The organism is Arenimonas sp. GDDSR-1 (genome assembly GCF_025980345.1).
Lineage (GTDB): Bacteria > Pseudomonadota > Gammaproteobacteria > Xanthomonadales > Xanthomonadaceae > Arenimonas.
In genome coordinates, this window is the sequence record NZ_JAPDUI010000005.1 from 1 (window position 1) to 97,485 (window position 97,485).

General features: G+C 60.6%; 106 protein-coding genes, 2 tRNA genes and 4 pseudogenes. 72 read left to right on the forward strand and 40 right to left on the reverse strand.

Annotated elements, in window-relative coordinates; translation table 11 throughout:
- The 31 genes and pseudogenes from Q0W88_RS01555 to cysK form a co-directional block, all read left to right on the forward strand.
- A pseudogene (locus tag Q0W88_RS01555) lies at positions 1 to 208 on the forward strand (elongation factor Tu); the annotation flags it as partial.
- Between the two features lie 239 nt (positions 209 to 447).
- Positions 448 to 759 carry a 30S ribosomal protein S10 gene (gene rpsJ / locus Q0W88_RS01560; protein ID WP_188448671.1) on the forward strand — a complete coding sequence of 104 codons (312 nt, stop codon included), beginning with the start codon at positions 448 to 450 and terminating at the stop codon, positions 757 to 759.
- 8 nt (positions 760 to 767) lie between these two features.
- The gene (gene rplC / locus Q0W88_RS01565; RefSeq protein ID WP_297799285.1) at positions 768 to 1,418 is read left to right on the forward strand and encodes a 50S ribosomal protein L3; all 651 of its coding nucleotides are present in this window, start codon (positions 768 to 770) and stop codon (positions 1,416 to 1,418) included.
- Between the two features lie 11 nt (positions 1,419 to 1,429).
- Positions 1,430 to 2,032, forward strand: a complete 603-nt coding sequence (rplD, locus tag Q0W88_RS01570) for a 50S ribosomal protein L4 (RefSeq protein WP_297799287.1) — start codon at positions 1,430 to 1,432, stop codon at positions 2,030 to 2,032.
- Positions 2,029 to 2,322 carry a 50S ribosomal protein L23 gene (rplW, locus tag Q0W88_RS01575; protein WP_297799290.1) on the forward strand — a complete coding sequence of 98 codons (294 nt, stop codon included), beginning with the start codon at positions 2,029 to 2,031 and terminating at the stop codon, positions 2,320 to 2,322. The genes rplD and rplW overlap by 4 nt, the downstream gene beginning before the upstream one ends.
- A gap of 10 nt (positions 2,323 to 2,332) precedes the next feature.
- Positions 2,333 to 3,160, forward strand: coding sequence for a 50S ribosomal protein L2 (gene rplB / locus Q0W88_RS01580; RefSeq protein ID WP_297799292.1), 828 nt, complete (start codon positions 2,333 to 2,335; stop codon positions 3,158 to 3,160).
- 6 nt (positions 3,161 to 3,166) lie between these two features.
- Positions 3,167 to 3,436: a 30S ribosomal protein S19 gene (rpsS, locus tag Q0W88_RS01585; RefSeq protein WP_297799294.1), complete on the forward strand. Its 270-nt coding sequence runs from the start codon at positions 3,167 to 3,169 to the stop codon at positions 3,434 to 3,436.
- 12 nt (positions 3,437 to 3,448) lie between these two features.
- Complete coding sequence (gene rplV / locus Q0W88_RS01590; protein ID WP_297799296.1) at positions 3,449 to 3,790, forward strand: 50S ribosomal protein L22; 342 nt, start codon at positions 3,449 to 3,451, stop codon at positions 3,788 to 3,790.
- Between the two features lie 8 nt (positions 3,791 to 3,798).
- The gene (gene rpsC, locus Q0W88_RS01595; protein WP_297799298.1) at positions 3,799 to 4,503 is read left to right on the forward strand and encodes a 30S ribosomal protein S3; all 705 of its coding nucleotides are present in this window, start codon (positions 3,799 to 3,801) and stop codon (positions 4,501 to 4,503) included.
- A gap of 5 nt (positions 4,504 to 4,508) precedes the next feature.
- Positions 4,509 to 4,922 (forward strand): 50S ribosomal protein L16, encoded by a 414-nt coding sequence (gene rplP, locus Q0W88_RS01600; RefSeq protein WP_188448688.1) that lies wholly within the window; start codon positions 4,509 to 4,511, stop codon positions 4,920 to 4,922.
- Complete coding sequence (gene rpmC, locus Q0W88_RS01605; RefSeq protein WP_297799302.1) at positions 4,922 to 5,107, forward strand: 50S ribosomal protein L29; 186 nt, start codon at positions 4,922 to 4,924, stop codon at positions 5,105 to 5,107. The genes rplP and rpmC overlap by 1 nt, the downstream gene beginning before the upstream one ends.
- 14 nt (positions 5,108 to 5,121) lie before the next feature.
- The gene (gene rpsQ, locus Q0W88_RS01610; protein ID WP_297799304.1) at positions 5,122 to 5,388 is read left to right on the forward strand and encodes a 30S ribosomal protein S17; all 267 of its coding nucleotides are present in this window, start codon (positions 5,122 to 5,124) and stop codon (positions 5,386 to 5,388) included.
- A 14-nt stretch (positions 5,389 to 5,402) separates the two neighbouring features.
- Entirely contained in the window at positions 5,403 to 5,771 is a 369-nt protein-coding gene (gene rplN, locus Q0W88_RS01615) for a 50S ribosomal protein L14 (RefSeq protein ID WP_188448695.1), read from the forward strand.
- Between the two features lie 14 nt (positions 5,772 to 5,785).
- The gene (rplX, locus tag Q0W88_RS01620) at positions 5,786 to 6,100 is read left to right on the forward strand and encodes a 50S ribosomal protein L24 (RefSeq protein ID WP_297799305.1); all 315 of its coding nucleotides are present in this window, start codon (positions 5,786 to 5,788) and stop codon (positions 6,098 to 6,100) included.
- Positions 6,101 to 6,111: 11 nt separating this feature from the next.
- Positions 6,112 to 6,657 carry a 50S ribosomal protein L5 gene (gene rplE, locus Q0W88_RS01625; RefSeq protein WP_297799307.1) on the forward strand — a complete coding sequence of 182 codons (546 nt, stop codon included), beginning with the start codon at positions 6,112 to 6,114 and terminating at the stop codon, positions 6,655 to 6,657.
- A 12-nt stretch (positions 6,658 to 6,669) separates the two neighbouring features.
- Positions 6,670 to 6,975 carry a 30S ribosomal protein S14 gene (gene rpsN / locus Q0W88_RS01630; protein WP_297799310.1) on the forward strand — a complete coding sequence of 102 codons (306 nt, stop codon included), beginning with the start codon at positions 6,670 to 6,672 and terminating at the stop codon, positions 6,973 to 6,975.
- A gap of 53 nt (positions 6,976 to 7,028) precedes the next feature.
- Positions 7,029 to 7,424: a 30S ribosomal protein S8 gene (gene rpsH / locus Q0W88_RS01635; protein WP_297799312.1), complete on the forward strand. Its 396-nt coding sequence runs from the start codon at positions 7,029 to 7,031 to the stop codon at positions 7,422 to 7,424.
- A 12-nt stretch (positions 7,425 to 7,436) separates the two neighbouring features.
- Positions 7,437 to 7,964 (forward strand): 50S ribosomal protein L6, encoded by a 528-nt coding sequence (gene rplF / locus Q0W88_RS01640; RefSeq protein WP_297799314.1) that lies wholly within the window; start codon positions 7,437 to 7,439, stop codon positions 7,962 to 7,964.
- 32 nt (positions 7,965 to 7,996) lie between these two features.
- The gene (gene rplR / locus Q0W88_RS01645; protein ID WP_297799316.1) at positions 7,997 to 8,350 is read left to right on the forward strand and encodes a 50S ribosomal protein L18; all 354 of its coding nucleotides are present in this window, start codon (positions 7,997 to 7,999) and stop codon (positions 8,348 to 8,350) included.
- Between the two features lie 103 nt (positions 8,351 to 8,453).
- Positions 8,454 to 8,972 carry a 30S ribosomal protein S5 gene (rpsE, locus tag Q0W88_RS01650; RefSeq protein ID WP_297799318.1) on the forward strand — a complete coding sequence of 173 codons (519 nt, stop codon included), beginning with the start codon at positions 8,454 to 8,456 and terminating at the stop codon, positions 8,970 to 8,972.
- Positions 8,972 to 9,154, forward strand: coding sequence for a 50S ribosomal protein L30 (gene rpmD, locus Q0W88_RS01655; RefSeq protein WP_297799320.1), 183 nt, complete (start codon positions 8,972 to 8,974; stop codon positions 9,152 to 9,154). The genes rpsE and rpmD overlap by 1 nt, the downstream gene beginning before the upstream one ends.
- Before the next feature lie 20 nt (positions 9,155 to 9,174).
- Positions 9,175 to 9,612, forward strand: a complete 438-nt coding sequence (gene rplO, locus Q0W88_RS01660; protein WP_297799322.1) for a 50S ribosomal protein L15 — start codon at positions 9,175 to 9,177, stop codon at positions 9,610 to 9,612.
- Positions 9,613 to 9,616: 4 nt separating this feature from the next.
- Positions 9,617 to 10,987: a preprotein translocase subunit SecY gene (gene secY, locus Q0W88_RS01665; RefSeq protein ID WP_297799324.1), complete on the forward strand. Its 1,371-nt coding sequence runs from the start codon at positions 9,617 to 9,619 to the stop codon at positions 10,985 to 10,987.
- A gap of 196 nt (positions 10,988 to 11,183) precedes the next feature.
- Positions 11,184 to 11,540 carry a 30S ribosomal protein S13 gene (rpsM, locus tag Q0W88_RS01670; RefSeq protein ID WP_297799326.1) on the forward strand — a complete coding sequence of 119 codons (357 nt, stop codon included), beginning with the start codon at positions 11,184 to 11,186 and terminating at the stop codon, positions 11,538 to 11,540.
- Between the two features lie 12 nt (positions 11,541 to 11,552).
- Positions 11,553 to 11,948, forward strand: a complete 396-nt coding sequence (gene rpsK, locus Q0W88_RS01675) for a 30S ribosomal protein S11 (RefSeq protein ID WP_297799328.1) — start codon at positions 11,553 to 11,555, stop codon at positions 11,946 to 11,948.
- 20 nt (positions 11,949 to 11,968) lie between these two features.
- Complete coding sequence (rpsD, locus tag Q0W88_RS01680) at positions 11,969 to 12,595, forward strand: 30S ribosomal protein S4 (RefSeq protein WP_297799329.1); 627 nt, start codon at positions 11,969 to 11,971, stop codon at positions 12,593 to 12,595.
- Between the two features lie 24 nt (positions 12,596 to 12,619).
- Entirely contained in the window at positions 12,620 to 13,615 is a 996-nt protein-coding gene (gene rpoA, locus Q0W88_RS01685; protein WP_297799330.1) for a DNA-directed RNA polymerase subunit alpha, read from the forward strand.
- A 49-nt stretch (positions 13,616 to 13,664) separates the two neighbouring features.
- Positions 13,665 to 14,048 (forward strand): 50S ribosomal protein L17, encoded by a 384-nt coding sequence (gene rplQ, locus Q0W88_RS01690; RefSeq protein ID WP_297799332.1) that lies wholly within the window; start codon positions 13,665 to 13,667, stop codon positions 14,046 to 14,048.
- Positions 14,049 to 14,165: 117 nt separating this feature from the next.
- The gene (locus tag Q0W88_RS01695; RefSeq protein WP_297799334.1) at positions 14,166 to 14,669 is read left to right on the forward strand and encodes a disulfide bond formation protein B; all 504 of its coding nucleotides are present in this window, start codon (positions 14,166 to 14,168) and stop codon (positions 14,667 to 14,669) included.
- A gap of 8 nt (positions 14,670 to 14,677) precedes the next feature.
- Positions 14,678 to 16,027, forward strand: coding sequence for a 3-deoxy-7-phosphoheptulonate synthase class II (locus Q0W88_RS01700; RefSeq protein ID WP_297799336.1), 1,350 nt, complete (start codon positions 14,678 to 14,680; stop codon positions 16,025 to 16,027).
- Between the two features lie 117 nt (positions 16,028 to 16,144).
- The gene (cysK, locus tag Q0W88_RS01705) at positions 16,145 to 17,098 is read left to right on the forward strand and encodes a cysteine synthase A (protein WP_297799338.1); all 954 of its coding nucleotides are present in this window, start codon (positions 16,145 to 16,147) and stop codon (positions 17,096 to 17,098) included.
- Positions 17,099 to 17,107: 9 nt separating this feature from the next.
- On the opposite strand, the gene Q0W88_RS01710 is transcribed toward cysK, so the two are convergent.
- From Q0W88_RS01710 to typA, 3 genes are all read right to left on the reverse strand, one after another.
- Positions 17,108 to 17,605, reverse strand: coding sequence for a TlpA disulfide reductase family protein (locus Q0W88_RS01710; protein WP_297799340.1), 498 nt, complete (start codon positions 17,603 to 17,605; stop codon positions 17,108 to 17,110).
- Positions 17,606 to 17,686: 81 nt separating this feature from the next.
- A complete protein-coding gene (locus Q0W88_RS01715) occupies positions 17,687 to 18,460 on the reverse strand; it encodes a sulfite exporter TauE/SafE family protein (protein ID WP_297799342.1) in 774 nt (257 codons plus the stop codon).
- A 62-nt stretch (positions 18,461 to 18,522) separates the two neighbouring features.
- Complete coding sequence (gene typA / locus Q0W88_RS01720; RefSeq protein ID WP_297799345.1) at positions 18,523 to 20,349, reverse strand: translational GTPase TypA; 1,827 nt, start codon at positions 20,347 to 20,349, stop codon at positions 18,523 to 18,525.
- Between the two features lie 127 nt (positions 20,350 to 20,476).
- Between typA and Q0W88_RS01725 the strand changes: the two genes are divergently transcribed.
- Complete coding sequence (locus Q0W88_RS01725; protein WP_297799348.1) at positions 20,477 to 20,983, forward strand: peptidylprolyl isomerase; 507 nt, start codon at positions 20,477 to 20,479, stop codon at positions 20,981 to 20,983.
- Positions 20,984 to 21,041: 58 nt separating this feature from the next.
- Here Q0W88_RS01725 and Q0W88_RS01730 read toward each other — a convergent pair whose 3' ends face one another.
- Genes Q0W88_RS01730 through Q0W88_RS01740 form a run of 3 tightly spaced genes read right to left on the reverse strand, consistent with a single transcriptional unit; the run spans position 21,042 to position 23,547 of the window.
- Positions 21,042 to 21,635 carry a hypothetical protein gene (locus Q0W88_RS01730; RefSeq protein ID WP_297799350.1) on the reverse strand — a complete coding sequence of 198 codons (594 nt, stop codon included), beginning with the start codon at positions 21,633 to 21,635 and terminating at the stop codon, positions 21,042 to 21,044.
- Positions 21,632 to 22,795: a M48 family metallopeptidase gene (locus Q0W88_RS01735; protein WP_297799352.1), complete on the reverse strand. Its 1,164-nt coding sequence runs from the start codon at positions 22,793 to 22,795 to the stop codon at positions 21,632 to 21,634. The genes Q0W88_RS01730 and Q0W88_RS01735 overlap by 4 nt, the downstream gene beginning before the upstream one ends.
- A complete protein-coding gene (locus tag Q0W88_RS01740; RefSeq protein ID WP_297799354.1) occupies positions 22,792 to 23,547 on the reverse strand; it encodes a hypothetical protein in 756 nt (251 codons plus the stop codon). The genes Q0W88_RS01735 and Q0W88_RS01740 overlap by 4 nt, the downstream gene beginning before the upstream one ends.
- Before the next feature lie 119 nt (positions 23,548 to 23,666).
- On the opposite strand from Q0W88_RS01740, the gene Q0W88_RS01745 reads away from it, so the two are divergent.
- Genes Q0W88_RS01745 through Q0W88_RS01780 form a run of 8 tightly spaced genes read left to right on the forward strand, consistent with a single transcriptional unit; the run spans position 23,667 to position 32,669 of the window.
- Positions 23,667 to 24,866: an aminotransferase class I/II-fold pyridoxal phosphate-dependent enzyme gene (locus Q0W88_RS01745; protein WP_297799356.1), complete on the forward strand. Its 1,200-nt coding sequence runs from the start codon at positions 23,667 to 23,669 to the stop codon at positions 24,864 to 24,866.
- A gap of 16 nt (positions 24,867 to 24,882) precedes the next feature.
- Positions 24,883 to 25,866: a malate dehydrogenase gene (locus Q0W88_RS01750; protein WP_297799358.1), complete on the forward strand. Its 984-nt coding sequence runs from the start codon at positions 24,883 to 24,885 to the stop codon at positions 25,864 to 25,866.
- A 46-nt stretch (positions 25,867 to 25,912) separates the two neighbouring features.
- A complete protein-coding gene (gene prpB, locus Q0W88_RS01755) occupies positions 25,913 to 26,797 on the forward strand; it encodes a methylisocitrate lyase (protein ID WP_297799360.1) in 885 nt (294 codons plus the stop codon).
- 3 nt (positions 26,798 to 26,800) lie between these two features.
- Positions 26,801 to 27,205: a DUF3224 domain-containing protein gene (locus Q0W88_RS01760; RefSeq protein ID WP_297799362.1), complete on the forward strand. Its 405-nt coding sequence runs from the start codon at positions 26,801 to 26,803 to the stop codon at positions 27,203 to 27,205.
- A 20-nt stretch (positions 27,206 to 27,225) separates the two neighbouring features.
- Positions 27,226 to 28,380: a 2-methylcitrate synthase gene (gene prpC, locus Q0W88_RS01765; RefSeq protein WP_297799364.1), complete on the forward strand. Its 1,155-nt coding sequence runs from the start codon at positions 27,226 to 27,228 to the stop codon at positions 28,378 to 28,380.
- Positions 28,377 to 30,995 carry a Fe/S-dependent 2-methylisocitrate dehydratase AcnD gene (gene acnD, locus Q0W88_RS01770; RefSeq protein ID WP_297799366.1) on the forward strand — a complete coding sequence of 873 codons (2,619 nt, stop codon included), beginning with the start codon at positions 28,377 to 28,379 and terminating at the stop codon, positions 30,993 to 30,995. Before prpC ends, acnD begins: the two co-directional genes overlap by 4 nt.
- A 1-nt stretch (position 30,996) precedes the next feature.
- Positions 30,997 to 32,217 carry a 2-methylaconitate cis-trans isomerase PrpF gene (prpF, locus tag Q0W88_RS01775; RefSeq protein WP_297799368.1) on the forward strand — a complete coding sequence of 407 codons (1,221 nt, stop codon included), beginning with the start codon at positions 30,997 to 30,999 and terminating at the stop codon, positions 32,215 to 32,217.
- Positions 32,214 to 32,669: an ion channel gene (locus tag Q0W88_RS01780; RefSeq protein WP_297799370.1), complete on the forward strand. Its 456-nt coding sequence runs from the start codon at positions 32,214 to 32,216 to the stop codon at positions 32,667 to 32,669. The genes prpF and Q0W88_RS01780 overlap by 4 nt, the downstream gene beginning before the upstream one ends.
- 6 nt (positions 32,670 to 32,675) lie before the next feature.
- On the opposite strand, the gene Q0W88_RS01785 is transcribed toward Q0W88_RS01780, so the two are convergent.
- Entirely contained in the window at positions 32,676 to 34,700 is a 2,025-nt protein-coding gene (locus Q0W88_RS01785; protein WP_297799372.1) for an NADPH-dependent 2,4-dienoyl-CoA reductase, read from the reverse strand.
- Positions 34,701 to 35,109: 409 nt separating this feature from the next.
- Between Q0W88_RS01785 and Q0W88_RS01790 the strand changes: the two genes are divergently transcribed.
- Together Q0W88_RS01790 and Q0W88_RS01795 are read left to right on the forward strand one after the other, a co-directional pair.
- A complete protein-coding gene (locus Q0W88_RS01790; RefSeq protein WP_297799374.1) occupies positions 35,110 to 36,168 on the forward strand; it encodes an OmpA family protein in 1,059 nt (352 codons plus the stop codon).
- 269 nt (positions 36,169 to 36,437) lie between these two features.
- Positions 36,438 to 38,006, forward strand: a pseudogene (locus Q0W88_RS01795) (amidohydrolase); the annotation flags it as partial.
- Between the two features lie 477 nt (positions 38,007 to 38,483).
- On the opposite strand, the gene Q0W88_RS01800 reads toward Q0W88_RS01795, so the two are convergent.
- From Q0W88_RS01800 to Q0W88_RS01840, 9 genes and pseudogenes are all read right to left on the reverse strand, one after another.
- On the reverse strand, positions 38,484 to 39,524 hold the full coding sequence (locus Q0W88_RS01800) for a cyclopropane-fatty-acyl-phospholipid synthase family protein (RefSeq protein WP_297799378.1): 1,041 nt from the start codon (positions 39,522 to 39,524) through the stop codon (positions 38,484 to 38,486).
- Positions 39,521 to 40,303 (reverse strand): DUF1295 domain-containing protein, encoded by a 783-nt coding sequence (locus Q0W88_RS01805; RefSeq protein WP_297799500.1) that lies wholly within the window; start codon positions 40,301 to 40,303, stop codon positions 39,521 to 39,523. The genes Q0W88_RS01800 and Q0W88_RS01805 overlap by 4 nt, the downstream gene beginning before the upstream one ends.
- An 8-nt stretch (positions 40,304 to 40,311) precedes the next feature.
- The gene (locus Q0W88_RS01810) at positions 40,312 to 40,872 is read right to left on the reverse strand and encodes a DUF2878 domain-containing protein (protein WP_297799380.1); all 561 of its coding nucleotides are present in this window, start codon (positions 40,870 to 40,872) and stop codon (positions 40,312 to 40,314) included.
- On the reverse strand, positions 40,869 to 42,110 hold the full coding sequence (locus tag Q0W88_RS01815) for a cyclopropane-fatty-acyl-phospholipid synthase family protein (RefSeq protein WP_297799382.1): 1,242 nt from the start codon (positions 42,108 to 42,110) through the stop codon (positions 40,869 to 40,871). Before Q0W88_RS01815 ends, Q0W88_RS01810 begins: the two co-directional genes overlap by 4 nt.
- Positions 42,097 to 42,827: pseudogene (locus Q0W88_RS01820) on the reverse strand (DUF1365 domain-containing protein). The gene Q0W88_RS01815 and the pseudogene Q0W88_RS01820 overlap by 14 nt, the downstream one beginning before the upstream one ends.
- Positions 42,824 to 44,002, reverse strand: coding sequence for an FAD-dependent oxidoreductase (locus tag Q0W88_RS01825; RefSeq protein ID WP_297799384.1), 1,179 nt, complete (start codon positions 44,000 to 44,002; stop codon positions 42,824 to 42,826). The pseudogene Q0W88_RS01820 and the gene Q0W88_RS01825 overlap by 4 nt, the downstream one beginning before the upstream one ends.
- Entirely contained in the window at positions 43,999 to 44,913 is a 915-nt protein-coding gene (locus Q0W88_RS01830) for a fatty acid desaturase (RefSeq protein ID WP_297799386.1), read from the reverse strand. Before Q0W88_RS01830 ends, Q0W88_RS01825 begins: the two co-directional genes overlap by 4 nt.
- A gap of 42 nt (positions 44,914 to 44,955) precedes the next feature.
- A complete protein-coding gene (locus tag Q0W88_RS01835) occupies positions 44,956 to 45,108 on the reverse strand; it encodes an OsmC family protein (protein ID WP_297799389.1) in 153 nt (50 codons plus the stop codon).
- A complete protein-coding gene (locus tag Q0W88_RS01840) occupies positions 45,084 to 45,344 on the reverse strand; it encodes a hypothetical protein (RefSeq protein ID WP_297799391.1) in 261 nt (86 codons plus the stop codon). Before Q0W88_RS01840 ends, Q0W88_RS01835 begins: the two co-directional genes overlap by 25 nt.
- A gap of 34 nt (positions 45,345 to 45,378) precedes the next feature.
- On the opposite strand from Q0W88_RS01840, the gene Q0W88_RS01845 reads away from it, so the two are divergent.
- Positions 45,379 to 46,113 carry a pseudouridine synthase gene (locus Q0W88_RS01845; RefSeq protein ID WP_297799393.1) on the forward strand — a complete coding sequence of 245 codons (735 nt, stop codon included), beginning with the start codon at positions 45,379 to 45,381 and terminating at the stop codon, positions 46,111 to 46,113.
- On the opposite strand, the gene kbl is transcribed toward Q0W88_RS01845, so the two are convergent.
- A complete protein-coding gene (gene kbl / locus Q0W88_RS01850) occupies positions 46,096 to 47,292 on the reverse strand; it encodes a glycine C-acetyltransferase (protein WP_297799395.1) in 1,197 nt (398 codons plus the stop codon). The genes Q0W88_RS01845 and kbl overlap by 18 nt on opposite strands.
- A 271-nt stretch (positions 47,293 to 47,563) precedes the next feature.
- Between kbl and Q0W88_RS01855 the strand changes: the two genes are divergently transcribed.
- Positions 47,564 to 48,247: a TorF family putative porin gene (locus Q0W88_RS01855; RefSeq protein ID WP_297799397.1), complete on the forward strand. Its 684-nt coding sequence runs from the start codon at positions 47,564 to 47,566 to the stop codon at positions 48,245 to 48,247.
- A gap of 72 nt (positions 48,248 to 48,319) precedes the next feature.
- On the opposite strand, the gene tdh is transcribed toward Q0W88_RS01855, so the two are convergent.
- Positions 48,320 to 49,339 (reverse strand): L-threonine 3-dehydrogenase, encoded by a 1,020-nt coding sequence (tdh, locus tag Q0W88_RS01860; protein WP_297799502.1) that lies wholly within the window; start codon positions 49,337 to 49,339, stop codon positions 48,320 to 48,322.
- Positions 49,340 to 49,525: 186 nt separating this feature from the next.
- On the opposite strand from tdh, the gene Q0W88_RS01865 reads away from it, so the two are divergent.
- Together Q0W88_RS01865 and Q0W88_RS01870 are read left to right on the forward strand one after the other, a co-directional pair.
- Positions 49,526 to 51,616, forward strand: a complete 2,091-nt coding sequence (locus tag Q0W88_RS01865) for a S46 family peptidase (protein WP_297799504.1) — start codon at positions 49,526 to 49,528, stop codon at positions 51,614 to 51,616.
- A 63-nt stretch (positions 51,617 to 51,679) separates the two neighbouring features.
- Complete coding sequence (locus Q0W88_RS01870) at positions 51,680 to 53,065, forward strand: MBL fold metallo-hydrolase (RefSeq protein WP_297799399.1); 1,386 nt, start codon at positions 51,680 to 51,682, stop codon at positions 53,063 to 53,065.
- 12 nt (positions 53,066 to 53,077) lie between these two features.
- Here the strand turns inward: Q0W88_RS01870 and Q0W88_RS01875 are convergent, their stop codons facing one another.
- Entirely contained in the window at positions 53,078 to 53,452 is a 375-nt protein-coding gene (locus Q0W88_RS01875) for an MTH938/NDUFAF3 family protein (protein WP_297799401.1), read from the reverse strand.
- On the reverse strand, positions 53,452 to 53,757 hold the full coding sequence (yhbY, locus tag Q0W88_RS01880; RefSeq protein WP_297799403.1) for a ribosome assembly RNA-binding protein YhbY: 306 nt from the start codon (positions 53,755 to 53,757) through the stop codon (positions 53,452 to 53,454). The genes Q0W88_RS01875 and yhbY overlap by 1 nt, the downstream gene beginning before the upstream one ends.
- Before the next feature lie 69 nt (positions 53,758 to 53,826).
- Here yhbY and rlmE point away from each other — a divergent pair, with 69 nt between their 5' ends.
- From rlmE to folP, 3 genes are all read left to right on the forward strand, one after another.
- Complete coding sequence (rlmE, locus tag Q0W88_RS01885) at positions 53,827 to 54,447, forward strand: 23S rRNA (uridine(2552)-2'-O)-methyltransferase RlmE (RefSeq protein ID WP_297799405.1); 621 nt, start codon at positions 53,827 to 53,829, stop codon at positions 54,445 to 54,447.
- A gap of 9 nt (positions 54,448 to 54,456) precedes the next feature.
- Complete coding sequence (gene ftsH, locus Q0W88_RS01890; protein ID WP_297799409.1) at positions 54,457 to 56,370, forward strand: ATP-dependent zinc metalloprotease FtsH; 1,914 nt, start codon at positions 54,457 to 54,459, stop codon at positions 56,368 to 56,370.
- A gap of 81 nt (positions 56,371 to 56,451) precedes the next feature.
- Complete coding sequence (gene folP / locus Q0W88_RS01895; RefSeq protein WP_297799413.1) at positions 56,452 to 57,351, forward strand: dihydropteroate synthase; 900 nt, start codon at positions 56,452 to 56,454, stop codon at positions 57,349 to 57,351.
- On the opposite strand, the gene Q0W88_RS01900 is transcribed toward folP, so the two are convergent.
- Positions 57,348 to 58,421 carry an alkane 1-monooxygenase gene (locus tag Q0W88_RS01900; RefSeq protein WP_297799415.1) on the reverse strand — a complete coding sequence of 358 codons (1,074 nt, stop codon included), beginning with the start codon at positions 58,419 to 58,421 and terminating at the stop codon, positions 57,348 to 57,350. The genes folP and Q0W88_RS01900 overlap by 4 nt on opposite strands.
- A gap of 69 nt (positions 58,422 to 58,490) precedes the next feature.
- Here Q0W88_RS01900 and miaA point away from each other — a divergent pair, with 69 nt between their 5' ends.
- The 5 genes from miaA (at position 58,491) to Q0W88_RS01925 (ending at position 63,201) form a co-directional block, all read left to right on the forward strand.
- A complete protein-coding gene (miaA, locus tag Q0W88_RS01905; protein WP_297799417.1) occupies positions 58,491 to 59,468 on the forward strand; it encodes a tRNA (adenosine(37)-N6)-dimethylallyltransferase MiaA in 978 nt (325 codons plus the stop codon).
- A gap of 28 nt (positions 59,469 to 59,496) precedes the next feature.
- On the forward strand, positions 59,497 to 59,754 hold the full coding sequence (hfq, locus tag Q0W88_RS01910; RefSeq protein WP_297799419.1) for an RNA chaperone Hfq: 258 nt from the start codon (positions 59,497 to 59,499) through the stop codon (positions 59,752 to 59,754).
- Between the two features lie 73 nt (positions 59,755 to 59,827).
- Positions 59,828 to 60,937, forward strand: a complete 1,110-nt coding sequence (hflK, locus tag Q0W88_RS01915) for an FtsH protease activity modulator HflK (protein WP_297799421.1) — start codon at positions 59,828 to 59,830, stop codon at positions 60,935 to 60,937.
- A gap of 2 nt (positions 60,938 to 60,939) precedes the next feature.
- Entirely contained in the window at positions 60,940 to 61,812 is an 873-nt protein-coding gene (gene hflC, locus Q0W88_RS01920) for a protease modulator HflC (RefSeq protein ID WP_297799423.1), read from the forward strand.
- A gap of 96 nt (positions 61,813 to 61,908) precedes the next feature.
- A complete protein-coding gene (locus tag Q0W88_RS01925; protein WP_297799425.1) occupies positions 61,909 to 63,201 on the forward strand; it encodes an adenylosuccinate synthase in 1,293 nt (430 codons plus the stop codon).
- A gap of 50 nt (positions 63,202 to 63,251) precedes the next feature.
- On the opposite strand, the gene Q0W88_RS01930 is transcribed toward Q0W88_RS01925, so the two are convergent.
- The 3 genes from Q0W88_RS01930 to Q0W88_RS01940 form a co-directional block, all read right to left on the reverse strand.
- Positions 63,252 to 64,490 (reverse strand): hypothetical protein, encoded by a 1,239-nt coding sequence (locus Q0W88_RS01930; protein ID WP_297799427.1) that lies wholly within the window; start codon positions 64,488 to 64,490, stop codon positions 63,252 to 63,254.
- 97 nt (positions 64,491 to 64,587) lie between these two features.
- Complete coding sequence (locus tag Q0W88_RS01935; protein ID WP_297799429.1) at positions 64,588 to 66,675, reverse strand: sulfotransferase; 2,088 nt, start codon at positions 66,673 to 66,675, stop codon at positions 64,588 to 64,590.
- 84 nt (positions 66,676 to 66,759) lie between these two features.
- Positions 66,760 to 66,844 (reverse strand) — tRNA-Leu (locus Q0W88_RS01940).
- A gap of 124 nt (positions 66,845 to 66,968) precedes the next feature.
- Here Q0W88_RS01940 and rnr point away from each other — a divergent pair.
- Genes rnr through Q0W88_RS01955 form a run of 3 tightly spaced genes read left to right on the forward strand, consistent with a single transcriptional unit; the run spans position 66,969 to position 70,374 of the window.
- Complete coding sequence (gene rnr / locus Q0W88_RS01945; RefSeq protein ID WP_297799431.1) at positions 66,969 to 69,338, forward strand: ribonuclease R; 2,370 nt, start codon at positions 66,969 to 66,971, stop codon at positions 69,336 to 69,338.
- Positions 69,335 to 70,090 carry a 23S rRNA (guanosine(2251)-2'-O)-methyltransferase RlmB gene (gene rlmB / locus Q0W88_RS01950; protein ID WP_297799434.1) on the forward strand — a complete coding sequence of 252 codons (756 nt, stop codon included), beginning with the start codon at positions 69,335 to 69,337 and terminating at the stop codon, positions 70,088 to 70,090. Before rnr ends, rlmB begins: the two co-directional genes overlap by 4 nt.
- Entirely contained in the window at positions 70,087 to 70,374 is a 288-nt protein-coding gene (locus Q0W88_RS01955) for a hypothetical protein (protein ID WP_297799435.1), read from the forward strand. The genes rlmB and Q0W88_RS01955 overlap by 4 nt, the downstream gene beginning before the upstream one ends.
- On the opposite strand, the gene rnt is transcribed toward Q0W88_RS01955, so the two are convergent.
- From rnt to Q0W88_RS02005, 10 genes are all read right to left on the reverse strand, one after another.
- The gene (gene rnt / locus Q0W88_RS01960) at positions 70,371 to 70,988 is read right to left on the reverse strand and encodes a ribonuclease T (RefSeq protein WP_297799437.1); all 618 of its coding nucleotides are present in this window, start codon (positions 70,986 to 70,988) and stop codon (positions 70,371 to 70,373) included. The two genes, Q0W88_RS01955 and rnt, sit on opposite strands and share 4 nt — an antisense overlap.
- A gap of 72 nt (positions 70,989 to 71,060) precedes the next feature.
- On the reverse strand, positions 71,061 to 71,756 hold the full coding sequence (gene phoU / locus Q0W88_RS01965) for a phosphate signaling complex protein PhoU (RefSeq protein ID WP_297799439.1): 696 nt from the start codon (positions 71,754 to 71,756) through the stop codon (positions 71,061 to 71,063).
- Positions 71,757 to 71,764: 8 nt separating this feature from the next.
- Positions 71,765 to 72,571: a phosphate ABC transporter ATP-binding protein PstB gene (gene pstB / locus Q0W88_RS01970; protein ID WP_297799442.1), complete on the reverse strand. Its 807-nt coding sequence runs from the start codon at positions 72,569 to 72,571 to the stop codon at positions 71,765 to 71,767.
- Complete coding sequence (pstA, locus tag Q0W88_RS01975; protein WP_297799444.1) at positions 72,564 to 73,421, reverse strand: phosphate ABC transporter permease PstA; 858 nt, start codon at positions 73,419 to 73,421, stop codon at positions 72,564 to 72,566. Before pstA ends, pstB begins: the two co-directional genes overlap by 8 nt.
- A complete protein-coding gene (gene pstC / locus Q0W88_RS01980; protein WP_297799446.1) occupies positions 73,421 to 74,377 on the reverse strand; it encodes a phosphate ABC transporter permease subunit PstC in 957 nt (318 codons plus the stop codon). The genes pstA and pstC overlap by 1 nt, the downstream gene beginning before the upstream one ends.
- A gap of 67 nt (positions 74,378 to 74,444) precedes the next feature.
- Positions 74,445 to 75,458, reverse strand: a complete 1,014-nt coding sequence (gene pstS, locus Q0W88_RS01985; protein ID WP_297799448.1) for a phosphate ABC transporter substrate-binding protein PstS — start codon at positions 75,456 to 75,458, stop codon at positions 74,445 to 74,447.
- Positions 75,459 to 75,533: 75 nt separating this feature from the next.
- On the reverse strand, positions 75,534 to 76,751 hold the full coding sequence (locus tag Q0W88_RS01990) for a porin (protein ID WP_297799450.1): 1,218 nt from the start codon (positions 76,749 to 76,751) through the stop codon (positions 75,534 to 75,536).
- 142 nt (positions 76,752 to 76,893) lie between these two features.
- Complete coding sequence (gene nth, locus Q0W88_RS01995) at positions 76,894 to 77,526, reverse strand: endonuclease III (protein WP_297799452.1); 633 nt, start codon at positions 77,524 to 77,526, stop codon at positions 76,894 to 76,896.
- On the reverse strand, positions 77,523 to 77,741 hold the full coding sequence (locus Q0W88_RS02000) for a hypothetical protein (protein ID WP_297799454.1): 219 nt from the start codon (positions 77,739 to 77,741) through the stop codon (positions 77,523 to 77,525). Before Q0W88_RS02000 ends, nth begins: the two co-directional genes overlap by 4 nt.
- A complete protein-coding gene (locus Q0W88_RS02005; RefSeq protein ID WP_297799457.1) occupies positions 77,741 to 78,523 on the reverse strand; it encodes an enoyl-CoA hydratase-related protein in 783 nt (260 codons plus the stop codon). The genes Q0W88_RS02000 and Q0W88_RS02005 overlap by 1 nt, the downstream gene beginning before the upstream one ends.
- Before the next feature lie 144 nt (positions 78,524 to 78,667).
- Between Q0W88_RS02005 and Q0W88_RS02010 the strand changes: the two genes are divergently transcribed.
- From Q0W88_RS02010 to Q0W88_RS02025, 4 genes are read left to right on the forward strand one after another with little or no spacing between them, the layout of a single operon-like run.
- The gene (locus Q0W88_RS02010; RefSeq protein WP_297799459.1) at positions 78,668 to 79,399 is read left to right on the forward strand and encodes an FKBP-type peptidyl-prolyl cis-trans isomerase N-terminal domain-containing protein; all 732 of its coding nucleotides are present in this window, start codon (positions 78,668 to 78,670) and stop codon (positions 79,397 to 79,399) included.
- 34 nt (positions 79,400 to 79,433) lie between these two features.
- Positions 79,434 to 79,607 carry a DUF1289 domain-containing protein gene (locus tag Q0W88_RS02015; protein WP_297799461.1) on the forward strand — a complete coding sequence of 58 codons (174 nt, stop codon included), beginning with the start codon at positions 79,434 to 79,436 and terminating at the stop codon, positions 79,605 to 79,607.
- A gap of 1 nt (position 79,608) precedes the next feature.
- A complete protein-coding gene (locus tag Q0W88_RS02020; protein WP_297799463.1) occupies positions 79,609 to 80,223 on the forward strand; it encodes a CoA pyrophosphatase in 615 nt (204 codons plus the stop codon).
- Positions 80,220 to 81,056 (forward strand): sulfurtransferase, encoded by an 837-nt coding sequence (locus Q0W88_RS02025; RefSeq protein ID WP_297799465.1) that lies wholly within the window; start codon positions 80,220 to 80,222, stop codon positions 81,054 to 81,056. Before Q0W88_RS02020 ends, Q0W88_RS02025 begins: the two co-directional genes overlap by 4 nt.
- Positions 81,057 to 81,071: 15 nt before the next feature.
- Here Q0W88_RS02025 and Q0W88_RS02030 read toward each other — a convergent pair whose 3' ends face one another.
- The 4 genes and pseudogenes from Q0W88_RS02030 to uvrA form a co-directional block, all read right to left on the reverse strand.
- Positions 81,072 to 81,671 (reverse strand): hypothetical protein, encoded by a 600-nt coding sequence (locus Q0W88_RS02030; protein WP_297799467.1) that lies wholly within the window; start codon positions 81,669 to 81,671, stop codon positions 81,072 to 81,074.
- A gap of 42 nt (positions 81,672 to 81,713) precedes the next feature.
- Positions 81,714 to 82,457: an enoyl-CoA hydratase/isomerase family protein gene (locus Q0W88_RS02035; RefSeq protein WP_297799469.1), complete on the reverse strand. Its 744-nt coding sequence runs from the start codon at positions 82,455 to 82,457 to the stop codon at positions 81,714 to 81,716.
- Positions 82,458 to 82,478: 21 nt separating this feature from the next.
- Entirely contained in the window at positions 82,479 to 82,871 is a 393-nt protein-coding gene (locus tag Q0W88_RS02040) for a thioesterase family protein (RefSeq protein WP_297799471.1), read from the reverse strand.
- A gap of 14 nt (positions 82,872 to 82,885) precedes the next feature.
- Positions 82,886 to 85,702, reverse strand: a pseudogene (gene uvrA / locus Q0W88_RS02045) (excinuclease ABC subunit UvrA); the annotation flags it as partial.
- A gap of 224 nt (positions 85,703 to 85,926) precedes the next feature.
- Here uvrA and rplU point away from each other — a divergent pair.
- From rplU to cgtA, 3 genes are all read left to right on the forward strand, one after another.
- Positions 85,927 to 86,238 carry a 50S ribosomal protein L21 gene (rplU, locus tag Q0W88_RS02050; protein ID WP_297799475.1) on the forward strand — a complete coding sequence of 104 codons (312 nt, stop codon included), beginning with the start codon at positions 85,927 to 85,929 and terminating at the stop codon, positions 86,236 to 86,238.
- A gap of 18 nt (positions 86,239 to 86,256) precedes the next feature.
- The gene (gene rpmA / locus Q0W88_RS02055; RefSeq protein WP_297799478.1) at positions 86,257 to 86,517 is read left to right on the forward strand and encodes a 50S ribosomal protein L27; all 261 of its coding nucleotides are present in this window, start codon (positions 86,257 to 86,259) and stop codon (positions 86,515 to 86,517) included.
- 83 nt (positions 86,518 to 86,600) lie between these two features.
- On the forward strand, positions 86,601 to 87,668 hold the full coding sequence (gene cgtA / locus Q0W88_RS02060) for an Obg family GTPase CgtA (protein WP_297799480.1): 1,068 nt from the start codon (positions 86,601 to 86,603) through the stop codon (positions 87,666 to 87,668).
- Positions 87,669 to 87,745: 77 nt separating this feature from the next.
- On the opposite strand, the gene rpsT is transcribed toward cgtA, so the two are convergent.
- A complete protein-coding gene (gene rpsT / locus Q0W88_RS02065) occupies positions 87,746 to 88,015 on the reverse strand; it encodes a 30S ribosomal protein S20 (RefSeq protein ID WP_297799482.1) in 270 nt (89 codons plus the stop codon).
- Positions 88,016 to 88,064: 49 nt separating this feature from the next.
- Here rpsT and murJ point away from each other — a divergent pair, with 49 nt between their 5' ends.
- The 7 genes from murJ (at position 88,065) to Q0W88_RS02100 (ending at position 96,043) form a co-directional block, all read left to right on the forward strand.
- Entirely contained in the window at positions 88,065 to 89,690 is a 1,626-nt protein-coding gene (murJ, locus tag Q0W88_RS02070) for a murein biosynthesis integral membrane protein MurJ (RefSeq protein ID WP_297799484.1), read from the forward strand.
- A gap of 28 nt (positions 89,691 to 89,718) precedes the next feature.
- Positions 89,719 to 90,669, forward strand: a complete 951-nt coding sequence (locus Q0W88_RS02075) for a bifunctional riboflavin kinase/FAD synthetase (RefSeq protein ID WP_297799486.1) — start codon at positions 89,719 to 89,721, stop codon at positions 90,667 to 90,669.
- A gap of 62 nt (positions 90,670 to 90,731) precedes the next feature.
- On the forward strand, positions 90,732 to 93,503 hold the full coding sequence (ileS, locus tag Q0W88_RS02080) for an isoleucine--tRNA ligase (RefSeq protein ID WP_297799505.1): 2,772 nt from the start codon (positions 90,732 to 90,734) through the stop codon (positions 93,501 to 93,503).
- Entirely contained in the window at positions 93,503 to 93,997 is a 495-nt protein-coding gene (lspA, locus tag Q0W88_RS02085) for a signal peptidase II (protein ID WP_297799488.1), read from the forward strand. Before ileS ends, lspA begins: the two co-directional genes overlap by 1 nt.
- Complete coding sequence (gene ispH, locus Q0W88_RS02090; protein ID WP_297799490.1) at positions 93,994 to 94,944, forward strand: 4-hydroxy-3-methylbut-2-enyl diphosphate reductase; 951 nt, start codon at positions 93,994 to 93,996, stop codon at positions 94,942 to 94,944. Before lspA ends, ispH begins: the two co-directional genes overlap by 4 nt.
- 44 nt (positions 94,945 to 94,988) lie before the next feature.
- Positions 94,989 to 95,064 (forward strand) — tRNA-Thr (locus tag Q0W88_RS02095).
- Between the two features lie 46 nt (positions 95,065 to 95,110).
- Positions 95,111 to 96,043 (forward strand): DUF808 domain-containing protein, encoded by a 933-nt coding sequence (locus Q0W88_RS02100; protein WP_297799492.1) that lies wholly within the window; start codon positions 95,111 to 95,113, stop codon positions 96,041 to 96,043.
- On the opposite strand, the gene Q0W88_RS02105 is transcribed toward Q0W88_RS02100, so the two are convergent.
- Complete coding sequence (locus tag Q0W88_RS02105; RefSeq protein ID WP_297799496.1) at positions 96,040 to 96,594, reverse strand: DUF2939 domain-containing protein; 555 nt, start codon at positions 96,592 to 96,594, stop codon at positions 96,040 to 96,042. The genes Q0W88_RS02100 and Q0W88_RS02105 overlap by 4 nt on opposite strands.
- Before the next feature lie 52 nt (positions 96,595 to 96,646).
- Here Q0W88_RS02105 and Q0W88_RS02110 point away from each other — a divergent pair.
- Positions 96,647 to 97,485: DNA repair protein RadA (locus Q0W88_RS02110; protein ID WP_297799498.1), on the forward strand; the 839-nt coding region annotated here is incomplete at its 3' end.

The window sequence follows — 97,485 nt, forward strand, 5'->3', positions numbered from 1 at the left end:
CTACCGTCCGCAGTTCTACTTCCGCACCACCGACGTGACCGGCGCCTGCCAGTTGCCGGAAGGCGTGGAAATGGTGATGCCGGGTGACAACGTGAAGATGGTGGTGAGCCTGATCGCCCCGATCGCCATGACCGAAGGCCTGCGTTTCGCGATCCGCGAAGGCGGCCGTACCGTCGGCGCCGGCGTGGTGGCCAAAGTCATCAAGTAACTGATTTGCCCTCAGCCGGCTTCGGCCGGCTGAACACAAGCGAAATGAGGACAAGGATGTACCTCGAGTTCGCACCCAGGACGGGTAAAGATACGGGTTCGCGCTGTTGACAGACAGCTCTCGCGCGTATTACAATTACCGGCTCAGTGGATCAGGTATCGATCCGCTGAGCTTTTTTAGGGGGTCGGGACCGTCTGTGTTCCCGATTCTGTCGCTCTTTATAACTGAAGGAATTCGCCATGGCGGATCAAAAAATCCGAATCCGGCTGAAAGCGTACGATCATCGTCTCATTGATCGCTCAGCCAGCGAGATTGTCGAAACCGCGAAACGTACCGGCGCCCAAGTGCGCGGTCCGATTCCGCTGCCGACCAAGATCGAACGTTACACCATTCTCGTCTCGCCGCACGTCGACAAGGACGCGCGCGACCAATACGAAACCCGTACGCACAAGCGCGTGCTGGATATCGTTGACCCGAACGACAAGACCGTCGACGCGCTCATGAAACTCGAGCTCGCCGCTGGCGTCGATGTCCAGATCAAGCTGAGCTGAGGTAGGACATGACCGTTAAATATCAATTAGGTTTGGTGGGCCGCAAGGCCGGCATGACCCGCGTCTTCACCGAAGACGGCCAGTCCGTGCCGGTTACGTTGATTGAAGCCACCCCGAACCGCATCACACAAATCAAAACCGCTGAAACCGACGGTTACTCCGCCGTGCAGGTTACTGCCGGTGCCAAGCGTGCCTCCCTGGTCAGCAAGCCGCTGACCGGCCACTACGCCAAGGCGAAAGTGGAATCGGGCCGCGGCCTTTGGGAATTCCGCGTGGATGCCAAGGATCTCGGCAACTTCGAAGTGGGCGGCGAAATCAAAGCCGACATCTTCTCGGTTGGCCAGATCGTCGACGTCCAGGGCGTGACCAAGGGTAAGGGCTTCCAGGGCACGATCAAGCGTTACAACTTCAAAATGGGCGATGCCACTCACGGTAACTCGCTGTCGCATCGTTCCCCGGGTTCGATCGGCCAGCGCCAAACCCCAGGTCGCGTTTTCCCGGGCAAGAAAATGTCCGGCCACATGGGTGCAGTGAACCAAAGCACGCAGAACCTCGAAGTCATCAAAGTTGATGCCGAACGCGGTCTGATTGCGGTTCGCGGCGCCGTTCCGGGCGCCCCCGGCGGCGATGTCATCGTCCGTCCCGGCACCAAGGGTTGAGGAGTCAAAGCATGGAACTCTCAGTAGTAGGTAGCGCCCAAGCCCTGTCGGTTTCCGACGCGGTCTTCGGTCGCGAATTCAATCGTGATCTGGTGCATCAGGTCGTCGTTGCTTTCCGCAACGCCGGTCGTGCCGGTACCAAGGCACAGCTGTCCCGCGCCGAAGTCTCGGGTACCACCAAGAAATTCAAGAAGCAGAAGGGCGGCGGTGCACGTCACGGCGATTACCGCGCTCCGATCTTCATCGGCGGCGGCGTGACGTTTGCTGCCAAGCCGCGCAGCTTCGAGCAGAAGGTCAACAAGAAGATGTACCGCGCCGCCATCAGCGTGATCCTGTCGGAACTGAACCGCCAGTCGCGCCTGACCGTGGTCGACAGCCTCGACGTTGCCGAACCGAAAACCAAGGCTCTGGTCGCCAAGCTCGCTGAAATGAAGGTCGGCAGCCCGCTGATCGTCACCGAAAGCGGCTCGGAAAACCTGTATCTGGCCGCCCGCAACATCCCGTACGTGCAGATCCGCGACGTCCAAGGTCTGGATCCGGCCGCCCTGGTCGGTGCCCAGCACGTGGTCATGACCGCTGAAGCCGTCAAGAAAGTAGAGGAGTGGCTGGCATGAGCACCGCAAAACTGCTCCAAGTAATCCGCGCCCCGCGTGTGTCCGAAAAGACCGCCCGGATCCAAGAAGACAACCAGTACGTGTTCGAAGTAGCCCAGAACGCGACCAAGGCCGACGTCAAGTCCGCCGTTGAGTCCCTGTTCAGCGTGAAAGTCGAATCGGTCAACGTGTTGAACGTGAAGGGCAAGAACAAGTCCTTCCGTAATCGCGCCGGCCGTCGCGGTGACTGGCGTAAAGCTTACGTTCGTCTGGCCGAAGGCCAGTCGATCGACGTAATGGCAAAGGCCTGAGGCAGAACCCATGGCATTGATGACATTTAAACCCACTTCGCCTGGCCGTCGCGCCATGGTCCGTGTTTCCACCGCCGGCCTGCACAAGGGCGGTCCGCTGGAAGCGCTGACTGAGAAGAAATCCAAAACCGGTGGCCGTAACAACCACGGCCGCATTACCACCCGTCACATCGGCGGCGGTCACAAGCAGGCCTACCGGATCATCGACTTCAAGCGCAACAAAGAGGGCATTCCTGCCCGCGTTGAACGCATTGAATACGATCCGAACCGCACTGCCCATATCGCACTGCTGTGCTACGCCGACGGCGAGCGCCGTTACATCATCGCGCCGAAAGGCCTGCAGGTCGGCGATCAGCTGATTGCCGGCAAGGAAGCGCCGATCAAGGCCGGTAACGCCCTGCCGCTGCGCAACATGCCGATCGGTTCGACCGTGCATTGCATCGAAATGAAGCCGGGCAAGGGTGCCCAGATGGCCCGTGCCGCAGGTGCCGGTGCCCAGCTGATTACCCGTGAAGGCGGCTACGCCACGCTGCGTCTGCGTTCGGGCGAAATGCGCAAAGTACCGGTCGATTGCTACGCCACCATCGGTGAAGTCGGCAACGTCGAACACAGCCTCGAAAAACTGGGTAAAGCCGGTGCCAAGCGTTGGCGCGGCATCAAGCCGACCGTCCGCGGCGCGGCCATGAACCCGGTCGACCATCCGCACGGCGGTGGTGAGGCGAAAGCAGGTCAGGGTAATCCGCATCCGGTCTCCCCATGGGGCACTCCGGCCAAGGGTTACAAAACTCGTAAGAACAAGCGCACCCAGAAGTTCATCGTGCGCGATCGCAGAGGTTGATAGGCAATGGCACGTTCATTAAAGAAAGGTCCGTTCGTTGATCACCACTTGATTAAAAAAGTGGAAGCAGCGGGCACCAGCAAAAAGCCGATCAAGACTTGGTCGCGTCGTTCCATGGTTCTTCCCGAAATGGTCGGATTCACCATTGCCGTGCATAACGGCAAGGTGCATGTTCCGGTCCTCGTGAACGAAAACATGGTTGGTCACAAACTGGGCGAATTCGCGCTGACCCGTACCTTCAAAGGTCACGGCGGCGACAAGAAGTCCGGTAAATAAGGGGTATAGGTCATGAATGCAAAAGCTATCCTCCGTTCCAGCCGCATCTCGCCGCAGAAAGCCCGTCTGGTCGCCGACCAGGTCCGCGGTCTGCCGGTTTCGCGCGCCCTGGACCTGCTGAAGTTCAGCGACAAGAAAGCCGCTCACATCATCTACAAGGTGCTGTGGTCCGCCACCGCCAACGCCGAAAACAACAACGGCGCGGACGTCGATGAACTGAAAGTCGCCACCATCATGGTCGACGAAGGTCCGATTCTGAAACGTTTCATGGCCCGCGCCAAAGGCCGCGGCACTCGCATTTCCAAACGCACCAGCCACATCACCGTGGTGGTGGGTTCCGGTAAAAAAGGTTAAGGGCAGTCATGGGTCATAAAGTACATCCTACCGGTATCCGTCTTGGCATCTCCAAAGACTGGAACTCCAAATGGTTCGCCAAAAAGGGCGAATACGGCCAGTTCCTGGTTGCGGATCTGAAAGTCCGCGCCATGCTGCGCAAGAAGCTGGCCCAGGCCGGCATCTCCAAAATCACCATCGAGCGTCCGGCCAAGACGGCGCGCGTGACCATCCACACCGCCCGTCCGGGCGTGGTGATCGGCAAGCGCGGCGAGGACATCGAGAAGCTGAAGAAGGAAGTTTCCGATGTCATGGGCGTTCCGGCGCACATCAACGTCGCGGAAGTCCGCAAGCCTGAACTCGACGCCCAACTGGTCGCCGAATCGATCGCCCAGCAGCTGGAACGCCGCATCATGTTCCGCCGCGCCATGAAACGCGCTGTCGGCAATGCCATGCGCCTCGGCGCTCTGGGCATCAAGGTCAACGTCGGTGGCCGACTGAACGGTGCTGAAATCGCCCGCTCGGAATGGTACCGCGAAGGCCGCGTGCCGCTGCATACCCTGCGTGCCGACATCGACTACGGCACCGCCGAAGCGTCCACCACCTACGGCATCATCGGCGTCAAGGTGTGGATCTACAAAGGCGAAGTGTTCGACTTCAGCCAAGTTGGCCAGGAAAAAGTGGAAGATGCCGCTCCCCAGCGTTCTTCGCGTCCTGCCCGTGAAGCGAGGTAATTGAAATGTTGCAACCGAAACGTACCAAATACCGCAAACAGTTCAAGGGCCGCAACGACGGCCTGAGCTGGAACGCCTCGGCCGTGAGCTTCGGCGAATACGGCCTGAAGGCCACCACCCACGGTGCCCTGACCGCCCGCCAGATTGAAGCTGCCCGCCGTACGGTGAGCCGCTATGTCAAGCGCGGCGGCAAGCTCTGGATCCGCGTGTTCCCGGACAAGCCGATCACCAAGAAGCCGATCGAGGTCCGCATGGGCGCCGGTAAGGGCAACGTCGAGTACTGGGTCGCCCCGATCCAGCCCGGCCGCATGCTTTATGAAATCGAAGGCATTCCGGAAGCCACGGCGCGTGAAGCGTTCCGTCTGGCTGCCGCTAAACTCTCAGTACAGACCACTTTCGTGGTCCGGACGGTGCGCTAATGGAACTCAAAGAACTGCGTCAGAAAAATCCGGCTGATCTGAAGGCCCACCTGTTGGACCTGCACAAGGAGCAATTCTCGCTCCGCATGCAGAAAGCCACGGGCCAATTAGCCAAAACCCACGACATCAGCCGTGTCCGCCGCGAAATCGCGCGCGTCAACATGCTGCTGGCGAACTCCAAGTAATCAGGGCCTTTACCATGACCGAGAAGACTAAGCAGTTGCGCACCGTCGAAGGACGTGTTGTCAGCAACAAAATGAATAAAACGGTAACGGTACTCGTCGAACGCCAGGTCAAGCATGCCCTGTACGGCAAGTACCTGCGCCGCTCGACCAAGCTGCATGCCCACGACGAAACCAATGCCTGCAATGAAGGCGATCTGGTGCGCGTGGCCGAGTGCCGCCCGATGTCCAAAACCAAAAACTGGCAGGTGGTCGAAGTGATCACCCGCGCAGCCGCCGAATAACGAGGAGACCGAGTATGATCCAGGTACAAAGCTACCTCGAAGCCGCCGACAATTCCGGCGCCAAGGAAATGATGTGCATCAAGGTGCTGGGCGGCTCCAAACGCCGTTACGCCCACATCGGCGACATCATCAAAGTGACCGTCAAGGATGCCATTCCGCGCGGCAAGGTCAAGAAAGGCGAAGTGTATGACGCCGTCGTGGTCCGCACCCGTTCGGGCGTGCGCCGCGGTGACGGTTCGCTGATCCGCTTTGACGGCAATGCCGCCGTTCTGCTGAACAACAAGCAGGAACCGATCGGTACCCGCATCTTCGGGCCAGTAACCCGCGAGCTGCGCACCGAGAAGTTCATGAAGATTGTTTCGCTGGCCCCTGAAGTGCTCTGAGCGAAGGAAGAACTATGAACCGTATCCGTAAAGGCGACCAGGTGATCGTGATCGCCGGTTCCGACAAAGGCAAAAAAGGTGAAGTTGTGCGTATCGCCGGCGACAAGGTCGTCGTGCAGAACATCAACATCATCAAACGCCATACCAAAGCCAACCCGCAGACCGGCCAGGCCGGCGGCATCATCGAGCGCGAGGCTCCCATTCACGTGTCCAACGTCATGCTGCTGAACCCGGTTTCGGGCAAGGGCGAGAAGGTTGGTTTTAAAGTGCTCGAGGATGGACGCAAACTGCGTGTGTTCCGCTCGAGCGGCGAGGCGATTGACGCCTGAGGAATGATGACATGAGCAATACCCGTTTGGAAAAAATGTATAAAGACGTCGTTGTGCCGAAAATGATCGAGAAGTTCGGCTACAAGAACGTCATGGAAGTGCCGCGCCTGAGCAAGATCACCCTGAACATGGGTGTCGGCGAAGCCGTCGGCAACAAGAAGATCCTGGAAAACGCCGTGGCCGACATGGCCAAGATTTCCGGTCAGAAGCCGATCGTCACCAACGCCCGCGTTTCGGTGGCCAGCTTCAAGATCCGTGACGGCTGGCCGATCGGCTGCAAGGTGACCCTGCGCCGCGACAAGATGTTCGAATTCCTGGACCGCTTCATCAATATCTCGCTGCCGCGCGTGCGCGACTTCCGTGGCGTGAACGGCCGCTCGTTCGACGGCCGCGGCAACTACAACATGGGCATCAAGGAACAGATCATCTTCCCGGAAATCGACTTCGACGCCGTCGACGCGATGCGCGGCATGGATATCGCCGTGACCACCACCGCCAAAACCAACGAAGAAGCCAAGGCACTGCTCGAAGCCTTCGGTTTTCCCTTCCGTAACTGATCCGAGGCACATATGGCTAAGACGTCAATGGTAAACCGCGACATCAAGCGGAAGAAACTGGTCCAGAAGTACGCCGGCAAGCGCGCCGATCTGAAGAAGATCATCGCCAGCACCACCGCCTCGTACGAAGAAAAGGAAGCAGCCGTCATCAAACTGCAGAAGCTGCCGCGCGATTCCTCGCCGGCCCGCGTCCGCAACCGCTGCGAACTCACCGGCCGCTCACGCGGCGTGTACAGCAAGTTCGGTCTCGGCCGCAACAAACTGCGCGAAGCCACCATGCGTGGCGACGTTCCCGGCCTTCGCAAGGCCAGCTGGTAATCGCAATCGAAAGATCGCGGATATCGATGCTTTAATCAACAAGGATATTTCCAATGAGCATGACTGATCCAATCGCCGATATGCTGGTGCGCATCAAGAACGCACTCGCCGTCGGCAAGCCCCAGGTTTCGATGCCGGCTTCGAAAATGAAGCTCGCCATCGCCGACGTGCTGAAAGCCGAAGGCTATATCGGCGACTTCCGCGTTATCGGCGAGAAAGCCGCCGCTAAACTCGAAATCGCCCTGAAATACTACGAAGGCCGTCCGGTCATCGAGCGTCTGGAACGCGTTTCTCGTTCCGGCCTGCGCCAGTACCGCGGCAAAGACGGCATCCCGAGCGTGCTCGGCGGTCTCGGCGTAGCCATCATTTCCACCTCGAAAGGTCTGATGACCGATCGCCAGGCCCGCTCTGCGGGTGTCGGCGGCGAAGTCATCTGCCTCGTGGCCTAAGGAGAACGCACCATGTCACGCGTCGCCAAAAAGCCAATCGCGCTCGCCAAGGGCGTTGAACTGAAGTCCGTCGACGGCAACATCGAAGTCAAGGGTCCGAAAGGCACCCTGAACATCGCCAAGCCGTCCAATGTCGACGTCGCCGTCGATAACGGGCAGATCCTGCTGACTCCCGCCAACGATGAAAGCATCGCCTTGACCGGTACCCTGCGCGCCATTCTGGCCAACATGGTCACCGGCGTCTCGGAAGGCTTCACCCGCAAGCTGGAACTGGTCGGCGTGGGTTACCGCGCCGCCGTCGAAGGCAGCAATCTGAACCTGAGCCTGGGCTTCTCGCATCCGGTCGTGTTCACCGCGCCTGCCGGCATCACCATCACCACGCCGACGCAGACCGAAATCCTGATTTCGGGCGCCGACAAGCAGTTGATCGGTGAAGTCGCAGCCAAGATCCGTGCTTACCGCAAACCCGAGCCTTACAAGGGCAAGGGCATCCGTTACGCCGGCGAGAAAATCATTATGAAGGAAGCTAAGAAAGCCTAATTAAGGTTTTCGGCATCCTCGAGGTCCCTACCATGAAAAAGAATATTGCCCGTCTCCGCCGCGCCAAAACCACCCGTTCGCACATCCGTGATCTGGGTGTGGCCCGTCTGTCGGTTCTGCGTTCCGGCCAGCACATTTACGCCCAGGTGTTCACCGCCGACGGCTCGAAAGTCCTGGCATCCGCTTCGACCGTCCAGGCCGACGTCAAAAACGGTCTTGCCAACTGCAAGAACGTCGATGCCGCCGCCAAGGTCGGTCGCGCCATCGCCGAGAAAGCCCGTGCTGCCGGCATCGAGCGCGTCGCATTCGACCGTTCCGGTTACCGCTACCACGGCCGCATCAAGGCTTTGGCCGAGGCGGCACGCGAAGGCGGTCTGCAGTTCTAAGATTTACCCGAAGCAGTGCCCGGCGGAAACTCCGGTTTCCGCCCAGTTCCATACAACCATAAGCGGCCAAGCCGTACAATTTACAAACTGATTAGGAGCTCATATGAGCAGCAACGAACGCGAACGTAACCGCAACGCGGAAAGCGAAGACGGCTTCATCGAGAAGCTGGTCGCCGTGAACCGTGTATCCAAAACCGTCAAAGGCGGTCGTCAATTCACCTTCACCGCGCTGACCGTTGTCGGCGATGGTTCCGGCAAAATCGGCTTCGGCTACGGCAAAGCCCGCGAAGTCCCGGTCGCCATCCAGAAGTCGATGGACCAGGCCCGCAAGACCATGATCAGCGTCGATCTGAACGAAGGCACCCTGTGGCACCCGGTCAAATCCGGCCACGGCGCAGCCCGTGTTTACATGCAGCCGGCCTCCGAAGGTACCGGCGTGATCGCCGGCGGTGCCATGCGCGCCGTGTTCGAAGCCGTGGGTGTCAAGAACGTGCTGGCCAAGGCCATCGGTTCGCGCAACCCGATCAATCTGGTGCGTGCGACCGTCAAAGGTCTGACTGTCATGCAGTCGCCGTCGCGCATTGCCGCCAAACGCGGCAAGAAAGTTGAGGAGATCGTCTAATGTCCGAGAAAACCGTCAAGGTCCGCCTGGTCAAAGGCCTGCGTGGCTGCCAACAGCGCCACCGCCTGTCCGTCAAGGCTCTGGGTCTGAATAAAATCAACGATGTCCGTGAATTGAAGGATTCCCCTTCGGTGCGCGGTCTGATCAATCAGCTGCACTACCTGGTTCGCGTTGAATCGTAATCGGGCTTAGGAGAAATCACATGCAATTAAATACCCTGTCTCCCGCACCCGGCGCCCGCAAAGAGCGCGTCCGTGTCGGTCGCGGTATCGGTTCGGGTCTCGGCAAAACCGCCGGCCGCGGCCATAAAGGTTCGTTCGCCCGTACCGGTAAAGGCAAGATCAAGCCGGGCTTCGAAGGCGGTCAGATGCCGCTCAAAAAGCGCCTGCCGAAAGTCGGCTTCCGCTCCAAGCTGAAGAACGACACTGCCGAAGTGCTGCTGTATCAGCTGGAAAAGCTGGATATCGCTGAAATCGATTTTGCCGCTCTGCGTGCCGCCAAGCTGGTTCCGGCCAAAGCCAAGCAGGCCAAAATCGTCAAGAAAGGCGAAATCACCAAGAAGTTCGTGCTGAAGGGCGTTTTGGCCACCGCAGGTGCCAAAGCCGCCATTGAAGCCGCCGGCGGTTCGGTAACGGAGTAATCCCTTGTCTCAAGCAAGCTCAGCGACATCCCTGTTCGGCCAGCTCGGTAAATTCACCGAGCTCCGCCAGCGCCTCATGTTCGTGGTTCTGGCTCTGATCGTCTACCGCATCGGCAGCTACATTCCGGTGCCGGGCGTCAATCCGGAAGTCATGCTGCAGCTCATGGAAAGCCAGAAGGGTACCATCGTGGACATGTTCAACATGTTCTCCGGCGGTGCCCTGCATCGCTTCAGCCTGTTGGCGCTTAACGTGGTTCCCTATATCTCCGCGTCCATCATCGTACAGCTGATGGGCCAAATGTATGAGCCCTGGAAAGCGCTGAAGAAGGAAGGCGAGGCCGGTCGTCGCAAGCTGACCCAGTACTCCCGTCTCGGCGCGATCCCGTTGGCCATCTTCCAGAGCTTCGGAATCGTCAGCTGGCTGCAGGCGCAGCCGGGTGCCGTCTATTCGCCAGGCATGGGCTTCATGGTCACTGCCGTGGTTTCGCTGACTGCGGGCACCATGTTCCTGATGTGGCTGGGCGAGCAGATTACCGAACGCGGCATCGGCAACGGTGTGTCCTTGATCATCTTCGCGGGCATCGTGGCGGGACTCCCGTCTGCGATGATCACCACCCTGCAGCAGGTTTCCAGCGGCGACATCAGCGTGTTCGCGATTTTCGTGATCATCGCCCTGGTGCTCGGCGTCACCTATTTCGTGGTGTTCATGGAGCGCGGCCAGCGCCGCATTACCGTGAACTACGCCCGTCGCCAGGGCGGTCGCCAAGCCTACATGAACCAAAGTTCGCACCTGCCGCTGAAACTGAACATGTCCGGCGTCATTCCGGCCATTTTCGCCTCCAGCCTGATCCTGTTCCCAGCCACCATTTCGACCTGGATGAGCACGGACGCGGCCCAAGCAGAAGGCTGGCGTGGGACCCTGTTCCGCGGTCTGCAGTCCGTTGCGCAGGCTTTGGCCCCCAATGAACCGCTGCATATGCTATTATACGGCGCTCTGATTCTCGGCTTTGCCTTCTTCTATACCGCCCTGGTGTTCAACTCCCAGGAAACCGCGGATAACCTGAAGAAGTCCGGCGCCTTGATTCCGGGCATCCGTCCAGGTAAGGCTACGGCCGATTACATCGACGGCGTGCTCACCCGTTTAACCCTGATCGGCGGCCTGTATCTGGTGCTGGTCTGTTTGACCCCGGAGCTGATGCGCGCCGGGTTTAACGTCCCGTTCGCTTTCGGCGGAACGTCGCTTCTCATCGTGGTGGTTGTGGTGATGGACTTCACGGCGCAGGTTCAAGCGCACCTGGTTTCCCATCAGTACGAAGGCCTGATGAAGAAGGCCAATTTGAAGAGCGGCTCGCGCGGCAGCTTCGCGCGCGGGTAAGCCCATGGATGCCCTGCGCTGGAGTAGCGCGGGGCGGGTGGCCGGTTAGGCATCCACCACGGTCTTGTCGCTGGAGCATAGGCACACTCCCTATGCCAGGTTCAGGCGGTATTAACCGCCGGGACTTTTAATTAACCCGAAGCCCTGTTATAATTTTCGATTCCCCTCGCGGTGAATCTTTTACGGAGAACGCCTGATGGCGCGCATAGCTGGTGTCAATTTGCCTGCTCAGAAGCATGTCTGGGTTGGCCTGCAAAGCATTTATGGTATTGGTCGCACCCGTTCCAAATCGGTCTGCGAGTCGGCGGGTGTCAATCCGTCCACCAAGATCCGGGACCTGTCCGAGCCGGAAGTTGAAAAACTCCGTCTGGAAGTGGCCAAATTCACGGTCGAAGGCGACTTGCGTCGCGAAGTCGGCATCTCGATTAAACGTCTGATGGACCTCGGTTGCTACCGTGGCCTGCGTCACCGCCGCGGCCTGCCGCTGCGTGGCCAGCGCACGCGTACCAACGCCCGTACCCGTAAGGGTCCGCGTAAAGCCATCAAGAAGTAAGGAAGTACGCACATGAGCAAAGCTGCAGCTGCCACCAAAGCGAAGAAGAAGATCAAGCGCGTCGTCACCGACGGCGTCGCCCACGTCCATGCTTCCTTCAACAATACGATCATCACGATCACCGACCGTCAGGGCAATGCCCTGAGCTGGGCCACCTCCGGTGGTGCCGGTTTCCGCGGTTCGCGCAAATCCACTCCGTTCGCCGCTCAGGTCGCTTCGGAAAAGGCCGGCAAAACCGCCCTGGATTACGGCGTGAAAACCCTGGAAGTCCGCATCAAAGGTCCGGGTCCGGGCCGTGAATCCGCCGTCCGCGCGTTGAATGCCTGCGGATACAAAATCATGAACATCATCGACGTGACCCCAATCCCGCACAACGGGTGCCGTCCGCCTAAAAAGCGCCGCGTCTAAGGGAAGGAGAACAATAAGTCATGGCTCGTTATATTGGTCCAAAATGCAAACTGTCACGTCGCGAAGGCGCAGACCTCAGTCTGAAAAGCCCCGCCCGTGCCCTCGATTCGAAGTGCAAACTCGAACAGAAACCCGGTCAGCACGGTGCCGCCAAGAAAGGCAAGCTGTCGGACTACGCCACCCAGCTGCGTGAAAAGCAGAAGGTCAAGCGTATCTACGGCCTGCTGGAACGTCAGTTCCGCGGTTACTACGCGAAAGCTGCCCGCCGCAAAGGCAACACCGGCGAGATGCTTCTGCAGATCCTGGAAACCCGTCTCGACAACGTGGTTTACCGCATGGGCTTCGCAGTCACCCGTCCGGCCGCCCGTCAGCTGGTGTCCCACAAGGCCATCCTGGTCAACGGCAAGAGCGTCAATCTGCCGTCCTATCAGGTCAAAGCCGGCGACAGCATCGAACTGACCGAACGCGCGAAAAAGCACCTGAACGTGCAGGAAGCGCTGAACCTTGCCCAGCAGATGGATCTCGTTCCGAGCTGGTGTGAAGTGGACAGCAACAAATTCTCCGGCGTGTTCAAAGCGATTCCGGACCGCGCGGATCTGCCTTCGGACATCAATGAAGCGCTGATCGTCGAACTGTACTCGAAGTAATATTCTTCAGGAGTGTCATCACCCATGACGGTAACTGCCCACCAAGTGCTGCGTCCGCGCGGCCCAGTCATTGAACGTAGTAGTGCCCACCGCGCGAAAGTCGTGATCGAGCCGTTGGAACGCGGCTACGGCCACACCCTCGGCAACGCGCTCCGCCGCGTTCTGCTGTCGTCGATCCCCGGCTTTGCCATCACGGAAGTCGAAATCGACGGCGTGCTGCATGAATACAGCACCATTGAAGGCCTGCAGGAAGACGTGCTTGAAGTCCTGCTCAACCTCAAGGATGTCGCGCTGCGCCTCAACGGCGTCGACCACACCAGCCTCACCCTGAGCAAATCGGGCGCAGGGGAAGTGACCGCCGGCGACATCAAGGCCGACCATACGGTCGAAATCCTGAACCCGGAGCACGTGATCTGCACCCTGACCAAGGACGCAAGCATCACCATGCGTCTGAAAGTCGAGCGCGGTTTCGGCTACCAGCCGGCCTCGGCCCGTCGTCGTCCGGATGATGAAACCCGTACTATCGGCCGCCTCGTGCTCGACGCCAGCTTCTCGCCGGTCCGTCGCGTGGCCTACGAAGTCGTTGCTGCCCGTGTTGAACAGCGCACCGATCTGGACAAGCTGGTTCTCGATATCGAAACCAACGGTACCATCGATGCTGAAGATGCCATCCGCACTGCGGCCGACATCCTGACCGATCAGCTGTCGGTGTTCGGAGATTTCACCAAACGCGCCGACCAGGACAAGAAACCGGCTGGCCCGGGTGTCGATCCGGTCCTGTTGCGTCCGATCGATGATCTGGAACTGACCGTCCGCTCCGCCAACTGCCTGAAAGCCGAAAACATCTATTACATCGGTGATCTGGTCCAGCGCACGGAAGTCGAACTGCTGAAGGCCCCGAATCTGGGCAAGAAATCCCTCACCGAGATCAAGGATGTGCTGGCCCAACGCGGCTTCACCCTCGGTCAGAAGCTGGAAAACTGGCCGCCGGCCAGCCATCAGCTGGGAATGTTGGGTTAATTAAACACAGCGCGGACCGCCGTCCGCGCTCCGATTAGGAATCACGACCATGCGTCACCAAAAATCCGGCCGTAAATTCAGCCGCACCAGTGCCCACCGCGAAGCGATGTTCGTCAACATGGCGGCTTCCCTGTTCAAGCACGAACTGATCCGTACCACCTTGCCGAAAGCCAAGGAACTCCGCCGCGTGGCCGAACCGCTGATCACCATCGGCAAGATCGATGGCGTCGCCAACCGCCGTCTGGCCATGTCGCGTCTGCGCGACAAGGAAGCCGTCGGTAAGCTGTTCGTCGAACTCGGTCCGCGCTACAAAGAGCGTCCGGGCGGTTACCTGCGCATCATGAAATGCGGCTTCCGCCCCGGTGACAACGCCCCGATGGCGTATGTCGAACTGGTCGATCGTCCGCAAGCTTCCGCTGCAGCCGCTGAATAAGCCGAAATTGCTTCAGGAAAAGCCCCGGATTCCGGGGCTTTTTTTTGCAAAAGTCTTTGCCAAGCACGGTTAAAAACGGTAGTGTAAATGGAGAAATCCGCTGAAATGAATTCCCCGATGAACCCCCTGAACTGGTCCTACCGCACCCTTTACTTCCTCGGCGCCATCGCCTGTTTCGGCGCCATCGGTTATGCCCTGTACGTGCAATACCACATGCTGATGCAGCCGTGTCCGCTGTGCATCCTGCAGCGTGTGGCTTTCGCCGCCGCCGGCGTGTTCTTCCTCATCGGAGCACTGCATGCCCCTAAATCACGCGCCTGGCGTCGCTTGCACGCTGCACTCGTGTCATTGTGCGCGCTGGGCGGGTTGTTGATCGCCGGACGCCATGTCGCCATCCAGCTGGCCCCGTCCGATGCCACTGCATTCTGCAGCGGCATGGATCTGAACTATATGCTCGATGCGATGCCCCTGCGCGATGTGTTGACGACGGTCCTGAAGGGTTCGGGCGAATGCGCCAAGATCGATTGGACCTTCCTCGGATTCAGCATGCCGATGTGGACGCTTGTGTTGTATGTCGGTGTCATCGCCCTTGCCGTTTATCCCGCCATCCGTAAATCCTGAGAACTGAAATGCCGAACAATAGTGCCTGGCGCCCGGCCAGCTGGCGGAATTTCACCGCGCTGCAGCAGCCGAACTATCCCGATGCAGGCGCACTCGCCGCGGTGCAGGCCGAGCTCTCGCAGCTGCCGCCGTTGGTGACCTCCGCGGAGATCCTTTCGCTCAAGCAGCGCATCGCCGACGCCCAGGAAGGACGCAGTTTCCTGCTTCAGGGCGGCGACTGTGCCGAGAGTTTTGCCGATTGCGAATCAGGGCTCATTTCCAACCGCCTGAAAGTCCTGCTGCAGATGAGTCTGGTCCTGGTGCATGGCCTTCGCAAGCCGGTGGTGCGTGTCGGACGCTTCGCCGGCCAATACGCCAAGCCGCGTTCGGCCGATCTCGAAAGCAAAGACGGCATTACCCTGCCGAGTTACCGTGGCGACTTCATCAACGCGCCCGAATTCACCGAGTCCGCCCGTTTGCCGGATCCGCGCCGGATGGTCAAAGGGCATGCGCGTTCGGCGATGACCATGAACTTCGTGCGCGCCCTGATTGACGGCGGATTCGCCGATCTTCATCACCCGGAGTACTGGAATCTCGGATGGGTCACGCAATCGCCGCAGGCGGAACAGTACAACAAGCTGGTGCAGTCCGTCGGCGATGCCATCCGCTTCATGGAAACCATTTCCGGCGAGCCGGCACACAACGTCAACCGCACCGATTTCTATACTTCGCATGAAGCACTGCTGCTGCCCTACGAGGAGGCGCTCACCCGCCAGGTGCCGCGTCAGGACGGTTGGTTCAATCTATCAACGCATTTCCCGTGGATCGGCATGCGCACCGCGCAGCTGGACGGCGCTCACGTCGCCTATTTCCGCGGCATCGCCAATCCGGTCGGCGTCAAGATTTCGGCCGGCGTCACCGATGCGCAGATCGCCGGCCTGTGCGAAACGCTCAATCCGGAAAACGAACCCGGACGGCTGACGCTGATCCACCGGCTTGGTGCCGGCAACGTCGAAAAAGAACTGCCGCGATTGATCCGTGCCGTTAAGTCTTCCGGTGCGCGCGTTCTGTGGGTCTGTGATCCGATGCATGGCAATACCGAATCCACCTCCAACGGTTACAAAACCCGGCGCTTCGACAACATAAAGGCCGAGCTCGAGCGCAGTTTCGATGTGCATGCGGCCGAAGGCTCGCATCTGGGCGGTGTGCATCTGGAGCTGACCGGCGAAAACGTGACCGAGTGTCTTGGCGGCGCACGCGATCTGATCGAGGCCGATCTCGAGAGAGCCTACCTGTCCTCGGTCGACCCGCGCCTGAACTACGAACAGTCGCTTGAAATCGCCATGTCGATCGTCCACAAGCACGGCAGGCTGTATTAGCGTCCCTGCATCATGCATATATAACAAGTGCTTATAAGCGGCTCAGTGATTGTTATTTTACAGATGGCCTGAATGGGGCTAGATTCAACATCTCCCCAGACAGATAAGGTCGCCGCCATGATCTACGACTCGATCCTCGCTACCATCGGACGCACGCCCGTTGTCCGCCTCGGGCGCATCGCGCCGCCCCATGTACACATGCTGGCCAAAGTTGAATTCTTCAACCCCGCCGGCTCGGTCAAGGACCGGCTGGCCTACGCCATCATTGTCGATGCCGAAAAACGCGGGACCCTGAAGCCGGGCCAGACCGTCATCGAAGCGACTTCAGGAAATACCGGTGTCGCCCTGGCCATGGTCTGTGCCGCACGCGGTTACCCGTTCGTGGCGGTGATGAGCGAAACCTTTTCGATGGAGCGGCGCAAGCTGATCCGTGCCTACGGCGGCAAAGTCATTCTGACCCCAGCCGCCGAGCGCGGCAGCGGCATGGTGCGCAGGGCACAGGAGCTTGCCGAAAAGCACGGTTGGTTCCTGGCCCGCCAATTCGAGAACCCGGCCAACCCCGCCTACCACCGCAACACGACCGCGGCCGAGATCCTGCGCGATTTCGCCGGCGAACGCCTCGATTACTTCGTCAGCGGCTGGGGCACCGGCGGCACCCTGACCGGGGTCGGCGAAGTGCTGAAAGTGGCCCGGCCCGAAGTGCGAATCGTCACCACCGAGCCTGCCGGCGCTTCGCTGCTGGCCGGCAAGGAATGGCAGCCGCACAAGATCCAGGGCTGGACACCGGACTTCGTACCGGCCGTGCTTAACCGGTCCGTACCCGATGACAACATTCCCGTGGATGATGTCACCGCACGCGATACCGCACGACGCCTGGCGGCCGAGGAGGGACTGTTCGTCGGTATTTCGGCGGGCGCCACTTTTGCAGCGGCCCTGAAGGTGGCGGAATCCGCGCCGGACGGTTCGGTCATTCTGGCCATGCTGCCGGATACCGGCGAGCGCTATCTGAGCACCTTCCTGTTCGAGGGCGTCAATGAAGGTTCGGATGACGAGTGGCTGGCCGGTCTTTAAGGCCGGCACTTACTTCGCCCGGATGGCGGCCTCGACCAGTTTGATGGCCTTTTTCAGATCGTCATCGTTCTTGACCTGGGTCTGTGCGGATATCCGGCCATCACGGCCGATGATCCACACATTCGGCATGTAATCATCGCCAAAGCTTTCCATGACCTTGCCGGCCTTGTCGACGCCGGACACCATCGACAGATCTTTGAGTTCGGCGGTGATTTTGTTGACGGTCTTGGGCTCGTCCTTCACGGCAATTGAAATCACCTGCAGATTGGCCAGTCCAAGCTGCTCCTGCATGTATTCCATGGCCGGCAACGACTTGAAGCAGTAATCGCACCAGCTTGCCCAGAAGTGCACCACGGTGATCTTGCCAGTGTAGTCCTGCAGGATGATTTCCTCGCCGCCCTTGGCGTTCTTGCCAAGCCGGAACGGAGCCGGATCACCGACCGAGAGTTTGGCCTCGCTCAGGCCGGAAAACAGGAGAATCAGCGTGAATGCAAACAGGCGTGCCATCGGAAGTCCAGAGTGCCGTGGGAAGTCTCTAATTTAGGCATGACGGCATTGCCGCACAAGTCCCTGCATACGTAGTCAGGATCATGGTGCTGCCAGCTGCCAGGCCTGACGGGCAATCAGTGCCAGAACGATCACCAGAAACACCGCGCGGACGAAGGCCTGGCCCTTGCGGATAGCCATATGGCTGCCGATATAGCTGCCGAGCATATTGCCGATCACCAAGGGCAGCGCCAGAACCCATAAGACGAAACCACTCAATAACAGGACCGTCCAGGAGCTGATGTCGGCCGAGACATTGGCCGCTTTGGATACCGCCGAGGATTTCAGGAAATCCAGGCCAAGGAAGCTGACGAAGGCGAACACCATGATGGTGCCGGTACCCGGACCGATCAGGCCGTTGTAGAAACCCGTGGCCGCCCCGATTGACAGCGCCGCCACGGATTCATGCTTCGGATGGAAACGGCGTTCTTCCTTCAGTCCGAGGTCCTTCCGGAACGCCGTGTAGAGGGCAAGAATCACGCATATGGCAAGTACCGTCCATTTCAGCAGGTCCGGATCGAGGCGCTTGGCGAACTGCACGCCGATCGCAGACGCGGCCATCGCGGCGGCACAAGCCGGGAGGATGATGCGGCGTTCGACGTGGATTTTCCGCAGGTAATTCCAGGCCGCGACCGAAGTGCCCATGATCGAACTGGTACGCTGGGTGCCGATGGCCTGCAGGATATTCAGGCCCGGGTGCAGATTGAGCATGGCCGGGGTCAGCACCAGTCCGCCGCCACCGACAATGCTGTCGATCAGGCCGGCAGCAAAGCCGGCGAGGGCGGTCAGCAACCAGAGTGTGGCATCGATTTCCATGGAATTTTCCGGTGAATCCGCGTTACAGCATAAACAAAACCCCGCTTGCGCGGGGTTTTCGATCAGCTTCGGCTGGCGCGCTTGCGCTCGTTTTCGGTCAGGTGCTTCTTGCGCAGACGGATTTCCTTGGGGGTGACTTCCACCAGTTCATCGTCTTCGATGAAGTCCAACGCCTGCTCCAGGGTGTATTTGATGGCCGGGCTGAGTTTGATGGCATCGTCCTTGCCGGAAGCGCGCATGTTGGTCAGCGGCTTGGCCTTGATGGCGTTGACGGTCAGGTCGTTGTCCTTGGAGTGGATGCCGATCAGTTGGCCTTCGTACACATTGTCGCCTTCGGCGGCGAACAGCTTACCGCGTTCCTGCAATGGGCCGAGCGAGTATGCCGGCGTGGCGCCTGCCGCATTGGCGATCATCACGCCGTTGGTGCGCTTGGCAATGGCGCCCTGTTCTTTCGGACCGTAATGGTCGAATACGTGGAACAGCAGACCCGAGCCCTGGGTCAGGGTACGGAACTCATTCTGGAAGCCGATCAGGCCGCGGGCCGGAATCATGTAATCCAGACGCACGCGTCCCTTGCCGTCGGACTCCATGTTCTTCAGCTGGGCCTTGCGGATGCCGAGCTTTTCCATGACGCCGCCCTGATGCGCTTCTTCGATGTCGACCACCAGCTGCTCGACCGGTTCCATCTGCTGGCCGTCGATTTCCTTGATGATGACTTCCGGGCGCGACACGGCGAGCTCGAAGCCCTCGCGGCGCATGGTTTCGATGAGCACGGACAGGTGCAGTTCGCCGCGGCCGGAGACCAGGAATTTATCCGGATCCGAGCCTTCCTCGACCTTCAGCGCGACGTTATGCAGGGTTTCGCGTTCAAGGCGTTCGCGGATCTGCCGGCTGGTGATGAATTTGCCGCCGCTGTGTTCCTTGCTGCCGGCGAACGGGGAGTTGTTGACCTGGAAGGTCATCGAGATGGTCGGCTCATCGACGGTCAGCGCCGGCAGGGCTTCCGGGACATCAAGGGCGCAGATGGTATCGGAGATGCTGAGATCGGCCACGCCGGAGATGGCGACGATGTCGCCGGCTTCGGCTTCGGCCACTTCAACGCGCTCCAGGCCCAGGAAGCCGAGCACCTGCAGCACTTTGCCCTGGCGCTTCTTGCCATGGCGGTCGACTACGCTGACCGGCATGTTGGTGCGGACCTTGCCGCGCTGGATGCGGCCGACGCCGATCAGGCCGACGAAGTTGTTGTAATCGAGCTGGCTGACGCGCATCTGGAACGGGCCGTCCAGATCGACTTTGGGGGCGGGAACGTGCTTCATGATCGCCTCGTACAGCGGGGTCATGTCGCCGTCGCGGGCCGAATCGTCCAGGCTGGCATAGCCGTGCAGGGCCGAGGCGTAGACGATCGGGAAGTCCAGCTGTTCGTTGGTGGCGCCGAGTTTGTCGAACAGGTCGAACACTTGGTCGATGACCCAGTCCGGGCGGGCGCCCGGGCGGTCGATCTTGTTGATGACCACGATCGGATTGAAGCCCATGGCGAACGCTTTCTGGGTCACGAAGCGGGTCTGCGGCATCGGACCGTCCATGGCGTCGACCAGAATCAGCACCGAATCCACCATCGACAGCACGCGCTCGACTTCGCCGCCGAAGTCGGCGTGTCCCGGGGTGTCGACGATGTTGATCCGGTTGCCGTTCCAGTTGATGGCGGTGTTCTTGGACAGGATGGTGATGCCGCGTTCCTTTTCCTGGTCATTGCTGTCCATCATCCGCTCGGTGGTGACCGTGCGTTCGCTGAAGGTGCCGGACTGTTTGAGCAGGCAATCGACGAGGGTGGTCTTGCCGTGATCGACGTGGGCGACGATGGCGATGTTGCGGAGGTTTTCAATGGACATAAGGAAGGGCTGCCTGAAGACGGCATATGCGGTAAGTAAGTAAGCCGACTATTATACCCTGTCAGGGCATGTTAAGGCGATTTATGGCATCCTATTCAACCCTTATTCATTGATTCCGGAGTGTTCCATGTCCGATTTGACCGCCATTCTGACCACCGACCAGGGCACCATCCGCCTGAAGCTGTTCGCCGACATCGCGCCGCTGACTGTGGCCAATTTCGTCAACCTGATCCAGCGTGGCTATTACAACGGCCTGAAATTCCATCGGGTGATTCCGGATTTCATGATCCAAGGCGGTTGCCCGAACGGCATCGGCAACGGCGGCCCGGGCTACCGTTTCGAAGATGAATGCAGCCCGAAAGCGCGCCATTCGAAAGCCGGCATGCTGTCGATGGCCAACGCCGGTCCCGGCACCAACGGCAGCCAGTTCTTCATTACGCATACCGCGACCGATTGGCTGGACGGCAAGCATACGGTGTTCGGTGAAGTGGTTTCCGATGCCGACCAGGCGGTGGTCGATGCCATCCGTCAGGGAGATGTGATCCAGTCGGCGGTCGTCGAAGGCGACGCCTCGGTGCTTTTGGCCGCACAGGCCGACCGCATCGCCCAGTGGAACGCCATTCTGAACGGATGAGTGGTCACGTAGCCGGATGTTGTGAAACGGGCGCCTCGGCGCCCGTTTCATTTCCCGCTTACTCGGGAATGAATCCGATGGCGTCGATCAGCCGGTTCACGGCCTGCGCGTCGCGGCCGTAATAATATTCCTCCGGTGCTTTCCAATACAGCACGGTCAGACGTCCGCCGCGTTCAAAAGCGCCGACACTGCCCAGATAGCGCAGACCCTCCGGACTGGTCTGCCGGACGTCGAAGCGGATTCCCGCGGTGTCCGAGAAGGTGTGCGGCCTGAAATTGCTGCTGTCGACATCGGCCCAGCCCTGTTCGCGGATGGCATCCAGAATGACATCACGCAGCTCGTCCGGCCGCATGCCGGCGCGGAACCAGGGCCCGTCCGGCCTTGATTTGCGCTCCTTGGCCAGATGGAACACATGCTCACCGGGTTTGGTGTCCGGAATGATATTGAGGCTGTTGAGCCCCGGGCCATCGATGGTCCACAGCTCCTGGCGCGGCAGCTTGATGCGTGACCAGTTCAGATCGGTATGGATGGCCATGCCGTAAACATCGGCTGCCGTTCCCGCTTTCTGAAGTCGGCCACCGCTGCTGGCACAGGCCGCCAGCAATGCGACCGCAGCGGCCAGTAAAAGGTAACGCATGCTTCTTGCAATCATGGTTTCGGCTCCAGCCGCGCGATATCCTGCTCGATGAACAGGCGGTCACCAGCATCGGGTTTCTTGTTGAGGTAGGTTTTCAGGCTGAGCAGGGCTTCCTGGGGTTTGCCGCTGCGTTTCAGCGCGAAGCCGTATTCACGCCAGGCCTCTGCGGGCGCATTCGAATTGCCGACCGCCCGCGCATACAGCAGATCGGCCTGCGCCAGATCGCCGGTCTTGTTTCGCCGGCGCAGGGCTTCGCCCTGGTAGAAGTCATAAATCCCCTCCAGTTTCGGGCGAGCGCCGGTCCGCAGATCGCGGATGACCTGGATGCTGGTGTCATACATCCGGCGGCTGAGTTCGGCCTCCAGCCACTTCTGGAGATAGGGCTCGGTCGCGGCATCGAAGGCTTCCTGGTTGGTTTTGAAGCTGCCGTGGTAGGCGGAAGCCGCAGTCGCCATATCTTCGAGCCGTTCCGCGGTTTTCGGATGGCTTGCGAAGACCGGGCTGTGTTTTGCGCGGATATTGGCTTTTTCTTCGTTCTGCATGCGTTGCCAGATGCGTACGCCGGCCTGTGGGTCGTAGCCGAGACCGGTGGCGACGCCGAATCCGATGGCGTCGGCCTCGCGCTCCTTGTCGCGCGAGAACTGCATCATATTGGCCAATCCGGCCATCTGAGCGATGCCGCCGGCCAATCCGGCGCCGCCGACCCAGGTCAACACACCGAAAGTGGCGAGAAACGCCGTGGTGTCCTTGGCTTTGTCCCAGCTCTGCAGACTATGCCGTTGACGGTAGTGGGCGAACTCATGGCCCAGAACCAGCGCCAGCTCGGCTTCATCCTGCATGCGCAGCAACGCGCCTGAGAACACCAGCACCACGCCATTGGGTGCCATGGAGGCGTTGAATACCGGCACGTCGATGATGTACAGCCGCAGGTCCTTGCAGTACTCGCCGGTAACCTTGCACAGCACATCCTGCACATAGCGGTTGAGCCCGGGATCGGTGACGCGCAGGGGTGAATTGCGGATCTGCAGCTCGGCCTGATCCATGCCATACCAGAGCTCGGCTTCGGTACTTCCGGGTTGCGGCTTCTCGCCCGGTTTCAGCGCGGGCGGATCCACGGCTTGTGCCGATGGCACAATTGCCAGCAAGGCACAGAGCACGGCGCCGGCGAGTCTCACAAGGGTAAGTCCTTCAGCAGTTGTTTGACCGCGGCCCGCGCACCTTCGGTATCGCGCAGATCACCGCTCTGCTTGACCATCAGGTTGTGCCAGACCACGCGTCCGGTGCGCAGATCGACGACGCTGGCCACGCCCACCTGCATGCCGCCGCCGATGTCGACATAGGCCCCCATGGCAGCGCCGGCAATCAAGGCAAAGGTGCGCAAAGCGGTGCGGCCGGAGCTGGCATAGCTGTCGCGTACGTAGGTGAACAGGGCGTAATCGGCACCGGTCGCTTCCCGGATTTCCTGCACGCCTTGACCCAGCTGCCAGTCGAGCAACGGTTTGCCGGTCAGCGGATCTTTTTTTGTCGCCAACACACTGCCGGTGGCGGAATACTGGGCGATGCTCATCGCCACTTCCTGGTTCAGCCGCAGCACCTGACCGAGACGCGAACCGGGCGCGGTATCGTCAGGGACGTCATACACGCTGATCTGCGGTCCGTTTTCCGCGGCAAGCAACTGCTTGACCACGGTGGGGTAGTTCGCGCGCGCCGCCGTGGTCCACTCCCGGCGAGGTTCCTGCAGGCCGCCGGCGGTGACTTCGGTCAGCTCGATATCCGGTTCGATGATGACCAGGGTTCCCTGGATGCGGATCTGCTCGCCGTTCGTTCCGGCGGCGGTCTTGGCACTGCCCGCGGCATCGGCATGGCCGGCGTTGGCTAAACCAAAAGCCAGCACCAGCATCCGTGCAGCGCTATTGCGAATCAACATGTTATTCCCCGTGGTGACCGGGCCGGCAGGCGCCGGGCGGCGGCAGCCGGACCGTGTGCGGCCTGTCGTCATGATATGATATGTCACCGATTTTCCACAACAAATTCCGGAACCGCATCATGCCTGCACTCGCCCAGCGCATCGGCCGCGCCAAACCCTCCGCCATCATGGCCGTTGCCGAAAAGGCGAAAGCCCTGAAAGCGTCCGGCCGCGACATCATCAGCTTTTCCATCGGGGTTCCGAACTTCCTGCCCGGACCGCACATCTACGCGGCGGCGGCCGACGCCCTGGCCAAGGATTCCGGCCAGTACGGTTCCAATCGCGGTGCCGATGCGCTGCTGGATGCTTTCCTGGGGCACATCGAACGCGCCGGATTGTCCGGTTACACCCGCGCCAACATCGCCACCGGCATCGGTGCCAAGCACATTCTCTACAATCTGGCCGAAGCCCTGCTCGATGAAGGCGATACCATTGCTTTCGCAGTGCCGTACTGGACCACTTACCAGGACATCGCCGATATCCTGAACGCGAAAACACTGCATTTGAAATGTCCGGCCAGTCAGAATTACAAGATTACGCCGGCGCAGCTGGATGCCGCGTTGCAGCAGAAGCCGAAGGTGTTCCTGTTCAACAACCCGAACAATCCGACCGGCATGGTTTACAGCAAGGATGAAATCGCGGCGCTGGCCGAGGTATTGGTCAAGTACCCCGATACGTGGATCATTGCCGATGACATCTATCACCGCATGGTGTTCGACGGTCTGGGTTACCACAACTTCATCCAGTTCCAGCCGGAATTGCGTGAGCGCGTGATTTTCGTCGATTCGCTGTCCAAGACCTACGGCATGCCCGGTTGGCGTGTCGGATTCATCGCCGGCCCGGAAAGCGTTGCCAAGGCCATCACCACGCTAAACTCGAACCACATCACCAACATCCCGGAAGTGGTCACCGCCGCTGCTGTGGCCGCCTTGACCGGTCCGCAGGACGTGCCGACCGAGAAGAATGCCGAATTCCAGCATAAGCGCGACATGGTGATGACGGCCATGAATTCGATTCCGGGTCTGGTCTGTCCGCGTCCGCAGGGCGCGTTCTACGTGTTTCCGGATATTTCCTGCGCTTTCGGCAAATCGCATGGCGGCAAAACCATCGGCAATGACGTCGATTTCTGCAACGCCCTGCTGGACGCCAAAGGTGTGGCCTGCGTTCCCGGCTCCGCCTTCGGCGAACCGAAATCCTTGCGTATTTCCTATACCTGCCCGAGCGCGCAGCTGCCGGAAGGCCTGAAGCGTTTCGTCGAATTTTTCACTGAATTGACCTGATCCCGGAGAGATCCCCATGAAAGCCCCCATCCGTGTAGCAGTAACCGGCGCCGCCGGCCAAATCGGTTATTCCCTGCTGTTCCGCATCGCCTCCGGCGAAATGCTGGGCAAAGACCAGCCGGTCATCCTGCAGATGCTCGAGTTGCCGATGGAAAAAGCCCAGGCCGCGCTCAAGGGCGTGATGATGGAGCTGGAAGACTGCGCGTTCCCGCTGCTGGCCGGCATGGTCGGTACCGATGATCCGATGGTTGCCTTCAAGGATGTCGACGTCGCCTTGCTGGTTGGCGCCCGTCCGCGCGGTCCGGGCATGGAGCGCAAGGATCTGCTGCTGGAAAACGCCAAGATCTTCACCGTGCAGGGCAAGGCCCTGAATGCCGTGGCCTCGCGCAACGTCAAGGTGCTGGTGGTCGGCAACCCGGCCAACACCAACGCCTACATCGCAATGAAATCGGCGCCGGATCTGCCGGCCAAGAACTTCACCGCAATGCTCCGTCTTGACCACAATCGCGCGCTCAGCCAGCTGGCACTCAAAGCCGGCGTCGCCGTCGGGGATATCGAGAAGATGGTGGTCTGGGGCAATCACAGCCCGACCATGTATCCCGATTACCGTTTCGCCACCGCCGGCGGCGTTTCCCTGAAGGACCGCATCAATGATGCCGATTGGAATGCCAACACCTTCATCCCGCAAGTGGGCAAGCGCGGCGCCGCCATCATCGAAGCACGCGGCCTGTCATCGGCGGCATCGGCCGCCAACGCCGCCATCGATCACATCCGTGACTGGGTACTCGGTACCAACGGCAAATGGGTCACCATGGGCGTCCCGTCCGACGGCAGCTACGGCATTCCCGAAGGTGTCATGTACGGCGTACCGGTGACCTGTGCCAACGGCGAATACACCCGCATCGATGGCCTGCCGGTCGATGCCTTCAGCCGCGCCGCAATGGACAAGACCTTGGCCGAACTGGAAGAGGAACGCGCCGGCGTCGCCGATTTGCTGTAATTCCGAAAGGCGGCTTCGGCCGCCTTTCACACTTTAGGGGCATTCGATGCAAACACCCGGCCAATCATTCCGTCTTGCAGTCGCCGAAGAATCACCCTTGCAGGTCATGGGCGCCATCACCGCCTATGCCGGCCTGATGGCCAAACGCACGGGTTACAAGGCCCTGTATCTTTCCGGCGGCGGCGTTGCCGCCAATTCGCTCGGCATGCCCGATCTGGGCATCAGCACCATGGAAGACGTACTTACCGATGCCCGCCGCATCGTGGATGCCACCGGCATGCCGCTGCTGGTCGACATCGACACCGGCTGGGGCGGGGCATTCAACATCGCCCGCACCATCCGCAGTTTCGAGCGCATCGGTGTGGCGGCCGTACACATGGAAGACCAGGTCGGCCAGAAGCGCTGCGGCCATAGGCCCGGCAAGGAAGTGGTCAGCCTGCAGGAAATGACTGACCGGGTAAAAGCTGCCGTCGATGCCCGTACCGATCCGTCATTCGTGCTGATGGCGCGCACCGATGCCGCCGCCGTTGAAGGGCTGGATGCCGCCATTGAGCGCGCCGTGGCTTACGTCGAAGCCGGGGCCGACATGATTTTCCCCGAGGCCATGTCCTCGCTTGCGGATTACCGAAAATTCAAGGCGGCGGTGGAGGTTCCGATTCTGGCCAATCTGACCGAATTCGGTTCGACGCCGTTCTATACCACGGATGAACTTCGCGAAGCCGGCGTGGACATCGCCCTGTACTGCTGCGGCGCCTACCGTGCCATGAACAAGGCCGCGCTCAATTTCTACGAAACCGTGCGCCGCGACGGCACCCAGAAAAACATCATCGATACGCTTCAGACGCGCGCTGAACTGTATGATTTCCTGAATTACCACAGCTATGAAGACAAGCTGGACGCCTTGTTTTCAGTCGGAAAAGGCAAGGAATGAACCATGATCAGCAAGGCGACCGGAACCTTCAGCGTCAAACTCGAACTTCAGCCCGCATCCCCGCAGGCTGACGCCGCCGTCATCGGCCGGCGCAGCCTTGAGAAAAGCTTCCATGGCGATCTCGAGGCCGCCAGCTCCGGTGAAATGCTTTCAGTGATGACCGCAGTGGATGGATCGATGGCTTATGTCGCGCTGGAAAAGGTCAGCGGTACGCTCGCCGGTAAGCAGGGCAGTTTTTTGCTCCAGCACGCCTCGCAGATGGTCCGCGGCCAGCCCTTCCAATCCATCCGTGTGGTGCCGGATTCGGCGACCGGGGATCTTCTCGGGCTTGACGGCGAAATGCGCATTGATGTCAGGGATGGCGAGCATTTTTATGTTTTTGAATACAGTTTTTCCGAACAATCCTGAAACCGCATGCGAGGCGCTTTATGAGTGATGCCCCCCAAACAACTGGCTTCAAGCCGAAAAAATCCGTGGCCCTCAGCGGCACCGCCGCCGGAAACACCGCCCTGTGCACCGTCGGCCGCAGCGGCAATGATCTGCATTACCGCGGCTACGACATCATGGACCTGGCGACCGCCTGCGAGTTCGAGGAAATCGCCCATCTTCTGGTGCACGGCAAGCTGCCCACCGCCGCCGAACTGGCCGGTTACAAAGCCAAGCTCAAATCGCTGCGCGGCATTCCCGCCGCGGTCAAAGCCGCGCTGGAGCAGCTGCCGCCCTCCAGCCATCCGATGGATGTGATGCGTACCGGAGTTTCCGTCCTGGGCTGCATCAAGCCCGAGAAAGAGGATCACAACCATCCGGGTGCGCGCGACATCGCCGACAAGCTGATGGCTTCGCTCGGCTCGATGCTGCTGTACTGGTACCACTTCGCCTATAACGGCCGACGCATCGAGGTCGAAACCGATGACGATTCCGTCGGCGGCCATTTCCTGCATCTGCTGCACGGCGTCAAACCGCGCGAAAGCTGGGTGCGCGCCATGCATACTTCCCTGATTCTGTACGCAGAACATGAATTCAATGCATCCACATTTACCGGCCGGGTGATTGCCGGCACCGGCAGTGACATGTATTCCTGCGTGGCCGGCGCCATCGGCGCGCTGCGCGGACCGAAACACGGCGGGGCCAATGAAGTTGCATTTGAAGTGCAGAAACGCTACGACACGCCGGACGAAGCGGAAGCCGACATCAAGGCCCGTGTCGAACGCCGGGAGGTGGTCATCGGTTTCGGTCATCCCGTTTACACCGTCGGTGATCCGCGCAATGCGGTGATCAAGCAGGTCGCCAAAGACCTTTCTGCCGAACAACAGAACATGAAGATGTATGACATTGCCGAGCGTCTGGAGTCGGTGATGTGGGATATCAAGAAAATGTTCCCGAATCTGGATTGGTTCTCGGCCGTCAGTTATCACATGATGGGCATCCCCACCGACATGTTCACTCCGCTGTTCGTGATGGCTCGCACTTCGGGTTGGTCGGCGCATGTCATCGAACAACGCATCGATGGCAAGATTATCCGGCCCAGTGCCAACTATACGGGCCCTGAGAACCTTGAATTTATACCGATTGGTAAGCGATGAACCAGGATTACCGCAAGCCGTTGCCCGGCACGGCACTGGACTACTTCGATGCCGCCGCCGCCGTCGAGGCAATCCGCAGCGGCGTCTGGAAGGCCATGCCATACACCGCGCGCGTGCATGCCGAGAACATCGTACGGCGCGCGGAGCCGTCCCGCCGGGATGACTTTCTCCGCCAGCTGATCGACAACCGCCGCGATCTGGATTTTCCCTGGTTCCCAGCGCGCGTGGTGTGCCATGACATTCTCGGCCAGACCGCCCTGGTCGATCTGGCCGGGTTGCGTGATGCCATTGCCGGCATGGGCGGCGATCCGGCCCAGGTCAATCCGGTGGTGCCGGTTCAGCTGATCGTTGACCACTCGCTCGCGGTGGAGTGCGGCGGATACGATCCGGAGGCGTTCGCGAAGAACCGCGCCATCGAAGATCGTCGCAACGAAGACCGGTTCCATTTCATTGACTGGACCAAACAGGCTTTTCACAACGTCGACGTCATTCCGCCGGGTAACGGCATCATGCACCAGATCAATCTGGAGAAGATGTCGCCGGTGGTGCAGGTGCAGGATGGCGTGGCTTTTCCGGATACCTGTGTGGGGACTGACAGCCATACCCCACACGTGGATGCGCTCGGCGTCATCGCCGTCGGCGTGGGTGGTCTGGAAGCCGAAAGCGTCATGCTCGGCCGTGCCTCCTGGATGCGCACGCCCGAAATCATCGGCGTTGAACTGGCGGGAAGGCCGCAGCCAGGCATCACCGCCACCGACGTCGTACTGGCGCTGACCGAGTTCCTCCGGCAATCCAAAGTCGTCGGCGCCTATCTCGAATTCCGCGGTGAAGGCGCATCGGCGCTGACCATCGGCGACCGCGCCACGATTTCCAACATGGCGCCGGAATACGGCGCGACCGCCGCGATGTTTTTCATCGATAGCAACACCCTCGACTACTTGCGGCTCACCGGCCGCAGTAATGAGCAGGTGGCCTTGGTCGAAACCTATGCGAAAGCAGCCGGTCTGTGGGCCGACATGCTGGCGGATGCACGTTACGAACGCACCTTGCACTTCGATCTGTCCACGGTCGTGCGCAACATGGCCGGCCCGTCCAATCCGCACAAACGTCTGCCGACCCGCGCTTTGGCCGAACGGGGCATCGCCGATTCCGCCAAGCTGGAAGCGGGCCGGTCCGATGAAGCCAGCGGCCTGATGCCGGACGGCGCGGTCATCATCGCGGCCATCACTTCCTGCACCAACACCTCGAATCCGCGCAACGTCATCGCTGCCGCTCTACTGGCGCGCAATGCCAATGCCAAGGGTCTGTTGCGGAAACCCTGGGTGAAGTCATCGCTGGCACCCGGTTCCAAAGTCGTCGAGCTGTATCTGAAGGAGGCCGGTCTGCTCGGTGATCTTGAGCGGCTCGGCTTCGGCATCGTGGCCTTCGCCTGCACCACCTGCAACGGCATGAGCGGCGCTCTGGATCCGGCGATCCAGCAGGAAATCATCGACCGTGATCTGTATGCCACCGCCGTGCTGTCGGGTAACCGCAATTTCGACGGACGCATCCACCCCTATGCCAAGCAGGCGTTCCTGGCCTCGCCGCCACTGGTGATTGCCTATGCCATCGCCGGCACGGTGCGCTTCGACATCGAAAAGGACCCCCTGGGCATCGATGCTCAGGGCAATCCGGTTCTGCTCCGGGATATCTGGCCGAGCGATGAAGAAATCGATGCGGTGGTCAAAGCCAGCGTCAAGCCGGAACAATTCCGGCGGGTGTACGAACCGATGTTCACGGCGCGTATTGAAAGCGGCAATCCGGTAGAGCCGTTGTATGATTGGCGGCCGATGAGCACCTACATCCGCCGTCCGCCGTATTGGGAAGGCGCGTTGGCCGGTGAACGTACGCTTCGGGGCATGCGGCCATTGGCAGTGCTCGGCGACAACATCACCACCGACCATCTCTCGCCGTCGAATGCCATTATGTTGGACAGTGCCGCCGGTGAATACCTGGCGCATATGGGCGTGCCGGAGGAGGATTTCAACTCCTACGCCACGCACCGCGGCGATCACCTAACCGCACAGCGCGCGACCTTCGCCAATCCGAAACTGCTCAACGAAATGGTGCGGGATGCAGACGGCAAAGTGCGGCAGGGTTCCCTGGCGCGCATCGAGCCGGAAGGGCAGGTGACCCGCATGTGGGAAGCCATCGAAGCCTACATGGCCCGCAAGCAGCCGCTGATCATCATCGCCGGTGCCGATTACGGCCAAGGCAGCTCACGCGACTGGGCGGCCAAAGGTGTCCGGCTGGCCGGTGTGGAAGCCATCGTGGCCGAGGGCTTCGAGCGCATCCACCGGACCAACCTGATTGGCATGGGCGTGCTGCCGCTGGAATTCCTGCCGGGCGAGTCCCGGCTTACCTATGCCATCGACGGCAGCGAAACCTTCGATGTCCGCGGCGATCGCAAACCGGGCACGCGTCTGAAACTGATCATCCGGCGCCGGAACGGTGATGCGGTTGAGGTGCCCGTGATCTGCCGCTTGGATTCGGATGAAGAGGTTTCCATCTACGAAGCCGGCGGTGTGCTTCAGCGTTTCGCGCAGGACTTCCTCGACGCGACCAAGGAAAGCTGACATGAACGCTGCGCCTCAGCTCCGCATTCCAGCCACCTACATGCGTGGCGGTACGTCCAAGGGCGTGTTCTTCCGTTTACAGGATCTGCCCAAGCCCGCACAGCAGCCCGGCCCGGCCCGCGATGCCCTGCTGCTGCGGGTCATCGGATCGCCCGATCCGTACGGCAAGCATACCGACGGCATGGGCGGGGCGACGTCCAGCACCAGCAAATGCGTGATCATCTCCGAAGCCAGCGTACCCGGTCATGATGTCGACTATCTGTACGGTCAAGTCGCCATCGACAGCGCGTTCGTCGACTGGAGCGGCAACTGCGGCAATCTTTCCGCGGCGGTCGGACCGTTTGCCATCGCCAACGGCATGCTCGACCCGTCGCGTGTGCCACATGATGGCCTCTGTACCGTCCGCATCTGGCAAGCCAATATCGGCAAGACCATCCTGGCGCATGTACCAGTGCGCGGCGGACAGGTCCAGGAAACGGGTGATTTTGAGCTCGATGGCGTCACCTTTCCCGCCGCTGAAATCGTGCTCGAGTTCATCGATCCGGCCGATGAAGGTGAAGGCGAAGGCGAAGGCGACACCATGTTTCCGACCGGAAATTTGACCGACATGCTGGACGTTCCCGGCATCGGCATTCTTGAAGCGACCCTGATCAATGCCGGCATCCCGACCGTGTTCATCAATGCCGCCGACATCGGCTATTCCGGTACCGAGCTGCAGGACGCCATCAACAGCGATGCCAAAGCGCTGGCCATGTTCGAAAGCATCCGCGCCCAGGGTGCCGTGCGCATGGGATTGATTAACTCGGTGGCGGATGCCGTTAAGCGCCAGCACACGCCGAAGGTGGCTTTCGTCGCCCCGCCGGCGGATTACATCACCAGCAGCGGAAAGCACATTGCGGCCGCCGACATCGATCTGCAGGTGCGGGCCTTGTCGATGGGGAAACTGCATCATGCCATGATGGGTACCTGTGCCGTGGCCATAGCCACGGCGGCGGCGATTCCCGGCACGGTGGTCAACCGCGCGGCCGGCGGCGGCGCGCGTCAAGCCGTACGTTTCGGGCACCCCAGCGGTACATTGCGTGTGGGTGCCGAGGCAGTCCAGCAGGACGGGCGGTGGCTGGTACGCAAAGCCATCATGAGCCGTAGCGCGCGTGTACTGATGGAGGGTATGCTGAGGGTGCCGCAGGATCACGGTTACAGCGCCAAGGACGAAACCCGATGATTACCCTTTACGAGGACTGGCAAGCCAATACCGTGGTGGTCTGCGCGACCACTCTGGCGGTCAGTCTTGCCGTTCTGGTGCACTACGAGGGTCTGGCGCTGATTTCCAATTGGCTGGCCAAACGCCGTGAACTGCATTCCCGGCGTAAAGTGCTTTATTCGATTTTTTCGGTGCTGGCGCTGCATGTCACCGAAATCTGGATTTTCGGCATCACCCTCTGGTTGACGCTGCGTTTTCCCGAAACCGGATTCATCAAAGGTGCAAACCCCCTGCATCTTCTGGATGCGGTCTATCTTTCAGCGGTGACCTTCAATACGCTCGGTTTCGGCGATCTGGTGCCGGTCGGCCCGATCCGTTTCATCGCCGGCACCATGTCCTTGACCGGCTTCGTGCTGATCACCTGGTCGGCCTCGTTCACCTATCTGGAGATGGAACGCTACTGGCGCAAGTAGGGCTGCTTACAGCCTCGCCGCCAGTTCCGCACCTTGCGCGATGGCGCGTTTGGCATCCAGCTCGCCCGCCTGCTCGGCGCCGCCGATCAGGTGTGAACTGAGACCAAGGCCTTGCAATGCCTCATGCAGCGCCCGCTGGGGTTCCTGACCGGCGCACACGATGACATGATCGACCGGCAATACCATGGCCTCGCCGTCTTTTTTGATGTGCAGACCGGCATCATCAACGGCCACGTATTCAATGCCGCCCCAGGCCTGTACGTCGCCCATCTTGAGCGCCGCGCGGTGGATCCAGCCGGTGGTTTTTCCCAAACGCGCCCCCGGTTTTCCGGCACTGCGTTGCAGCAGCCAGATCTGCCGTGCCGGGGCATGCGGTTCGGGCTTGCACAGGCCGCCTTTGCTTTCGAAAGCAGGGTCGACACCCCATTCCTGCATCCAACGCTGTGCATCCAAACTGGCTGATTCAGTATGCAGAAGGAACTCGGCCACATCGAAGCCGATGCCGCCGGCACCGATGATGGCGACCGACTTTCCGACCGGCGCATCATCGCGCAGTACGTCGAGGTAGCCGAGCACTTTCGAATGATCGCTGCCCGGCAGGCGCAGGCCGCGCGGAGTGATGCCGGTGGCGATGACGATGTCATCGAATCCTCCCTGCTGAAGCTGGCTCGCGTCCACGGTTTGTCCCAGTTTCAGGCTGACACCGGTTTCGGTCAGAAGATTGCCGTAATAACGCAGCGTTTCGTGGAACTCCTCTTTGCCGGGAATGCGTTTGGCGTAGTTGAACTGCCCGCCAATTTCCGAAGCCGCATCAAATAGCGTGACATCATGGCCGCGTCCGGCAGCGACCGTGGCGAAACTCAGTCCGGCCGGTCCGGCACCGACGACCGCAATGCGTTTCTTCAAGGCTGCCGGCCTATAGTTGAGTTCGGTTTCGCGGCAGGCGCGTGGATTAACCAGGCAGCTGGCTTTTTTATTCTCGAACACGTGATCCAGACAGGCCTGATTGCAGGCGATGCAGGTGTTGATCAGATGCGATTTGCCGGCGCTGGCCTTGTTCGGCCATTGCGCATCGGCCAACAGCGGACGGGCCATCGAAATCATGTCGGCTTGGCCGTCGGCGAGGATTTTTTCGGCGACATCGGGCATGTTGATGCGGTTGGTGGCCACCACGGGCAGTGTGACGTGGGGCTTCAGCTTGCCGGTCACCCCGGCGAACGCCGCGCGCGGCACCGAAGTGGCGATGGTCGGGACACGGGCTTCGTGCCAGCCGATGCCGGTGTTGATGATGGTGGCGCCCGCCGCTTCGATGGCTTTGGCCTGTTCCACGATTTCCGGCCAGGACAAGCCCTCGGGAACCAGCTCCAGCATGGACAGGCGGTAAATGATGATGAAATCCGGACCGACCGCTTCGCGCATGCGGGACACGATCTCGACTGCAAAACGTCGGCGCTTTTCGGCATCGCCGCCCCAAGCGTCAGTTCGGGCGTTCACTTGGGGGGATACGAACTGATTGATCAGGTAGCCTTCGGATCCCATGACTTCGACCCCGTCATAGCCGGCCTCACGCGCCAGTTCGGCGCTGCGCACGTAATCGCGGATGGTTCTATCGACGCCGCGCGCGCTGAGGGCCTGCGGGGTGAACGGATTGATCGGCGCTTTCTTGGCCATCGAGGACACGGAGAGGGGATGGTACCCGTAACGTCCGGCATGCAGAATCTGCATGGCGATCCGGCCGCCGGCCCCATGCACCGCGTCAGTGACCTGACGGTGCGGGGCCACTTCAAGCCGCCAGCTCAGCTTGCCGCCGAAGGGCTTGAGCCAGCCACGGATGTTCGGGGCGATGCCGCCGGTGACCATCAGCCCGGCGCCCCCTTCGGCCCGCTCCCTGAAATAAGCGGCCAGTTTGGGGTAGTCGGCGCGTTTGTCTTCCAGGCCGGTATGCATGGAGCCCATCAGAATGCGATTGGGCAGGGTACAGAAGCCAAGATCGAGCGGGCGGAACAGATTCGGGTATTCAGGGGAACTCATGCAGTGAGACCTTTTAAATATAGGGGTGAGCGAGGATTCCGCTGACCATACGCTGAAGTATAGTCAAAAAACCGATAAAAAACAGGGGGTATCACCGTAGGCATCCTTTGGGTAGCTCGCCAGTACTGGAAGGGCGGGTGAGGACCCCTGAAATGTCGACTGCGTCACCTTTGTACTTGGGGCGGGATTGGCCCCAGCATTGGGGTATGTTTCCGGCAAGCGTGGGGATTTCATAATCAGATGGGGTGAGGATTTGGGGAACTATTTCCGCTAAAGGCTTGCAATTTCTCCCAAAAGTGTTATTTTGACGTTAACGATTCGAACAGGGTTTACGGTCGTTACCACTGCGGGCGTCTCGCCTGTATCGATTTGTAGTAACTTTCCACATGTAAAAAATGGAGATGTAAAAATGAAGAAAAATCTACTTGGCCTTGCTCTTCTCAGCGCCGTCGGCTTCTCGCAAGCTGCTGCTGCCCAGGAATTCGATGATCGCTGGTACATTTCCGGCACCATTGGCGTTCTCGGTACCGACAACGACCGTCTGGATGCCTCGAACTCCGAACTGTATGGCGTCGGCGTCGGTAAGCGTCTGTCCGAAAACTTCGGTCTGGAACTGACCTATGATCGTGCCAGCCCGACCATCGACATTGATCCGATCAATGGTGATGTTAATTGGGATCTCGATTCTATTTTCCTGAATGCCCGTTACTACTTCACCAAAGACGGTCGCGCATGGGATCCGTACCTTGTTGGCGGTATCGGCGCAACCCGTCACGATATTGACGATGGCTTTTACGATGGTACTGACTGGGCCGCCAAGCTCGGTGCCGGTATCGAAACCGATCGCCGTAAGCGCGTCGACTTCCGCGTTGAAGCCGGTGCCCGTTACGACAGCCACACCGAAAACGACCAAATCGTCGGCGACATCGGCGGTTTCGTCGATCTGTATGCCGCTGCCTCGATTCTCGTGAAGCTGGGTGATCTGGCCGCTCCGGTGGTTGCCGCCCCGACCTGCGACACCCTCGACGGTGACAATGACGGCGTCAACGACTGCAACGACAAGTGCCCGAACTCCGAAGCCGGCCAAACCATCGGCGCCGACGGCTGCCCGGTCAAGCTCAGCATCGACCTGAAAGGCGTGAACTTCGACTTCAACAAAGCCACCCTGCGTCCTGACGCAGTCGTGATCCTTGACGAAGCCGTTGCCGTGCTGGCCAAGTATCCGGAACTGAAAGTCGAAGTCGCCGGTCACACCGACCTCTGCGGCAAAGACACCTACAACCAAGGTCTGTCGCAGCGTCGCGCCCAAACCGTTTATGACTACCTGACCGGCAAGGGCATCGATGCCGGCCGTCTGGCCGGTCCGAACGGCTACGGTGAAAGCCGTCCGCTGGAAGCCACCGAGCAAACCTCGCCGGCTTGTAAGAGCGAAACCAACCGCCGTACCGAACTGAACGTTCAGAACTAAGCGGTTCAAAGCGTCATGAAAAAGCCCGGCTTATGCCGGGCTTTTTTATTGTCTACGCGCCGGCGACTCGGTATAGTTGACATGTCCGGTGGTTGCACGCGCACTGCCTCATCCTGCCACGCAAGGAAACACTCATGTCCATCCGATGCCTTAATGTCCTGAAGCATTCACGCATGCCGCTGCTGTTCACCCTTGCGGTGCTGGCGGGCTGCGCCCGTGAGCCCGACAATGCCGCCGATGCGGTTTATTCGGGTGGCGACATCCTGACCATGACCGGAGATCAGCCGGCCTATGCGGAAGCACTGGCGGTCAAGGACGGAAAAATCAGCTTTGTGGGCAGCAAGGCCGAGGCCGATAAGCTGGCCGGAAAGGATACGTTGCAGATTGACCTCAAGGGCAGAGCGCTGCTGCCGGGATTCATCGACGGGCACTCCCATTACTTCAATTCGCTGTCCGTGGCCAATCAGGCCATGCTGTATGCGCCGCCGGCCGGTCCGGGCAAGGATGTCGACAGCATCATCGCGACCCTGAAGGCCTTCGCTGCCACGCGCAAGATTCCCAAAGGCGAGCTGATTATCGGTTATGGCTATGACGACACCGTGATGCCTGGCGGCCGTCTTCTGAACCGCGATGATCTGGATGCCGCCTTTCCGGATAATCCGGTCCGTGTCGATCATGTATCGATGCATGGCACCGTGCTGAACAGCCAGGCCATGAAACTGTACGGTTTCGATGCCAACACCAAAACCCCGCCGGGCGGTGTCATCGTCCGCAAACCCGGAACCAATGAACCTTACGGTCTCATCATGGAAACCGCTTTCCTTCCGGTGTTCGAGAAAACCGCCGCGATGACGCCCGAACAGGAAATCGCCGGCAGCAAGGCCGGTCAGCTGATGTATGCCGCCGCCGGCATCACCACGGCGCAGGAAGGCGCGACCCATCTGGCGCAGCTGCAGACCATGAAACGGGCCGGTGCCGCCGATGCCAATATCATCGATATCGTGGCCTATCCGTTCATTGTCGATCTCGATAAGATTCTGGCCGCCTATCCGGCTTCGGGCTGGGGAAAGTACGACAAACGGCTTAAAGTCGGCGGTGTCAAAATCACCGCGGACGGTTCCCCGCAGGGCCGCACCGCGTTTTTCAGCACGCCTTATCTGACCGGCGGACCGGGCGGCGAGAAGAATTGGCGCGGCGAGCCGACCTTCCCGGCGGAAACCCTGCAGCAGATGCTGAAGAAAGTCTACGACCTGAATGTGCCGCTGACCTACCATGCCAACGGCGATGCCGCCATCGACATGCTGCTCAATGCGCATGAAACCGTCGCAGCCGGAGATCTTAGCCGGGACCGCCATGTAACCATCATCCATGCCCAATTCGCCCGCAAGGACCAGCTGGCCAAATTCGCGCAGTATAAATTCCGTCCGTCCTTCTACACGCTGCACACCTTCTATTTCGCCGATGCCCATATCGCCAACCGCGGCAAGGATCAGGCCATGTATATCAGCCCGATGCGCGATGCCATCGATGCCGGACTGCGTCCGAGCAACCACACCGATGCCGTGGTGGCACCGCTCGATCAGATGTTCATGCTGTGGTCGGCGGTCAACCGGAAATCCCGGAGTGGTCTGGATATCGGTCCCGATCAGCGCATCAGTGCCTATGAAGGCCTGAAGACGATGACGTCATGGGCGGCCGAGCAGTATGGCGAGCAGGCGTCGAAGGGCACGCTGGAAGTCGGTAAATTGGCGGACATGGTCATTCTGGAGAGCAACCCGCTGAAAGCCGATCCCGCCGAGATTTACCGTATCCGTGTCATGGAGACCATCAAGGACGGCAAGGTGATTTATACGGCGCCTGCCGATCTGTCGGCAAAGCCCGCGCTGGTTTTTGCAGCGCCTGCCGCGGCTCCGGCAGCCGAGCCTGAGGCGCTTCCCACCAAGCCACAGGCGAAAGCACCGGATAAAGCCAAAGCCACGCCGGCTGCCGCGGATAAACAAGCGGCGGATGCCAAAGCCAAGGCGGCAGCAGCGGCCGCCGCCAAGCAGCAGGCCAAGCGCTCCAATGAAAAGAAACCGTTGACGCCGAAGCCTGCGGTTGCGGAAACGCCGGCCGTGGCAGAAGCACCGAAGCCCAAAGAGGTACGGTTTAATATGACCCAGGACGGCAAGAAGATGACGCCGGAGGATTTCGAGGCCTGGATGAAAGCACAGGGCATCCGGATTGTTCCGGCCAAACCGGTGGAAGCACCGCCGGCCGATGCCAAGAAGGACGGCGGCTGAACCGTTCTCTGCGAATGAAATAAAAAACCCGGCTTAGCCGGGTTTTTTATTGGTGAATCGGTAGTGCGCCACCATCCATTCATTGCCGTCATTGTAGGCGAACAGTTCGGCACAGGCCATCCAGAACATGCGCCAGCGTTGTGACCAGATAGCAGCTTGATCGGCACCATAGGCCGCCGAGAGGATTTCCAGGATCCGCGCGCGGTTGCGGTCCTGGTTTTCCAGCCATTGATTGCTGGTGCGGGCGTAATGGCGTCCGGGAACCAGCCAACGCTGTTCGACGGACAGATCCTCGGAGAAATGCAGCAGTGTGTCGGCCGAGGGCATCAGGCCGCCGGTGAAGAAGTACCGCCCCATCCAGTTGTCATCGCCGCCGGTTTCGAACGGGTACATCAGGTAGCGGTGCACGAAGATGTGCACGAACAGTTTGCCGTCCGGTTTCAGCCATCGGCTGATGCCGTTCAACAGACTGCGGTAGTTGCGCATATGCTCGAACATTTCCACCGAAACGCAGCGGTCGAACTGGTCACTGTCGAAATCAAGGACATTCACATCGCAGGTGATCACCGTGACATTGCCGAATCCTCGCTCCTGGCAGCGTGCTTCGATGTGGGCGCGCTGTGTTGCCGAATTCGAGACGACGGTAATGCGTGCATTCGGATACTGTTCGGCCATCCAGAGGGTCAGCGACCCCCAGCCGCAGCCGAGCTCCAGAATCCGTTGTCCGTCGGCCAACTCCGCGCGTTCGCCGTAGAGGCGCAGCATGTGTTCTTCGGCCGCATCCAGGGACTCATTGCCCTCGGGATAGAATGCCGAGGAATACTTGAGGCGTTTGCCGAGGCAGAGCTGGAAAAACTCGGTCGGAAGTTCGTAGTGCTGCTCGTTGGCAGCCTGCGTTTCGATCGCAATCGGGCTGGATTTCAGTTCGGAGACCAGTGCATTGAAGCGTGCATCGGCGAATCCGGCGTCCGCCAGGCCTTCGTCCTGAAGACGTTGACGGCATAGGCGGCGGATACCGTAACGGATGAGCGCGTCGGGCAGAAGGCCGCGTTCGGCTAAATCAAGCAGACTCATAAAGCTCCATTGTCCGAAGACTTCGGGGGCAGGGGAAAGAAGGCGCTGACTTCACTCTGATAGCGCCGGTAGTCGTCACCGCGCGAGCGAAGGGCCTGGGCTTCGGTCCACGGAATGCCGCTGACGCGGTAAAGGAAAGCCAGCATGAGCACCGGCCCGACCAGGCTTAGCCAGAAATGCGAACTGCCGATGGCCAGGAACAGATAGGCGAACCAGTGCAGCCATTCGAAAAAGTAATTCGGATGACGCGACCAGGCCCACAAGCCACTCCGGCAGGTTTTTCCGCGGTTCGCGGGATTGTTCCGGAACGCGGCCAATTGCCGGTCCGCCAGTGATTCACCGGTAACACTGAGGACAAAAACAGCTGTTGCGGTGAAAAACCAGAAATCAAGCGTCACGTTTGTATTGTTTGCGGCTGCTATGAACGGCAGGCTGAACAAGGCCACGATGATCGCCTGCCCCTGGAAGAACACGAACAGTTTGCCCGGACTGCCGTTCCAGGCCGCACGAAGGGCCTGATAACGGCCATCTTCGGGTTCATGACGCACGCGCACATACAGCGAAAGAAAAAGACGCAAGCCCCAGAACCCGGCAAACAGGGCGACCGAGATCCGGGCCAAATCCGTTCCCTGCGCCACAGCAGCGCAGAAAATGCCGGCAATGGCCATCAAGCCTGCCCAGGCCACATCCACGATGCCGATATTGCGGATTTTCAAGGCGAGCAGCCAGACCAAAATCATGGCCAGCGCACTGAATCCGAAGATGAGTGAAACGGTCATTACAACGCTCATGCGCTTTGTCCTTTGGGTAAACCGAAGTTCCGGCCGTCAAGCCAGCGGATGGTGCTCAGTCCAAGGCCCCAGACCAAACCGATCCACAAGGCGCATTGCACGGTGCTGCCCTGCACGGACATCGCCTCGAAACGCAGCGTGGCGATGCCATAGGCGATGGGACCGCCCAACAGTCCGAACAGGAAGGTCGGCACCGCTTTGCGGTAGATGCCGCTCAGCGAGTGGTTCAGTGTCAGGGCAAAGCCCAGCCAGAGCGCCATGATCCAGATCGGCGCCAGTCCGGGAAGCGGGTAAGGGCTGGCAAACTGCAGACACTGGGATTGCACCAGGATGCTGTCCATGACGAATCCCATCGGCAACGCAATACCCAGCGTACGCAGATCCCGATGGCGTTGCGGGGAAAAGGCCAGGGTAAATGCGGCAAACACTGCGGCAACAGCCAGTCCCGGCCACCAGAACCCCCGGCCGGCCCCGATTACGCTGACCAGCCAGACCGCCTGAAATCCGATGATGTTGAGGACGGTCCATGACCAGTCGGGCAGATTGGCCCGGCTCATGCGGGATACCGTTCTTTGCCGAACAGCAGATGCACGTCGCTGATGGATTGTTCGAGAAAACCGGCTTCGCAGTAGGCGAGGTAGAAGTCCCACATGCGCAGGAAGCGTCGGTCGTAGCCCAGCGCCAGAACCTCGGCTTCGCGGGACAGGAAACGCTCGCGCCAGGCATGGATGGTCTTGGCGTAGCTGTCCCCGATGTCCTGCAGGTCGAGCAGACGCAGCTGTCCGGCCTGCGCCGCGGAAGAGACCATGCTGCTCACGCAGGGAATGTAACTGCCCGGGAAGATATAGCGTTTGATGAAATCGACGCTGGAAAGCGCCAGCTCATAACGGTGGTCTTCGATGGTGATGGCCTGAATCAGCGCCGTGCCGCCCGGTTTGAGCAGATTGGCGCATTTGGTGAAGTAGGTGTCCTGGTATTGATGTCCGATGGCCTCGATCATTTCAATCGAGACGAGTTTGTCGAATTGGCCTTCGAGGTCGCGGTAATCCCGGAACAGCAGGGTAATGCGGTCCTGCAGTCCTTCGGCCGCGATCCGTGCTTTGGCCAGATCGAACTGCTCCTGGGAAATCGTGGTCGTGGTGACGCGGCATCCGGTGTGTTTGGCGGCATAAATGGCCATGCCGCCCCAGCCGGTACCGATTTCGACCAGATGATCATCGGAGGACAGCGCCAGTTTCTCGCAGATCAACTGCAGTTTGCGTTGCGAAGCCTGTTCCAGCGTCATGCCGTCACGGTCGAAGACCGCTGAGGAATACATCAGGCTCGGATCGAGAAACAGTTCGAACAGGGCATTGCCCAGATCATAGTGGGCGGCGATGTTTTTACGGCTGCCGGTGCGGGTATTGCGCCGAAACGCATGTGCGGCTTTCATCAGCCATCCTGCGAAACGGGCGCCGCCGCCCTCCATCGCGTCCAGCAGATTCCGGTTGCGGATCAGCAGGCGCATCAGGCCGACCAGATCGTCCGTCTGCCAGTCACCGTCCATATAGGATTCGGCGGCACCGACCGAGCCGCCGAATGCGAGTTTGCCGAAGAACCGGCCATCGTCCACGATCAGCGTACCGAATCCGGGAAGCTCCGTGTTTCCGTAAAGCGCCGACTCGCCGTGTTCCCGGATCCGCAGATGGCCATGCCTGAGCATGGCGAGCTTGCGAAGTACCTGTTTGCGCGCCAGCGCATCGATACCCGACAGGCCGGAGTCGGTGCTGATGCCGTTGGAGTCAGTTCGGATCATGGTCTGCCTTGGGGTGGGAGTGGAACGGATTGCGCTTGAGCCAGAGCCGGAGTGCATTCCAGTAAATGCCGAACGCCACCGTAGCGCTCATCCAGGGCTGCAGAAGGAGTTCGCGCAACAGGTTTTGTGAAGTCAATTCTCGCCGTTGCAGGGTCAAGGTCGCGTCAAATTGCTTCACTCCGGCCTTATCGACCCGCATGTAGACATCCAGGCGCTGTCCGGGACAACCGAACCGCCAGTCATAGTCGAGGTCCATCGGCAGAAACGGCGAAACATGGAATTGCTTCGGGAACTGCCAGCGGCCCGCGTGATCTTCAGCGTCAGCCGCGGACACAGGCAGAAAATAACTGTAGCGTTCACCCCAGGGGGTATTGGTGATTTCCGCCAGAATCCACTTAAGGGTCGTCCCGTCCGGGGCAAAACCGTAATAAAAACTGACGGGGTTGATCACGTAGCCGAAAACCCGCAAATGGGTCAGCAGGAAGATCGGCCCTTCTCCAGCGGCAGGGCGCAATCGCCGAAATAATCCTTGCGCCGGAAGCCGAGCCAGTTGAACCGCTCCGTCGAGCAGAACCAGAACGGCTTCAGTGTCCGCTCGATGCGGCTGATGTCCAGATAGAGCTGGAAAATCCGATAGCGGAAGGCATGTGCTTTGGGAGTGAAACGGCGGTGACCGATATGTCCGGCGAAAATCGCATCGGCCTGCGGCAGACTCATGGCGCGAGAATGCCTTCGGCCGCTTCATGCCCGCTGCGGAAGCCGTCCTCGTGGAATCCGAAGCCCCAGTAGGCCCCGCAGAACCAGCTCCGGCGCTTGCCCTGGATTTCGTGGCGCCGGGACTGGGCGCGGACCATGGCATGGTCATAGACCGGATGGTGGTACTGCATGATTGCGAAAATTTTCGCCGGATCGATCTGGCTGCGCTGGTTCAGGCTGCATGGCGCTGCCGGATCGTCAGGGATGTCGGCATTCCATGCCGCCCAGGCGCGACGGTCCGGCGGCAGAACAGAAGCATCGCAGTGCAGAACGGTTTCGTTGGCCTGGTAGCGGATTGCGCCGAGGATGGACCGCTCGTTGTCATCGGCATCGCCCAGCATCATCAGGGTCTGGTCGCTGTGGCAGGCGAATATGACCTGATCGAAATGCTCCGTACCGTGCGGCGTGGTAATGCTGACATTCTCTTCAGTGCGCGTCACTTGCTGGACGGGGGCATTGAGGCGCACCGATACCGGCCACGTTCCGGAAAGTTTCTCGATATAACTGCTCGATCCGTTTTCCAGCACCCGCCAAAGCGGACGATCGCTGATCTGCAGCATGTGGTGATTGGCCATGAAAGCCACCAGATACTTCGCCGGAAAGTCCAGAATGCGTTGGCTGGGTGACGACCACAAGGCGCTGGCCATGGGAATCAGATGATTGTGGACGAAGTAGGGGCTGTAGCCGTTGGCGTCGAGATAATCGCCAAGCGCCGGGCCTTCCTGGTCGGAAGCCAGAAGCGCAGGGCATTCGGCATAGAAACGGCGGATATCAGCAAGCATGCGCCAGAACGGCGGAGAAAGCAGATTGCGTTTCTGGCAGAACAGGCCGCCCAGATCGTGCGCGTTGTAATACATGCCGAGGGCGCGGTTGTGCACCGCGAAACTCATCTCAGTGGGTTTGGTCGGAACTCCGAGGTCCTTGAGAAAGCCGCTGAACAGCGGATAGTTTTCCGGATTGTGGACGATGAAGCCCGAATCGATGCGGTAGTTATTGCCATCGAGCGCGATGTCGTGGGTATGCGTGTGCCCACCGAGCCGGCTTTCCTTTTCGAACAACACGACCTCGTGCTGCCTGCAGAGTTTCCACGCCGCGCTGATGCCGGCGATGCCGCTGCCGATGATCGCGATTTTCATGCCGGCTGCCGTTTGATGTGGGCGGGGACCGGCTTGAGATCCCATGTCAGTCCCACAGTCTGCATCGCGCGCAATGCGAGGTAGGTCAGATCGACTTCCCACCAGAAAAAGCCCTGACGGACGCTGTTCGGGTAATGGTGGTGATTGTTGTGCCAGCCTTCGCCGAGGGTCAGCAGGGCCAGAAGGGCATTGTTGCGGCTGTCATCGCCGGTATCGTAACGGCGTCGGCCCCAGACGTGGGCGATGGAATTGATGCTGACGGTGACATGGAAAAGGACAACGGTCGAAATCACGAAACCCCAGACCAGCAATTGCGGACCGGAGGTGCCGAGTCCTGGCGCAATGCGCTCGAGCAGAGCGCCGAGGCCATACATCAGAACGGCCAGGGTGAACGGCGCCACGATGTCGAATCGATTCAGCCAACGCAGCGCCGGCCGTTTCGCGAAGTCCTGGATGACGCTGTAGTCGGTGGCAAAGGCTTCGTGCCGGAGAAACCAGGCCATGTGGCTCTGCCAGAAGCCATGCCGTGGACTGTGCAGATCCTGTTCGGTATCGGAATGCCGGTGGTGTTTGCGGTGATGCGCGGCCCACCATAGTGCGCCGCGCTGGGAGCTGCTGGCGCCGATGAACGCGAACACGGTTTCGACCCAGGGGTGGGTTTTGAAGGTTTTATGGGAGAAATACCGGTGGTAGAAGCCGGTGATGGCGAACATGCGCAGGGCATAGGTCGCCAGCAGGGCGATCAGGGCCGTAGTTGAAAAGCCGACCCAGAATACGGCAAGGCAGGCGACATGCAGGGCGATGAAGGGAACAACGCGTAACCAAGCGATTCCCTGGCGTTGCGAGGGCTTTTCGGCGTCACTGTCGAACCAGGCGAGGATGGCCGCGGTGCGGTCGGATTTTGAAATCATGCCGGCATTGTGGGTGCGGGGCGGTGATACCGCCGTGAAGGCTTATTCGGCGATATCCACGGTACAGTTCAGCGTGTTGGCAATGAAGCAGTTGCGGTGCGCGCTGTCATGGAATTTCTTGAGCTCCTCGGCATCCGGAATCTTATCCCCCGAAAAATGGACCTTCGGATTCAGGGTGCAATGGGTAATCGCCATGCGGCCGTCGGTGTTTTTGCCGAGAACGCCGATGGCGCGATCGGCATATTCCGCCACGAGGCCAGCAACAGGGTTTCCGGATTGGCCGCGGCCGGATTGCCGAAATAGGCCGGCGCCGAGGAATTCAGCAATTCGTGGCCGTTCTCAAGGCGCACCGTATGGTCGCGGGAGAAGGTGTCGGGCTGCCCGGGATGCGGAGAAGCTGCCCAGCGGATTTCTGCGGTGTGTTCTGCCATGGCGGCCTCCAGAGGATTGACTTATTCTACACCCATGACCCACGCATCCGACTCCGGCAAACGTTACGGCTTGGCCCGTGTGCTCTCGAAAATGGGACTGGCTTCCCGGGCCGAGGCGACCCGTCAGATTCGTGCCGGCCTCGTCCGGATCAATGGAAAAATCATCCGGGATCCGGAGCATCCGGTATGCATGGGGGTGGACCGGGTCGAAACCGGGGAAGGGCGTGCCGAATCCCGACCGTTCATGGCCCTCATGCTGAATAAACCCCGGGGTCTGGTGACAACACGTTCGGACGAACGCCAGCGGGCAACGGTTTACGATTGTCTTCCCGCCGACATGCCCTGGCTGTCCCCGGTGGGCCGGCTGGATAAGGCCAGCGAGGGCCTGCTGCTGTTCTGCAACGATCCGGTCTGGGCCGCCGGCATCACCAACCCCGACACAGGTCCGGACAAGACCTATCACGTGCAGATCGATTGCATTCCCGATGACGAATTGCTTCAGCGGCTCCGTACCGGCATAGAAACCGATGCCGGTTTTCTGTCCGCCAAGCGCATCGATCTGCTGCGCCACGGCGAAAAGCATGCTTGGCTGGAAATCGTTCTGGATGAAGGCCGCAACCGGCAGATCCGGCGGTTGCTCGAGGGCTTCGGTATCGGCGTGCTGCGTCTCATCCGAACCGCCATCGGCGGCCTGCCGCTGGGCGATCTCCCGAAAGGGCAGTGGCGGCCATTGACCGTTGCGGAGCTGGCGTTACTGAATCACGCCTAGTTCGCGGCCGACCTTGGTGAACGCCGCCACGGCGCGCTCGAGATGTTCCCGGCTGTGCGCGGCGCTCATCTGGGTCCGGATGCGCGCCTGTCCCTTGGCCACGACCGGGAAAAAGAACCCGACGGCATAGATGCCTTCATCGAGCAGGCGGCGTGCGAATTCCTGGGCCAGCACCGCATCGAACAGCATGACCGGTACGATCGGGTGCGTGCCGGCCTTGATGGTGAAGCCCGCATTCGTCATTTCTTCACGGAAGAATCGGGTATTTTCCTCAAGCTTGTGGCGCAGCGCATCGGCGCCGGCCAGCATGTCGAAAACCCGGATGCCGGCGGCAACCACCGGCGGCGGCAGCGAATTCGAAAAAAGGTAGGGACGCGAACGCTGGCGCAGCAGTTCGATGACCGCTTTCGGTCCGGTGGTGAAGCCGCCCAGGGCGCCGCCGAGCGATTTGCCCAGGGTGCCGGTGAAGATGTCGATTTTGCCCAGAACTCCGTGCACTTCCGCCGAGCCGCGCCCGGTGGCACCCAGAAAGCCGGTCGCGTGGCATTCATCGATATGCACAAGGGCGTTGTACTTCTCCGCAAGCGCGGTCAGCTCGCCGAGCGGGGCGACCGAGCCGTCCATCGAGAATACCCCGTCGGTGGTGATCAGTTTGATCCGGCAACCGGCGGCATCGGCGGCCTGCAGCTGGGCTTCAAGGCCGGCCATGTCGCAGTTGTCGTAGCGGAAGCGTTTGGCCTTGCACAGGCGCACGCCGTCGATGATCGAGGCATGATTGAGGGCATCGGAGATGACGGCGTCGTTTTCCCCGAGCAGCGGCTCGAACAGGCCGCCATTGGCGTCGAAGCAGGCGGCGTAAAGAATGGCATCCTCGGTTCCGAAGAACGAGGCGATTTTCGCTTCGAGGGTCTTGTGAAGGTCCTGGGTGCCGCAGATGAAGCGCACCGAAGCCATGCCGAATCCGTGGGTGTCGAGCGCGTCTTTCGCCGATTGGATGATATCGGGATTATCGGCCAGTCCGAGATAATTGTTGGCGCAGAAGTTCAGCACGGTCCGGCCATCGCTCAGCTGGATTTCAGCCGATTGGGCGCCGGTGATGATGCGCTCCCGTTTGAGCAGACCCTGACTTTCGATGCCTGCCAGTTCATTTTGGTAAATTTCGAGGGCGGTTTTGTTCATGGTCGATGCTCGTTAAAGGAAGCCCTATTTTACAGGCGAATGGCGTTGTAATTCCATAACATATTGAAATATATATTTATATTATTCACTCTTGGCGTCGCCAAGGTGATGTTGAATTCTGAACAGATCTTGAATACTGTTGAATAAACAACAACATGCTACCCAAATTGCTAAAAATACGTTAACATCGTCGCCAGCTATCTGGTTTGAAACTGGTGTGCAGGGGGCATTAACCGCCTTGTTGTTAAACAAAATCATTGGAGATTTCTCAATGCAAAAGAATCTGAAAGCCGCCATTCTGGCTGCTCTGCTCGCGGCTCCGGCCGTTTCCTTCGCCCAAGAAGCCGCAGAATCGAACTTCAGCTGGAATGCCGGCATCGTTTCCGACTACGTGTTCCGTGGCGTTTCCCAATCCAACAAAGACGTCGCTTTCCAAGGCGGCGTGGATTACGCCTTCGGTGACAGCGGCTTCTACGCCGGTGCCTGGGGTTCCAACGTTGATTTCCAAGCTTTGGATGGCCCGAACATCGAACTCGACGCCTACGTTGGCTATAACACCGATCTGGGTGACAAGTTCAACCTCGACGTCATGCTGACCCGTTACACCTACCACGGCGCAGAGTCCACCTACGGCAACAGCGATTACAACGAACTGATCACCAAGTTCGCCATGAAAGACGTCGCCACCCTGACCGTTGGTTACACCAACGACTACAGCAACACCGGCGAAAACGTGACCTACGTGAACCTCGGCAACAGCTGGGATCTGGGCAAGGACTTCAGCCTGAACGCCGGTTTCGGCCGTACCTTCTCCGATTTCGGTGACTACAACGACTGGAACGTCGGCGTCAGCAAGACCTTCGGTGCCTTGGAATTCGGTCTGAACTACTACGACACCAACCTGAACTTCAACGCTTCCGACTCCGTCGTGCTGAGCGTCAAGATCGGCGGCTAATTTCAGCCGATGCAAATGAAAAGGGGCGCTTCGGCGCCCCTTTTTTTATCCTGATTATTTAGCGGCGGGCACTTACCAGCTGCAGACGACCTTGCCGCACACGCCGGCTTCCATCAGGTCGAAGCCCTTCTGGAAATCGTCGATGTGGACCTGGTGGGTCAGCACCTTCTGCAGCGGAAAACCGGTCAATACCATCTGGGTCATCTTGTACCAGGTTTCGTACATCTTGCGGCCATAAATGCCCTGCACGGTCAGGCCTTTGAAGATGATGCGATCCCAATCCACGCCGGCGCCTTTGGGCAGAATGCCGAGCAGGGCGACCTTGCCGCCGTGGTACATGCAGTCGAGCATGTCGTTGAAGGCCTGTGGCACGCCGCTCATTTCAAGGCCGACATCGAAGCCTTCCATGTGCAGCTCGGCCATCACGTCCTTCAGGCTCTGCTTTGAAACGTTGACCACACGGGTTGCACCCATGTCCGCGGCGAGTTTCAGGCGGTAATCGTTGACGTCGGTCACCACCACGTTGCGGGCGCCGATGTGCTTGCAGATGCCGGCGGCGATGATGCCGATCGGTCCCGCACCGGTGATCAGCACGTCTTCGCCGATGACATCGAATTCCAGCGCGCAGTGCGCGGCATTGCCGTAAGGGTCGAAGAACGCGGCCAGTTCGCTGGGAATCTGGTCGGGAATCGGCCAGAGATTGGAAGCCGGCATCACGATGTATTCGGCGAAGGCGCCGTTGCGGTTGACCCCGATGCCGACGGTATTCGGGCACAGATGCTGACGGCCGGCCCGGCAATTGCGGCAATGGCCGCAGACGATGTGCCCTTCGGCCGAGACCCGGTCGCCCAATTGGTAACCGGTCACGCCCGGGCCGACCGCGACGATGCGGCCGACGAACTCATGGCCGATGACCAGGCCCGGTTTGATGGTGCGCTGGCTCCATTCGTCCCATTTGTAGATATGCAGATCGGTACCGCAGATCGCGGTCTTTTCCAGCTTGATCAGGACCTCATTGGGTCCGGCCTCCGGAACCGGAACTTCTTCCATCCAGATTCCCTTTTCGGCGTGGCGTTTGACTAAGGCTTTCATCATGGCGGTCATAGGGGGCTCCCGGTTCAGGCGCACATTATACGCGCCGTCCCGCCGATTGACGCCATCTTGATCGGGTTTTGTCGGATAATTGGGGTTTATCCAAAGCGAGGGATGTGCGGTATGCGAATGAAATTGTTGTCATTGATGCTGTTGGCCGGCGCGTCGGTGCAGGCCGACGAGGGCATGTGGGTACCGCAGCAGCTGGGCGAAATCGCCGGGCCGCTGAAGAAGGCCGGACTGGCGCTGAATCCGTCCGATTTCGCCGACTTGACCGGGCAGCCGATGGGCGCCGTGGTCAGTCTGGGCGGGTGCACCGCCTCGTTCATCTCCCCGAACGGTCTGGTGGCCACCAACCACCATTGCGCCTATGGCGGCATCCAGCTCAATTCGACCCCGCAGAACGACCTGCTCAGCAACGGCTTCATCGCCGCGACCAACGCCGAGGAAGTCAATGCCGGCCCGAATTCGCGGATCTTCGTGATGGACTCCATCACCGATGTCAGCGCGCGCATGAACGCGGCGGTCAATGACGGCATGGATGGCCTGCAGCGCCAGGTGGCCCTGGAAAACGCCAGCAAGGCCATCGTGGCCGAGTGCGAAGCCGAAGCCGGATTCCGCTGCACCGTCTCCAGCTTCTTCGGTGGCGTACAGTACCGCCTGTTCAAGCAGATGGAGATCCGCGACGTGCGTCTGGTGTATGCGCCCCCGGGCAGCATCGGCAACTACGGCGGTGAAGTCGACAACTGGATGTGGCCACGCCACACCGGTGATTTCACCCTGATCCGCGCTTATGTCGGCAAGGACGGCAAGCCGGCGCCCTTCGCGAAGGACAATATTCCCTACCGCAACAAGCACTGGTTGCGTGTGGCCGCCGATCCGCTGCGTGAAGGCGATTTCGTCATGGTCGCCGGCTACCCGGGCCGGACCAACCGCTATGCGCTCGCCGCCGAATTCGAGAATACCGAAAACTGGTCCTATCCTTACATCAGCCGCAATCTGAAAAACGTCCGTGATCTCGTGCATGCCGCCGGCAAGGCCGATAAGGACATCGACATCAAGTACGCCAACACCGTGCGCGGCTGGGAAAACACCCTGAAGAATTATGACGGCCAGCTGCTGGGCTTCCGTAAAAGCGGCGCCGCCGCCATCAAGCGTGCCGAAGAAGAAGCCGTGCTGGCCTGGCTCGACAAGCAGGGCGCCAAAGGCAAGGCGGCGCGTGAGGCGCACGACAAACTCGTGGCCTTGCACCTGCAGGACCGGGCCACCCAGGAACGGGATACCGTGGTCGGTTCGATTGCCAATCTCGGTCTGCTCGGCAATGCCCGCAGCCTCTACCGCCTTGCGGTGGAAAACACCAAGCCGAATGCCGAACGCACCCCCGGTTATCAGGAACGCGACCGTGCCCGCATCGAGGGCGGCGTTCGGGAACTGCAGAACCGCTACCACCCCGCCATGGAAAAACAGCTGATGGCCTACTGGCTCGGCCAGTACATCCAGCTGCCGGCGGGCTCGCGCAATCCGGTACTGGATGCCATGCTGGGCGGCAATGACCAGGCGGCGGTTGCCCGCGCCGTGAACACGCTTTACGCGGGCACGCGTTACGGCGAGTTGGCGGAACGCGAATCTTGGCTGAAGGCCGACAAAGGGCAATTCGAAGCCAGCAAGGACAGCATCGTGAAACTGGCGGTTGCCCTGTACCCGAGTCTGTTGGCCGTGGAGAACACCGGCAAGGCACGGGCCGGTGAGTACGCCAAATACCGTCCGGTCTATCTGCAGGCGGTCATCGATTACAAGCGCAGCCGCGGCGAAGCGGTGTACCCGGATGCCAACAGCAGCCTGCGCCTGACCTACGGTAACGTCACCGGCTACAAACCCCAGGACGGTGCGGTCTATGTGCCGTTCACCACCGCCGAGGGCATGGCGGCCAAAGCCGGCAAGGACGAGCCGTTCAATGCACCGAAGCGCATACTGGATCTGGTTGCCGCCAGGGATTACGGGCGCTATGCCGACAGCAAGCTCGGCACGCTGCCGGTCAACTTCCTGTCCAATCTCGACATTACCGGTGGCAATTCCGGTTCGCCGGTCATGAACGGCAAAGGCGAGCTGGTCGGTCTGGCCTTCGACGGCAATTGGGAGTCGGTCAGCTCCAACTGGGTTTACGACGGCAGCCTGAACCGGATGATTTCGGTGGATGCCCGCTATATGCTGTGGATCATCGACAAGGCGTTTCCGGCACCGAATGTGCTGCGAGAAATCAACGAATCCCGCAAATAAACCAAAGCCGGCGCAAGCCGGCTTTTTTGCTAGTATGGGTTCCATGCACGCAAGGAGAAAGGCATGAAAGTCACCGTCTTCGGCGCCGCCGGCGCCGTTACCGGATCCTGCCATCTGGTGGAAGCCGCCGGCAAACGTCTTCTCCTTGATTGCGGAATGATCCAGGGCAGCAAAGTCGAAGAAGCCAAAAACGCACTCCCCTTCGATTTTGACGTCAAGTCCATTGATGCCGTCATCCTCAGCCATGCGCACATCGATCATTGCGGCCGTCTGCCGGTACTGGCGCAGTATGGCTACCATGGACCGATTTACACGCACCGCGCCACCGCCGACCTGCTGCCGGTGATGCTGGAAGATGCGGCATCGCTGGCCGAAATGGACGCCGAGCGACGCAACCGCTTCCACAAGGACGGCCACAACCACCACAAGCCGCTATTTACCCGGCACGATGTGGGACAGGTGGTGCGCCAGCTCGAACGCTTGGATTACCGCAAGCCGTTGACGCTGTTTCCGGGCGTCACGGTGACCCTGCAGGATGCCGGACATATTCTGGGCTCGGCCAGTGTCCGGATCGTGACAGAGGACGCCGGCGAGACCCGCACATTGGTGTTTTCCGGCGACATCGGGCCGCTGAACACGCCCATCCTTGCCGATCCGGATCCGTTTCCGAGCGCCGATCTGGTGCTGATGGAATCCACCTACGGCGGTCGTCTGCACCGCGAACGCGCCGCAACGGTGCAGGAAATGGGTGAAATCTTCGATGCCGCCTGGAAAGCCGGCGGCAACATCCTAATTCCGGCCTTCGCGGTCGGGCGCAGCCAGGAGCTGCTGTATTGGTTCGCGAAACACTATGAGGACTGGAATCTCGGACGTTGGCGGATCTTCATGGACAGTCCGATGGCCTCGAAAGTCATCGAGGTTTATGACCGCCACGAGGAACTGTTCGACGACGATGCCAAGGTTATGTTCCACGGAAAGCCGCATCCGTTCCATCTGCCCAATCTCAAGTACACCACCGATGTCGAAGACTCCAAAGCCATCAACGAACACAACGGCGGCTGCATCATCATCGCCGGTTCGGGCATGTGCAACGGCGGACGCATCCGCCATCATCTGCGACACAACCTGGGCAGCGCCAAGAACCATATCCTGTTCGTCGGCTACCAGTCTGTCGGCACCCTCGGCCGGTTGCTGGTCGACGGCATCGATTCGGTCAAACTGTTCGGCGATGACATCAAGATCAAGGCGCACCGGCACACCATCGGCGGCCTTTCAGCGCATACCGATCAGGCCGGTCTGTTGGAATGGTACGGTGCATACTCGGGCCACCCGCGCATTGCCTTAGTGCATGGCGAGGACGATGCCCGCAAAGCCTGCGCGCTGGCGCTGAAAATGCGTTTCGATGTGGATGCGCAGATACCGGCTTACGCGGAAACCCTGAGCGTCTGACTTCGGAGCTGTTCAGCCGGGCAGGATGAATCCCGCCAGCACATTGCGTCCTTCCTGAGCGAGAATGTTGAAGGTGCGTGCAGCGGCGGCATTGTTCATCACTTCGAAGCCGATGCCGCGTTGCAGGAAGAAGGCCAGGTCTTTCGGGTCGGGGAAAATCTGGTTGCTGCCGGTCCCCAGAATGAACAGCGCCGGTCGGTGTTCCAGAACGCTCTCCCAAACGCCCGCTTCGGGCGTGAGGACATCCTTCAGCGGCCAGTCTTCCACCAGAACATTCGGCCCCAACAGGAAGCTGGTGCTGATTTCCCGGTCATTGACCCGTACTCCGGTGGCACTGACGCCCCGGCAGATGTAACGATAATCCGGGTTTTCCAGCGAAATCTGCATCAGGCCTTGGGCAGGATAATCAAGGGCTTGTCTTTACTGCGGCGGAACAGCACCACGATGTTGCCGATGCGGGCGACCAGGTCTGCTTTGGATTGTTCGACCAGATGCGCGATCCAGGCATCCCGGGTGTCGCGGTCGTCGGCCGCGAATTTCACTTTCAGCAGTTCGTGGCGCTCCAGTGCGCCGTCCAGTTCGGCCAGAAGGGCTTCGCTCGGGCCCTTGGCACCGACCAGAATGATGGGTTTGAGGTCGTGCGCGAGCCCGCGGAGATAGCGTTTCTGCGGATTGCTGAGGGGGGTGGTCATGACCTTTGGCCCGATGCGGTGTGGGGGATAAAAGGGTATCATGAACCCACCTCCACGCCCACACCAATTATGGCTACCCGCAGCAAAAGCAGCCAGCGTTGGCTGAAAGAACACTTCGCCGACCCGTATGTGAAAAAGGCCCAATCCGAGGGTCTGCGCTCGCGTGCGGCCTACAAGCTGGAAGAGCTGCTGGAGCGGGACCGCCTGATCAAACCGGGCATGACCATCGTCGATCTGGGGGCCGCTCCCGGAGGGTGGTCGCAGATGGCCCGGAAGGTAATGGGTGACAAGGGCCGGGTCATCGCCCTCGACATCCTGGAAATGCCCCCCATCGCCGGGGTCGAATTCATTCACGGCGACTTCAGGGAAGAATCGGTATTGTCCCAGTTACAGGCCATGGTGGGGGAAAAACCGGTCGACCTTGTTTTATCCGATATGGCCCCCAATATGTCAGGTGTGGATACCGTCGATCAAGCGCGCGCGATGTACCTGTCCGAACTGGCGCGCGACTTCGCCGATAGCCATCTGAAAAAAGGCGGTGATTTTCTGATCAAGCTGTTCCATGGCGAAGGTTTCGATGCATATGTCAAAGACCTCCGCCCGCGCTATCAGAAACTGACCATCCGCAAACCGGCGGCCTCGCGGCGCCGTTCCAACGAGGTTTACGCGCTGGCTACCGGCAAGCGCTGAAGGAACAACATGAACGATCTGGTCAAGAACATCATCGTATTCGTCGTCGTCGGTTTCCTGCTGATGGCGGTCATGAATGCCTTTTCCCCGGAGTTCGGAAAGAACACGCCGGAAGTGGCCTATTCGAAATTCCTGGATGAAGTCGATACCGGCACGGTGACCAAGGTCGAGTTCTCGGAAGACAGCTCCAGCGCCCGCACCGAACTCAAATATACCCGCGGCGACGGCAGCGTCGGCCAGACCTGGGGTCCCTACGACCGCGATCTGGTCAATGTGCTGGTCAAGCGCAAAGTCGAGATCGTACAGGCCAAGCCGGCCGCCGGTCCGCCGTTCTGGGCGATCGTGCTGAACATCCTGCCCTACATCCTGTTCTTCGGCATCGCGTTCTACTTCATCAAACAGATGCAGCAGGGCGGCGGCAAGGGCGCCATGAGTTTCGGCCGCTCGCGCGCCAAGATGCAGGGCGAGAACGAAGTCAAAGTCACTTTCGCCGATGTCGCCGGCTGCGATGAAGCCAAGGAAGAAGTGGGTGAGCTGGTCGAGTTCCTGCGCGATCCCTCCAAGTTCCAGAAGCTCGGCGGCCGTATTCCGCGCGGCGTGCTGATGGTCGGCAATCCCGGAACCGGCAAGACCCTGCTGGCGCGCGCCATTGCCGGTGAAGCCAAGGTCCCGTTCTTCTCCATTTCCGGATCCGATTTCGTCGAGATGTTCGTCGGCGTCGGCGCTTCCCGTGTCCGCGACATGTTCGATACCGCGAAAAAGCACGCGCCGTGCATCATCTTCATCGACGAAATCGATGCCGTCGGCCGCCACCGCGGTGCCGGCCTGGGCGGCGGCCATGACGAGCGGGAACAGACCCTCAATCAGCTGCTGGTTGAAATGGACGGTTTCGAAGGCGGCGAAGGCGTGATCGTGATCGCTGCCACCAACCGCCCCGATGTGCTTGATCCGGCGCTGCTGCGCCCGGGTCGCTTCGACCGTCAGGTTGTGGTCGGCCTGCCGGATGTGAAAGGCCGCGAACAGATTCTGCGCGTCCATATGCGCAAAGTACCGCTGGATGCCGATGTCGAGCCGATGACCATCGCGCGCGGCACGCCGGGTTTTTCCGGTGCCGATCTGGCCAACCTGGTCAACGAGGCCGCCCTGTTCGCCGCCCGTGAAAATGCCAAGGAAGTGCGCATGGAGCATTTCGACAAGGCGCGCGACAAGATCCTGATGGGTGCCGAGCGGCGTTCCATGGTGATGAGCGAGGATGAAAAGAAGTTGACCGCCTATCATGAGGCCGGCCACGCCATTGTCGGACGCATGGTTCCCGAACATGACCCCGTGTACAAAGTCACCATCATCCCGCGCGGCCGTGCACTCGGCGTCACCATGTATCTTCCGGAAGGCGACAAGTACAGCTACAACAAGGTCGCCATCGAATCGCAGCTGTGCTCGCTGTACGGGGGCCGTGTTGCCGAAGAACTGATTTTCGGTGCCGACAAGGTCACCACCGGTGCCTCGAACGACATCGAACGCGCCACCAAGATGGCCCGCAACATGGTCACCAAGTGGGGTCTGTCCGACGAGCTGGGCCCGATCGCCTATGCCGAAGATGAGGGCGAGGTCTTTCTCGGCCGCTCGGTCTCGCAGACCAAGCATGTCTCCGACGATACCGCCAAGAAAATCGATGAGGTCGTGCGCACGATCCTGGACCGTGCCTATGCGCGTACCACCCAGATTCTCAAGGATAACGTCGACAAATTGCACATGATGGCCGATGCGCTGCTGACCTACGAAACCATCGATGTCAGCCAGATCGATGCGGTGATGGAAGGGCGCGTGCCCGGACCGCCGCTGGATTGGGCCAAGTCCGGTAGGACCAGCAAGGATGACAAGCCCAGTGCCGGCCCGATTGGCGGTCCGATGCCGCAGACTTGAGACACTCGGGCGTCACTCAAAAAGCCGGAACGCGTTCCGGCTTTTTCATACGCTATGCTATGGCTCAACAAGGAGCAGCCCATGTTCGATACCGTTCCCAACCTGCAATGCGGGCACCATGTGCTCAAGCTGGATGTGCCGAGAATAATGGCCATCGTCAACGTCACGCCGGACTCCTTTTCCGATGGCGGCCGTCTGGATAGCACGGCATCTGCCGTATCGCATGCGATGAAACTGGCCGAGCAGGGTGCTGATATGCTCGACATTGGCGGTGAAAGCACGCGTCCGAACGCCGAACCGGTGTCCTTGCAGGAAGAGCTCGATCGCGTCATCCCGGTCATCGAGGCGCTTTCCGCCCGCTGCAGCTTACCGATCAGCATCGATACCTCCAAACCCGAAGTAATGCGCGCCGCGGTTGCCGCCGGTGCCGGCTTCATCAATGATGTATACGCACTGAGGCAGGAGGGCGCGCTGGAAGCAGCGGCATCCCTGGGCGTAGCGGTGTGTTTGATGCACATGCCCGGCAATCCGCGCACCATGCAGAAGGAAACGAACTACGACGATGTATTGGTGCAGGTCCGCCAGTTCCTGACCGAGCGCATGTTCGCCTGCGAAATGGCCGGCATTGCCAAGAAGAATCTGGTCATTGATCCGGGTTTCGGTTTCGGCAAACTGCTGGAACACAATCTGGCGTTGCTGGCCAATCTCTCGTATTTCTGCGAGCTCGGCGTTCCGGTGCTGGCCGGCGTCTCCCGCAAATCGATGATCGGGCAGATTACCGGCCGCGATGTCGATTCGCGCATATCGGGTTCTGCCGCCGCGGCCATGTTGGCGGCCCAGAGCGGCGCCGGCATCATTCGCGTGCATGATGTTGCCGAAACCAAGGATGCGTTGGCGGTGCTTGCAGCGGTCCAGGCCGCCAAACGGAAAGACCATTCCACAAAACCCAAGCCATCCATCCAATGGCCGGATGAGGATTAGGCGGTAAGCGCGGCCCGGTGCGCCTGTACGCGTGTATCCATCACCCGCTTCCAAAGCGGCGGGCACAAGGCCAACAGGAACATGGTCGGGTAGCCGGCCGGCAGCTGGGGCGAGTCATCGAAGTGCCGAAGGATGCCGTAGCGGCGTTTCGGATAGGCGTGGTGGTCGGAGTGCCGCTGCAGGTTGAACAGCATGGCATTCGACAGGGCAAAGCTTGAATTCCAGCTGTGCAGGTGGGTGGTGCGCTCATAGCCGGCATCGGATTTGCGCCGTTCCAGACCGTAATGCTCCACATAGTTGATGACTTCCAGAGTGGCTGCGGCGAGTACGCCTTGGGCCAGGAAGAACAGCAGTCCGGTGCCACCGGCCATGGCGAAAACGACGCCAGCAAGCATCAGCCAGAGCCCCGTCATCACCAGCATCTCATTGTGCCGGCCGACGACCGGAAGCCCCGCTTTACGGAGGCGTTCGGCTTCCAGTTTCCAGGCATTGACGCTATTGCGTTGGAGGGCCTGGGGCAGAAAGGTCCAGAGGCTCATGCCGAACGGCGCGCTGGACGGATCTTCCGGTGTCGATACATGCACATGATGGCCGCGCAGGTGTTCGATCTTGAAGCCGTGATAGCCGACGGATATCAGCAGCAGTGCGCCGGCCCATTGTTCGAGCCGGTCGTTCTTGTGGATCAGTTCATGGGCGGTGTTGATGGCCAGAGCGCCGCTGATGATACCCTGTGAGAGCAGCCAGCCGACGATGCCGATCAGCTGCAGATCGGTTGCTACGAACCAGTGCGTGGACAGGTAAAGCACCCAAAACTGCACCGGCAGCACTGCCAGACAGAGCCATTTCAGAACGGGGCTGGCCGAAATCTCCCGTTCCTCGCCGGGTTCCACATTCACACGGTAACGGCCGATGGCGAAATCGATCGGTGGCAGCAATACGAAGAAAAACAGCAGCGGCCACCAGGCCATCAGATCGGGCATGCCGGTGCTGGCTCCCCAGTACATGGCGAGCAGCAGCTGCAGCGGCAACAGGAATACCATGGTGAAGCTCAAGGATTTGAGGCGGTTCATTGGTGAATTCCCGGGGGCTCGGATATGATGGATGCTACAGCAGTCCAATTCGAGTCTTTACTCTAAACCATGACCGGTCTCCATCAAAACGCCCCGGGACACGATGCCCGACCGCCGGTCATCGCCATCATGGGGCCGACAGCCTCCGGCAAAACGGCGTATGCGGCGGAACTTTGCCGGCAGCTCGGCACGGAAATCATCAGTGTCGATTCGGCCCTGGTCTACCGTCGCCTGAATATCGGTGCCGCCAAACCGGATGCCGCAACGCTGGCGATTGCACCGCACCGGATGATTGATGTCCGCGATCCGCATGAGGTGTTTTCCGCCGCCGACTTCGCGCGCGAAGCCATGCCGCATCTTCAGGACTTGGCGGGGCAGGGTAAAGTGCCGCTGCTGGTCGGCGGTACCGGACTGTATTTCCGGGCCTTGACCGAGGGTCTCTCGCAGATGCCGGCAGCGGATGACGGCGTACGTGCCGAGCTCAAGGCCCAAGCGGCGTCCGAAGGCTGGCAGGCAATGCATGATCAATTGCAGGCGCTGGATCCGGACAGTGCGGCCCGGATCCATCCGAACGACCCCCAGCGCATCCTGCGTGCGCTTGAAATCCATCGGCTCAGCGGTAAATCGCGGACCGATTGGCAGCGGCAGGCCGATAAACCGGTATTTCCGTTCCGTCTTCTGTCCATCGTGCTTTCACCGAAAGACCGCGTCGAGCTGCACCGCCGGATTGCCCTTCGATTCGATCAGATGCTGGCGGACGGGTTCCTCGACGAAGTCAGAGCGCTGATGGCCGATCCGCGACTGCATCCGGATCTGCCATCGATGCGCTCCGTCGGCTATCGTCAGGCCTGGCAGCACCTCGCCGGAATGACCGATGCGGCGGCTTTCCGGGAACAGGCCATTGCCGCCACACGCCAGTTGGCTAAACGCCAGCTGACTTGGTTCCGCGGTTCCGCGTCTTCACGGTGGTTTGACCCACAGGCCGAAAAAGATACGCTAGACTACTGCGTAAGGGAGTTTCTGCGCCCTGCTCAAAACCAACAATAAATACCCAGAATAAGAACGGAGTCGCACTGTGACCAAATCGCAATCCCTTCAAGACCCCTTCCTGAACGCGCTGCGCCGCGAACGCGTTCCGGTCTCGATTTTCCTCGTCAACGGCATCAAGCTGCAGGGCACCATCGAGAGCTTCGACCAATTCGTGGTTCTGCTGCGCAATACCGTGAGCCAGATGGTCTACAAACACGCGATTTCGACCGTCGTCCCGGCCCGCAATGTCCGTATCGGTCCGGCCGGTGCCGAGGATGCGGCGGAAACGGATGCCGACGAATAACTGCCGGCCTTGAAGCCGTCACGCGCGGCCCCATATCGGAACATAAGCATCCAAGCAGAAACACGGAGTCAGTATGGCGTGGAACCAACCGGGCGGCGGCAAGGAGCCCTGGAAACCGAAAAGCAGCGGCAATCCCGTTGACGATTTCCTCGGCCGTCTGAAATCCCAGCTGGGCATCGGTGATTCCGGCAACGGTCCGGCTTGGGTCAAGCCGGTGCTTATCGGTCTTGCCGTACTGGTCGTTTTCAACTGTTTCAAGCTCATCGACGAGCGCGAGCGCGGCGTTGTCCTGCGTTTCGGGAAATTCGACCGCATCATGACTCCCGGCGCCAACATGAAGCTGCCGTGGCCGATCGAGTCGGTGACCGTGGTCAATGCCACCCAGGTGCAGACCGTGGAAGAAACGGTCAATGTGCTGACCAAGGACGAAAACATCGTCGACATCAAATTCAATGCCCAGTACACCATCAGCGACCCGCGCCTGTATCTTTATGGCTACCGCGATGACATCGTCGCGGCCGGTGGCCAGCAGGGTTCGGAAACGGTGCGCCAGGCCGCTGAAAGCGCGGTCCGCGAAGTGGTCGGTAACAACACCATGGATGCCGCCCTGTTCGAGCGCGGCCAGCTGTCCATCGTCGCCAAGGACCATCTCCAGAAGTCCCTGGACATGTACCGTACCGGTATCAAGGTATCGCAGTTCAATCTGCCCGATGCCCGCTTCCCGGACGAAGTCAGCGATGCCTTCAACGAAGCACTGAGCGCACAGCAGCAGAAAGAATCGATTACCAATGCCGCCAAGGCCTATGCCAGCAAGATCGTGCCGGAAGCGCGCGGTACCGCGGCACGCATCAAGGCCGAAGCCGACGGTTACCGCCAGGCCAGTATCGCCAAAGCCACCGGTGATGCGTCCCGTTTCCGCCAATTGGCCGATGAGTACCGCAAATCGCCGGAAGTCACCCGCAAGCGTCTTTATCTGGAAACCATGCAGGACGTGATGACCCGCAATCCGAAAATCATTTCCGGCAAGGGCAATGTCTTTTATCTGCCGGCACCGGGCGCCGCCGCGCCGGCCGCGACTGCAGACGGGGTGACCCGTCCAGCACCGGCCGTGGTGACACCGCCGGCCCCGCCGGCCGATGCATCGGGTCGTGGCGAAGTCCGCCAGGGCCGTGAGGGAACCTGATCATGCGCAATCCCACAACCTACCTCCTCGCCGGCATCGGTGCCGCCATCCTGCTGTTTTCCTCGGCATTCATCGTCAATGAAAGCCAGACCGCCATCGTGCTCAATCTGGGTAAAGTGGTGCGTTCCGATCTCAAGCCCGGCCTGCATTTCAAAGTGCCGTTCGTCGAACAGGTCCGCAAGTTCGACCGCCGTTTGCTGACGCTGGACGACAACCCGGAGCGTTATCTGACGGTCGAGAAGAAGGACGTCGAAGTCGATTTCTTCGTGAAGTGGCGCATCAAGGACGTGACCGCCTACTACCGCGCCACCAGTGGCGGCAATGAAGAAGCGGCGGCGCAGCGGCTGACCCCGATCGTCAAAAACACCCTGCGCAACGACATCAACCAGTTCACCCTGCAGAAGCTGGTGTCCGACGAGCGCACCGAACTGGCTCGCCGTCTGCTCAAGCCGATCAACGTCGGTGCCGCCACCTTGGGCATCGAAGTCGTCGATATCCGCATCAAGCGCATCAACTTCCCCAAAGACGCCAAAATCCGGGAAGAGGTACTCAACCGCATGCGCTCCGAGCGCAAGCAGGTGGCGAACGCGCTGAAGGCCGAAGGCTTCGCCGAGTCCGAGCGCATCCGCGCCGAGGCCGAGCGCGAGAGTCTGGTGCTGCTGGCCGACGCCCAGCGCGAAGCCCAGAAAGTGCGCGGTGAGGGCGATGCCGAAGTGGCCCGAATTTCCGCTGCGGCCTACAGCCAAGATGCTGATTTTTACGCCTTTTACCGCAGCCTGGAAGCCTACAAAGCCAGCTTCGCGGACGGCAAATCGACCATGGTCGTGGATCCGGATTCCGAGTTCCTGAAATACTTCGGCGGCGGTAAACGCTAGCGTTCCGCCCCGAATCCAAAGCGCGTATAATACGTCAAAGCCGACATCCGTTCGGCTTTTTCTGCGTCTGCAACAATCATTTCGGGAGCGAGCATCATGGGTCAGTCGGTCGTCGTACTGGGAGCACAATGGGGCGATGAGGGCAAAGGCAAGATCGTCGATCTGCTGACGCAGCAGATCGGTGCCGTGGTCCGTTTCCAGGGCGGCCACAATGCCGGCCACACGCTGGTTATTGGCGGCAAGAAAACCGTTTTGCACTTGATTCCCTCCGGCATCCTGCGTGACGACGCGCTGTGCCTGATCGGCAACGGCGTGGTGCTGCATCCCGGCGCGCTGAAAAAGGAAATCGCCGAGCTCGAAGGCAATGGCGTGGAAGTGCGTTCGCGCCTGCGCATCAGCCCGGCCACGCCGCTGATCATGCCGTACCACATCGCGCTCGACCAGGCCCGTGAAAAGGCCGCCGGCGGCAAGGCTATCGGCACCACCGGCCGCGGCATCGGACCGGCCTACGAAGACAAGGTCGCGCGCCGCGGCGTGCGCGTCGCTGATCTGGCCTATCCGGAACAGCTGGCCGAAAAACTGCGTGCCGCGCTGGATTACCACAACTTCGTGCTGACCCAATACCTCGGCGTCGAGCCGATCGATTTCCAGAGCACGCTTGATGAAGCCGTGGAGTTCGGAAAATACATCAAGCCGATGATCAGCGATGTCGCCGGAATCCTGCACGATCTGCGCAAGCAGGGCAAACGCGTGCTGTTCGAAGGCGCCCAGGGCTCGCTGCTCGACATCGACCATGGCACCTATCCGTACGTGACCTCCAGCAACACCACCATCGGCGGTGCCTTGGCCGGTACCGGGGTCGGCGCCGATGCCATCGATTACGTGCTGGGCATCGCCAAGGCCTATGCCACCCGCGTCGGCGGCGGACCGTTCCCGACCGAACTGAACGATGAAACCGGCCAGCTGATCCGCGACAAAGGCGCGGAGTACGGCGCCACGACCGGCCGTCCGCGCCGCTGCGGCTGGATCGACATCGTCGCGCTCAAGCGCGCCGTCGCCATCAACGGCATCACCGGCCTGTGCATCACCAAACTCGACATCCTTGACGGCATGCCGAGCCTGAAGATGTGCATCGCCTACAAATACCACGGCAAGCAGACCGAATATTCCCCGCTGGATGAAGCCGGCTGGGACGAATGCGAACCGGTCTATCTGGAGTTCCCGGGCTGGACCGAGTCCACCGCCGGAATCACCGAGTGGGACAAACTGCCACCGGCTGCACGCGCCTATCTGCGTTCGCTCGAAGAACTGGTCGGCTGCCCGATCGCCATCGTCTCGACCGGTCCGGACCGCGATGCCAACATCGTGCTTCAGGATCCCTTCGCCTGATTTAACGGGGTCTGCGTTGGGTCTGACAAGGCAGGCTCCGGCCTGCTTCGTCATTTCCGGCGGAAGCTTTCATCCTCGTTCGCGACATCGGGGATGCGGCTGAAGGCGATGCGCATCGGCGCTTCCTTGGCGGCGGCCTGGCTGGAGGCGTAACTGATCTTCTGCGGGCCGAAGCGCTCATTGATGCGGTCCATCAGCGCACTCAGCGGTGCGTGATCCCTGGCCTCGGCCGTGGTGAACAGATCATCGGTGGTACCGATCCGCTCGCACAGACCGGAAAGCGCCACGGCCACCGCCAAGGGCTTGCCGGCTTTGGGCCGCTGCGCCAGCAATTCGCTCAGCTGCAGCAGCAGTGCATGGCTGTCATCGGTATCGTTGCAGAACACCGCTTCCTTCCAGCTGGCACGGTCCAGATACTTGATCTTGACCTCCAGCCGGCCGGCCACCAGCTTTTCCGAACGCAGGCGCATGGCGGCCTTCTGCAGCAGTTTCTTCAATACGGATTCCACCCCGGAGGCCGTGCGCATCGGCGGCGCCAGGACATGCGAATGGCTGATGCTGGCGCGGCCCTGCGAAGGGATGTGCGGCATCCATTCACCGCGCAGTTTGCGGTAAAGCTGCTCACCTTCGATACCACCCCAGGCCTGACGCAGTGAAAGCGACGAGGCCGCACACAGTTGTTCCACGGTGCTGATGCCATGGCCGGCAAGACGCTTTTCCATGGCGCGTCCGATGCCGCAGAGATCGCGCAGGTGCATGCCGTGCAGGGCGTGCGGCAGATCGCACGCTTCCAGCACCACCAGTCCGTCCGGCTTCTGCATGTCGGTCGCGGTTTTGGCCAGGAAATGATTGGGCGCGATGCCGATCGAAGCGGTGATGGCAGGCACGGATTCCGCGAGTTTGGCTTTGATGGCATGGGCGATGGCTTCGGCCCGGTGGCGTTCGCGTTCACGGCCGATCAGCTCACAGGCCATTTCATCGATGGAGCCGATGTATGCGGTCGGGATGCACTCGTGGATTAGGGCGAGCAGGCGGTGGTGGTAGGTCACATACAGCGCCGGACGCGCCGGCACGAAGCGGATGTCCGGACACAGGGTTTTGGCTTCATGCAGAAGGGTGCCGGTCTTGACGCCCTGCCGTTTGGCTTCATAACTCGCGGCGATACAGCAGGCGTTCGCCGACATGACCGGCGTGACGGCAATCGGACGCCCGCGCAGCTCCGGCCGGTCCTGTTGTTCGACCGAAGCGAAATAGGCGTTGAAATCGATGAAAAGACTGCGCAACTCCATGAAACCTCCGCTCGTGACAACCGGCAAGGCGTCCAAAAATCCGATCATCGCCATGATGGTTCGGAAGGCTCTCAGAATCCGAGACCCGGGCTCCGATTCAGTAGCCCATGCGCTCGATATGCGGTTGCAGGACGTTCATGTACGGTTCGAAATGGCTGCTGTAATTCAGCCACCGGAATTTCGAGCGCTGGTAAACCGGCTCTGCGACCTGATGGTAGCTGTTGGTCTGGATCTGCGTCCTCGCGGCCAGATTGCTCCGGTGGTCCTGGATGCCTTCCTGCCAGGGCAATCCCAGAAAATCGCAAGTACCGCGCAACGACGCTTCGGCATTCTCCAGCAATGATTCGTAGCGCACGGCATGCACGCGCATTGCCGGCAGCGCTGATTGCGCTGTTTGCCAAAGCCGCATCACGCGGTCATAGATTTCAACCGAGGAGGCCAGATGGGTGAAATGGATCATGGCCTCGTTAATGGCGTACTGCTGCATGAAATTGCTCAGCACCACGTCGCAGGGGTGGCGTTCCGCGAACAGGAACGAAGCTTCCGGAAACAGACGATGCACGAACGGGGCATGGATGGTGCGGATCGGCATTTTATCGATGACCCGCAGATGTTCCGGGCCGCGCAGGGCCGAGAGCTGGCTCCGGTAAAGCGTACGCAGGTCGGCCAGTGCGCCGTCGTCCAGATGTTCCATGGCGAACGGGTAGTGCCCGGGGAGGCGGTCAAGCTGGAAAGCGACCCGTTCGATCGTGGGCTTTTCTTCGATCGAAAGAATTTGGGGGTGGCCGTCGAGCATCACATCCAGAAGCGTGGTTCCGGATCTCGGGAATCCGATCAGGAAGCACAGATCGTCGCCGAGATCGCCCTTCGTCGCGCTTGCCGAAGGTGCCCCGCGCGAGAGCCAGCGCGTGACGGCATCGATCTGGGCCGGCAATGCAGCACGGTCGGTGGCGCGGGCGCGCACGCTTTCCGCGGCCATCGCGTTGCCTCTGCTGAAAGCGGCAAAAGCATCCCCGTAACGTGCCATCCGGTCGGCCAAGGTGCCGCACTCATAGTGATAAGCCTGCACCAGGCGTGGATGCAGCGCATTCGGATTGATGGCCGACAGGATGCGTTCGGCTTCGGCCACATCGCCGCGGCGACGGGCGATTTTCGCCGATTCGAAACGGATGTCGGGACTGTCCGGAATGCGCGCCAGGCCTTCCTCGGCCGCAAGCTGCGCGGCATCCAGATCATTCAGCTGTTCGAGCCCTGAAATCAGTTCGGCCCAGGTGTCGCCGTCCTTTCCCGCCAGGGCCAGGGCGTTCCGGTAGCAATCAACGGCGCGTCTTCCGTCCTGGAGTTCCTTGTACAGATTGCCCAGATGCCGATGCGCACGCGGATTTCCGGGTTCAGCTGCGATGGCGCGCCGATAAGCCGTTTCGGCCGCATCGTACTGGCGCCCGATGTGGCGGCAGATTGCCAGATTGAGCAGTGCATCGGCATTTTCCGGATCGGCGGCAAGCAGCGATTCGAGCAGTTCCGCGGCGACTTCGTTTTCACCGCGGCCCATTTTCAGCAAAGCAAGATTGAGCAGCGCCGACCGGTAATACGGCGCTATGGCAAGCGCCTGGCCGTAGGCCTTCTCGGCGCCGGGAAAGTCATTCATGGCACGCAGCACATGGCCGAGGTTATGCCAGGCCTGGAAGTAGCCGGGAGCCAGGCGTGTCGCCTCGGTGAAGGCCTGCCGAGCATCCGCCGCCATGCCGGTGTTGAACAGGGCCCTGCCGAGATGGTTCAGGGCGAAGGCGTTGCCGGGTTGCAGGCTCAGCACGCGGCGGCAAAGGGCGGCGGCAGAACGGGCATCGCCGGACAGCTGAAGCAATGCGGCCTGGTCGATCAGGTCGTCGACGCTGCCGGATTTCGGCAGACCGTTCAGCCAACTGACGGCCTCGGCATTCATGCGTTCGCCGATGTAGTATTCACGCAGCCAATCCGCACAGTCGCGGTGCGCTCCGTAGGATAAAAGCGGCGCTAACGCCTGATTCCCCTTGTTCAGACGCAGGCGGATTTCGGTCAGAAGGATCAGTGCGTCGAACGGAATCGGATGGATTTTCACGCGGGCGGCCAATGCGTCTTCGGCGCCGGCAAGATCACCGGATGCGACGAGGGATCTGGCCAGCGTCAGCAGCTTGTCTTCACTCATCATCATTCCCGGTCATGCCTGCATTTTAGCCTGTGCCCGCGCATTTCAGGCAAAAAAAACCCTCACCGGAGTGAGGGTCAGCGTTGGTGCCCAAGAGAGGACTCGAACCTCCACGGTTTTACCCGCTAGTACCTGAAACTAGTGCGTCTACCAATTCCGCCACCTGGGCAAGGTGTTTCGTTCAGACCGCTATTTTAGCTATCCCCCCGATTTTTGTCAAAACAATTACGCCTGAGTTGTGTCCAATCAGGAGCTTAACGGCAGGTTAAGAGCGATGCGTGTAAGATGTAGGCATGAAAAAAACCCCGAAAAACAAGAATAAGTCCGCATTGCCGGCCTGGATGCCGGATACCCTGAAGCAGTCGGGATCGGGCAAACCGGGCGGCAAGGCGCGGCCAAAACCCCAAGCGGGCAAGCCGAAGCCGGGCAAATCGGCGCCACGATACGGCAGTACCGGCGATCAGCACTTCCAGCGCGAAGCCCAGAAATACGACAACCCGATTCTCAGCCGGGAGGGTCTGCTGCAGTTCCTGCGTGATGCCGGGGGCCCGATGCCCTTGGAAGACATGGCCAAGGCCCTGAAACTGGACGCCCCCGAACGCCTGGATGCCCTCCAGCGCCGCCTGCAGGCGATGGTGCGCGACGGCCAGGTCCTCCTGAACCGGCGGGGCGGCTATGCGCCGGCCGCGGCTTTGGATCTGCTTGCGGGCACCGTGACGGCCCATCCGGACGGCTTCGGTTTCGTCAAATTCGAAACCGGCGGCGATGATGGCTTCCTCAACCCCAGTGAACTGCGTAAATGCTTCCACGGCGACCGTGTTCTGGTCAGTGTCATCAACATCGATCACAAAGGCCGGCGCAATGTCGCCATCGCCGAAGTACTCGAACGCCGCCATACCCGGGTGACCGGCCGGTTCAATATCCGTGCCGGCATCGCCACTGTCGTTCCGGATGACAAACGGCTCCAGCATGAAGTCCTGATCGGACCGGATGACCGGAACGGTGCCAGGGACGGACAGCTGGTAGTCGCCGAGATCACCTCGCCGCTGGATTCGGGACGTCCGCCGATCGGCAAGGTTCTGGTGGTGCTGGGCGACCGGCTGACCGCCACCAAGGTGGTCGAGATGGCCATCCACGGCCATAACCTGCCGCATGAATTCCCGGAACCTGTCCTGCGTGAAGCCAATGCCATTCCGGTCGATGTCACCGCCGCCGAAACCGCCGCGCGCGTCGACATCCGCCATCTGCCGCTGGTGACCATCGACGGCGAGGATGCCAAGGACTTCGATGATGCCGTGTATTGCGAGTCCAATGCCGCCGGATTCCGCCTGGTGGTCGCCATCGCCGATGTCTCGCACTATGTGCGGCCGGGCACGGCTCTGGACGATGAAGCCATCCTGCGCGGCACCTCGGTGTATTTCCCGGGGTTCGTGGTGCCGATGCTGCCGGAGAACCTGTCCAACGGCATCTGCTCGCTGAAACCGAAAGTCGACCGTCTGTGTTTCGTGTGCGACATGCAGGTCGGTTTCGACGGGCTGGTCAGCGAGTCCAAATTCTACGAAGCCGTCATGCATTCGCATGCGCGCCTGACCTACAACCAGGTCTGGAAAGTGATCGGCGAGGACGATGCCGAGGCCAAAGCGGCGATGGGCGATCTGTTGCCGGCGATCGCCCGTCTGCATCAGCTTTACGACATCCTGTCGAAAGCCCGGAGCCGCCGCGGTGCCATCGAATTCGAATCCAGCGAAGTGCACTTCGAACTCAATCCCCAGGGCGAGGTCATCCAGGGCGGACTGCTGGCGCGCAACGATGCCCATAAGCTGATCGAAGAATGCATGATTGCCGCCAATGTGGAGGCCGGCAAGGCCGTTCTGGCCAACCAAGCCCATGCGCCGTTCCGCGTGCATGACCGGCCGCCGGAATCGAAGTACGCGGACCTGCTCGAGTACCTCAAGGAATTCGCGCTGAGCATGCCGAGTTACGCCAAAGTGCAGCCGAAGGATTTCACCAACCTGCTCAAGAAAGTCCGGCTGCGCCCGGATGCTGCTTTGCTGGAAACCGTCCTGCTGCGTTCGCAGAGCCTTGCGGTGTACAGCACCGACAACAAGGGCCACTTCGGTCTGGCATTGGAAGCCTACAGCCACTTCACCTCGCCGATCCGGCGCTACCCCGATCTTCTGCTGCACCGCGCGCTGAAGAAAGCCCTTCTGCCGGCCAGCGATGGCGGTTTCAGCTATTCCGCGCAGGAGATGGACAAGCTCTGCCTGCAGTGTTCCGCGCTCGAGCGCCGCGCCGACGAGGCTGAACGGGAAGTCGACGAACGTTACCGCAGTGCCTGGATGGAGCAGCATGTGGGCTCCCAGTTCGATGGCGTCATCAGCGGCGTCACCAGTTTCGGACTGTTCGTCGAGCTGACCGATTCCAAAGTCAACGGACTGGTGCATGTGACCCAGCTGCCGCATGATTACTGGCACTTCGATCCGCAGCGCAAGACCTTGACCGGTGAACGTAAGCGCATGAGCTTCAGACTGGGTGATCCGATTCGCGTGCTGGTGTTGAAAGCCAGCGTGGAAGACAAGCGTATCGATTTCAAACCGGTATTCGCCGATGCCGACCGAAGCAAGCAGGCGATGGACGAAACAGCAAGGAAGAAACGCCGATGAGCAAAACCAGCCAGTGGATATCCGGAATCAATGCGGTCGCTTCGGCACTCGAACATGACATCGAGCATGTGCGCGAAGTCCTGGTCGAGGCGGGCAGCAAGAACGCACGCATCGTCGAAATCGAGGAAAATGCGCGCCGACGCGATATTTCCGTTCGCCGGGTCACGCATCAGGCGCTGGAAGGCATCGCCGGCGGACTCCGCCATCAGGGTGTGATCGCCCGCTATGAAGCGGCCAAGCCGACCGAAGAGTCGGAGTTGCCCGGACTGATCGAAGCGGCTGCGGGCAAGGCCCTGCTGCTGGTGCTGGATGGCGTGCAGGATCCGCATAATCTCGGAGCCTGTCTGCGTTCGGCCGCCGCGGCCGGCGTGACTGCCGTGATCATCCCCAAAGACAAGGCCGCACCGCTCAACGCCACCGTGAGAAAAACCTCGGCCGGCGCCGCCGACCGCATTCCGGTCATTTCGGTGACCAATCTGGCACGCACCTTGCGTGCCATCAAGGATGCCGGAGTCTGGGTCTATGGTCTGGACGGCGAGGCAACCGGAATGATCTATCAGACCGATTTTACCGGCAACGTCGCAATCGTCATGGGCGGGGAAGGCGAGGGCATGCGCCGCCTGACCCGCGAACACTGCGATGGACTGGTCAAGATTCCGATGCCCGGCGAGATGGAAAGCCTGAACGTATCGGTCGCCACCGGCATAGCCCTGTTCGAAACCGTCCGTCAGCGTCAAGGAGTGAAGTCATGACCATCCACTGGTTCGATATCATCGGCCTGCTCGGGGTCGCACTCACCCTGCTGGCCTATCTCGCCCTGCAGGCCCGCCGCATGCGTGGCGACGGCCTGGTCTATCCGCTGCTCAACCTGATCGGTGCCGGTGCCATTCTGGCGTCCCTGGTCTATGACGAGCACACCAATCTCTCGGCCTTCGTCATTGAATCGGCGTGGTGCGTGATCAGTCTTTACGGCATTTATCTGGCGCTCCGCGAGCGCGCATCGTCACTGGTCAACCGCAAGCCGCCAGCCGCTTAAAGGGCTTTTCCCCAGCCGTTGACGATCCGGCAGAACAGCTGTGCGGTTCTTTCGGTATCGTACACCGCGGAATGCGCATCCTCGTTGTTCCATTCCATTCCGGCCGCAATCACCGCCTTGCTCAGCACGGTCTGGCCGAAGGCCATGGCCGCCAAAGTCACGGTGTCCAGCGTGCTGAACGGATGGAACGGATTGCGTTTATGGCCGACCCGCGCCACGGCGGCATTCAGAAAGCCCAGATCGAACGAGGCATTGTGCCCGACCAGAATCGCGCGCGTGCAGTTATTGCGCTTGGCCGCCTGCCGGATGGGCGCGAAGATGTGGTCCAGAGCGGCCCGTTCTTCCTTGGCGTCACGGAACGGGTGGGAAATATCGATGCCGGTGATTTCCAATGATTTCGGATCGATTTCCGAGCCTTCGAAGGGAATCACGTGCGTTGAATGGATCTGGCCGACGGCCAATTTCCCGTTTTCATCGAATTCAATCGGCGCGGCGGCGATTTCCAGCAGGGCGTGCCGGTTGCAGTCGAAGCCGCCGGTTTCTACGTCGACAACGACCGGAAGGAAGCCGCGGAATCGGTCGTTCAGTGGGAATTTCGGGGATGTGCTGGACATGCAGCCATGATACCAGTGTTCCCGTAACGAAAAGACCCGCCGAAGCGGGTCTTTTGCCGGAAGCGCGCCGCATCACTCGCTGGTACGGTCTTCTTTCTTGCGTTCGCCTTCCGGCATGTCGCCGTGCACCACGAACCAGGTGTTTTCGGCGATGTTGGTGGCGTGGTCGCCGATGCGTTCGATGTTCTTGGCCATGAACATCAGGTGCGTGCAGGCGCCGATGGTGCGCGGGTCTTCCATCATGTAGGTCACCAGCTCGCGGAAGAAGCTGGTGTACATCGCATCCAGATCGGCATCGGCATCGCGTACCTTGGCGGCCAGTTCGGCATCGCTGTCGGCATAGGCTTTCAGGGCGTCGCCGAGCAGGGCATTGGCGGTTTTGGCCAGGCGGGCGATGCGTGCCGTAGCGGGGATGGCCGGACTGTTGTTGAGCACGATCGAGCGCTTGGCCACATTCGAGGCATAGTCGCCGATGCGCTCGATGTCGGAAGATATGCGCAGCGCGGCATAGACTTCACGCAGATCGCGTGCCATCGGCTGGCGCAGCGCCAGAAGTTTGAGAACGTCCATGCTGATGGAATTTTCCAGGGCATCGATGGCGTCGTCGTTGGCCACCACGCGGGCGGCGGCATTGCTGTCGCGGCGGCCCAGCACGTCGACGGCGGCATTGAGCTGGGACATGGCCAGTTCGCCCATCTGCTTGATTTCGTCGTACAGGCGGTCGAGCTCGGAGTCGAAGCTTTTCAGGATGTGATCGTGGGTGTTCATGGGAATCCTTAGCCGAATCGGCCGGTGATGTAGTCTTCGGTCTGCTTCTTGGTGGGTTTGGTAAAGATGGTTTCGGTCACGCCATGCTCGATCAGTTCACCGAGATACATGAATGCGGTGTAGTCGGATACGCGCGCGGCCTGCTGCATGTTGTGGGTCACGATCAGGATGGTGAACTGCTGTTTCAGTTCCGAAATCAGCTGCTCGATCTTGCCGGTCGCGATCGGATCGAGCGCGGAGGTCGGTTCGTCGAACAGGATGACTTCGGGCTTGAGTGCCACGGCCCGAGCGATGCACAGGCGCTGCTGCTGGCCGCCGGAAAGTCCCAGGGCGCTCTGCTTCAGCTTGTCCTTCACTTCATCCCAGAGCGCGCCTTCGCGCAGGGCCTGTTCGACACGGACATCCATCTCGGACTTCGACAGCTTTTCGTAGTGGCTGATGCCGTAGGCGATGTTGTCGTAGATCGACATCGGGAACGGCACCGGCTTCTGGAACACCATGCCGACCTTGCTGCGCAGTTTGTTCAGCGGGTAGGCGGGATCGATGATGTTCTCGCCGTCCAGCATGACCGTTCCGGTGGCCCGCTGTTTCGGATACAGGCTGTAGATGCGGTTGAATACGCGCAGCAGCGTGGACTTGCCGCAGCCGGAAGGTCCGATCAGTGCCGTCACCTTGTTTTCGGGAACGTCGAGGGACAGCTCCTTGATGGCCTTGAAATCGCCGTAGTGGAACGCCAGGTCGCGCGCCGACAGTTTCGCCGCGGTCGGCGCCGTGGACTGCTGGGTATGCGGAACATTGAGATGAAGATTAGCCATATTTATTTTTCCGGGCAATGACAACACGGGCGAAGATGGAGATGAACAGCACGAACAGGGTGACAATCAGGGCGCCGGCCCAGGCCAGTTTGTTCCAGTATTCGAACGGGCTCATGGCGAACTGGAAGATGACCGCCGGAACACTGGCCATCGGCTTGCTCAGGTCGGTGTTCCAGTACTGGTTGTTGAGCGCGGTGAACAGCAGCGGAGCCGTTTCACCGCTGATGCGCGCCAGCGCCAGCAGAACGCCGGTCAGGATGCCGGGCAGGGCGGCACGGTAGAGGATCTGGGTGTTGACCTTCCACTGCGGAATGCCGAGCGACAGTGCGGCTTCGCGCATCTGGCCAGGCACCAGGCGGATCATTTCATCGGTGGTGCGCACCACGACCGGCAGCACGATGAACCCCAATGCAATGGCACCGGCCCAGCCGGAGAAGCCGCCGGTCGGCTGCACTACCAGCGTGAAGATGAAAAGACCAAGCACGATGGACGGCGCCGACAGCAGGATGTCATTGACGAACCGGATGGTATCGCCGAGCCAGTGATGGTTGACGTACTCGGCCAGATAGGTGCCCGCGGCAATGCCGATCGGCGCGGCCATCAGTACCGCCAGCAGGCACATCATCAGGCTGCCGGCCAGCGCATTGAGCATGCCGCCACTTTCTTCGCCGGGCGGCGGGGTCATCTGGGTAAACAGATGCGGACCGATGGCATCGATGCCTTTGCTCAGCGTGACCCAAAGTATCCAGGTCAGGAAGAACAGGCCGAACAGCGTGGCCAGGCCGGAAAGCACCATGGTCAGGCCATTGATGAAACGGCGTTTGAGGTAAATGGACTGGACGCTGGCCATCAGTTGCCGTCCCGTTTGTTGAGGCGGCGCAGCATCAGCCGGGCCACGGAGAGTACGATGAAGGTAAGTACGAACAACACGAATCCGAGCGCGAGCAGCGTTGATTTGTGCAGCGGATCGACCGCTTCGCCGAATTCATTGGCGATGGTGGAAGCGATGGACGTGCCCGGATTCATGAGTCCTAGGCTCAGCTCATAGGCATTGCCGATGACGAAGGTCACCGCCATGGTTTCGCCCAGTGCGCGGCCGAGACCGAGAAAGATGCCGCCGATGACAGCGGAGCGGGTATACGGCAATACGATGTTCCAGACCACTTCGGTGGTGGTGGAGCCGAGCGCATATGCGGATTCCTTCAGCTGCGTCGGTACGGTCAGGAATACTTCACGCATGACCGAGGCGATGAACGGAATGATCATGATGGCCAGTACCAAACCCGCGGTACCGATGCCGATGCCCAGCGGCGGTCCTTGGAACAGCGCGCCGATCAGGGGTTTCTCGCCGAGGCTTTCCGAAAGCCAGGGAAACACGCGTTCGCCCAGAAACGGCACCAGCACGAACAGACCCCACATGCCATAGATGATCGAGGGAATGCCGGCCAGCAGCTCGATGGCCGAAGCAACCGGAAGACGCAGCCAGCTGGGTGCGAGTTCGGTCAGGAAAATGGCGATGCCGAAACTAATCGGGACGGCGATGAGAAGGGCAATTAGCGAGGTGTATACCGTACCGAACACAGGCACCAATACACCGAATTGGCTCTGCGGTACATCCCAATTCGGAGTGGTGAATAACGACAGGCCGAAGGTCTGGAAAGCCTGGAAGCCGCCCTTGAACATCATCACTGCGGCAGCAAAAAGGGAGATGAGCACGAACAGGCCAGCCACGGTAACCGCGCCTTTGAACAAACGGTCGTTGCGGCTATCGCGTTGGGTCCGTTGCTGGCTAATCGAAATCGTCATATCGTCTCGCGGGTTCAGATGCAGAAATGACCCGATGCTAGAAGCACCGGGTCATGGAAAAATGCAATCACTTGATGTTGGCGGCCCAGTACGCTTTGATCTGCTGGGTCAGCTCTGCCGGCAGGGCCACGTAACCCAGAGCTTCCGCCGAGGCATCGCCGTTCTTGTACACCCAATCGAAGAAAGCCAGCGCTTCTTTGCTGCGTTGCGGTTTTTTGGGGATTTTGTACATCAGGATGAAGTTGGTGGCCGAGATCGGATAGGCCTGAGCGCCCGGAGCGTCGGTAATCACCAGCGAGAAGTCCTTGACGTCGCCCCATTCGGCCGATGCGGCCGCAGCTTTGATCGAGTCCTTGCTGGGAACAATGAAGTTGCCGGCACGGTTCCGAACCGCCGTGTAATTCAGTTTATTGGTGATGGCGTAGGACAGTTCGACGTAGCCAATCGCACCTTTGATTTGCTTGGTGTAGGCCGCGACGCCTTCATTGCCTTTGCCACCCACACCGGTCGGCCACTTCACAGCTGTGCCCTCGCCGACCTTATTGCGCCAATCCAAACTCACTTTCGACAGGTAATTGACGAAGTTGAAGGTGGTGCCTGAGCCGTCGGAGCGGTGCACAACGGTAATTTTCTGAGCTGGGAAAGTGACACCGGGATTTACGGCAGCAATGACCGGATCGTTCCAGTGGGTGATTTTTCCGAGGAAGATGTCGGCGATGATCGGACCGGTCAGTTTAACCTGTCCTTGTTTTAAGCCTGGAATATTGACGATTGGCACCACGGCGCCCATGACCGAGGGGAATTGGGCCAGGCCGGATGCGGCCAGATCACCGGGCTTCAGCGGGGCATCGGAAGAACCGAAGTCCACGGTCGCCGCTTTGATTTGGGCAATACCGCCACCGGAACCGATGGACTGGTAGTTGACCTTGTTTTTGGTGGCTTTATTGTAGTCGGCCGACCATTTCGACATGACCGGGAAGACGAAAGAGGCACCGGCGCCAGTGATCTCGGCGGCATTGGCAACCATGCCGGCGCTTGCCAGCGCCAGTGCAAGAATCGGGGTTTTCAAGGAATTGAACATGTGTGCTCCTCAGCCAAGCCCACAATGGGCTTGGCATATAGTGAATAGGATTTGTTACAGGATTATGACAATCGTTTACCAGAACAGCTGGGCGCGGAATTCGAAAATTTCCGGATTGTCATCCTGGAAGCCTTTGATTGCGCTGCTGTATTTGCTGGAATCGACCATCACGTAGTTCGCCGAGAACTTGAAGTTTGAACGCCAGTACCAGTTGACACCCACGGTCCAGTTGCTTTCCTTGCCGCCCATGACGCCGCTAACGACTGGGCTGGCCGGAATGGTGAAATCAACGCTGCCGTCGTTGAGGTCGGCGCTGTCGTATCGCAGGCCGAGCTGCCACATGCCTTTGCCCGGATCGTTCGGAAGCGGGGTGCTGAACACGCCGCCTTTGTAGCCCCAGCTTTCACCGGTCAGGTTATACACGCCGTAAACGTACCAGCTGTCGCCCTTGAAGTTCGGGTTGAGGTCGCGGCTGACGGTAGTGGTCATGTATTCGGCCTGGATTTTTACCGGGCCACCGACATATGCTGCTTCGAAACCGGTGGTTTTCAGGCGATCGGCATCATTGAAGGTGCCGGTGTCGATCAGGCGCTGGTTCGCGGCATCGGCGTCCGGACGCACGCGCAGACGGGCGGTGCCGTTATCGAAGCTGTCCCGGGCTTCCATATCGATGTAGGACAGGCCGAGGTGCAGAATGCTGGTTTCACTCTTGATCGGAGCGAAGTAGCCTCGGAGGCCGAAGCCCTGGCCGGAACCCAGCGATGGGCTTTCGTTGTTGGTGATTTCGTTGCCGAAGTAGCTGACGGTTCCGCCCCAGTTGCCGTAGTCGGTTTCCACTTTGGCACCCATGCGGCGGCTCATGCCCTGCATGTTGGTGGTCATGGCCTTGGAAATGAAGTCGTTGTTCTTGGTGCTGGAAAGTTCTTCAAGGCTGTTCGGCTGTTTGTATTGACCAACGGTGACCGAGGTCTGACCATTGAATTTGTAAGATACGTTGTTGTCCAGGAACTTATCCGAGCGGGCATCGTAACCGACGACCCAGCTCCACATGCCCGGGCCCTTTCCCTTCAGAATCAATTCGGCGCGGCGCATGCCGAAATCGCTACCCGTGCCATCGACAGGATCGGAGCTTAGGACACGGAAGTCGTCGTTGTACCAGTAGGAGTCGGCCTGGACCAGACCTTCAAAAGACACTTCTGAGCCGCCGATCATATCGATGGTGATTTCGGCCTGGGCGGTACCGGCAAGCACGGCAAGCACGGCGGCGGTAAGCAGGGAATGGCGGGTTTTCATCGGAGAATCCTTTACAGTTGTGGTTTAGACCTGCACAGCTTAAAAGGTGAATATTTCATTAATATTACAGATCTGCGGATTTCTCGCATCAATGGAGAAACTTTATGTCGTTCGCGCAATGTTCCTGGGTGATGGGGTGGCGTCAGATGGTTTTATCCCGGTAACGGCACAGGCTGCGCACCACGCAGTTCGGGCAGTCGGGTTTGCGGGCCTTGCACACGTAGCGGCCGTGCAAGATCAGCCAGTGGTGGGCATCGACCAGGAATTCCTTGGGCACGGCCTTGAGCAGTTTGTCTTCGACCTGGCGCACGGTTTTTCCGGGCGCAAGGCCGGTGCGGTTGGCGACGCGGAAGATGTGCGTATCGACCGCCATGGTCGGCTCGCCGAAAGCGGTATTGAGCACGACATTCGCCGTTTTGCGGCCGACACCGGGCAAGGCCTCCAATGCATCACGGTCACGCGGAACTTCGCCGTCATGGCGTTCGACCAGAAGGCGGCAGGTCTCGTACACATTTGCAGCCTTGGCGTTGTAAAGGCCGAGCGTGCTGATGGCCTTTCGAAGCGCCGGCAAACCGAGGGCCAAAATCGCCTGCGGCGTGTTGGCCGCCGGATAAAGACGGCGCGTCACTTTATTCACGCCGACATCGGTCGACTGTGCCGACAGCATGACCGCAATCAGCAATTCGAATTCACTGCTGTAAAGCAGTTCGGTCTTCGGGTGCGGATTGAGTTCGCGCAGACGACTGAAGAATTCGATGCGGTCAGCCGCTTTCATGCATCGTCACCCTTTTCAGCCAATGCCTGCGCGCGCGCGAGCGCTTTCGCCAAAGGATCGCCAAGTGCCTGTTGGCGCTTCAGGGCGATTTCGCGTTCAATCCGCTGCAGGCGTTCGGCGCGGTGTTCATGGCGTAGTTTCAGCAGTGCCGAACGGGCAAGCCGTGCCTCGCCGAGCAGGGCTTTGGCGCGGGCGAGGGCGTCCGCGTCCGTCATCACTTGCCGGTGAAAACGGCCGGCCGCCGCTGCAGGAAGGCGTCGGTGCCTTCGTGCATGTCTTCGGTGGCGAACATCAAACCGAACATCTGGCTTTCGTAATCCAGGCCGACATCAAGCGATGCCTCGGCGCCGTATCGGATGCAGTCGAGCACGCCGCGCAGGGCCAGCGGCGCCAGTGTCGCCAGATGTGTTGCCAGCTTTGCAGTTTCTTCTTCCAGCGCTTCCGGCGGGTGAACCCGGGTCACCAGATTGACCGACAGGGCGCGGGCGGCATCGATGGGCTGGCCGCTCAGGCAAAGATCCAGGGCGACGGCCTTGCCGCAAAGACGGACCAGGCGTTGGCTGCCACCGAATCCCGGAATCAATCCCAGATTGACTTCCGGTTGCCCGAGTTTCGCGGTACTGGAGGCGATGCGGATAGCGCAGGCCATGGCCAGCTCCAATCCGCCGCCCAGGGCGAAGCCGTTGATCATGGCGATGACCGGTTTTCCGCATTGCTCGATGGACAGCATCAGGTTCTGGCCGAGCTTGGAAAAATCACGTGCTTCGATCGCGCTCAAGCCGTTCATCTCGGCGATATCGGCACCGGCGACGAAAGCCTTCGGACCGGCGCCGGTCAATACGATTGCGCGCACTTGCCGGTTCCCGCCCAGACTCCGGAAGGCCTCATGCAATTCCTGCAGGGTCTCCCGATTCAAAGCATTCAGCTTGTCCGGGCGGTTGATGCGGATCCAGCCGACAGCGTCTTTCAATTCAATCAACAGGTTAGCGTAAGTCATGGGCAAGGCATCCGTTAGGTGGAACTAAAGCGCATGGCCGGCGGTCGAATCCGGTGTGGCCATCACTAGCCGTAGGGCCGGTGAATGGGTATTCTATCAATCTGTCGGGAGCATTTTTGCTCTTTTTTTCACTCTGGAGAGACTATGAAGTTGCAATTGCTGTCGGCCGTTCTGGCCTCCACGTTGGCCACCGCCGCTCTGGCCCAAACCGCTCCCGCCGCCAAGCCGGCTGCTCCGGTTGCGAGCGGCCCGGTCGACAAAGCCGCCCTGGCTTATGCCCTCGGTTATGATTTCGGCCGCAACATGGCCGATCAAGCCCCGGGTCTGGATGTCAACGCCATCAACCGCGCGATCCAGGATGGTTACGCCAAGCGTCCGCCGACCATCGCTCCGGAAAAACTGGAAGCGACCATGGTGGCCTACCAGAAGCAGCGCGAGGCCGAAGCCAAAGCACGCTTTGATACCGCCGCCCGCGAAAACAAACTGAAATCGGATGCGGTCATCGCCTCCAACAAAACCAAGCCCGGCGTGGTCACCCTGCCGAGCGGCATCCAGTACAAGGTCATCGAAGCCGGTGCCGGTGCCAAGCCCAATCTCAACAGCACGGTGGAGTTCAATTTCTCGGGCGCGTTGGCGACAACCGGCCAGGCCTTCGTCAGCACCTTCGCCGATGTCAAACCGGTTTCGGGCAAGCTGAGCGATGTGGTCAAACTGCCGGGCATGCAGGAAATCATGCAGCAGATGCCGAATGGCGCCCGCTGGCAGGTTCTGCTGCCGCCGGAAAAAGCCTGGGGCAGCGGCGTCGAGTCCGTCCGTGGCGGCCCGGGTCCGAACCAGGCCATCCTGCTGGACATCAAACTGATCTCCGTCAAGTGATGAAAAAGCCCCGGTCCGCCGGGGCTTTACGGTTATGGCGCAACCCATCCTCAGCCCCTGTGTAGGCATCTGTACCGTCAACGCCAGCGGCCTGTGTGAGGGCTGCTTCCGCACCCTGCGTGAAATCGGCGATTGGCTGGCCTACAGTCATGAGCAGCGTGAACATCTGATGGAAACCGTGCTGCCGCAACGCGAAAGCGAGTCCTGAAATGCCGCAGGCGGTCTGGCAGCAGGTGCAGCGCGCGCTGTTGAGCGAATCCGATGTGCTGCAGGCCGTGCCGCATAATCTGGCCGAACTGGAATCCTTTCTTCCGGCCACCGATGCTTTCGCGCCCGCTTCGGTACTGTGCGGTCTGGTGCCGCGTGCCGATGGCCTGCAGGTGCTGTTGACCAAACGCTCGCCCCATCTGCGCCATCATCCGGGACAGATCAGTTTCCCCGGCGGCCGCATCGAAAGCGCAGATGCCAACCCGTTCGATGCTGCTTTGCGCGAAGCACATGAAGAAATCGGATTGGAGGCGGACTATGTGCGCCTTTTGGGCTATCTCGACCCGCTGGTGACCATCACCGGATACCGTGTGTTTCCGGCCGTGGCGATTGTTGATCCGGCTTACCGAGCCGAGCCTGACGGTGTCGAGGTCGCCGAATTGTTCGAAGCGCCTTTGTCGCTTTTTCTTGATGCCGGCAACGAGCATCCCTTCGAGATCGAGTTCCGCGGTGCAATGCGCAATTTGAGGGAATTCCGCTGGCAGGATTACCGGATCTGGGGCGCAACCGCGAGTATGCTGATCAATCTACGCACGCGTCTGGGAGCGTCATCATGAGTCTGATATCCGCGCCGGTGCTTGCCGGCAAGTTGTTCGCGCCGAATCTGAAAATCCTCGATGCCCGGTATTCCCTGGCCGATGCGGCACTGGGCCGCCATGAGTTCCTGCATTGCCATATCCGCGGGGCGCAGTACCTGGACCTGAATGCCGATCTGTCCGGACCGAAAACCGATCCGCGTCAGGGGCGCCATCCGCTGCCGTCACCGGCACGCTGGCAAGCGGTGCTGGAACGTCTCGGGATTACCCCGGAACACGAGGTGGTGATTTACGACCAGGCCGACGGCGCGATGGCAGCGGCGCGCGCCTGGTTTCTGTTCATTCTGGCTGGCCATGAAAACGTGACTGTACTCAACGGCGGCATGAACGCCTGGCTGGCCCTCGATCTTCCGACCGAATCCGTGGTGGCTGAACCGGAGCCCTCACGCTATCCGGTGCATTTCCGTACGGAGCGGCTGATTGCCGAAGATGAACTCAAAGTCCGTCTGCAAAGCGCAGACGCCTTGCTGCTCGATGCCCGGGCGCCGGAGCGCTTCCGCGGCGAGGTCGAGCCGCTGGACCGGAAGGCCGGCCACATCCCCGGCGCGGTCAATCGGCCCTATGCGCAGAATCTCGACAACGGGCTGTTCAAAACGCCCGATGCTTTGCGCGCGGAGTTCAAAACCCTGGCTGCCGGCCGTAGTGAGATGCTGCTCAGCTGCGGATCCGGTGTGACCGCCTGCCACAACGCTTTAGCCTTGAGCCATGCTGGCCTCAGCACCTGGCGCCTTTTCGCGCCCAGCTGGAGCGGATGGGTCGCCGATGAACGCAACCCGATTGCGCTGGGTGATTAGCGATTCGTTTGTGGTTTAGCGAATGCTTAGCGATTCAACGCGGATTAACTCGCAAGCCCCTGCACCCGTGTCATTGCGGGTTAATGACGAACGCCATATCCAGCCGTCACGCGCACGTGCTTCAACCAACTGCCCGCGAATCCGTACAACCTGACCAATGCGCACAGCTTTCAATCGTGCTTCGATATCGGCATTGGCGGGAATTAAATGCATATTTGCGCTTTGTGTGGCAATTTCATGCGCAGGAATCGGCGGCTCATTTTGCCACTGGTAATAGTAAAAGCGACCGCCTTGGCTAATGCTTAGCTCTGCCAGTACCGCTGAATCTGACATCGCACCCCATCCCAAGGCAAAGTCCAATGGCGATAATTCGGCTTCGCGGCCTAGACGGTAGTTTTCAGTTCGTAGAACGCGCGCCTCGATTTCGAAATTAGCCAACGGCTCCAGGCGATAGTCGCCAAGATGAATTGGTGCAGATGGACTGGCACGGTTTTGAATAGGCTCGCCCGGCGCAATTTGGCCCGGCCCAGCTTGCACTTCGCCTGAAGAAAAGTAGCGCCATGTACCAAACAGCACCAGCACCAATAGTATCCAGCGCAAGCGGATGCCGAGCATTTTTATCCTCTCTGATGGCTTGAAATGGGGTGCCTAACAAAATTAGGGTTTCTTGAACAATCCGTTCAGCACGCGCTGGGTTTCCGCCGAATACCAGCCCTGCAGGAACTGTTCCATCTGGTCGCCGGCGAAACCATCAAGCGCCTGAGCGATGTCGGCGCGGGCTATGGCGCGCGAAACCCGTTGCGGACCCTGCGGCAATGCCGTGGTGCTTTTCAGCCAGGCCAGTGCGGTTTCCACCACCGCTTCTTGGGGCGCCAGCTCATCAATGATGCCGAGCGCATGCGCCTGGGTTGATTCAATCATCGCGCCGGCCACAATCAGCCGCTCGGCGCGATGGGCACCGACGATGCGGCGCATCAGGTACTGGATGGCTTCAGGGACCGCGAGACCCACTTGGGTTTCATTCAGGCCGATGCGGAACGGGCCTTCGGCCATCACGCGGTAATCGCAGCACAAGGCGAGCACGCAGCCGCCGGCCGGATTGTGCCCGGAAATGGCCGCCGCTACCGGAATCGGAGATTTCGCCAGGGCGCGGGCCGCATCGAAGAAACGCGACCAACAGGCGCGCAGGCCGTCTTCATCGCAGCCCAGCAGATACGGCACATCCAGTCCGCCTGAGAATACTTTGGCGCCGCCGCTGAGTACGATGCCGGCGGCGCCGTTCCCGGGGGCGGACTGAACCGCATCCGTCAGCGCGTCTAGCAGTGCGAAATTCAGGGCATTGACCGGCGGGCGCGCCAGTTTGATTTCATGGATGTTGCCGTGCGGAATGATCTCGATCATGGCGGTCTCGTCGGAGTCGGTTCAGGGGAAAAGTGCGGCGATGTAGTCGGGCAGGGCAACGGTCTGGCCGGCGCGGTCGATCCAGACCAGCACCGTATGGCCTTCGGCATAAATAACGGATGGATCTCCGGCGCTGCAGATGCGGTGGCCGATGGTGGCGCTTTTGCCGCCGCGTTTGTCGGCGAACAGGGACACGCTGATAGATTCCGGCCAGACGATGGGTTTGCGGAAGTCGACGTGGATGGCCGCCACGATCGGCGCGCAGTCACCATTCTGCCAGCCATCCAGCAGGCTGTTGAACCACTGCACGCGGGTTTCTTCGACATAGCTCAGGTACTGGGCATTGTTGACGTGGCCGAGTGCATCCATCTCGCGCCAGCGGACGTCCATGGCGTGGCTGAAAATCGGTGTCATTTGCGTGCCTTTTTCAGAAGTGGTGCCAGAAAGCGTCCGGTATGCGAAGCCGGGTTGGCCGCTACCTGTTCCGGCGTGCCCTCGGCGATGATTTGGCCGCCGCGGTAACCGCCTTCCGGGCCGAGATCGACGATCCAGTCCGCGGTCTTGATCACATCGAGATTATGCTCGATGACCACGACGGTGTTGCCGTCATCGCGCAGCTTGTGCAGGATGCCGAGCAGATGGTCGATATCGTGGAAGTGCAGGCCGGTGGTCGGTTCATCGAGGATATACAGCGTGCGGCCGGTATCACGGCGCGACAGTTCCTTCGACAGCTTGACCCGCTGCGCTTCGCCGCCGGAAAGCGTGGTGGCCGATTGTCCGAGTTTGATGTAACTCAGTCCGACATCCATCAGCGTTTCCAGCTTGCGGGCCAGGGCCGGCACCGGCTTGAACAGCTCCAAGGCATCTTCCACGGTCATTTCCAGCACGTCATGGATGGAGTGGCCCTTGTACAGGATGTCCAGGGTTTCCCGGTTGTAGCGTTTGCCGTGACAGACATCGCAGGGCACGTAGACATCGGGCAGGAAGTGCATTTCGACCTTGATCAGGCCGTCGCCCTGGCAGGCTTCGCAGCGGCCGCCGCGCACGTTGAAGCTGAAGCGCCCGGGTGAATAACCCCGCGAGCGCGCTTCCGGCACCTGGGCGAACAGCTCCCGCAGCGGCGTGAACAGGCCGGTGTAGGTGGCCGGGTTGGAGCGCGGGGTGCGCCCGATCGGGGACTGGTCGATGTCGACGACCTTGTCGAACAGCTCGACGCCGTCAATGGAGGCATGCGGCGCGATGGTGTGCGAGGCGCCGTTGAGTTCGTTGGCGATGATCGGAAACAGGGTGTCGTTGATCAGGGTTGATTTTCCTGAGCCGGACACGCCGGTGATGCAGGTCAGCAGGCCGGCATGCAGGGTCAGGTCCACGCCTTTCAGATTGTTGCCGGCCGCGCCCTTCAGGGTCAGCTTCATGCGCGGATTGGGTTTGGTGCGCTTGTCCGGCAATTCGATTTTCTTCTTGCCGGACAGGTAGTCGCCGGTCAGCGAACCCTTTGCTTTCAGGATGTCCTTCAGACCGCCCTGGGCGATGATGCGGCCGCCATGGATGCCGGCGCCCGGACCGATGTCGACGATGTGGTCGGCGGCACGGATGGCATCCTCGTCGTGTTCGACCACGATGACGGTGTTGCCGATGTCGCGCAGGCGGGTCAGCGTGCCGAGCAGGCGCTCGTTGTCGCGCTGGTGCAGCCCGATCGAGGGTTCGTCCAGCACGTACATGACGCCGACCAATCCGGCGCCGATCTGCGAAGCCAGACGGATGCGCTGGGCTTCACCGCCGGAAAGCGTATCGGCTTTGCGTTCCAGGCTGAGGTAATCCAGGCCGACATCCATGAGAAAGCGCAGGCGCTCGAGGATTTCCTTGACGATCTTTTCGGCGATTTCGCCGCGCCAGCCGGCGACTTTCAATTCGGCGAAGAAGGCCGTACAGGCGTCGATCGACATCCGGCTGATGTCGGTCAGGTTCTTGCCGCCGACCAGGACATGCCGGGCCGAGCGGTTCAGGCGCGAGCCGTGGCATTCCGGACATTCGCGGCTGGAAATGAATTTACCGAGCTCCTCGCGCACCGCCTGCGATTCGGTTTCCTTGTAACGCCGCTCGAGGTTGGGAATGATGCCCTCGAACACGTGCTTGCGCACCGTCCGGCCACCGGCTTCGGTCAGGTAGGTGAAGGCGATCTGCTCATTGCCGCTGCCGAACAGCACGGCCTGACGTACCGGCTCGGACAGGTCCTGCCAGGGGCTTTCCGGATCGAAGCGGTAATGCTTGGCCAGCGAGTGGATGAGCTGGAAGTAGTAGGCGTTGCGGCGATCCCAGCCGCGGATGGCGCCGGCGGCCAGGCTCAGTTCCGGGTGCAGCACGACTTTGGACGGGTCGAAGAATTGCGCGACCCCGAGCCCATCACACGACGGGCAGGCGCCCATCGGCGAATTGAACGAGAACAGGCGCGGTTCGAGTTCGGTCAGCGAATAATCGCAGACCGGACAGGAGTATTTCGCCGAGAACAGGATGCTGGGCGTGTCGGCATCGTCCATCGGGGCCAATTCGGCGCTGCCGTCGCCCAGTTTCAGGGCGGTTTCGAAACTTTCCGCCAGGCGCTGCTTGATGTCCTCGCGCGGTTTGAAGCGGTCGATGACGGCATCGATGCTGTGCTTCTGGCGCAGGGCCAGCTTCGGCACGTCGTCCAGCTCATACAGCACGCCGTCGACGCGGGCCCTGACATACCCCTGGGCGCGCAGTTGGTCGAACACCTGCATGTGCTCGCCTTTACGGTCCTTGATGACCGGCGCCAGCAGCATGAAGCGCTTTTCCGGATCCTGGGCCAGGGTCTGGTCGACCATCTGGCTGACGGTCTGGGCGCTGAGCGGATAATTGTGGTCCGGACAGTGCGGGGTGCCCACGCGGGCGAACAGCAGGCGCAGGTAATCGTAAATTTCGGTGATGGTGCCGACCGTGGAGCGCGGGTTGTGCGAGGTCGACTTCTGCTCGATCGAGATTGCCGGCGACAGGCCCTCGATGTGGTCGAGGTCGGGTTTTTCCATCACGCTCAGGAACTGCCGGGCGTAGGACGACAGCGACTCGACATAACGGCGCTGGCCTTCGGCGTAGATGGTATCGAATGCCAGCGAGCTCTTGCCCGAGCCGGACAGGCCGGTGATGACGATCAGCTTGTCGCGGGGCAGATCGAGGTCGATGTTCTTCAGGTTGTGGGTACGGGCGCCGCGGATGCGGATAAAGTCCATCATAGGGGTCGGATACGGCCGGGAATCAATCGTTCAGTCTATCAGGAAGCGGTCGCCGGGCGGTAGTCTGAACGCCGGTTCAGGCTGGGCCGGGCAGCCGCCCCGAATCGGCACTCCGAACCCCGAAGTCTGTTGACTTTTCGGGGGTTTAGGCGCATAATTTCGCGTCTGGGCTTCGACCAAAGTCCGGGTTTTTCCAAAATAACTACAGAGGAATCCAGGTCATGTACGCAATTATCGTTACCGGCGGTAAACAATACCGCGTGATGAAGGACGAAGTGCTCCGCGTCGAAAAGCTCGATGCCGAAGCCGGTGCCAACGTCGAAATCAATGAAGTCCTGCTGGTCGGCAACGGCGACAGCGTCACCGTCGGTACCCCGACCGTGGCCGGCGCCAAAGTCACCGCGACCGTGAAATCCCACGGCCGTCTGGACAAAATCCGCATCGTGAAATTCCGCCGCCGTAAGCACCATCGCAAGCAGATGGGCCATCGCCAGCATTTCACCGAAATCCAAATTACCGGCATCACTGCCTAAGACCGAGGAGAAAACGTCATGGCATCGAAAAAAGGCGTAGGCTCGACCCGCAACGGCCGCGATTCCAACCCGAAATACCTGGGCGTCAAGATTTACGGCGGCCAAGCCATTGAAGCAGGCAACATCATCGTCCGTCAGCGCGGCACCGAGTTCCATCGCGGCGCCAACGTCGGCATGGGCCGTGATCACACCCTGTACGCACTGGTCGACGGCACCGTCGATTTCGCCGTGAAAGGCCCGAAAAAGCGCCGCACGGTCAGCGTGGTTCCGGCCGAATAAGCCAATCGCGCCTGTCGGAGAAACCCCGCTTCGGCGGGGTTTTTCATTTAAGCTAAACATCATTTCCCCCGGGGAGAATACCCATGAAGTTCGTGGATGAGGCAGTCATTACAGTCACTGCCGGCAACGGCGGCAACGGCTGCATCAGTTTCCGCCGTGAAAAATTCATTCCGCTCGGCGGCCCGGACGGCGGCGACGGCGGCGACGGCGGCAGCGTCTGGCTGGAAGCCGATGAAAACCTGAATACCCTGGTCGATTTCCGCCATGACCGCTACTTCAAGGCCCAGCGCGGCCAGAACGGGATGGGCCGCCAGATGTTCGGCAAGGCCGGCGAAGACATCACCATCAAAGTGCCGATCGGCACTGAAGTGGTCAACGTCGCCACCGATGAAATCATCGGCGATCTGACCGAACACGGTGCCCGCATGCTGGTCGCCCAGGGCGGCGAGGGCGGCAAGGGCAATGTGCACTTCAAGAGTTCGGTCAACCGCGCGCCGCGCAAAGCCAGCAACGGCACGCCCGGTGAAGAGCGCGAGATCCGCCTCGAAATGAAGCTGCTGGCCGATGTCGGCCTGCTCGGTTTCCCCAATGCCGGCAAGTCCACCTTCATCCGTGCGGTTTCCGCGGCCACGCCCAAAGTCGCCGATTACCCGTTCACCACCCTGCATCCCAATCTGGGCGTGGTCAGCGTCGAGGTCGCCCGCAGCTTCGTGATTGCCGATATTCCCGGCCTGATCGAAGGGGCCGCCGACGGCGCCGGGCTCGGCAGTCTGTTCCTGCGCCATGTGCAACGTACCCGTCTGCTGCTGCATCTGGTCGACATGGCGCCGTTCGACGAGTCGATTGATCCTGCCGAGCAGGTCCGCGCCATCGAAAACGAGCTGCGCAAGTACGACCCGGGCATGCTCGAGAAGCCGCGCTGGCTGGTGCTCAACAAAGGCGACCTGCTGGACGATGACACCCGGGCTGAACGCGCCAAGGCCATCATCGCCGCGCTCGATTGGAAAGAGCCCTGGTTCACGGTCTCGGCCATCGGCCGCGAAGGCACCTGGCCGATCATGCTGAAGATCCAGCAGTTCTTCGATGACCAGAAGCACGCCGCGCTCGAGGCCGCCGAGGATCTTGCCGAACGCGCCAAAATGGGCGTTTGACCCGGCGCTTCGGCCCGAAAGGGCAACAAAAAAACCGGCCGAGGCCGGTTTTTTTCATGGCGTTGCGTCACCCGCAATCAGGCGGCTTTCAGCGCCTTGATGTGCGCGGTCAGGCGGCTCTTGTGACGGGCGGCCTTGTTGCGGTGGATCAGGCCACGCGAGGAGTAACGGTCCAGAACCGGCACGGCCTCGACGAAAGCGGCTTCGGCGGCGGCGACATCCTTGGTTTCCAAGGCCTTGACGACCTTCTTGACCAGGGTACGCAGCATCGAGCGCTGGCTGGTGTTGCGCGCGTTGCGGACCACGGTTTGCTTGGCGCGTTTCTTGGCGGATTTGATATTGGCCACAGCGGGCTCCTGAAAATCGGTGAATTGGGGGTGTCAAAGATTGAAAAGTATGGCAGAAAATCCCCGTTGCGTCAATAATGACCGTAGGTACAGCGTTCAGGATTCGGTGAAAACAGTGGCGAAACCCGGTTTATTGCGTTCCACCGCCGTTTTCGGGGGAATGACCTTCCTGTCCCGGCTGGCCGGGTTTGCCCGGGATCTGCTGCAGGCCACCCTGTTCGGGACCGGGCCGGCGGTCAGCGCCTTCGTGGTGGCCTACCGGATTCCGAACTATCTGCGCCGGATCTTTGCCGAGGGCTCATTTTCTTCGGCCTTCGTGCCGGTTCTGTCCGAACTGCGGGAAAAGGGCGATGAAGCCCAGATCCGCGACTTCCTGAACCATATCGCCGGTGCTTTGCTGGCGGCGGTTCTGGTGGTCACTGCCCTCGGAATCGCATTGTCGCCCTGGATCGCGCAGCTGTTCCTGGCCTTTGCCGACAAGGACTCCGAGCAGGTGGCCCTGACCGCGGCCATGCTGCGTATCACCTTCCCGTACCTCGCCTTCATTTCAATGACCGCCCTGGCCGGTGCGGTCATGAACAGTTTCCGCCATTTCGGGCTGCCGGCATTCATTCCGGTGCTGCATAATCTGGCCATTATTTTCGCCATGCTGGTGCTGGCGCCTTATTTCGACATTCCGGCCTATGCCCTGGCCTGGGGCGTGTTGCTGGCCGGAGTCCTGCAGTTCTGCGTGATGTGGCCGGCCTTGGCGCGTTTCGGCGTCAAACCGGCATTCCGCCTGAATTTCAGGCATCCGGGCGTGCAGCGGGTGTTCAAACTGATGCTGCCGACCATCTTCTCGTCCTCCGTGGCCCAGCTCAATCTGCTGGTCGGTACCGTGTTCGCTTCGGCGCTGGTCGCCAATGCCCAGAGCTGGCTGTATTACTCCGACCGGCTGACCGAATTTCCGCTCGGTCTGTTCGGGGTCGCCATCGGTACCGTCATCCTGCCGCATCTGTCGCGCCAGCATGCCGCCGAAAACCGCGAGGGCTACAACCATGCCCTGGATTGGGGGCTGAAAATGGTCTGCCTGATCGGCATTCCGGCAGCGGTCGGCCTGGTGGCTTTGGCCGAGCCGCTGTGTGCCACGCTGTTCCAGCACGGCAAGTTCACTGCCGAAGACACCCGCATGGTGTCGCTGGCGGTGTCCGCAATGAGCATCGGCATCCCGGCCTTCATGCTGTCCAAGGTGCTGTTGCCGGCATTCTACTCGCGCCATGACACCAAGACACCCATGAAAGTCGCGGTCTGGACCGTGCTGGTCAATGTGGTCCTGATCGCTTCTTTCGTCTCCTTGATGCGCTGGGCCGGTCTGCCCTATGCGCACACCGGTATCGCCCTGGCCACGGCAACGGCCGGCATTTTCAATGCCGCCGCGTTGGCCTGGCTGCTGCACCGCGAAAACGCCTACCGCCCCGAAGCCGGTTGGCTGGTCTGGCTGTTGCGGATTTTCGGCGCCGCCGCGGTGATGTGGGCGGTGGTCTGGGCGGTGCGCATGCAGATCGGCGACTGGGGCCAGCTGCATGGCCTTTACCGTCTGCTCTGGCTGGCGGTCGCGGTGGCGGCCGGTGCCGCCGCCTATTTGGCGACACACTGGCTTTTCGGCCTGCGACTGCGTCATTTGCGTGAAGTCTGAAGCCGGAAACAGCTATAATTCAAGGGTCATGACAGTATTATTCCGGGATTTCTCAGGACCACGGATCAGTCCGCGCGGAAGCGTGGTCTGCATCGGCGCGTTCGACGGTTTGCATCTCGGCCACCGTCACCTGCTTGACGAAGCCCGTCGCCATGCCGATTCCGAGGTGCTGGATTTGGTCGTGGTCAGCTTCGAGCCCCTGCCGCGCGAGTTCTTCGGTAAAGCCAATCCGCCGCCGCGGCTGATCCGAGCCCGGCAGAAATTCCGTGCGTTGCGCGGGTGTGGCGCCGATGCCGTCGGATTGCTGCGGTTCAATCAGGCCCTTGCCGACACGCCGGCGGAAACCTTCATCACGGAATTGCTGGTGCAGCGCCTGAATGCGCGCCGCGTCCTGGTCGGTCCGGATTTCTTTTTCGGTAAAGGCCGACGCGGCGATCTGGCCATGCTCAAGCAGTTCGGAATGGCGCATGGTTTCGAAGCCCATGCCGTGCAGCCGCAGGTACAGCAGGGCGAGCGGATTTCAAGCTCCCTGATCCGTGCCGATCTGCAGGCCGGCCGCATTCAGGATGCCGCGCTGAAACTCGGCCGCCCGTATGCCATCGAAGGCCGTGTCGTTCGCGGACAGCAGCTTGGCCGAACGCTCGGCTATCCGACCGCGAATATCCGACTGCAGGGCCGCAAGCCGGCATTGATGGGTATCTATGCGACCTGGATCCACGGTGTCGGCAGTGAACCGATTGCCGGCGTGTCCAGTCTGGGGACGCGGCCGACCGTGAACGGGCGCGAACCGCTGCTTGAAGCCCATCTGTTCGATTTCGACGGCGATCTTTACGGAAAGCATCTACGGGTGGAGTTCGTCAGCAAGCTGCGCGATGAAGAAAAATTCGAAGGTCTTGATGCGCTGGTGCGCCAGATGGACTTGGATGCCGCACAGGCGCGCGAAATTCTGGCGCGCCGTACTTTGGGAGAATGTGCGTGAGCACGCAGGAAAACAGCAAGGACTACAAACACACCATCAGTCTGCCGGACACGGCTTTCGCCATGCGCGGCGACCTGCCCAAGCGCGAACCGGCCATGCTGGCGCAATGGCAGCAGCATGATCTGTATGCGGCCGTGCGCGCCCGCAATGCCGGCAAGCCAGTGTTCGTTCTGCACGACGGCCCGCCCTATGCCAACGGCAACATCCACATCGGTCACGCCGTCAATAAGGTGCTGAAGGATGTCGTGGTCAAATCCAAGATGATGGCCGGCTTCGATGCCCCGTATGTTCCGGGCTGGGATTGCCATGGTCTGCCGATCGAACTGGCCGTGGAAAAAAAGCACGGCAAAGTCGGCGTGAAACTCGATGCCCGCGAATTCCGCCAGAAGTGCCGGGAGTACGCCGCCGAACAGATCGCCGGCCAGTCCAAGGATTTCCAGCGCCTCGGCGTTCTGGGCGACTGGAAAAACCCCTACCGCACCATGGATTTCGCCTTCGAAGCCGAGATGCTGCGCAGTCTGGCCAAAATCACCGAACGCGGCCATCTGGCACGCGGGGTGAAGCCGGTGCATTGGTGCTTCGACTGCGGCTCGGCTCTGGCCGAAGCGGAAATCGAATACGCCGATAAAACCTCGCCGGCGGTGGATGTGGCCTATGCCGCGCTCGATCCGGCGGCAGTGGCAAAAGCCTTTGGAGTTGATGGTGCTGCGCCTGTCGCGGTGCCGATCTGGACCACCACGCCGTGGACGCTGCCGGCCAGCATGGCGGTCACCCTCGGGCCGGACGTCGATTATGTCCTGGTACGCGGACCCGAAGGTCTGCTGGTACTGGCCGAAGCGCTGGCGGAATCTGCGTTGGCGCGTTACGGCGTCGCCACGGTCGAGATCCTTGGCCGTGCACCGGGTGCGGCGCTCGAGCATCAGCTGCTTCAGCATCCGTTTTACGCACGCACCGTGCCGGTCATCCTCGGCGATCATGTCACCACCGATGCCGGTACCGGCGCCGTACACACTGCGCCGGGTCACGGCCAGGAAGACTTCGCGGTCGGCCAGAAATACGGCATCGAAACGCTCAATCCGGTCGATGGCAAAGGCGTGTACCTGCCGAATACCGAAATTTTCGCCGGCCAGCACATCTGGAAGGCGAATGACAGCATCGTCGAACTGCTGCGCGAGCGGGGCGTGCTTTTGGCGTTTTCCAAACTCACCCACAGCTACCCGCATTGCTGGCGACATAAAACGCCGGTGGCCTTCCGCGCCACGCCGCAATGGTTCATCTCCATGCAGCAGGCCGGTCTGCGCGATGACGCATTGAACGCTATCGATGGCGTGCGCTGGATTCCCGACTGGGGCCAGGCGCGCATCAAGGGCATGATTGACGGCCGTCCGGACTGGTGCATTTCGCGCCAACGCACCTGGGGCGTGCCCATTGCGCTGTTCATCGACAGGATCAGCGGCGAGCCGCATCCGGACTCCGTGGCGCTGATGCGCAAGGTCGCCGATCTGGTCGCCGTTTCCGGCATCGATGCCTGGTTCGATCTTCAACCCGAAACGCTGCTCGGCGGCGATGCCGCCCATTACGAAAAAATCACCGATATCCTCGATGTCTGGTTCGATTCCGGGGTAACCCACCAGGCGGTGCTGGCCGCACGTCCGGCCGATGGCCTGTCGAAGCCGGCCGATCTGTATCTGGAAGGCTCCGACCAGCACCGCGGCTGGTTCCAGAGCTCGCTGCTGACCGGGGTGGCGATGGACGGCGTCGCCCCTTACCGGCAGGTGCTCACGCACGGCTTCACGGTCGACGCCCAGGGCAAGAAAATGTCCAAATCGATCGGCAACACGGTCGAGCCGCAGAAGGAAATCGACAAGCTCGGCGCCGATGTGCTGCGTCTGTGGATCGCCAGTGCCGATTACCGCAACGAGATGTCGGTGTCCGATGACATCCTCAAGCGCAGTGCCGACGGTTACCGCCGCATCCGCAATACCGCCCGTTTCCTGCTCGGCAATCTGTCCGGATTCGATCCGGCCGTGCATGCCGTAGCGCCTGCCGACTGCCTGCTGCTCGATCAGTGGGCGATGGCAAAGGCCCGACAGCTGCATGAGCGCGTGGGCCAGGCCTATGCCGATTATGATTTCGCGCGGGTCGTCGCCAGCCTGCAGAACTTCTGCAGCAATGAAATGGGTGCGCTGTATCTCGACGTGACCAAGGACCGTCTGTACACCATGCCGGTGGACAGTCTCGGTCGCCGTTCCGCGCAGTCGGCCATGCATGCCATCGTGCAGGTTCTGGTGCGGGCGCTCGCGCCGGTGCTGAGCTTCACCGCCGAGGAGATCTGGCAGCAGATTCCGGGAGCCGGAAACGAAAGCATCTTCCTGCAGGACAATGCCGCGATCGACGTTCTTTTGCCGGCCGATGGCGGATACCTGAAAGCCGATGGTGCCGCCATGCAGCAATTGCTGGCCATGCGCGACGCGGTCGGCAAAGTGCTCGAGCCGATGCGTGCCGAGGGCAGGCTGGGCGCGGCCCTGCAGGCCGAAGTCACGGTGTATGCCGAAGAATCGGCGCTTTCCGCCTTGCCGGATACCGCCGATGAACTGCGCTTCCTGTTCATCACCTCGCAACTCAAGCTGGCGCCGCTGTCGGCCGCATCCGTGCAGGCCGTGGCCGTCGAAGGCACGCCGTTCAAGGTCCTGGCCGAGGTTTCCGGCCACGGCAAATGCGTGCGCTGCTGGCATTACAGTGCCAGTGTCGGTACCGATGCCGAAGATCCGGAATTGTGCGGGCGCTGCATCGGCAACGTGCGTGGTGCGGGCGAAACCCGGAGATTTTTCTGATGAGTGACCGCAAAAATGCATTGCCCTGGCTCGGCCTTTCCGTGGCCATCATCGTGCTGGACTGGATCAGCAAACAATGGGCGCTGTCGGCGCTGACTTACGGCGTGCCGCAGGAAGTGGTGCCCGGCTTCTGGAACTGGACCCTGGTGCACAATACCGGTGCCGCCTTCAGTTTCCTGGCCGATGCCGGCGGCTGGCAGCAGTGGCTGTTCAGCGCTCTGGCGGTTTTCATCTCGGCGGTTTGCGTCGGCATGCTGGCCAAGCAACCGCGTGCCGAATGGCGCATGGCATTGCCGCTGGCCTTGATTGTCGGCGGTGCGCTGGGCAACCTGATCGACCGCGTACGCTTCGGTTATGTCGTCGATTTCGTGCATTGGTACTGGCGTGATTTCCACTGGCCGGTATTCAATCTGGCCGATTCGGCCATCAGCATCGCCGCCGTGCTGCTGATTGTCTTCAGTTTCGTACCTGATAAGACGCCGGAATCAACGTGAACATCGTCCTGGCCAATCCAAGGGGTTTCTGCGCCGGTGTCGACCGGGCCATCGAAATCGTCAATCGCGCGCTCGACATGCTGGGCGCGCCGATTTACGTGCGCCATGAAGTCGTGCATAACCAGTTCGTGGTCAACGATCTGCGTGCACGCGGCGCGGTGTTCGTGGAAGAGCTCGATGAGGTTCCGGCCGGAGCCACGGTGATCTTCAGTGCCCATGGCGTGTCGCAGGCGGTGCGCCGTGAAGCCGAAGCCCGCGGCTTGAAGGTGTTCGATGCCACCTGTCCGCTGGTGACCAAAGTGCACATCGAGGTGACGCGGCATTGCCGGGCCGGCCGCGATGTGGTGCTGATCGGGCACGAGGGCCATCCCGAAGTGGAGGGCACCATGGGCCAGTGGCTCAGCCAGGGCGCGCGCGGCAACATCTATCTGGTCGAGGATGTGGAAGACGTCATGAGCCTCGAAGTGTCCCAGCCGGAGCACTTCGCGTTCACCACGCAGACCACCCTTTCCGTCGATGAAACCCGGGATGTCATTGCCGCCCTGCGTTCGCGCTTCCCGAAAATCGAAGGGCCGCGCCATGACGACATCTGCTACGCCACCCAGAACCGGCAGGATGCGGTGCGGGAGCTGTCCAACCAATGCGATCTCATCTTCGTGGTCGGCTCGGTCAACAGTTCCAATTCCAATCGCTTGCGGGAATTGGCCGAAAAGAACGGCGCACGCGCCTATCTGATCGACGGTGCCGACGACATCCGCCCCGAATGGCTGGAGGGTGCTGCCCGTATCGGGGTCACCGCCGGCGCCTCGGCGCCGGAAGTCCTGGTGCAGGGGGTCATTTCGCATCTCCAGCAGCTGGGCGGCGGCGCCGTCACCGAGCTCGACGGCGAGCCGGAGGACATGGTATTCGCCTTGCCGAAAGAGCTGCGCATCACCCTTTTGGACTGAGTTTCATTGCCTAAATCCGGCAAAAACCGTAAAATCACCCATCCGCCGGAATAGCTCAGTCGGTAGAGCGGCGCATTCGTAATGCGTAGGTCGGAGGTTCGATTCCTCTTTCCGGCACCATCCGTAAAACCCGCTCCGGCGGGTTTTTCCCTCTCGGGAGCACCCCATGGCCGGTTCCAGTCTGCTTGCCCTGATCGACGACATCGCGACCCTGCTGGACGATGTGTCGGTGATGACCAAGGTCGCGGCCAAACAGACCGCCGGCGTGCTCGGCGACGATCTGGCGCTGAACGCGCACCAGGTCAGCGGCGTGAATCCCGACCGCGAACTGCCGGTGGTGTGGGCGGTGTGCAAGGGCTCGTTCGTCAACAAACTCATTCTGGTGCCGTCGGCGCTGCTGATCAGCGCCTTCGTGCCCTGGCTGATCGTGCCCTTGTTGCTGATCGGCGGCGCGTATCTGTGCTACGAGGGCTCCGAGAAGCTCGTGCATAAATTCGCCGGGCACGCCGAGGCTGATTCGGAATCGCATTACCAGGAACTGATCGAAGCGGTCAGCAACGAACAACTTGACCTGGTGCAGTACGAGAAGGACAAAATCAAGGGTGCCATCCGCACCGATTTCATTCTGTCCGCCGAAATCATCGTGATTACCCTCGGTGCCGTGGCCGGAAAATCGCTGTGGGTGCAAATCGGCGCGCTGTCGGCCATTGCGGTGCTGATGACGGTCGGGGTGTACGGTGTGGTCGGCGGCATCGTCAAGCTCGATGATGCCGGTCTGCATCTGATACGCAATCCCGCAGCCGGACTGTGGTCGCGTGGCAAGCAGGCTGTAGGCGGCTTTCTGCTGTGGCTGGCACCGAAGCTGATGAAATTCCTGTCGGTGGCCGGCACCGCCGCCATGTTTCTGGTCGGCGGCGGCATCCTGACCCACAACGTGCCGCTGCTGCACCATGCCGTCGAAGGCATCGGCGCACTGCTGCCGTCCCTGTCGTGGCTAATCACCGCGCTGGTCAATGCGGTGTTCGGCGTGCTGCTGGGCCTGGCCGTGGTGGCGCTGGTTGCCCTTTACGGAAAACTGTTCCGGCGCAAGCGCGCTTAAGGGCTTTGCGTCGCCAGCATCGGCAGTTCGATGCCGCTGAGTTTCCAATGCAGGCCCGTGCGGGTGAACGTGAAGCGATAAGTGCCGGTTTCGGCATGGGAGACCGTGGCCACGAAAGTCCGGTGATCGATGTAATCGGTTTCGGCATTCTCGAAGACCTTGTCGGTGCTGGTCGAGGAAGGTACCGGGGTGACCAGCTCGCCGAGTCCGAAATCCAGATCCGGCGCGTTACCCTGCATGATGTACAGCAGCTGCCCGGCCATCAAGGGGTCGATGGCCTGTTCCAGCACTTTGCTGCTCAGCGTGGTCACGGCCTGATCCAGGATCGGGATTTTTTTCAGCAGATCCGGCGTTTCCGCTTCGATTTTGCGCTGCAATTGCAGCTTCAGTCCCGCGCGTACGGCGGGGAAATCGATCTGCGCACTCAGTCCGTCCAGATCCTGCGCTGCGATGCTTTTTTCGATGCGATGCATGGTCAGGTAAGGGCCGGCCGCGACATAGCCCAGAACCGCCAAGCCGGCCAGACCGGCAAGCAGAAGCCATTTCTTCATGATGTCATCCTTTCCGATGCCTTTTGACTGCCATCAGGCTACACTAAAGACCATGGCAATTTCAAAGAAAAGCAAGTCCGCGTATGTCTGCAGCGACTGCGGCGCATCCTACGGCCAATGGCAGGGCCAGTGCGGCGATTGCGGGCAGTGGAACACCCTCACTGAAGTCACCTTGGCGGCCACCGTGGCCAAGCCTCTGCGCACCGGTTATGCCGGCGCGGTCGAACCGAAAATCACGCCCTTGAAACAGGTTTCCGGCGAGACCCAGGTGCGCGTCAGTACCGGCCTGAATGAACTCGATCGCGTGCTCGGCGGCGGGCTGGTGGAAGGCTCGGTAGTGCTGATTGGCGGTGATCCGGGCATCGGCAAATCCACGCTGTTGTTGCAGGCCCTGGCTAGCCTTGCGGCGCGCCAACCGGCACTGTACATCAGCGGCGAGGAAAGCCTCGGCCAAGTGGCCGGGCGGGCGCTGCGTCTGGGTCTGGATACCGAACATCTTTTGGCGCTGGCGGAAACCTCGGTCGAGAAGATCCTGCAGCACTGCCAACAGGCCAAACCGAAGATTCTGGTCGCCGATTCCATCCAGACCCTGTGGAGCGAGCAGCTCAGCGCCGCCCCGGGTTCAGTCAGCCAGGTGCGTGAATGCGCAGCGCGTCTGGTGCGCTATGCCAAGGAAACCGGCACCTCGGTATTCCTGGTCGGGCATGTTACCAAAGAGGGCGGCATCGCCGGCCCGCGCGTGCTGGAGCACATGGTCGATGCCGTGCTGTATTTCGAAGGCGAGAGCGGTTCGCGCTTCCGGCTGCTGCGTGCATTCAAGAACCGCTTCGGTGCGGTCAACGAACTCGGCGTGTTCGCCATGGCCGACAAAGGCCTGAAGGAAGTCGCCAA

Bases quoted from the DNA above. Each gene is read 5' to 3' on its own strand.
- rpsJ (WP_188448671.1), top strand. From the start codon at position 448: ATGGCGGATCAAAAAATCCGAATCCGGCTGAAAGCGTACGATCATCGT.
- rplC (WP_297799285.1), top strand. From the start codon at position 768: ATGACCGTTAAATATCAATTAGGTTTGGTGGGCCGCAAGGCCGGCATG.
- rplD (WP_297799287.1), top strand. From the start codon at position 1,430: ATGGAACTCTCAGTAGTAGGTAGCGCCCAAGCCCTGTCGGTTTCCGAC.
- rplW (WP_297799290.1), top strand. From the start codon at position 2,029: ATGAGCACCGCAAAACTGCTCCAAGTAATCCGCGCCCCGCGTGTGTCC.
- rplB (WP_297799292.1), top strand. From the start codon at position 2,333: ATGGCATTGATGACATTTAAACCCACTTCGCCTGGCCGTCGCGCCATG.
- rpsS (WP_297799294.1), top strand. From the start codon at position 3,167: ATGGCACGTTCATTAAAGAAAGGTCCGTTCGTTGATCACCACTTGATT.
- rplV (WP_297799296.1), top strand. From the start codon at position 3,449: ATGAATGCAAAAGCTATCCTCCGTTCCAGCCGCATCTCGCCGCAGAAA.
- rpsC (WP_297799298.1), top strand. From the start codon at position 3,799: ATGGGTCATAAAGTACATCCTACCGGTATCCGTCTTGGCATCTCCAAA.
- rplP (WP_188448688.1), top strand. From the start codon at position 4,509: ATGTTGCAACCGAAACGTACCAAATACCGCAAACAGTTCAAGGGCCGC.
- rpmC (WP_297799302.1), top strand. From the start codon at position 4,922: ATGGAACTCAAAGAACTGCGTCAGAAAAATCCGGCTGATCTGAAGGCC.
- rpsQ (WP_297799304.1), top strand. From the start codon at position 5,122: ATGACCGAGAAGACTAAGCAGTTGCGCACCGTCGAAGGACGTGTTGTC.
- rplN (WP_188448695.1), top strand. From the start codon at position 5,403: ATGATCCAGGTACAAAGCTACCTCGAAGCCGCCGACAATTCCGGCGCC.
- rplX (WP_297799305.1), top strand. From the start codon at position 5,786: ATGAACCGTATCCGTAAAGGCGACCAGGTGATCGTGATCGCCGGTTCC.
- rplE (WP_297799307.1), top strand. From the start codon at position 6,112: ATGAGCAATACCCGTTTGGAAAAAATGTATAAAGACGTCGTTGTGCCG.
- rpsN (WP_297799310.1), top strand. From the start codon at position 6,670: ATGGCTAAGACGTCAATGGTAAACCGCGACATCAAGCGGAAGAAACTG.
- rpsH (WP_297799312.1), top strand. From the start codon at position 7,029: ATGAGCATGACTGATCCAATCGCCGATATGCTGGTGCGCATCAAGAAC.
- rplF (WP_297799314.1), top strand. From the start codon at position 7,437: ATGTCACGCGTCGCCAAAAAGCCAATCGCGCTCGCCAAGGGCGTTGAA.
- rplR (WP_297799316.1), top strand. From the start codon at position 7,997: ATGAAAAAGAATATTGCCCGTCTCCGCCGCGCCAAAACCACCCGTTCG.
- rpsE (WP_297799318.1), top strand. From the start codon at position 8,454: ATGAGCAGCAACGAACGCGAACGTAACCGCAACGCGGAAAGCGAAGAC.
- rpmD (WP_297799320.1), top strand. From the start codon at position 8,972: ATGTCCGAGAAAACCGTCAAGGTCCGCCTGGTCAAAGGCCTGCGTGGC.
- rplO (WP_297799322.1), top strand. From the start codon at position 9,175: ATGCAATTAAATACCCTGTCTCCCGCACCCGGCGCCCGCAAAGAGCGC.
- rpsM (WP_297799326.1), top strand. From the start codon at position 11,184: ATGGCGCGCATAGCTGGTGTCAATTTGCCTGCTCAGAAGCATGTCTGG.
- rpsK (WP_297799328.1), top strand. From the start codon at position 11,553: ATGAGCAAAGCTGCAGCTGCCACCAAAGCGAAGAAGAAGATCAAGCGC.
- rpsD (WP_297799329.1), top strand. From the start codon at position 11,969: ATGGCTCGTTATATTGGTCCAAAATGCAAACTGTCACGTCGCGAAGGC.
- rpoA (WP_297799330.1), top strand. From the start codon at position 12,620: ATGACGGTAACTGCCCACCAAGTGCTGCGTCCGCGCGGCCCAGTCATT.
- rplQ (WP_297799332.1), top strand. From the start codon at position 13,665: ATGCGTCACCAAAAATCCGGCCGTAAATTCAGCCGCACCAGTGCCCAC.
- Q0W88_RS01695 (WP_297799334.1), top strand. From the start codon at position 14,166: ATGAACCCCCTGAACTGGTCCTACCGCACCCTTTACTTCCTCGGCGCC.
- Q0W88_RS01700 (WP_297799336.1), top strand. From the start codon at position 14,678: ATGCCGAACAATAGTGCCTGGCGCCCGGCCAGCTGGCGGAATTTCACC.
- cysK (WP_297799338.1), top strand. From the start codon at position 16,145: ATGATCTACGACTCGATCCTCGCTACCATCGGACGCACGCCCGTTGTC.
- Q0W88_RS01710 (WP_297799340.1), bottom strand. From the start codon at position 17,605: ATGGCACGCCTGTTTGCATTCACGCTGATTCTCCTGTTTTCCGGCCTG.
- Q0W88_RS01715 (WP_297799342.1), bottom strand. From the start codon at position 18,460: ATGGAAATCGATGCCACACTCTGGTTGCTGACCGCCCTCGCCGGCTTT.
- typA (WP_297799345.1), bottom strand. From the start codon at position 20,349: ATGTCCATTGAAAACCTCCGCAACATCGCCATCGTCGCCCACGTCGAT.
- Q0W88_RS01725 (WP_297799348.1), top strand. From the start codon at position 20,477: ATGTCCGATTTGACCGCCATTCTGACCACCGACCAGGGCACCATCCGC.
- Q0W88_RS01730 (WP_297799350.1), bottom strand. From the start codon at position 21,635: ATGATTGCAAGAAGCATGCGTTACCTTTTACTGGCCGCTGCGGTCGCA.
- Q0W88_RS01740 (WP_297799354.1), bottom strand. From the start codon at position 23,547: ATGTTGATTCGCAATAGCGCTGCACGGATGCTGGTGCTGGCTTTTGGT.
- Q0W88_RS01745 (WP_297799356.1), top strand. From the start codon at position 23,667: ATGCCTGCACTCGCCCAGCGCATCGGCCGCGCCAAACCCTCCGCCATC.
- Q0W88_RS01750 (WP_297799358.1), top strand. From the start codon at position 24,883: ATGAAAGCCCCCATCCGTGTAGCAGTAACCGGCGCCGCCGGCCAAATC.
- prpB (WP_297799360.1), top strand. From the start codon at position 25,913: ATGCAAACACCCGGCCAATCATTCCGTCTTGCAGTCGCCGAAGAATCA.
- Q0W88_RS01760 (WP_297799362.1), top strand. From the start codon at position 26,801: ATGATCAGCAAGGCGACCGGAACCTTCAGCGTCAAACTCGAACTTCAG.
- prpC (WP_297799364.1), top strand. From the start codon at position 27,226: ATGAGTGATGCCCCCCAAACAACTGGCTTCAAGCCGAAAAAATCCGTG.
- acnD (WP_297799366.1), top strand. From the start codon at position 28,377: ATGAACCAGGATTACCGCAAGCCGTTGCCCGGCACGGCACTGGACTAC.
- prpF (WP_297799368.1), top strand. From the start codon at position 30,997: ATGAACGCTGCGCCTCAGCTCCGCATTCCAGCCACCTACATGCGTGGC.
- Q0W88_RS01780 (WP_297799370.1), top strand. From the start codon at position 32,214: ATGATTACCCTTTACGAGGACTGGCAAGCCAATACCGTGGTGGTCTGC.
- Q0W88_RS01785 (WP_297799372.1), bottom strand. From the start codon at position 34,700: ATGAGTTCCCCTGAATACCCGAATCTGTTCCGCCCGCTCGATCTTGGC.
- Q0W88_RS01790 (WP_297799374.1), top strand. From the start codon at position 35,110: ATGAAGAAAAATCTACTTGGCCTTGCTCTTCTCAGCGCCGTCGGCTTC.
- Q0W88_RS01800 (WP_297799378.1), bottom strand. From the start codon at position 39,524: ATGAGTCTGCTTGATTTAGCCGAACGCGGCCTTCTGCCCGACGCGCTC.
- Q0W88_RS01805 (WP_297799500.1), bottom strand. From the start codon at position 40,303: ATGACCGTTTCACTCATCTTCGGATTCAGTGCGCTGGCCATGATTTTG.
- Q0W88_RS01810 (WP_297799380.1), bottom strand. From the start codon at position 40,872: ATGAGCCGGGCCAATCTGCCCGACTGGTCATGGACCGTCCTCAACATC.
- Q0W88_RS01815 (WP_297799382.1), bottom strand. From the start codon at position 42,110: ATGATCCGAACTGACTCCAACGGCATCAGCACCGACTCCGGCCTGTCG.
- Q0W88_RS01825 (WP_297799384.1), bottom strand. From the start codon at position 44,002: ATGAAAATCGCGATCATCGGCAGCGGCATCGCCGGCATCAGCGCGGCG.
- Q0W88_RS01830 (WP_297799386.1), bottom strand. From the start codon at position 44,913: ATGATTTCAAAATCCGACCGCACCGCGGCCATCCTCGCCTGGTTCGAC.
- Q0W88_RS01835 (WP_297799389.1), bottom strand. From the start codon at position 45,108: ATGGCGATTACCCATTGCACCCTGAATCCGAAGGTCCATTTTTCGGGG.
- Q0W88_RS01840 (WP_297799391.1), bottom strand. From the start codon at position 45,344: ATGGCAGAACACACCGCAGAAATCCGCTGGGCAGCTTCTCCGCATCCC.
- Q0W88_RS01845 (WP_297799393.1), top strand. From the start codon at position 45,379: ATGACCCACGCATCCGACTCCGGCAAACGTTACGGCTTGGCCCGTGTG.
- kbl (WP_297799395.1), bottom strand. From the start codon at position 47,292: ATGAACAAAACCGCCCTCGAAATTTACCAAAATGAACTGGCAGGCATC.
- Q0W88_RS01855 (WP_297799397.1), top strand. From the start codon at position 47,564: ATGCAAAAGAATCTGAAAGCCGCCATTCTGGCTGCTCTGCTCGCGGCT.
- tdh (WP_297799502.1), bottom strand. From the start codon at position 49,339: ATGAAAGCCTTAGTCAAACGCCACGCCGAAAAGGGAATCTGGATGGAA.
- Q0W88_RS01865 (WP_297799504.1), top strand. From the start codon at position 49,526: ATGTGGGTACCGCAGCAGCTGGGCGAAATCGCCGGGCCGCTGAAGAAG.
- Q0W88_RS01870 (WP_297799399.1), top strand. From the start codon at position 51,680: ATGAAAGTCACCGTCTTCGGCGCCGCCGGCGCCGTTACCGGATCCTGC.
- Q0W88_RS01875 (WP_297799401.1), bottom strand. From the start codon at position 53,452: ATGCAGATTTCGCTGGAAAACCCGGATTATCGTTACATCTGCCGGGGC.
- yhbY (WP_297799403.1), bottom strand. From the start codon at position 53,757: ATGACCACCCCCCTCAGCAATCCGCAGAAACGCTATCTCCGCGGGCTC.
- rlmE (WP_297799405.1), top strand. From the start codon at position 53,827: ATGGCTACCCGCAGCAAAAGCAGCCAGCGTTGGCTGAAAGAACACTTC.
- ftsH (WP_297799409.1), top strand. From the start codon at position 54,457: ATGAACGATCTGGTCAAGAACATCATCGTATTCGTCGTCGTCGGTTTC.
- folP (WP_297799413.1), top strand. From the start codon at position 56,452: ATGTTCGATACCGTTCCCAACCTGCAATGCGGGCACCATGTGCTCAAG.
- Q0W88_RS01900 (WP_297799415.1), bottom strand. From the start codon at position 58,421: ATGAACCGCCTCAAATCCTTGAGCTTCACCATGGTATTCCTGTTGCCG.
- miaA (WP_297799417.1), top strand. From the start codon at position 58,491: ATGACCGGTCTCCATCAAAACGCCCCGGGACACGATGCCCGACCGCCG.
- hflK (WP_297799421.1), top strand. From the start codon at position 59,828: ATGGCGTGGAACCAACCGGGCGGCGGCAAGGAGCCCTGGAAACCGAAA.
- hflC (WP_297799423.1), top strand. From the start codon at position 60,940: ATGCGCAATCCCACAACCTACCTCCTCGCCGGCATCGGTGCCGCCATC.
- Q0W88_RS01925 (WP_297799425.1), top strand. From the start codon at position 61,909: ATGGGTCAGTCGGTCGTCGTACTGGGAGCACAATGGGGCGATGAGGGC.
- Q0W88_RS01930 (WP_297799427.1), bottom strand. From the start codon at position 64,490: ATGGAGTTGCGCAGTCTTTTCATCGATTTCAACGCCTATTTCGCTTCG.
- Q0W88_RS01935 (WP_297799429.1), bottom strand. From the start codon at position 66,675: ATGAGTGAAGACAAGCTGCTGACGCTGGCCAGATCCCTCGTCGCATCC.
- rnr (WP_297799431.1), top strand. From the start codon at position 66,969: ATGAAAAAAACCCCGAAAAACAAGAATAAGTCCGCATTGCCGGCCTGG.
- rlmB (WP_297799434.1), top strand. From the start codon at position 69,335: ATGAGCAAAACCAGCCAGTGGATATCCGGAATCAATGCGGTCGCTTCG.
- Q0W88_RS01955 (WP_297799435.1), top strand. From the start codon at position 70,087: ATGACCATCCACTGGTTCGATATCATCGGCCTGCTCGGGGTCGCACTC.
- rnt (WP_297799437.1), bottom strand. From the start codon at position 70,988: ATGTCCAGCACATCCCCGAAATTCCCACTGAACGACCGATTCCGCGGC.
- phoU (WP_297799439.1), bottom strand. From the start codon at position 71,756: ATGAACACCCACGATCACATCCTGAAAAGCTTCGACTCCGAGCTCGAC.
- pstB (WP_297799442.1), bottom strand. From the start codon at position 72,571: ATGGCTAATCTTCATCTCAATGTTCCGCATACCCAGCAGTCCACGGCG.
- pstA (WP_297799444.1), bottom strand. From the start codon at position 73,421: ATGGCCAGCGTCCAGTCCATTTACCTCAAACGCCGTTTCATCAATGGC.
- pstC (WP_297799446.1), bottom strand. From the start codon at position 74,377: ATGACGATTTCGATTAGCCAGCAACGGACCCAACGCGATAGCCGCAAC.
- pstS (WP_297799448.1), bottom strand. From the start codon at position 75,458: ATGTTCAATTCCTTGAAAACCCCGATTCTTGCACTGGCGCTGGCAAGC.
- Q0W88_RS01990 (WP_297799450.1), bottom strand. From the start codon at position 76,751: ATGAAAACCCGCCATTCCCTGCTTACCGCCGCCGTGCTTGCCGTGCTT.
- nth (WP_297799452.1), bottom strand. From the start codon at position 77,526: ATGAAAGCGGCTGACCGCATCGAATTCTTCAGTCGTCTGCGCGAACTC.
- Q0W88_RS02000 (WP_297799454.1), bottom strand. From the start codon at position 77,741: ATGACGGACGCGGACGCCCTCGCCCGCGCCAAAGCCCTGCTCGGCGAG.
- Q0W88_RS02005 (WP_297799457.1), bottom strand. From the start codon at position 78,523: ATGACTTACGCTAACCTGTTGATTGAATTGAAAGACGCTGTCGGCTGG.
- Q0W88_RS02010 (WP_297799459.1), top strand. From the start codon at position 78,668: ATGAAGTTGCAATTGCTGTCGGCCGTTCTGGCCTCCACGTTGGCCACC.
- Q0W88_RS02015 (WP_297799461.1), top strand. From the start codon at position 79,434: ATGGCGCAACCCATCCTCAGCCCCTGTGTAGGCATCTGTACCGTCAAC.
- Q0W88_RS02020 (WP_297799463.1), top strand. From the start codon at position 79,609: ATGCCGCAGGCGGTCTGGCAGCAGGTGCAGCGCGCGCTGTTGAGCGAA.
- Q0W88_RS02025 (WP_297799465.1), top strand. From the start codon at position 80,220: ATGAGTCTGATATCCGCGCCGGTGCTTGCCGGCAAGTTGTTCGCGCCG.
- Q0W88_RS02030 (WP_297799467.1), bottom strand. From the start codon at position 81,671: ATGCTCGGCATCCGCTTGCGCTGGATACTATTGGTGCTGGTGCTGTTT.
- Q0W88_RS02035 (WP_297799469.1), bottom strand. From the start codon at position 82,457: ATGATCGAGATCATTCCGCACGGCAACATCCATGAAATCAAACTGGCG.
- Q0W88_RS02040 (WP_297799471.1), bottom strand. From the start codon at position 82,871: ATGACACCGATTTTCAGCCACGCCATGGACGTCCGCTGGCGCGAGATG.
- rplU (WP_297799475.1), top strand. From the start codon at position 85,927: ATGTACGCAATTATCGTTACCGGCGGTAAACAATACCGCGTGATGAAG.
- rpmA (WP_297799478.1), top strand. From the start codon at position 86,257: ATGGCATCGAAAAAAGGCGTAGGCTCGACCCGCAACGGCCGCGATTCC.
- cgtA (WP_297799480.1), top strand. From the start codon at position 86,601: ATGAAGTTCGTGGATGAGGCAGTCATTACAGTCACTGCCGGCAACGGC.
- murJ (WP_297799484.1), top strand. From the start codon at position 88,065: ATGGCAGAAAATCCCCGTTGCGTCAATAATGACCGTAGGTACAGCGTT.
- Q0W88_RS02075 (WP_297799486.1), top strand. From the start codon at position 89,719: ATGACAGTATTATTCCGGGATTTCTCAGGACCACGGATCAGTCCGCGC.
- ileS (WP_297799505.1), top strand. From the start codon at position 90,732: ATGCGCGGCGACCTGCCCAAGCGCGAACCGGCCATGCTGGCGCAATGG.
- lspA (WP_297799488.1), top strand. From the start codon at position 93,503: ATGAGTGACCGCAAAAATGCATTGCCCTGGCTCGGCCTTTCCGTGGCC.
- Q0W88_RS02100 (WP_297799492.1), top strand. From the start codon at position 95,111: ATGGCCGGTTCCAGTCTGCTTGCCCTGATCGACGACATCGCGACCCTG.
- Q0W88_RS02105 (WP_297799496.1), bottom strand. From the start codon at position 96,594: ATGAAGAAATGGCTTCTGCTTGCCGGTCTGGCCGGCTTGGCGGTTCTG.